We start from the raw sequence: 113053 nt of genomic DNA on the forward strand, positions 1-113053 counted from the left end.
CCTCGTACGGGACGCACGCACCCGCCCGCCGCGCCTGCCCGGGCGTCCGGGCGGGGGGGCGCGCCCCCCCCCCCCCCCGGGCGGGGGGGGGGGGGGGGCCGGGGGGGGGGGGGGGGGGGGGGGGGGCCGGGGGGGGGGGGGGGGCGCCCCCCCCCCCCGGGGGGGGGGGGGGGGGGCGGGGGGCCCCCCCCCCCCGCCGGGGATCAGCCGATCACCTTGTCGACCGACTCGACGGCCGTCTTCCAGGCCTTGTCGGGGTCGGTGCCGCGCTGCTCCATGTTGTTGATCTCGGTGGAGATGGTGTCCTTGATGGTCGCGTCCTTCGGGCCGAGGACGGCCTCGGGGATGGTCTTGGCCTCACCGGCGTAGATCTCACCGATGGGGGCGTCGTTGAAGTACGGCAGCTTCGCGTCCTTCACACCCGGGAGGTCGTACGCACCCGTGTTGGACGGGAAGGAACCGATCGCCTTGAAGACGGCGGCCTGCTGCTCGGGGGCGGTCAGCCAGGCGACGAGCTTGGTGGCCTCGTCGACGTGCTTGCCGGAGCTCGGAACACCGAGGAAGGAGCCACCCCAGTTGGCGGCGGTGCCGCCCGGCGCGCTGGTGATGTCCCACTTGCCCTTGTTCGCGTCACCGGCGTTGACCGAGATCTGACCGGCCATCCACGCCGGGCAGGCGACGGTGGCGATGGTGCCCTTGCGGAGCGCGGCGGCCCACGGGTCACCGAACTGCGGGACGCCCTGGGTCAGCTTCTTGGAGGCCGCCTCGGCGGCCAGGTTCCAGCCCTGCTGGACGGCGGGGCTGTCCTTGTAGATCGCCTTGCCGTCCTCGTCGTAGTACTGCTTCGCGCTGGAGCTGACGACGGCGTTGAACATCGCGCTGGCGGAGTCCATGAAGAAGGTGCCCGCGGGCGCCTTCGCCTTGAACTTCTCGCCCAGCGCGATGTAGTCCTCCCAGCCGCCCTTGACCAGAGCGGCGACCTCGGTGCGGTCGGTCGGCAGACCGGCCTTCTTGAAGAGGTCGGTGTTGTAGCAGAGCGACATCGGACCGATGTCCGTGCCGGCGCCGATGAGCGCACCGCTGGAGGTCGTGGCCTGCTTGGCCTTCCACGACACGAAGTCGGTCGCGTCGATGGCCTTGCTCAGGTCCGCGAACTGGTCCGCCTTGGTGTCGACCAGCTCCTTGATGCGGCCGACCTCCAGACCCTGGACGTCCGCCAGGCCGCTGCCCGAGTTCAGCTGCTGGAGCAGCTTCGGGTAGTAGACCTTCTCCTCGGCCGTGGTGTCTTCCTTGACCGTGATGTTCGGGTGGAGCTTGTGGTACTCGGCGAAGAGCCCGGCTTCCTTGTACCCGAACTGGCCGTAGTCGGCGACGGTCAGGGTGATGTTGCCATTGGCGTCGGTGCTGCTTCCCTCGTCGTCCGACGAGTCGCTGCAGCCCGCCAGCAGCAGGGCGGTGGCCGTCAGGCCAGTGGTGGCCACGATCGCGGCTCTACGGCGTCGACCTGCGACGTTGCGGGTGATGCGCATTCCACTACTCCTATTTCCAGGGTGTGACTGGCGGTTTGCTCACTGCGGGACCCGGGCGCCGTGAGTGCCGCGCCAGGTGATGCTGGGGGGAAGCACGGGCAGTGCCGATCGCACATAAAAACGGGTGTGCGATGTGGGAGCGCTCCCATGCGCCGATGACGGAAGGTTGCTGCCTCAAGGGGGTGGGTGTCAAGACTTGAAGACGCTTCCGTTGCGCGAGCGTGTCCGGCAAGTCACGAGACCGTGTCCCGCACAGGGCTTGCCAATTGGCGAACACTCGGGGCCGTTGACGCACCGTCATCGAATCGCCGCAGGTGGGAGGCTGTTCGCGAGGGCGGGGAGGCTCCACCGCCCAGAACGCGCCATCCCTCATCCGGTCCTACCCCGTGGCCGGTTCTTTACCCGGACCACGCGAAACGGGCCCGCCGGAAAGTGAACAGGGACTCCGCCCGAAACGATCTCGGCCGGTCGACCGTGGCGCGATCGTGTTCTTTCCTCGAAGGCCGCCCGGCGAGGACGCCGTCGGCCGAAGCGGCCGGACCCTTCCGGCCATGACGCCGTCACCGGCTCCGACGGGTGAGCCCCGGCCACGGACGATCGGCCCGACGGGCCGCCGGGAGCCACGAACCCACCCCCGACCGCAGGACCTTCGGCGTGCCCCGCTCCGGTCCCGCTGCTAGCTTCGCCTTTATGTCACTTTCATCCATTTTCATCAGTTCTGAGACCTGAAGCGCGTGGGTGTCATCCGGGACCACCCCGAACTCGCCCTGTTTCTCTGCCTCGCCGTCGGCTACCTGGTGGGGAAGGTCCGCGTCGGGCCGATCACCCTCGGCGGCATCTGCGGCACCCTGATCGTCTCGCTCCTCCTCGGGACCCGGCACGTCAGCGTGGACGAGGACGTCAAGACGGTCTTCTTCGCCCTCTTCATCTTCTCGCTGGGCTATATGGCGGGGCCGCAGTTCTTCGCCAATCTCAACCGGCGCAGTCTGCGTTTCTTCGCGCTCTGTCTCATCGAACTGGTCTGCGTCCTCGGCATCGCGTACGGACTGGCCCAGGCCTTCGACTTGGACGTGGGCACCGCTGCGGGCATCCTCGCCGGAGCCGCCACCGAGTCGGCGGTCGTCGGGACGGCCACCGAGTCCATCGGCAAGCTCGACAACCTCACCGCCGACCAGATCAGCCAGTACCAGGGCCACGTCGCCACCGCCTACACGGTCTGCTACCTCTTCGGTCTGATCACCATCGTGCTGCTGACCAGCCAGATCATGCCGATGCTGCTGCGCATCAACCTGGCGGACGCCTCCCGCGAACTCTGGGACCGGATGCGCGGCGGCTCGGCCGGGCTGGAGTCCGACGAACGGGAGGCGCTGCCCGGCACGGTCGGCCGGACGTACCTGGTGACGCTTGCCGACGGACGCACCGTGGGCGAGCTGGAACAGGCGCTCGGCGGACGGGTCACGGTCGAGGGCGTCAAGCGGGGCAGCAAGCTCATCACCCCCTCCCCCGGGCTCGAACTCACCCTGAGCGACTTGGTCCAGGTGGTGGGGCGCCGGGCGGCCATCATCGAGGCGGGCCGTGAGATCGGGCCCGAGACGCCCTCCATCCCCGGCCTCGACACCCCCCTGGCCACCAGCCAGGTCGCCGTGACGGAGAAGGCGACGCACGGCTCGACGATCGACGCGATGGAGCGGGCGCATCCCGAGTTCCTCAAGGACGGGGTCTACATCACCGACGTCGTCCGCAACGACCAGCGCCTTCCGGCCAGTGGGGAGACCACCCTCTACCGCGGTGACGTGCTGACCCTGGTGGGCGCGCGCAACGGCCTGGCCCGGCTCGTCGGGAAGATCGGGGCGGTGGTCAAGAACGACGCGACCGACTTCATCTACCTGGGACTCGGCATCGTGGCCGGTTCCCTGCTCGGTCAGATCGTGGTCTACGCCGGGGACATCCCGCTGTCGCTCGGTACCGGCGGCGGCTGTCTGATCTCGGGGCTCCTCTTCGGCTGGTTCCGTTCCCGCAAGCAGACCTTCGGCGCGTTTCCCCCTCAGGCCGCGGCGACGCTGAAGGACATGGGCCTCGCGGTCTTCATCGCGTGCACCGGGCTGGCCGCCGGTCCGCAGGCCTGGCCGCTGCTGAGGGAGTACGGAGCGCTGCTGCCGTTCGCGGGGATCGCGATGGTGCTGGTACCGGCGACGCTCTCGCTGATCGTCGGGCGCAGGCTGCTGAAGATCGAGAAGCCGCTGCTGATCGGCGCCATCGCCGGACAGCAGTGCTCGACGCCCGCGATCACCGCCGTCACCCAGGTGGCACAGAGCTCGGTGCCGCTGCTCGGCTACACGATCACCTACACCCTCTCCAACTTCCTGCTGCCACTGACCGGACCGATCCTCGTCGGAGTCCTGGGAGCCTGAATGATCGACTTCCTGAACCGGAACGTCTTCCAACCCCATCCCGAGCTGCTGGTCTTCCTGGTGGTCGCGCTCGGCTTCCTGCTGGGGAAGGTCCGCTACCGCACCATCGCCCTGGGGGCGGTGACGGGGTGCCTGGTGGCCGGGCTGGTGCTCGGCGCCCAGTTCAAAATCCAGATCGACGACACGGTGAAGAACCTCTTCTTCATCATGTTCCTGTTCGCCCTCGGTTACCGGGTCGGTCCGCAGTTCTTCCGCGGGCTGCGCAAGGACGGCCTGCCCCAGGTGCTCAACGCGGTCGTGGTCTGCGTGTCCGGGCTGCTGATCTCGTGGCTGTTCGCCGGTCTGCTGGGATACGGCCCCGGGCTCGGCGCCGGGCTGATGAGCGGCGCCCTCACCCAGTCGGCGGCCATCGGCGTCGCGCAGGACGCGATCGGGTCCCTGCCGGGGCTCTCGTCTGCCCAGGTGAAGTCCGAGGAGAACCTGGTCGCCGTCGGGTACGCGGTGACGTACCCGCTCGGCACGATCCTCTGCGCGATGCTGCTGGCCAATGTGCTGCCCCGGCTCTACCGCCGCGACCTGGCGAAGGAGAGCGCCGACCTCGCCGCCGAACTGGACGCCCCGGACGACGATCCGGACGAGGGCGAGGGCTACTACGAGGTGGTACTGCGCGCGTACCGGGTGGAGCGCCCCGACCTCGTCGGCCGGAGCGTCGAGGACTTCGAACAGCAGCAGCAGGGCATCGGACGCCGGATCTACCTCACCGCCGTACGGCGCGGAGGCACCGTGCTGGAGCACTCGCAGTCCCGGACGCTGGAAGCCGGCGACACCGTCGCCGTCAGCGCGCTCCGCCACGACCTGGTCGACTTCGACGCCCGTACCCACATCGGCCCGGAGGCCGACGACGTGGAGCTGCTCGGCTACCGCACCGAGACACTGCACGTCGTCGCGTCGGAGAAGGCGCAGCTCGGCCGCACCATCGAGGAACTGCGCCGGGAGCCCTTCATGGTGGGCGTGTACGTCGACCGTCTCTACCGGGCGGGTTCGGAGTTCCCCTACCGGCTGTCCACCGAGGTGGAGCGCGGCGACACCCTGGTCCTGACCGGTCCGGAGCGGCTGGTCGGGCCTGCCGGGAAGGCCCTCGGCAAACCGGTGCCGACCAGCTTCGCCACGGACATGATCTGGGTGGGACTCGGCATCTTCCTCGGCGGCTGCCTGGGCATCCCGGCGCTGACCGCCGGCGGGGTGCCGATCTCGCTCTCGACCTCCGGCGGCGGGCTCATCATGGGGCTGGTCTTCGGCTGGATCCGCGGCAAGTACCCGACGTACGGGAACGTGCCGCCGGGGGCCCAGTGGTTCATGGACACGCTGGGCCTGTGCATGTTCGTCGCGGTGGTCGGTATCAACGCGGGGCCGAGCTTCACCAGCGGTCTCTCCGACGCCGGCTGGGGCCTGCTGCTCCTCGGTGCCGTCGCCACCGTGGTGCCCCTGATCGTGGGCTTCCTGTTCGGCCACTACGTCCAGCGGATCAAGTTCCCCGTCCTGATGGGCGTACTGGCCGGTGGCCAGACGACGACGGCGGCGATCGGCGCGATCAACGAGACGTCCAAGTCCCAGATTCCCACGCTCGGTTACACGATCCCGTACGCCGTCGGCAACGTGCTGCTGACCGTGTGGGGCGCAGTGATCGTCCTCCTCAACCACTGAACCCGGAAAGGGACACCGCCATGCCCAGGACCAGCTTCAGCCGGGAAGAGATCCGGTCGTACGCACAGCTCAGCCCCTTCGAACTGAAGGACAAGTTCATCAGCATCGCCCAGGCGGCCCAGAGCGACGAGCCGGGCCAGAAGGGCCGGACGATGCGCGCGATGCTCAACGCCGGGCGCGGGAACCCGAACTGGGTGGCGACCGGGCCGCGTGAGGCGTACCACGCGCTCGGCTATTTCGCGCTCTCGGAGTGCAAGCGCGTCTGGACGGCGGACGATCTCGGCGGGATGCCCGAGGAGACGGGGTGTGCCGAGCGCTTCGCGTCCTTCGCCCGGGCCCATCCGGACCTGCCGGGGATGGAGCTGCTCCAGGCGTCGTTCGATCTGGCGGTGAAGCGGTTCGGCTTTGAACCGGACGCGTTCGTGCACGAGATGGCCGACTCGTCGATCGGGGACAACTACCCGGTGCCGGACCGGATCCTGCACCACACGGAGAAGATCGTGCGGGCGTACGTGGCGGACGAGATGTTCGACCACCGGCCGCCCGAGAACCAGAATCTGAGCCTGTTCGCCACCGAGGGCGGTACGGCGGCGATGTGCTACATCTTCGACTCGCTGATGAAGAACGGCATCCTGGCGAAGGGTGACCGGATCGCCCTGATGGTGCCGGTGTTCACGCCGTACCTGGAGATCCCCGAACTCGACACGTACGAGTTCGACGTGGTGCGGGTGGAGGCGAGCCTCTTCACCGAGACGGGCGTGCGGCAGTGGCGGTACCCGGAGGAGGAGGTCGCCAAGCTGGCCGACCCCTCCGTCAAGCTGGTCTGCTGCGTCAACCCCAGCAACCCGCCCTCGCTGGCCCTCTCCCAGCGGGTCGCCGACCAGATCGTGTCGATCGTGGCGGACTCGAACCCGGGTCTGATCGTGGTGACCGACGACGTCTACGGGACGTTCGTGGAGGGCTTCCGCTCGCTCGCCGCCGATCTCCCGCGCAACACCCTGCTGGTGTACTCGTACTCCAAGCACTACGGCGCGACGGGCTGGCGGCTCGGGGTGATCGGTCTGCACGACGACAACGTGATCGACGAGATGCTCGCGGCGCACTCCCCGGAGTGGAAGGAGCGGCTCGACCGGCGGTACGGGACGCTCTCCCTCGAACCGGAGAAGATCCGGTTCATCGACCGGCTGGTGGCGGACTCCCGCCAGGTGGCGCTGAACCACACCGCCGGACTTTCGCTGCCCCAGCAGGTGATGATGGTGCTGTTCTCGCTCTTCGACATGCTGGAAGAGGGGCAGGCGTACAAGCACCGGATCCGGGCCATCGTCCGGCAGCGGCTCGAACTCCTCCTGGAGGGCGTGCACATGAAGGTCTCGGAGGACCCGAAGCGTGCGGCCTACTACATCGAACTGGATCTGCTCGCGGAGGCCGAGCGCGTGCGCGGCCAGGCGTTCGCCGACTTCCTGGAGCAGAACTACGAGCCGGTGGACCCGCTGTTCCGGCTCGCCGAGCAGACCGGGGTGGTGCTGCTCAACGGCGGCGGTTTCGACGGCCCCGAGTGGTCGGTACGCGTCTCCCTCGCCAACCTCGACGACCTGGACTACCTCCGGATCGGCCACCATCTGCGGGTGATCTTCGACGAGTACGCGCAGGAGTGGCAGGAGAGCACGGGGAACTGAGCCCCGCTCACGCACCCCGCAGCAGGGCGAGGGTGGCCTCCAGGTCGGCCTTGGTCAGCCGCTCGGCCGCCGCCCCGTCCCCCTCGACGACCGCGCGGACGAGCGCGGCGTGGGTGTCCTCGCCGTGGCCGGGGTGCTCGGCGCGCAGGTCGAGCAGGTCGACCAGGTCGATGAGGCCCTGCCTCAGCGCGGGGGCGAACTCCCCGAAGAGATCGGTGAGTACGGGGTTGTGGGCGGCGGCGACCACCGCGCGGTGGAGGGCGATGTCGGCGTCGACGAACTCCGCGTCGCCCCAGCCGCTCGCGGCCCGGCGGGCGGCCATGGCGGCCTCCAGGGCGGTGACGTCGCCCTCGGTGCGGCGTTCGGCGGCGAGCCGGGCGGCCTGCACCTCGATCAGCATGCGGACTTCGTAGATGTCGGTGACCGCCGCCCGGCGCAGCCGCGCGGGCCAGTCCTCGTGCGGACGGTCGGCGACGACGAAGATGCCGGCGCCCTGGCGGGACTGGAGCATTCCGGTCGCGGCGAGGGTCCGGACCGCCTCGCGGACGGTGGAGCGGCCCACGCCGAGGGACTTGGCGAGGGTGGTCTCGCCGGGGATCTTCGTACCGACCGGCCAGGTGCCCGTGGTGATCTGCTCCCGCAGATGGGCGGTCGCCTGGTCGACGAGGGGGCTGGGGCGGAGTGGACCGAGGGAGGACACGCGCTTCACCTGTCGGGTTGTCTGAAGACTTCGCATGTGGCTACTGTACCGCCATGACGCTCAGCGGTCTCCTTCTTCTCGGCTGCCGCGGCGGGGCCTGAAGCGACCGGCACCCCGCCGCGGGGTGCCGCGCCGTGCCGGTCGCATCCGGCGACACGAGAAGGAACACCCGTCCTCATGCCCACGATGCACAGCTTCCCCACCCTCCGCACGCCGCGCGGCCCGGTGCCCGCCGGCTCCCCCGCGTGGAACCCGCAGCGCGCCGGCGACATGCCCTCGCACCGCTACCGCTCCGCCTTCGACCGGGTGCATGTCCCCTCCCTGAACGACCGCGGTTGGCCGGACGCACGGGTCGAGCAGGCGCCGCTGTGGGTGCCCGTCGACCTGCGCGACGGCAACCAGGCGCTGGCCGAGCCGATGGACACCCCGCGCAAGCGCAGGATGTTCGACCTGCTGGTCACCATGGGGTTCAAGGAGATCGAGATCGGCTATCCGTCCGCCAGCCGGACGGACTTCGACTTCGTCCGGCACCTGGTGGAGGGCGACGCGATCCCCGGTGACGTGACCCCCGTCGTCTTCACCCCGGCCAGGCCGGACCTGATCGCCCGGACCTTCGAGTCAGTGGCCGGGATGCCCCGGGCGGTGGTCCACCTCTACATCCCGACCGCCCCCGTCTGGCGCGACGTGGTCCTCGGCCGGGACCGCGCGCAGGTGTGGGCGACCGTGCGGGAGGCGGCGGAGCTGATGGACCGGCTGGCCGGGCAGCACCCGGCGACGGACATCAGGTTCGAGTTCTCGCCCGAGGTCTTCGTCCTGACCGAACCCGACTTCGTCCTGGAGGTCTGCAACGGGCTGACGGCCCTCTGGGACGCGTCCCCGGACCGGCCGGTGATCCACAACCTGCCCGCCACGGTGGAGATCGCGACGCCCAACGTCTACGCCGACCAGATCGAGTACATGCACCGGGCCCTGGACCGCCGGGAGTCGGTGATCCTCTCCGTCCACCCGCACAACGACCGGGGCACCGGCGTGGCCTGCGCCGAACTCGCCGTACTGGCGGGCGCCCAGCGGGTGGAGGGCTGCCTCTTCGGCAACGGTGAGCGCACCGGCAACGTCGACCTGGTGAACCTGGCGCTGAACCTCCACGCCCAGGGGGTGGACCCGATGGTGGACTTCTCGGACATCGACGAGATCCGCCGCACGGTCGAGCACTGCAACCGCCTCGCGGTGCCGCCGCGCCACCCGTACGCGGGCGACCTCGTGTACACCGCCTTCTCCGGCACCCACCAGGACGCCATCAGCAAGGGGTTCGCGCACCACGCGCGGACCGCCTCGCCGACCTGGGACGTGCCGTACCTGCCGATCGACCCGGCGGACGTGGGGCGCGGTTACGAGGCCGTCATCCGGGTCAACAGCCAGTCCGGCAAGGGCGGGATCGCCCACCTGCTGCAGAGCTCCTACGGCGTGGACCTGCCCGCCCGGATGCGGCCCGACTTCTCCCGTACGGTGCAGCGCTCGACCGACGACAGCGGCCTGGAGGCGACTCGTAAGGACCTCTGGGAGCTGTTCACCGCGACCTATCTGACGCCGGGCCAGGACGGGTCGGTGGCGCTGGAGGCGTGGACCGCCGACGTCACCGCCGATGGGGTGCACCGGTTCGCGTGCACCCTGCGCACCGAGGGGTGCGGCGGGGACGTGACGGGCGACTACGAGGGCACCGGCAACGGGCCGCTGTCCGCGTTCGTCCGCGCGCTGGCGGGCGCCGGCCACGAGGTGGAGATCCTGGACTTCACCCAGCACGCGACGACCGGCGGGCAGGACAGCCCCGCGATGGCGTACGCCGAGTGCCGGGTCGGCGGCCGGGTCGTCTGGGGCGCGGGCCGGGACACCTCGGTGCTGACCGCCTCGGTGCTGGCGGTGCTCTCGGCGGTGAACCGGGCGGGGTGAACCGGGGTCGGGCCCACAACCGGCCGGTCCGGCCGGAGGATCGTGCCCCGGAGGTCAGGCGGCCGCGTCGGCCCCCGCCGTCAGTCGAACGCGTTCGGCGGCGGTGCCGGGGAGGCCTTCGCGTCCGCGTCGGTGACGACCGCCGCCCCGCCGGTGAAGTCGGCGAGCGCGCGACCGTGTTCGACGCGGCCGGGGTGCGGGTCGGTGGCGACGCGCCGGGTGAGCTCGGCGACGGCGAGGGGGCGGTCGGAGGCGACGAGCACGGCGTTGCCGAAGCGACGGCCGCGCCAGACCGTGGGGTCGGCGGCGAGCGCCAGTTCGGGGAAGTGCGCGGCGGCGGTGGCGATCTGGCCGCGGAGGTGGGCGAGCGGCGGGCCGTCCGCGAGGTTGGCGAGGTAACTGCCGCCGGGCTTCAGCGCCCGCCGCACCTCGGCGAGGAATTCGGTGGTCGTCAGATGGGCGGGGGTACGGGCTCCGCCGAACACGTCGGCGACGACGAGATCGGCCCAGCCGTCGGGTATCTTGCCGAGCCCCACGCGGGCGTCCAGGGCGCGGACGCGGACCCGGGCCTGCGGGTCGAACGGCAGTTCCTGGCGTACGAACGCGACGAGCGCCGCGTCGATCTCGACGATCTGCTGCGTGGAGCGGGGCCGGGTGGCCGCGGTGTAGCGGGCCAGGGTGAAGGCCCCGCCGCCCAGGTGCAGGACGTGCAGCGGGGTCCCCGGCGGCGCGGCGAGGTCGATGGCGTGGCCGATCCTGCGCTGGTACTCGAAGGAGAGGTACGTCGGGTCGTCGAGATCCACGTGGGACTGCGGGGCACCGTCGAGCAGCAGGGTCCAGGCGTTCCGGCGCTCCTTGTCGGGGGCGAGTTCGGCCCGGCCGCCGTCGACGGTCGCGGTACGGGCCTCCCGCCCGCCGCGCCCCGACCGGTCCGCACGTTCGCTCCGGTCCGCCCGTTCGGCCCGCTTGCCGGGCTTGGCGTTTCCCGCCGCCCCTCCTCGACGTGCCACGTCCGTCCGCCCTCACCGCCCCGCGTCGGGCCGGTTCCGCGTCCTGGTCGCGCGAGGCCGGCCGGGGCGAGGAGAACACCGGGGACAACCCCGCCCACCTGGACATTATGGGCTCAGCGGCAGTTGTCGGCCGCTTCGATCATGCGGGCCGCCTGGTCGAGCGCGGCCCGCAGCGCGGCGGGGTCGGTGACCGGGGCGTCGTCGGCGGGCGGGAGCAGCCAGCCGGTTCCGGAGACGGGCGGCTCGTCGGGGAGGCGGAGCCCGCGGCCCTCGGTGCTGGTACACGCGCTGCCCGGGACGTCCCAGGCCTCGGCGGTGCCGGGCGGCACCAGGAACCCGACGGTGCCGCCGGCTCCGTCGTGGAGCACCGGCCCCACCACGACGGGGCCGGCGCCCCGGCGCAGGATGTCGACGGCCTCCAGCCCCTGCCGGGCGGGGACGGTGACGAGGTCGCACAGGTGTGCGGCGCACCCCTCGATCGGGTCGGATGCCGTGTGCGGCGGAACGGCCGGCCGTGCACCCGCGTCCTTCGAGGTGGCCGCAGTGGTCCATGGGCCGGTCTCCGTGCCGAGGTGAAGCATGGGAACCCCTCCTGTCGTCGCCGAACGGAGCCACGCCCCGTCTCCGCATGGACCAACGCGCCGACGGCGTCAAGGGCTACGGTGCCAAGCCGCCGCAAAGGGTGGCAGTTCATGGCGGATCGCGACCGGATTGCCCCTGATTGTCGGGAAACCCTGCGTGCGCGACCTGTCACACCAGGTACGTTCTTGCTCCGCCGGGACACCTGAGGCATGCGCCCGGCTGCACCAGAGAGGGCCACGCCATGGTGTCGTCACGGGCCGTTCCCAACCTCGTCTTCCGCCGGTTGCGCGGACAGCGCTCGGCGGGAGAGTTCGCGGCGGCCGTCCGCAGGGCCGCCCGCGAGATCGGCGAGCAGGTCGCCTGCGACGCCCGCTACATCGGTCGCGTGGAGTCCGGCGAGATCCGGTGCCCGAACTACGCGTACGAACGGGTCTTCCTGCACATGTTCCCCGGCACCACCCTGGGGGACCTGGGCTTCTCGGACCGGGAGAGCGTGCGCGGACGTTCGGCGCGCAGCCGTGGACCGGCGGTCTGGAGATCCCTGTCCGGGGATCCCGGTCCGGCCCTCTCCGTACCCAGCGACATCGAGGAGAGCGACGTGCTGCGTCGCGTGTTCATGACCAGCGGCACCACCAGTGTGGCGACCGCGTCGATCGGGCTCGGCGCCCACCGGGCCGCCGGTACCCCGATCGTGCTGCCCGCCCAGCGGCGGGCAGGTGAGGCCGAGGTGCGTTCCGTGGAGGAGGCGGTCCGCGAGATCCGCATCCTCGACGACCAGCACGGCGGCGACGGGCTCTACCGGCGGGCCGCCCATCCGCTGCGGGCGGCGTACGCCCTGCTCGACTCCGGTACGCCCACCCGCCGCGCCACCGCCGACCGGCTGCACTCCGGGGCCGGCGAGCTGGCCCTCTCGGTCGGCTGGCTGGCCCACGACTCGGGGCGGTTCGACGACGCGCGCTCGTACTACGCGGAGGCGCTGGCCACCGCCCGGGTCGCGGGGGACGACGCGCTGGAGGCGCACGCCTTCTGCAACACGTCGTTCCTGGCCCGGGACGCCGGACGGCCGAGGGAGGCGGTCCGGGCGGCGGAGGCCGGTCAGCGGGCGGCCCGTTCGGTCGGCTCGCACCGGCTGCTGGCCCTGCTCTCCCTGCGCGAGGCGGGCGGCCGGGCCGGGCTCGGGGACCGTACGGGATGCGGCCGGGCGATCGCGCGGGCCCGGGCCGCATTCGACCGGGGGCCCGCCGAGCGGGACCCGGAGTGGATGAGCTTCTTCCGCGAGGCGGAGATGCACCTGCTGGAGGCGCAGTGCTGGTCGGCGCTGGGCGACTGGCCCCGCGCGACCCGCCACGGCCGCCGGGCCACCGCGCTGCAGGACCCGCACTTCACCCGGAACCTCGCGCTCTACCGCGCGCAGCTGGCGGGCGACCTGGCGCGGGCCGGGGCGGCGGACGAGGCGGTCCGCTCCGCGCACCAGGTGCTGGACCTGCTGGACCGGGTCCGGTCCAGCAGGATCAGCGGGATGCTCACGGGGACGGTACGCGTCCTGGCGGCCGACCCCGGCGCGGCGGCGGTGGCGGGGCTGCTGGAGCGGTACCGGGCCGCGCAGCGACGCTGAACCCCCGGCGCCCGCGCCCGGCGGCACGGCTCAGCGTTCGAGGTGGCCGGTGTCGTTCCACCGCTCGACGGCGGGCATTCCGTAGGCCCAGCCCAGCACCGACAGCGAGGTCGGCTCCAGCCGGACGCGGGCGCCGAACATCAGGTCCTCGCCCAGCCAGCGGGCGGCGATCGACCGCAGGATGTGGCCGTGGGCGAAGACGAGGACGTCGCGTTCGCCGGAGCGCACCCGCTCGACGACCCCGTCCGCGCGCGCCGTCATGTCGGCGGTGGACTCCCCGCCGGGGACCCCGTCGCGCCAGATCAGCCAGTCGGGCCGGTCCGCCTTGATCTGCGCCGGGGTGAGGCCCTCGTAGTCGCCGTAGTCCCACTCCATCAGCGCGTCCCAGGTCTCCGCGCGGTCCCCGAAGCCGGCCAGTTCGCAGGTCTCGGCGGCCCGGACCAGTGGGCTGGTGCGGATGTCCGTGTCCGGCAGCCCGGACCAGGGGGCCCGGTGCAGCCGTTCGCCCAGCAGCTTGGCGCCCTCCCGCCCGGAGTCGAGCAGCGGGATGTCGGTCCTGCCGGTGTGATTGCCCTGGACCGACCACTGGGTCTGGCCGTGCCGGGCGAGCAGGATGCGCGGTGCCATGTGCGGGCTCTCCCTGAGAACTGGGGTACGGCGGTGGGGCTCCGGGACCTCGCTGTCCGGGCGCCCGGTCCATGTCCGACGGACACGTCCGAGGAGGGACGCGCCCCGGCCTCAGGGCTGTCGTCGACGTGCCCGAGGGCGGCGCGTCCGCCCCTCTCCATCATCGCCCACGGGTATGAGGGCCGTCCTGCCGGGCACCCGTCCCCCACGGCCGGCAGGTGAACCGGGCAACCACACGGCCCGCCCACACGTCCCCCTCCGCGCAGGACCCCGGCCGGGGCGGGCCGGGCGCGGGGGAGCGAAAGGGACCCCCGGGGGGAAACACGACGGACGACCGCCGTACGGTTGAACGCCCGCCGTCGGACGCTTGAACAGGGGAGAGCCACCGGATGCCGCACGCCACACCCGCACGCGCCTCCGGACGCCCCCGTTGGTGGACGGAGCTGCCGCTCATAGCGGTGGTGTACGGGCTCTACTCGGCCGGCCGGCTGCTCGCGCGCGGGAACATATCGACCGCCGTCGACCACGGGCTCGAGATACTCCGGCTGGAGAAAACGCTTCACCTGAACATCGAGCACCCGCTCAACCGGCTGCTGACCACGCACTCCTCGGTGGGGATACCCGCCGACTTCGCGTACGCCTCGCTGCACTACCTCGTCACTCCGGCGCTGCTGCTGTGGGTGTACCGGCGCCGCACCGCCGCCTACCGCGCGGCCCGCACCTGGCTGCTGACCTCCACCCTGATCGGCCTGGTCGGCTTCACGCTGATGCCGACCTGCCCGCCCCGCCTCCTCGACGCCGCGCACGGATTCGTCGACACCATGGCGCAGTACAGCTCCTACGGGTGGTGGGGCACCGAGGCGAGCGCCCCGCGCGGACTCGGCGGCATGACCAACCAGTACGCGGCGATGCCGAGCCTGCACGTGGGGTGGGCCCTGTGGTGCGGGGTGCTGCTGTGGCGGTACGGGCGGCATCCGCTGCTCCGCGCACTCGGCGTCCTCTATCCGCTGACCATCGTCTTCGTGGTCATGGGCACCGCCAACCACTACTTCCTGGACGCCGTGGCGGGCGCCGCGGTGATGGGCGCGGGCGCGCTGCTGACCCGCCCGGTAATGCGGGCCGCCGCCTCCGTGTCGGCCCGGCTGCGGGCGCTCGTCTCCCGGCGGTACCCGTCGGGAGCGGGAGTTCCGGCGACGCCGTCCCCGATTGTCAGTGGCGGATGCGAGACTTCGGCGGGTGAGCGAATCCCCGGCCGGCGGACCCCCTCCGCACATTCCAGCGACGCGCCCCGCGCCTCCGGCAAGCCCGGCCGGACCGGCGCCGGCGACAGCGCTCCGGCAGCGGCTCGCTGAGCTGCGCGGACCGACGGTCGTCCCGCATCCACTGGACGCCCGCGCGCTGGCCGCCCTCGCCGCCAACCCCGGCTGCAAGCGGCGGGCACTGCTCGACGGCGCCGGGGTCGACAAGACCGGGCTGGCCACCGCGCTCGGCTCCCCCTCGGGTTTCGGCCAGTCCCAGTTCGCGTTCATGCGCGGCAATGCCTTCGAGGCGCGGGTCAAGGCCGACGGCGGCACCGAGCTGTTGCGCCTGCTGCACGAGAGCCTCGGCGGCGGCGAGCCGCCGGAGGGCGCCCGGGTCCCCGATCTGGCGGCGGCCGGCCCCGAGGGCCGGACGGCCCGGACCGCGCTGGCCCTGCGCGAGGCGACCTCGGCCGGCGGCTGGAGCCTGCTGGACCACCCGATGCTGGCGCTGGAGGTGGCGGGCTCGCCCGCCTATCTGGAACCGGACGCCGTGGTGGTGCATCCCGACGGCCGGTGGACGGTCATCGAGATCAAGTCGTTCCCGATGATCGACGGTTCGGCCGACGCGGCGAAGGTCGGTGCCGCCGCCCGCCAGTCGGCGGTCTACGTGCTGGCCCTGGAGGCGGTCGCCGCCCGCACCGAGGGCGCCGAGGTGGCGCACGACGTCCTTCTCGTCTGCCCCAAGGACTTCTCCAACCTGCCGACCGGCTCCGTCGTGGACGTACGCAAGCAGCGTGCGGTGACGCGACGCCAGCTGACCCGGCTCACCCGCATCGAGGAGATCGCGGCCCTGCTCCCCGAGGGCGCGAGCTTCGATCCCGGCTGCTCGGCCGAGGAGCTGACCGCCGCCGTGGAAGCGGTCCCGGCGGCGTACGCCCCCGAGTGCCTGGCCGCCTGCGAGCTCGCGTTCCACTGCCGGTCCACGTCCCGGGCCCGGGGCGACGTGCGGACGGTGGGGCGAGGAGTGAGCGGTGAGCTCGGCGGGCTGACCACGGTCCGCGCGGTGCTCGACGCGGCGGCGGGCAAGGAGGGCGACCCGGCGGATCCGGCCGTCGCCGCACTGCGCCGGGCGGCGGCCCTGCGCGCCGAGGCGCTGGAGGGCACGGTGGCGCTGCGCGCCCGGGTTCCGGCGGGCACGGCGGACCGGGAGGGCTCGGCGGCATGTCACTGATCAGCACTCTGGCGCGGCTGGAGGCGGTGGACAGCGGGCGGGCCCAGCCGCTGGCGACCGTACGTCACCGCCATCTGACCGACCGGCCGCTCGTGCTGGTGCCGCTGACCACGTCCGGCGAGGCGGGTGCCCCGTTGGGGGCGCTGGTCGGGACGGACCGGGAGGCGCCGAGGCTGCTGGCGGTGGCGCAGCCGCGCGACCGTGATCTGCGGTTCGCGTTCCTGTCGGAGCTGGCCGAGCTGGTGCTGCCGCACATCGAGACGTACGCGGACGTGGTGGAGCCCTCCGAGCGGAGCGAGACCGACCCGGAGACCGGCAAGAAGGTCAAGGTCGAGGTCGAGCTGTGCGTGGACGCGGCGCAGCTGATCGTGCCGAGCCGGGCCGGGATCGACCTGGTGCGGCTGCTGGGGCGGTCGATGCGGTTCCGGCGCACCTCCGAGGACGATCCGGACACCCCGTACCCGGCTCCGCCCCGGGTGCCGCTGCTCGGCCGCTGGCTGACGCACTACGCGGAGCGGGCCCGGGTGCCGGGTTCCTCGCTGCTGCTGGCCACCACGGATCTGCTGAACCGCCACTGGGCGACGGGGCAGAGCAGTGTGGAGGACCAGCACCTGGGGGCGCTGCTCGCGTGGATCGACCCGCCGGACGGCGGGTCGGGCGCCGAGGCGGCGCTCCGGGCGGAGCTGGAGCGGGACCGGGACGGCCAGTTGGTCTGCCCGCCCGCGGGGCCGGCCACGGACCCGGCGTTCGACAACCGGCTGCTGGCGCCCGCGATCGAGCGGTACGACCGTGCCCGCACCGCGCTCGCGTCGGTCGAGGACGGTCTGGAGGCCGACGTGCGGCTCGGCGAGCTGCACGCCGCCGAGCGGGAGATCCGTTCGCTGCTGGCCGGGGTGCTGCTGCCGACCTGGGACGCGGTGTGGCGGGGGCTCGACCGGCTGCGGGAGCTGCCGGAGGGAGCCAGGGCCGAGGAGCGGTGGACCGGCGACCGCTGGTCGTTCACCGGCCACCGGGACAAGGTGCGTTCGGGCGAGCCGCCGCAGCCGCGCCGGGACGACGCGGTGACGGCGGCCCGGAAGCTGTCCTCCCGGGAGACCGCGCAGGCGCGGCTGGACGCCCAGGAGGCGCTGGACGATCCGCTGGTGCTGGCCGGCCGGCGGCTGAACGGGGAGGCGTTCGTCGGCGAGGTGACGGGGGTCGAGATGGCGTACACGGAGTCGAAGCGCCCGTCCCCGCGCCCGCTGGTCACGGTCCGCACGGCGGAGCGCCCGCGGCTGGGCGAGCGGACGAAGGTGTACCGCTCGCTGGACGGCAAACCGCAGTCGGCGGAGTTCGTCCGGTACGCCGGCCCCGGCACGGGCCCCGACGGCACCGGGCTCCCCGAGGACGGCGCGGAGGTGCTGCTGGTGCTGCGGGTCCTGGACCGGATGGGGCGCGGCAAGGAGCCGGCCCCCGGGTCACTGCCCGAGGCGGGTGAGCGCACGGTGTGGACGCTCTTCGAGCACGACCAGCGCGGCGGCCCGGCGCTGCCGGACGCGGAGGAGACCCCGTGGACCCACGGCGGCCCGCCGGGCGCGGCCGCCGAACCGCCCGACGCCGTGACCCCGGAGGATGTGCTGTGACCGACGTACGCATGGCCGGGGAGCCCTCCGCGACCAGGGCGTTCGATCCGGGCGCGGCGGCGGGGCGGGCCACCGACGCGATCCTCCACGACACCCTGCACGGCGACGCCCGGGGGGTCGTGGTCAACTCCCCGCCGGGCGCGGGCAAGTCCACCCTGGTGGTCCGCGCCGCGCTGGAACTCGCCGCGGCCGGGCGCCCCTTGATGGTGATCGCGCAGACCAACGCGCAGGTCGACGACCTGGTGGTGCGGCTCGCGGAGAAGGAGCCCGAGCTGCCGGTGGGACGGCTGCACAGCAGCGACTCCGACCCGTACGACAAGGTGCTGGACGGCCTGGAGAACGTCCGCACGTCCGCGAAGGCGGCGGATCTGGCCGGGCTCGACGTGGTCCTCTCGACGGCCGCGAAGTGGGCGCACGTGAAGAACGTGGAGCCGTGGGAGCACGCGATCGTCGACGAGGCGTACCAGATGCGCTCGGACGCGCTGCTCGCCGTGGCCGGTCTCTTCCGGCGGGCGCTCTTCGTGGGCGACCCGGGCCAGTTGGACCCGTTCTCGATCGTCGGCGCGGACCAGTGGGCGGGGCTGAGCCACGACCCGTCGGCGAGCGCCGTCTCCACCCTGCTGGCGCACAACCCCCGGCTGCCGCAGCACCGGCTGCCGGTCTCCTGGCGGCTGCCCGCCTCGGCCGCGCCCCTGGTGTCGGACGCGTTCTACCCGTACACCCCCTTCCGCAGCGGTACGGACCACGGCGACCGGACACTGGCGTTCGCCGAGGCGTCGGACGGCTCGGGGCCCGACCGGGTACTGGACGTGGCGGCGGAGTCGGGCTGGGGGCTGCTGGAGCTGCCCGCCCGCCACACCCCGCGCACGGACCCGGAGGCGGTGCACGCGGTGGCGCTGGTGGTCCGCAGGCTGCTGGACCGGGGCACCACCGCGACCAGCGAGCGAGCGGCGGACCCGGTGCCGGTGACGGCGGACCGGATCGCCGTCGGCACCGCCCACCGCGACCAGGCGGCGGCGGTCCGCGCGGCCCTCGCCGGACTGGGGGTCACGGGGGTCGCGGTGGACACCGCGAACCGGCTCCAGGGGCGGGAGTTCGACGTCACGGTGGTGCTGCACCCGCTCTCCGGACGGCCCGACGCCACCGCCTTCCACCTGGAGACGGGCCGGCTCTGCGTGCTGGCGTCCCGACACCGGCACGCCTGCGTCGTGGTGTGCCGGGCGGGGGTCGCGGACCTGCTGGACGAACATCCGTCGACGGAACCGGTGCAACTCGGCGTGGAGGTGAAGTTCCCGGACGGCTGGGAGGCGATGCAGTCCACCTGGGAGCACTGGTCGAACCACCGGGTGCCCTGGGGCGGCTGACGGACCGGGGCCGGTGGGCCGATCTTCGGGGTCCCCGACGAAGAACACCCCTCCCCGGCCCCGAACCACCAACGCATCGGCGGGATACGCCGGGAGCGCGCGGGCCGAACGCTTCCGGACAGTGTTTTCCGGCCGGTCGACCCGGACAGACTTGTTCGGGGCCACCGCGGTGGCCCCACGCGGAGCGACCCCGGGGTCACGGCTCCTTCCGGGCGCACCGGCATGCCCACGGCCGCGGAATCGTTCGGTGCACCGGACACGTTCGCCCCCGCGGACGGACCGGTGGAGACGGGGATCCGGGATCTCACGGCCCGGGGCACCGGACTTGCGCCGGGTTGGACAATGGAGGGTGGCCGTCCGGCCTTCCGAAGGAGGAAAACGCACATGGCACAAGCCGACCGGAACGCGCAGCCGAGGCTGCGCCCCGCTCCGTTGCTCTTCGAACCGGCGGAGGCGGCGGCCGACCCCGACCACTTCTTCAACCTGGAGTCGATGGACGACCCCGCGGAGCTGCTGACCCGCGCGACCGAGCTGACGCACGCGTTCCGGGCCGCCACCGACCGGAGCATCGAGTTCCAGGCCGTCGCCGCAGCCCAGCTCGCCGACCCCCGCCGCTTCGACCGGCTGACGCCCGCCGATGTCGCGGAGCGCGCGGAGTGGACCGAGGACTACGCGGAGAAGATGATCGAGTTCGGCCGCTCCCTGCTGAAGGCGCCCCGGCCCTGAGTCCCGCGCCGCCGCCCGCGAGCGCCGCCCCCCGGGCCCCGTGCCCCGGCCCGGAGAGCCGTGCGGCACCCGGGTCACACGCGGCACGGACGGCACATGCGTCACGCGTGGCATGCGGCACGGACGCGCGCGACATGCGGCACGGAGAAGACCCCCGGCTCCCGCCCCCGGCACGGTCACTCCGGGTGCAGCTTCTGGCATATGCCCGCGGGCAAGATACCCGGCATGGTGACGTCCTGTCCTGGATTCGACGACTCTCGGCGTCAGGCCCGTCACGCCCGGTAGACCTGTCTCCATGACCGCATGGCTGGAAGACGAAACGTCCCTGCAGACCCGCGAACCGCGCTCCGGCGTCGGAACCCTCCCTCCGCTGCGGAGTCAGGCCTCGCACCAGCCTGCCGAGGTCACCTCCTCCGGGGCCGTCTGGCTCGCGAGCGCCACGGCGAACCCGCGCACCACCCTCGACCGCTGGCAGGCGAGCCCCGCGTCGCCGGGGGTCCTGCCCTGCGGCACCGCGTTCGACGTGGTGAGCGTCCCTTCGCTGTTCGGGCGGCGGATGCTGGAGCGGCTCTGGGCGGAGGGCCCCGGCTCCGGCCCGGTCGCCACCCACCGCGGCCGGACCCTGCTCTTCGCGGCGCCCGGCACCGCCCAGCGGCTCCCCTCGCTGCTGGCCTGGGAGGAGTGGGGCACGGGCAGCGCCGGCCCGGCGTCCGGCGCGCGCACCCTGCCCCCGGTGCTCTGCCACGGCACCGGCGACGCGGTGACCGTACCGCCGCTGACCTGCGACCCCACCGCTCCGGGACCGCAGTGGGTGGTCGCCCCCGACACCCGCGCCCCCTGGCTGCCCGGCCCCGACGTGTTGCGCTGGGCCTGCGTGCGGGCCGCCCGGAGCGCCGTCCCGCCGGTGTCCGATTACTCGATTTTTCCTCCGACGGATCTGGATGCTAATGTCTACGACGTCAGCAGGCGCCGCTAGCTCAGTTGGTTAGAGCAGCTGACTCTTAATCAGCGGGTCCGGGGTTCGAGTCCCTGGCGGCGCACCGACGGAAGAAGCCCCTCGCGAAAGCGGGGGGCTTCTTCGTGTCCGGAGGGGCCCGGTGTCCGACCCGGCCCGACGCGCGGTGCCCGGCCCGACGCGCGGTGCCCGGCCACGGCCCGGGCTCAGGTGCCGGTGGTGATCCGTACCGTCCAGGAGCCGGACGGCGTCCTGTCGGCGACCTCGACGCGGATCCGCTCCCCCGGCACGCTGTACGTCTCCCCGACCGGGAGCGGGGCGTCCGCGAGCGGCGGGTAGACCGAGCGGTCCCAGCAGGCTTCCTTGTCCGGGTGGGTGTCCAGCACCTCCACCGGGCCGCCGCCGGAGGCCGTGGCGCTGTGCACCCGGTAGATCAGCACGCCCTCGGTGCAGGTCGCCCGGTCGTTCCCGGTGGCGCCGCGGGCCTCGACGGCGAGCGCGCTGTCCTCGCCGGTCCGGACGACGGCGAGCCGGGTGCCCATGGTGCCGCCGGGGACGGGGGCTGCGGCGACTGGTTCCAGGGTCACGTCCGCGCTGCCCTGGACGCAGACCACCTGCCGGTCGCCGAGCCAGCCGAGCTTCCACTTGTGCCAGCCGAAGAGGTCCGGTGCCAGCCCGAACTGGCTGCCCATGACGTCCCAGTCGCCGACGTACGTGTCCCAGTCGCCCTTGCCGTCCGTGGGGCGATGGTAGAGGTCGGCGAGGTCGAAGACGTGCCCGGTCTCGTGGGCGAGGACGTTGCGGTCGGGCGGGTGCTGCTCGAAGACGGTGACGACCCGCTTGATGTCCTTGCCGTCGGCGGTGATCGGCCGGTCGAAGTTGACGACCTTGGTGGCGTCGGAGTCGACGCCGGGCGCGTCGGGGTCGGCGACCAGGTAGACGATGTCGTACGCGGAGAAGTCGGTCTCCGGGTCCGCCGCCCGGATCGCGTCGCGCAGATAGGCGGTCCGGCGGCCGGAGTCCCAGTCCCGCTCTATGCCGTACCAGGTGGACGGGTGCGGCATCCGCACCCAGTGCTTCCGCGGGTGCGCGCCCAGGGCGAAGGCGCCGTAGCTGGCCTTCTCGAAGAAGGCGGTCGTGGAGGGGAAGTAGTCGGCGGTGAGCACGTCCGGCGTGACGACCGGGTCGCCGTCGGGGAAGGACAGGAAGATCATGACCGCGTCGAGGTGCCGGGCGGGACGGGGGTAGGCGCCGTTCCAGCTGTCCAGTCCCAGCGAGTGGTGGGCCGGGGTCCGGGGCAGCGCGCACGGTTTCACGCCCGCGGAGGCGGCGGCCGCAGGGCCGGCGACGAGTGACATGGCGGTCAGCGCCATGAGCGCGGTCAGCGCCGCCGCCACTCCGCGCGGACTCGGCTTCTCCACCCCCCCGGGTCCGTGCTGACGCGGCACATCTACCTCCGGGTGGGATGCGGAACACCTCGCTCCACCCTGTGCCCGATCACCGCACCCCGCCCGCTGGGCTGCCCCACACGGGTCAGGGGCCGTCCGGCCCGCTGAAGGAGCCCGTACGGGGCCCGCCGGGGCGGCGCACCCGGTACACCTTCTCCGACGACCGCGATCACGTAACGTCACATACGGTCATTCACTCCTCGGAATCCGACAGCGAGAAGTCGCCAGGGAACACAGGCGCACAGAAGGGAACAGTGGCGGGCAAAACGGGAGGCCGTGCGGAGCGATGCCGGAACCTTGCGGAGGACGGCCACCGGGCGCGTACGCGCCGGCCGGGGCCGGACCGGCGGGCAGCGGCGAGCGGGCCGGGCTGGAAGCGCCGACACCCCACCCTCTATGCTTCCTCACGTTTTCCCGCGTGGTTCGCGCCCCCGGCCGGGTGCGCCCACCCGGTGGCCCGTCCGGCCACGCCTGTTCACGACGATCTGCACAGCGGGAGCGAGCGGTGAGCGGAACCTCCGAAGGGCACCGGCCCCCGGCAGGCACATCCCCCGGCGCACCTCCGGCGGTGGACACGGAGTGTCACCACGCGGAGACCGTGTCGCTCGCCTACCGGTCCGCCTTCCGCAGCGCCACGTTCGCCATGGCCGTGGTGGACGGCGCCGGAGCGGTCGTCCACGCCAACGAGGCGCTCGCCCGGATGACCGGGACCGCCGCCGCCGATCTCGCCGGACAGCCCGTCGCCGCCCTCGTCGGTCTCACCCCGGACGACCACGCCTGGCGCTCCTACCGCGAGGTGCTGCGCGGGCGGCGTTCGCGGTTCCGCTGCACCCGCCGGCTCAAGCACCGCGACGGCCGGCCGCTCTGGGCCGAGATCACCGTCGTACCGATGGCCGATCCCACGGCGGGCGACCCGGGCCTGGCGCTGCTGACGGTGGCCGACATCACCGACCGGCACGAGCTCCAGCAGCGGCTGCGCCACCTCCAGATGCACGACGCGGTGACCCGGCTGCCCAACCGGACCCTCTTCTTCGAGCGGCTCTCGGCCGCGCTGGATCTGTCGCCGTTCCAGGACAGCTCGCTGCTGCCCCGCCCGGGCCGGATCGGGCTCTGCTATCTGGACCTGGACGGCTTCAAAGCCGTCAACGACACCTTGGGGCACCGGGCCGGCGACCGGCTTCTCGCCGCCGTGGCGGGACGGCTGAGCGACGTCGCGGGGCGCGACCCGTACCACCGCGACGGCAGCCATTTCGTGGCGCGGCTCGGGGGCGACGAGTTCGCCGTGCTGGTCGAGGAGTCACAGGGCACCCAGCAGCTGCTGGACCTGGCGGACGCGCTGCTCACGGCGGTGCAGCAGCCGTTCGACCTGGCGGGGCAGCGGCTCTCGGTCTCCGCCTCGATCGGGGTGGTGGAACGCGCCTCGGCCGGCACCTCCCCCACCGGGCTGATGCAGGCCGCCGACACCACGCTCTACTGGGCGAAGGCGGACGGCAAGGCCCGCTGGACCCTCTTCGACTCCGAGCGCAACGCCCACCGCATGACCCGGCAGGCGCTCTCCTCGACGCTGCGGCCGGCCGTCGACCGGGGCGAGTTCGCCCTGGAGTACCAGCCGCTGGTCGGCATGGCCGACGGGGTGGTGCGGGGCGTCGAGGCGTTGGTGCGGTGGAACCACCCGCAGTTCGGGGTGCTGGGACCGAACCGCTTCGTCGCCATCGCCGAGGAGGACGGCTCGATCGTGCGGCTGGGCCGCTGGGTGCTGCGTACGGCCTGTCGTCAGGCCCGCCGCTGGCAGCTGGACCATCCGGACGGGCCGGCGCTGTTCGTCAGCGTCAACGTCGCCGTACGGCAGGTCTGGGACACCGACCTGGTCGCGGAGGTCCGGGACGTCCTCGCCGAGACCGGTCTCGATGCCGGGCTGCTGCAACTGGAGCTGACGGAGTCGGCCGTGATGGGCTCGGCGGGCCGCCCGCTGCGGGCGCTGCAGGCGCTGAGCGACATGGGCGTACGGATCGCCATCGACGACTTCGGCACCGGCTACTCCAACCTCGCCTACCTCAGCCGGCTCCCCGTCTCCGTGCTCAAACTGGACGGCTCCTTCGTGCGCGGCTTCCGGTACGACGACGGCGGCAGGCACCCGAGCCCGGCCGACGAGACCATCGTGGAGGCGCTGGTGGAGCTGGCGCACCGGCTGGGGCTCACGGTGACGGCGGAGTGCGTGGAGACGGCGGAGCAGGCCGAGCGGCTGCGCCGGATCGGCTGCGACACCGGGCAGGGCTGGCTGTACTCGCGGGCGGTCGCACCGGAACGGATCGCCGAGCTGATCGCAGCGGGCGGGGTGGCCGCTCCCGGTACCCCGTGATCGCGGGGCACCGGGAGAAGGCGTGACTCAGAGCGTGGGCAGGCCGTACGCGTCGGCGATGAGCTCGTAGCTGCGCAGCCTGGCCTCGCCGCCGTGCGCGTTGGCGGTGATCATCAGCTCGTCGGCGCCGGTCCGCTTGGCCAGGTCGTCCAGGCCGGCGCGGACCTGCTCTGGCGTGCCGTACACGATGTTGCCGAGCCACTCGTCCACGAAGTCGCGCTCCAGCGGGCCGAAGGTGTGCGCCTCGGCCTCCTCCGGGGTGGGTACCAGGCCCGGACGGCCGGTGCGCAGCCGCAGCATGCTGAGCGCCCCGGTGAGCACCTGGCGGCGCGCCTCGGCCTCGGTCCCGGCGGCGAGCGCGGCGGCGCCGATCAGGGCGTACGGGGCGTCGAGCACGGCGGACGGCCGGAACGACTCGCGGTACAGGTCCAGGGCCGGAATGGTGTTGCGGGCCGAGAAGTGGTGCGCGAAGGCGAAGGGCAGCCCGAGCATGCCGGCCAGCCGGGCGGAGAAGCCGGAGGAGCCGAGGAGCCAGATCGGCGGGCGGGCCGGGGACTGCACCCCGCCGTCGGAGGTGGCCTGCACCGGCCCGGGGACGGCGTGGATCCGGGAGTAGGGGTGACCGTCCGGGAAGTCGTCGTCCAGGAAGCGGGTCAGCTCGGCGAGCTGCTGCGGGAAGTCGTCGGCGCCCTCGTTGAGCCGTTCGCTCCGGCGCAGCGCGGCGGCCGTGGCGCCGTCCGTGCCGGGGGCGCGGCCGAGGCCGAGGTCGACCCGGCCGGGGGCCAGGGCCTCCAGGGTGCCGAACTGCTCGGCGATGACGAGCGGGGCGTGGTTGGGAAGCATCACGCCACCCGAACCGAGCCGGATGCGGTCGGTGTGGGCGGCGAGGTGGGCCAGGATGACGGCCGGGGAGGACGAGGCGACGCCGGGCATGGAGTGGTGCTCGGCGACCCAGTAGCGGTGGAATCCGCGCCGCTCGGCCAGCTTCGCGATGTCCACACTGGTGCAGAGCGCCTCGCTCGCGGTGCGGCCCTTGCCCACAGTCACCAGGTCGAGCACGGACAGGGGCACGGGGGCGGTGCCGCCCGCCGTGCCCCTGACGGTGTCGGCCCGGTCGTCGGCGGTTCCGTCTGCGGCGCCGCCGCCGTCGTTCCGGATCTCGTCGCCTCGGTTCTCGTCCACGTGTCGCTCTCCCGGTGCCACTGGTCATACGTATGCGTATCGAACCCGTGCAACAGGAGGGCGGCTCCGCTTATTCCGCCGGGCGCCGAGGACCTTCCGTCCGGATCAGGCCGGCCCGCGAGCCCGGCACGAGCCGGGCAGGCGGCCCCGGGGCGCCCGTGCGCACCCGCTCCGCCTCATTCCCGTACGTTCACTCCCGCACTTCGAGCCCGCGCGGTTCGACGGTGCCGAGCGGGGGCTCCCGGGTGGCGAAGAGGGCGCCGAGTCCGGGGGCCCAGACGTGGCGGTCGGTGAGCCGCAGCCCCTCCCAGACCGTGACGGGGTTGGCCGCGAGGACCGGCTTGCCGAGGAGCCGCTCCAGCTCGGGGACGTGCGCCGCCGTGTGCAGGGCGGTGTCGGGGAGCAGGACCGCCTCCGCGTCCGGATGGTCGCCGGCGATGGCGAGCTCGCGGGTGAGATCGAGGTCCCAGCGCGCCACCTCGGCGCCGGTGATGATCCCGCTGCCCCGGGTGGCGACCACCTCGATGCCGGCGGCCGTCAGAAAGTCGCTGAACAGCGTGGCGACGTCCTCGGGGTAGGTCGCGGCGACCGCGACCCGCCGGACCCCGAGCTCCTGCACGGCGTGCACGAACGCGAAGGAGGTGCTGGACGCGGGGAGTCCCGCGGAGCGCGCCAGCGCGGAGATCTGCGCCTGGGCGCCGTCCCGGCCGAGGACGAAGCTGCCGGCCGCGCAGGCCCACACCAGGGAGTCGGCTCCGGCCAGCCGGAGCTCCTCCACGCCCGCGTCGAGCCGCTCGGCGGAGCCCAGTTCGCGCAGGGCCTCCACGCGGCGGACGTCGTCGCCGGTCCCCATACGGAACAGGGGCAGTCTGATGTCGCTGTCCAGCGTGATCTCGATCCGCGGGAAGTCGTCCTCGGCGCATTCGCCCGGGTAGAGAAGTCCGACGGTCGTCATGTCCACCCTTCCTTTTCCGCCCGGACCGGTGGTCCGGGACAGGGGCGGGGCGGGCCGCTCGCGGACGGTGCGACCGGCGCGCGGTCGTCCCTGTCTCTTCGCTCTCTTCGTCTTCTTCTCCCTCCAGTGTTCCCGACATCCGCCGTCGCACCCACCGGGACGGCGAAGTGTCCCGGGTCGCGGTGCCGGCGGTACGGGAGCGCGGCGGGCGGAGAAGGGGATCCGACCGCACCGCCCCGCGGTCGGCGCTGATGTTCGACGAGGGACAGGTGGTCGAATCCGCGTGGCCGGAAAAATCTTTGGTTTCCCACAGGAATTCCCCCGGCATGCGAGCGCCCGCGCACCTGCCGTGACCTGGCATTTGCCAGCACGGTTCATGTCTCTGGCATATGCCAGACGGGTGCACCCCAGTCCAGGGAGGGCTCAGAACGGACAAGAAGTGGTCAACAGCCCTGCCGTGGGCACTTCTTGGCCACTATCGTGGACGCACGGCTTTGCGGTCGGACCTTGGGCAGGGGGCACCGTGACATTGCGACCGGAACCAACGGCGCCGTTCCACGCGGTGCAGCACGCCTTCCGCGTGCTCGAAACGGTCTCCCACCACGGCGACGGTGTGACCGAAACACAGCTCCTGCGGGAGACCGGCCTGCCGTCCGCCCGCCTCACCTCCCTGCTGCTGACGCTGCGCCGCGAGGGGTACGTCGAGCAGATCGCGGACGGCGCGTACGTCCTCGGCGCCTCGCTGCTGCTTCTCGGCTCGGGCCCCAGCCGACGCCTCGCCCTGGAGGAACGGCTCCAGAAGATCCTGGCGCAGCTGCGCGACACGGTCGGCGCGGCGGTCTACATGAGCCGGTACGTCGACGGCGAGGTCACCGTGGTCCAGGTGCTCGACGGCCCCCTGACCCCGGCGGTCAGCGAGTGGGTGGACTTCCGCTCGGCGGCGCACGCCAGCGCGGTCGGCAAGTGCCTGCTGGCCCAGCTGGACCAGGACGCCCGGCGCGACCACATCGCGCGCCACCGCACGGCGCGGCTCACCTCCCGGACCATCACGGACGAGAAGGTGCTGCTGGCCACCCTCGACCACCACCCCGCGACGGTCCCGATGCTGGACCTCCAGGAGTACGCGGTGGGTACGGTCTGCGCGGCGGTCCCGCTGACGGCGGGCGACTCGGCGGGCTGCCTGGCGCTGTCGCTCCCGGTCGGCGACACCTACCGGCTGCGCGAGGCCGCCGAGCTCCTGAACCGGCAGGCCGCGCCGGTCCTGCTGTCGCTGGCGCTCTGACCTGCCGGACACGCGCGGAGGGGCGGGCGGGCCGGCCGGACCGGTCCGCCCCCTTCCACCTATGGGTCAGCGGCTGAGCCCGAGCCACACCGTGGTGTCCTGCGGCACGGCGCCGTCCACGAGCTCGCCGGCGGCCAGCAGGACGGTCGCACCGGCGGGCAGCTCGTACGGGACCTCCCCCAGGTTGACCACGCAGCGGAAGCCCTCGCCCCGGTCGAAGACCAGCACGTCGGGCCCGGCGTCCACCCAGGTCAGCGACTCCGGCAGCTCGACCAGCAGCTCCCGGCGGAGCGCCAGGCCCGTGCGGTAGAGCGCGAGGACGGAGTCCGGGTCGGCCTCCTGGGCCGCCACGCTGAGCGCGGACCAGTCGGCCGGCTGGGGCAGCCACGGGGCGCCGGCGCCACCGGCCTTCGCGTCGCCCGCCTCCGCTTCGGCCGCCTGCGCGTCGCCCGCTCCCGCGTCTCCTGCAGAGAAGCCCAGTGAGGTGCCGGTCGTCTTCCAGGGCAGCGGGACGCGGCAGCCGTCGCGGCCCCGGTCGGTGCCGCCGGAGCGGACGAAGGTGGGGTCCTGGAGGAGGGCGTCGGGCAGGTCCTGCACCTCGGGCAGGCCGAGTTCGTCGCCCTGGTAGATGTACACACCGCCGGGGAGGGCCAGGGTGAGGAGGGCCGCGGCGCGGCCCCGGCGGCGGCCGAGAACCGGGTCGCTGGGGTCGAGGAGCCGCTTGTCGCCCATGTCGAAGGAGGTGTCCCCGCGGCCGTAGCGGGTGACGTGGCGGATGGTGTCGTGGTTGGAGAGCACCCAGGTGGGCGGGGCGCCGACCGGGGCGTGGGCGGCGAAGGTGGAGTCGACGACTCCGCGCAGGGCCTTCGCGTCCCAGGCGCAGCAGAGGAAGTCGAAGTTGAAGGCCGAGTGCAGTTCGTCGGAGCGCAGGTAGCGGGCGAACTGCTCGGGGCTGGGGAGCCAGACCTCGCCGACGAAGACGCGTTCGCCGTCGTAGGTGTCGAGGAGTTTCCGCCAGGAGCGGTAGATGTCGTGGACGGGTGCGCAGTCCTGGTAGGGAAGGTCGGTGATGTCCGGGTCGGGGCCGACGTCGGGCAGTCCGGGCTTCTTCGCCAGTCCGTGCGCCACGTCGATCCGGAAGCCGTCGACGCCCCGGTCGAGCCAGAAGCGGAGGACGTCCTCGAACTCCTCGCGGACTTCGGGGTGTTCCCAGTTCAGGTCGGGCTGTTCGGGGGCGAACATGTGGAGGTACCAGGGTCCGGGAGTGCCGTCCGCCTCGGTGAGCCGGGTCCAGGCGGGACCGCCGAAGTAGGAGTTCCAGTCGTTGGGAGGGAGTGCGCCGTCGGGGCCCTTGCCGGGGGCGAACCAGAAGCGCTCGCGTTCCGGTGAGCCGGGTCCGGCGGCGAGCGCCTGCTGGAACCAGACGTGCTGGTCGGAGCAGTGGTTGGGCACCAGGTCGACGAGGACCCGCAGCCCGTGCTCGTGGGCCTCGGTGATCAGCGCCTCGGCTTCGGCGAGGGTGCCGAAGAGGGGGTCGATGTCGCGGTAGTCGGCGACGTCGTAGCCCGCGTCCGCCATCGGCGAGGTGTACCAGGGGTTGAACCACAGCGCGTCCACGCCGAGTTCGCGCAGGTACGGCAGGCGGGCGCGGACCCCGGCGAGGTCGCCGGTGCCGTCGCCGTCGCCGTCGGCGAAGCTGCGTACGTAGATCTGGTAGATGGCGGCGTGCCGCCACCAGGGGGTGGTCACTCTGAGACTCCTTGCTGTGGGGATACGGGGTGGTGCGGGCCCGCGGTCGGGCGCGGGCCCGCACCGGTCGGGTGTCACCAGCCGGTGTTGCCGGAGCCCTTGCTGACCGTGAAGCCGCCCGCCAGGGAGAGTCCGCCGGCGGCGGCTCCGGTGACGGTGGTCCCGGAGAAGGCCCCGGAACCCGCGGAGTTGATCTCAATGCCGTACGAACCCGCCCCAGAGATCGCCAGGTTGGTGACGGTGAGGGAACTGACGTTCTTCTGCCAGGAGACGAGAAGGCCGCTGTAGGTGCTGTCGAGGACGGCGTTGTCCTGGAGCAGGATCGGCGCGGTGATGTCGGAGGAGTCGGCGTAGATCCAGAGGGCGCCGAGCTTGCTCGCCCAGTTGGGTTCGTAACCGCCGGTACGCGTCAGGGTGTTGCGCAGCACGGCGGTGGTGCCGCTGAACGGGACGGGGGCGAACCTGCTGCTGATCGCGATGCCGGAGGAGCCGGTGACGGTGTCGGCGAGGAGGTTGTCCTCGACCCGGTTGGCGTTGCCGCCGTAGATGCCGACGGCGTTGGCGAGCAGGGGCAGTTGGACCGTGTCGAAGCGGAAGGCGCTGTTGCTGACGGCCTGCGCCTCGGAGAACATGGCGAGCCCGTCGTCGCCGGTGTTGCGGATGCTGCTGTGCGAGACCTCGCTGCCGGTGGTCCCCTTGTGGAGGTTGACCCCGTCGGCGAAGGTGTCGCGAATGCGGAGTCCGGCGGCGTACAGGCCGGTGGTGGGCGCGTCGATCCAGAGGCCGACCTTGGTGTGCTCGATCCAGAGGTTCGTCAGGCTGGACCCGTTGCCGAAGTCGCCCTCGACCGCGGCGTCGAAGTTGGCGTCGTCGCGGTAGCGGACGTCCCCGGCGATCGAGAGGTCCTGGACGTTGCTGGTGCCACCGCGTCCGAAGAGGCCGCCCTTGCCGTTCTTGCCGCGCAGCACCGTGTACCACTGACCGGCGCCCCGCAGGTCGGCTCCGGCGAGGTCCACGTGGCCGGAGATGTCGTACGTACCGGTGGGGAGCCAGAGCCCCTTGCCCTGCGACGTGGCGGTGCTGAGCGCCGTGTTGAGGGCGGCGGTGTCGTCGGTGGAGTCGTCCGGGGTGGCGCCGAGGGTGGTGGCGGAGACGAATCCGGTGGACGGCATGGTGAGGGCGGCCGGGACGGCTTCGGTCTCGACGAGGTCCAGGGTGTAGGAGGCGGCGGTGTCGCCGGCGTCCTTCTGGAACTTCAGCACGGTGCCCGCGGCGAGGTGGCCGGTGAGGGTGCGGGTCTCGTCGAAGAAGTGGTGCGCGGAGCCCTGGGAGGGTGTGTTGGTGTACGGGTACGTGCCGTAGACCCAGCTGTACGTGGAGCTGAGGCCCAGGTCGCGGACCTGGGTGCCGTTGGCGTAGACGCTCAGCGTGGAGCCGGCGCCGGTGCCCGCCGCGTTGTCCGGGACCGAGTAGCGCAGCGTCAGTGCGTCGGCGGGCTGGGTGAGGGTGAACTGCACGTACTCGCCGGTCTGGTCGAGCACCACGGCCCGGCGGCCGGAAGCCTCGGAGGCCACGGTCAGGTAGGTGCGGTCGGGCCCTGTGGTGGTGGCGTTGGTGGTTCCGGCCTCCGCCTCGTACGCCGTGTACGGGAGGGTCGCGCCGCGCGCGGCGTTGGGGGCGGAGCCGGTGACGGTGACCCCGTCGAGCTGGAGGTTGCCGTTGTCGCCGGAGGCGGTCCGCAGGGTGACGTGGTTGAGCGAGGCGCGCAGCGGCACGTCGGTGGTGAAGTTCGCCCACGCGCCGTTGGTGGCGGGCAGGGTCAGCACGCGGACCTTGGTGCCGTTGGCGAGCAGGGTGACGGTCGCGGCGGTGGCGTTCGGAGTGCGGTAGCGCAGCACCAGCGGGTAGCCGGCGGCGGACGGGGCGTTCACCGCGAGGACCGCGCGGGCGCCGATGGCGGTGAAGCCGGTGAGGTAGCCGGTGCCCTCGTAGCCGCTGACCGCGGCGGCCGTGGCCGCCCCGCCGGAGACGAACGCGGTCTCGGCCTGATGGGTCAGGGTGACCGGCGTGGTGTGGGTCGGGGTGGTGACGGCGAGGCCGTCGAGGTTGACGTTGCCGGTGTCGGCGGTGGTGAAGGTGTACGCGACGGTGTTGGCGCCCTGCGCGTACGTCACCTGCTCGTCACGGGTGGCCCAGGTGTCCCAGTTCGCGGTCGGGGCGAGGCTGACCTGGCGGACCTTCGCCCCGTTCACGTACAGGCTCAGCGTCATCGCGGCGCCGGTCCCGTTCGCGTACCGCAGCGAGGCCGAGCCGATCCCGGCGGCGGAGGACTGGACGGCGAAGGTGACGGAGGCGGCGCCCCTGTGGGCGTCGGTGAACCCGCCCACGAACCCGGTGCCGGTGTAGCCGGAGTGCTCGGTGGAGACCACCGCACCACCCGAGAGCTGCGCCGACTCGGCCTCCAGGCCGGAGGAACCCGTGCCTGTGCCACCGCCGGTGCCGGTGGTGACGGCGAGGCCGTCGAGGTTGACGTTGCCGCTGTCGGCGGTGGTGAAGGTGAACGCGACGGTATTGGCGCCCTGCGCGTACGTCACCTGCTCGTCACGGGTGGCCCAGGTGTCCCAGTTCGCGGTCGGGGCGAGGCTGACCTGGCGGACCTTCGCCCCGTTCACGTACAGGCTCAGCGTCATCGCGGCGCCGGTCCCGTTCGCGTACCGCAGCGAGGCCGAGCCGATCCCGGCGGCGGAGGACTGGACGGCGAAGGTGACGGAGGCGGCGCCCCTGTGGGCGTCGGTGAACCCGCCCACGAACCCGGTGCCGGTGTAGCCGGAGTGCTCGGCGGAGACCACCGCACCACCCGAGAGCTGCGCCGACTCGGCCTCCAGTGCGGTGGTGGCGGCCTGCGCGGTGGCCGCGGTCGTGGCGCCGAGCAGCAGGGCGCCGAGCATGGACAGGAGCAGGGGGACGACGAGACGTACGGCGCGGGGGCGCCGGCGTGGTGCAGGAGACACAGCGGTGTGCCCTTCCTGTGGGTGGGGTCCCTGGACGTGCGGGGGTAGGGGGGTGGTGCTCGCGAGAGGGACCGGTGGCGCGCGGGTCAGCCCTTGAGGCTGCCTGCGGTCAGGCCCGCGATGATGTGCCGCTGGAAGATCAGGAAGAGGACCAGCAGGGGAATGCTGGCCATGACCATTCCGGCGAGCAGCTGGTTGGCGGGCATGAACTCGGCCAGCCGGTTGAGTGCGACGGTGATGGGCTGCTTCGCCTCGTCGGGGAGGACGAGCATCGGCCAGAGGAAGTCCTTCCAGACGCCGACGACCGCGAAGATCGAGACGACGGCGAGGACCGGCCGGGAGAGCGGCAGCACCACGGAGACCAGGACCCTGAGCGTGCCGGCGCCGTCGATCCGTGCGGAGTCGAGGAGTTCGGCGGGTATCTGGTCGAAGAAGCGCTTCAGGAGAAAGATGTTGAAGGCGTTGGCCGCCGCCGGGAGCCAGATGGCGAACGGGGTGTTGATCAGGTTGACGTGCAGGATCGGTACGTCTACGACGGTGAGGTACGTCGGCACCAGCAGCGCGGACACCGGCAGCATCAGGGTCGCCAGCATCATGCCGAGGATCACGTTGCCGAGGAGCGGGCGCAGCTTGGAGAGCGCGTACGCGGCGGTCACGTCGATGAGCAGCTGGGTCAGCCAGGCGCCCAGCGCGAGCACGAAGGTGTTGAGGAAGAAGTGGCCGAGCCCGACGTTGGTCCAGGCGTCGGTGTAGCTCTCCGGGTGGAAGCTCTGCGGAACGAGCGTCGGAGTGGGGGCGGCGAGTTCGCTCGACGACTTCAGCGCGCCGGACGCCATCCAGTAGAGCGGGAAGACGAAGGCGAGGGTGAAGCCGATCAGGGTGGCGGTCAGCACGAAGCGGTGGAGGAACCTGCCGACGCGCCGGTTCATCTCGGTGGGCGCGATCAGGGTGCGGGTGGGTGTTTCGGCGGCCATGACTCTTCCTCTCAGCCCTTGCTCCGGGTCAGGCGCAGGTACACGCCGGCGAAGATGCCGAGCACCACGAAGAGCAGCGTGCTCATGGCGCTGGCCAGGCCGAAGTCGTTGTAGACGAAGGCGTAGCGGTAGAGCAGCAGCAGGACGGTGACGGTGGCGTCGTCGGGTCCGCCGCCGGTCAGCACGAACGGCTCCACGAAGACCTGCATGGTGCCGATGACCTGGAGCAGCAGGGTGATCATCAGGATGAACCGCATCTGCGGGATCGTGACGTGCCACAGCCGCCGCCGGATCGACGCCCCGTCGAGCTCGGCCGCCTCGTACAGCTCGCCGGGGATGCCGCCGAGTGCCGCGAGGTAGATCAGGGTGGTGGTCCCCATGTTGGCCCAGGTGGAGACGAGGACCAGGGAGACCATCGCGAGGTTCTCCGACTCCAGCCACTGCTGGGGCGGGAGGTGGAAGACGTCCAGCACGTTGTTGAAGAGGCCGGGGCCCGGATCGTAGAACCACCGCCAGAGCAGCATGGTGACGACCGAGGGCAGCATGACGGGCAGGTAGACGGTCATCCGGAGGTACGCCTTGCCGCGCCGCAGTTCGTTCAGGACGACGGCGGTCGCGAACGGGGCGGCGAAGCCGAAGACCAGGGCGAGCAGAGTGAACCAGCCGGTGTTCTTCCAGGCGGTGAGGAAGAGCGGGTCCTCGAAGAGCCGGCGGAAGTTGTCCAGTCCGACCCACTCGGCGGGCTGGGCGAAGGTGACCTGCTGGAAGCCGAGCAGGATGCCGCGGACGATCGGGTACCAGGAGAAGAGCGCGAAGCAGATCAGCCCGGCGGCGAGGAAGAGGTACGCGACGAGGTTCTCGCGCACCCGCCGCCGGAAGCGGGCGGTCGCCGCCCCGTCCCGGCCGGCCGGGCCCGCGGACGGTGCCCGGGTCCGGCTCGTCCGCCCGTGGCGGACGAGCGACTTCGCGGCGGGCCCGGACGCCCCGGCGGGTGCCGGGGCTCCGTCCCGTGCCGGGGTCCGGTCGCGGGCGTCGGCGCGCGCCGGGGAGGTGGGGAGCGGTCGACCGGCCATGATCACTTCACCGTGGCGAGGATGGAGTCGGCGCGCTTCGCGGCGTCGGCGAGCAGCTGGTCGAGGTCGGCGTCCTCCTTGGTCAGCACGGCCTGCATGACCCCGTCGAGGACGGTGTAGAGCTGCTGCGCGTTCGGCGGCTCGACCTTGACGGCGACGTCGTCGCTGCGGTCGACGAACGGCTGGTAGTTGCCCTGCGGGACATTGGCGTACTTCGCGTGGATCGCGTCGTTCTTCGCCTGCGCCGCCCCGTCGAAGAGGTTGGGCTGCGGGAGTCCGATCGGAACGTCGAGGCCGGAGAACTTCTTGACGTTCTCCTCCTCGCGGTCCGGGTTGAGGTACTTCCACTGGATCCACTGCAGCCCGGCCTTGATCTTCTCCGGGGAGGCCTTCGGGTTGAACATGAAGCCGTCGCCGCCGCCGAGGGTCGCGGTGCCGGGGAGGGCCGCCAGGCCGTAGTCGTCGTACTTGCTCTCGAACTGCTTGACGATGGTGGGGATGTTGTCCGGGCCTGCCATGTACATCCCGAGCTTGCCGGCGCCCATCATCTTCTGGACGTCGCCGATCTCCAGCAGCTGGCGGGTGCCCATGGACGTGTCGGTCCAGCGCATGTCGTGCAGGGCCTGGAGCGCCTTGCGGCCCGCCTCGCTGTCGAACGCGGCCTTCCACTTCCCGTTCTGCTGGGTGGCCACGTCTCCCCCCATGGAGTAGATCCACGAGGTGAGGTGCCAGCCGCCCTGGTTGTTCTTGCTGTAGTCGGCGTATCCGACGGTCCCGTCGCCGAGCGCGCTGATCTTCCGCGCGGCGGTGCGCACCTCCTCCCAGGTGGTCGGCGGCTTGTCGGGGTCGAGTCCGGCCTTCTCGAAGAGGGCGCGGTTGTAGACGAGGCCGAGGGAGTAGTTGCCGGTGGGCAGGCCGTAGATCTTGCCGTCGGATCCCTTGAAGACGTCCTGGAGGGCGGGACGTATCTGGTCCAGGTACGGGACGTCCTTGAGGTACTTCGTGATGTCGGCGGCCTGACGGCGCTGGATGAGCCCGGCGGGGTCGGTGAAGTAGACGTAGTACACGTCCTCCAGCTGGCCGCCGGCGAGCTTGGCCGCGAAGGTCTTCGGGTCCATCTGGCCCTCGCGGGCATCGATCTTGATCTTGGGGTGGGCGGCCTCGAACTGCTTGACCAGCTCCTCGAAGTCCTTGCGGTCCTCGGGCTGCGTCTTGGCCGGCATGCCGTTCACGCTGACCGTGACCACGCCGTTCTCGTCCACGCCGGACGAGGAACCGGAGGAACCGCCGCAGCCCGTGAGGGCCAGGCCCAGGGCGAGCGCGGTCGCCGAACCGAAAAGTTGACGCCTGCTGACGCCGGCCATGCCATTCATGCGAATCGCCTTCCTCAGGGGTGCCCCCGGACTGCGGGACCCGGTGCACGCGGACAGCGCTGAAGGTAGAAGCCCGTTACGCAAGAAGTCAATGCATCTGCGCAAGAAGGTAATCAGGAGGGCTTGCACCGGTAACACGGAGCTGTCCGACGGCACCCATCCGCGGATCCCGGCGGGACACCTCAGCGGGGACGGCCCGCCGTCGAGCCGCGCACGATCAGCTCGGTGTCGAACATCAGGAGTTCGTTCGCATCCGCACGCCCTTCGATCTGGCCCACCAGGGCTGCCACGGCCGCCGCGGCCATGGCCTGGACCGGCTGCCGGGCGGTGGTCAGCGGAGGGTCGGTGGCCACCATGTACGGGGAATCGTCGAAGCCGACCACCGACAGGTCCTCCGGTACCCGCAGCCCCTGCCGACGCGCCCCTCGGATGACGCCGAGGGCCAGCGCGTCACTCGCGCAAACGATCCCGGTGACCCCTTCGGCCAGCAGCCGGGGCAGCGCGGTGGCCCCGCCCTCCATGGTGAACAGGGCGTGCGCGACCAGCCTCCGCCACTCCTCCGGCGCGGCGCCCCGGCGGCTGCAGAAGGCCGCGAAACCGGCGAGTTTCCGGGCCGAGGGGACGTGCCCGCCGGGCCCCAGGACCATGCCGATCCGCTCGTGCCCGAGTGCGGCGAGGTGGGCCAGCGCCTGCTCGGCGGCGAGCGCGTCGTCCACCCGCACCTGGGCCACGCCGGAGTTCTCGTCCGCCGCGTTGACCAGCACCATCGGCACCCCACGGTCCCGCAGCGCCCGGCCGTGCTCCGGCCCCGCGTCGGCGTAACTGGCGCCCACGAAGACGATTCCGCCGATGTTCTGCCGTAGCAGCATCTCGATGTAGTGCGCCTCCGAGACCCCGTCCTGGCTGTGTGTGCAGAGCACGGGAATGAGTCCCCGCCGGTCCAGCAGCACGCACAGAGCCTCGGAGAACGCGGAGAAGACCGGGTTCTGGAGGTCGGGCACGACGAGCCCGATCAGCGCCGCCCGCTCCCCGCGCATTCCCGCCGGCCGCTCGATGCCGCACACGTCCAGGGCGGCCAGCACCGCCTCGCGGGTGGGGGCGGACACGCCCGTACGCCCGTTGAGGACGCGGCCGACGGTGGCCGTACTGACGCCCGCGTACGCGGCGACTTCGGAGATCCTTCGATTCATCACGGAGTCAGCGTGACAAGAAGGAACGCAAAAAGAAAGATCACTTACGTAAGAAACTTACTTTGGCTGACGCACCCCCCTACGACTGGCGCGTTCTCGCGGGTGCGAGGTGCGGCGGGGGCGCTGCGGGCGCGGGGCGGAGGCGCAGGGAACGGAGGCAGGGGACGGAGGCACTGCGGGCAGCGCGGAGGCAGGGGAAAAGCCCGGCGGACATCGCGGGCAGAGCGGCGGGCGCGGGGCGAAGGCGGCGGGAAGGGGAGCGGAGGCGCGACAGGAGGCGCGGAACGGCCCACGGGCCACAGCGCGGGCGCCCCCACCCCCGCCCCGGGACGGGGGTGTCATCAGCACCCCTCCGGACCAGGTATTATTTTCGAGTCAGCAGGCGCCGCTAGCTCAGTTGGTTAGAGCAGCTGACTCTTAATCAGCGGGTCCGGGGTTCGAGTCCCTGGCGGCGCACGACACGACAGTGGGGCGGTCTCCGGCACCGGAGACCGCCCCACTGCGTTCTGCTGTTCTTCAGGTGTCTCCGTGGGCTCGGCCGTCCCGCCCGAACGGCCGCGCTTCATCTTCGGGGCATCACGTCCGGCCGTCGCCGGCCGCGCACCCCGTCCGGCTCACGCCGGTGTCTCCCGGTCCGGCGCTTCTCGCACCCGTGCCGGTACGGGGGCCGTCGAGCACCCACCCGTCTCCGGCGCCGGGATCAGAACTTCACGTCCGAGCACGAGTAGAACGCGTTCGCGGTGTCCGAGATCGTCCACACCGCCAGGATGAGGTGGTGGCCGGTCTTCCCGCTGGGGATGGTGCCGGTCTGGGTCAGCGTGGCCGGCGGCTGCTGGTTGTTGTACGGCACCGTCAGGAACGGCTGCGAGTCCAGCGAGGCCCGGGTGAGCGGCTTCGTCGGGTCCCAGCCCTGCTTGGTGATGTAGTACCGGAAGTCCGTCGTGGCGTGACGGGCGGTGAACTGCCAGCGGAAGTTGAACGACTGGCCGCCGGTGACCTGCGTGGTGGGCCAGTTGCCGCCACGCGGGTCGTCGAGCTGCGCGAACTCGCCGTGGTTGGCGGAGCAGATCGCCCCGTCCGCCGGACCCGCGGTCGGGAAGCCCTTCGGGCCCTCGACGCTCTGCGGCTCCCACTGGATGTTGCCGCAGTTGGTGACGGTGCCGTTGGCACAGAGCTTCTGGCGGCTGATGGGGTTGTCGGTGTAGCCGTGGCTGCTGGCGCTGCTGGTGGCGAGCGCCGAAGCGCCCAAGATCGCCAGGCCGACCACGGCCGCGCTTGCCCTCTTACGCATGCTTCGCTCCTCAGGACATGGGGGACTTCTCGGTGAGCACTGCTCGTGAAGCGCGCGGTCGTGCGGTCTAGACCAACTCCCACAGTATTGACGTGTCGTGAACAAGTCCAGACCACTGGGTGGTGCCGTTCCGTTTCGCTGTGCTGCGCTGCCGCACCCACACCCCGGGCCCCTCAGATCCCATCGCCCCCGCCCCGTCCTGTGTAGAAGGCCACCGTCAAGTCCCTGACCAGGGACTTGCGTTCGTAGTCGTCGAGGGCGACGAGCCCGCGCGTGGTGAGCCGGTTGACGGTGTCGTCGACCGCGTCCACCACGGAGGTCAGCACGCTGTCCCGGTGCCTCGCGTCGAGCGCCGCGACGCGGCGGCGCTGCATGGCCGCCGCGACCTCGGGGGCGTACTCGATCCCGGTCGGCTGGGCCGAGTACACCTCCACCCCGACCGGCTCGCAGTCCGCCTTCAGCATCCGCGTCAGCGCGTCCCCGACCGCCTCGGCGTTCCGCAGCGTCGGGGCGTCCTCGTGGAAGGCGTCGGCGGGCAGCTGCGAGAGGACCCGGGCCATCGCCGCCTCGACCTGTTCCCGCAGGTACGTCTCGTGGTCGGCGACCCCGAGGACCGCCCGGACGGTGTTCTCGACGCGCCAGACGACGAGGACGGTGACGCGCAGTGCGGTGCCGTTCGCGTCCACGGCGGGCATCGGCTCGCTCCGCCAGTGCCGCAGCCGTACGTCGGTGCGGCGGCGGAGCAGGAGCGGGGAGACCCAGAAGAGCCCGGTGCGCCGGACCGTCCCCCGGTAGTCGCCGAAGAGGGTCAGCACCAGGGCGTACCCGACCCGCCCGCGCCCGAGGCCCCCGAACGCGAAGAGCACCACGGTCACGAGCACCGCGAGCACCGCCCAGAGGCCGATGCCGATGCCCTGGTACGGGCGTGGCCCGACGTCGAGCCGGGTCAGCGCCTGTCCCGGCAGCGCGCCCGCCCACCAGAGGACCACCAGCACGGCGGCGCAGCCGGCGGCCCCGGTCAGCACGGCCGCCCAGCCGGGCAGCGCCGGACCGGGGCGCTCGCGCAGCCGGGGATCGGCGACCGGCGCGGGCCGGGTCGGCGGCCGCACCTGGGGCGAGCGCGGTACGGGAGGGCGCCGCGCCCCGGCTACGGAGTGGCCGGCCGGCAGCATGTGCCGGGCCACGGCGACGGGCAGCGAGGCGACACCGGCGGTGCGGTGCGGGTCGCCGATCCCGGCGCGCGGGAGAAACCCGGTCCGGTCGTCGGGGTCGCGGGGCTCGTCGCGGAAGAGCAGGTGCACCGGGATGGAGGCGGTGGCCTCGTTGGCGATGACGGACCGGCGACGGCCGGTGCCCCGCCGGAGATCCTCACGGAAGCCGTCGGCCGGAGCGGGCACCTCACCGACCGGCACCTCACCGACGGGCAGCGCCTCGGCCGCGGGTTCCTCGGCCGCGCGTTCCTCGCCCCCGGGCACCTCCGCTCCGGGCACCTCCGCTCCGGACGCCTCGGCCGACGGCACCGAGACCGTGGCCGAGACGGTGTGCATCGAGGCGGGCTCCGCACCGCCGTGCGCGAGCTCCAGCACCACGTCCACGCAGGACCCCTCGGCGCCAGGGCCGCCCCCCGTACGCGGATCGCCGTCCCCGGCGAGGCCCGGGTCCGGTCCCCGGCCCGCTCCCGCGTCCGTACCGTCTCCCGCTGCCCGGCCCGCCCCCACGCGGTCTTCCTCGTCTCCGTACACGCCCCACCGTTCCCTTTCCGCGCTCCGGGCGTCCCGGAGCAGCCCATCCGCCGATCCACCGGACGGCCCTCAGGCCCGTCAGGCACCTCGGGTCCCGGGTTTCCCAGCTCGCCCGGGCACCTCGGGTCCGTCGGCTCCTTCAGGAGAAGAGCCGCCGCCAGGTGTCCGGACCCGGGTAGCCGTCCGCGACGCGGCCCCGCCAGCCCTGGGTGCGCTGGAACGCCTCCACGTTGCGCCGGTCAGCCTCGGTCCAGCGGCGGCCGGGTCCCGACACGTAGTGCCTGCCGAATCCCTTCTTCACCAACTGCTCGCCGAGCCGCTCGACATGGGCGTTCGACTGACCCGGCTTGAAATAGCCCCGTCCGGGGAACGCCGGAACCGTCTTCGGCGCGCCTGACGCACCGGTGGCCGGGATGCTCTTCCCGGTGCCGTCGACGAGCCGGCGCCAGGTGTCCGGGCCGGGAAGGCCGTCCGCGTTCGCGCCCTTCCACCCCTGCGCCTGCTGGAACGCCCGGGTCGCGCGCCGGTCCGCCTCGCCCCAGACGGGTCCGGGGCCCTTGGTGTAGAAACGTTTCCCGCCCCGCGCGACCAGCATGTCGCCGAGCCGCGTGACGTGGGCGTTGCGGGCTCCCGGCCCGAATGTGGCGGCGCCGGGGAAGCCCGCCGACGAGCCGCCGCCGGATCCCCGGGCCAGACCCTTGTAGCGGTAGGCCAGGTACTGGTCGGAGTTGCTCCAGTACGCGAGGGGCGTGGCCTTCTTGCGGGTGGCCGGGGGTGTCTGCTCGTACGCCATGTACTGGGTGCGGGCGCTGTTGGTCCAGCCACCGAAGATCGTGACGTGCGACCCCTTGTTGGGGTCGGCCGGGTTGTGGAAGAGCAGGATGTCGCCCGGCTCGAGCTGCGAGCGCGCGATCCGCGTGCCGTACGAGGAGAGGCTGCCGGTCCACTCGTTGCCGCCCAGGTCCCAGGCCATCGAGACGTAGCCGGAGCAGTCCTGGCGGTACCCGTCCGACCAGAACTTCTCCATGTCGTACGGCACCTTCGCGGCCACCCAGGTCTTGGCGCGGGCGATGATCTCGCTGCGGGTGGTGGCCCGCAGGGCCAGGGGCGCCGCCGTGGCGGCCGGCCCCGAGGCCCCGGCGCCCATGAGGGGTCCGGCCTGCCCCTGCGGGGTGCCGGACCCGGGGCGGGTCGCGTCGTCGGCGCGGACGGGCCCGGCGGTGTGGCCCGCCGGGGCGGCGGCCTCGGCGGCGCCGGCGGAGAGGACCACCCCGGCGGCCGTCGCCAGCACCAGCGCGCGGCGTGCTCCGTGCGCGGCGGGATGGCCGCCCATGCGGGGCGGCAGGGTCCGGGCCGCCGCCGTACGGCGTCGGCGGGCGCAGCCGGCGCAGCCGCAGTCGGCCGTGGGTTCGTACTCCGTGAAGACCGGGACGGTCATGTCGATTCCCCTCCGGACTCGCCAAGATTTTTTGAGGCACTCCGCGGCGGGCGCGGATGTCCCAACTCTCGTGACAAATCGCATTTTGACGGATCAAAGAGAAAAAACGACCATGCGACAGGGCGTGGCGTCATGGGAAATGGTCAAGAGCATGCTGCGGAATCCGGTAATGTTCTCCAGGTCAGCAGGCGCCGCTAGCTCAGTTGGTTAGAGCAGCTGACTCTTAATCAGCGGGTCCGGGGTTCGAGTCCCTGGCGGCGCACGCAGAGTCAAGGCCCTCTCACTTCACGTGAGGGGGCCTTGTTCGTTGCCCGGCTCCCGCCGGGGCGTCCGCCCCTGCCTCGCGCACACCGCGAGGCTCGCTTCCACCTTCCGTATCTCCGCGCGCCTCCGCGCGCCATCCCGTCATGTCCCCGGCGCCGCCGAGGGCGCGCCGGCCGGGGTCGCGCGGCCTGCGCGCGCCACCCCGTACCGGTGACTCTCCGAAGACAAACCGTCACGGAGCGCCTTGGTTGATTCTCCCCGCACGGACGCCCCGGAACACCTCACGGCCCGGGCGGGCCCGCCGATCCGCGCGGCGCGGGGCGGCGCGGGGCGGCGCGGGGCGGCGCGGGGCGGCGCGCACGGCGGCGGCCCCGTCCGGTGGCCGCTCCGGGAAGGGGAGCGGCCACCGGACGGGGCCGGGCGGGCACGGCGGGCGGGGGCGGGGGGCGCGGGGCCGGGGGGGCGGGGCCGGGGGGCGGGTCAGGCTCCGGAGTCCTCGCCCGTGAGGTAGGCGGAGACCACGACGTTGGCGGTGTAGGCGTGTGCCGCCCGGTCGTACGTACCGCCGCAGGTGATCAGCCGGAGTTCGGCCCGGCCGTCCCGACGGGGCCCGTACGCCTTTTGCGCGTCGAAGCGTTCCCGGGTGAAGACCTGCACGTCGTCGACGGTGAACTCGGCGACCGTGCCGTCGGCCCGGGTCACCCGGATCTCGGCGCCGGGCCGAGTGTCGCTCAGTCCGTAGAAGACGGCGGGACCGGTCTCCGTGTCGACGTGGCCGACCATGAGCGCCGCCCCGGCGGTGCCGGGTTCGGCTCCGCCGTCGTACCAGCCGACGGTCCCCGGAGTCTCGAACGGGGGCGGGTCGACGGCTCCCTCGCCGTCGAGGCCGCGCCCGACGACGGGGGCGTCGATGCCGACGGACGGGATCTCGACCTCGCGCGGCGGGGAACCGTCCAGCGGGTCGTGCGCCGGGGGCAGTGGCGCCCCGAGGGGGCGGCCGACCGCCGCGACGTCGCCGGTGGTCGGTGCGGAGCTGCCTCCGGGTCCTGCGGCGCCTTCGCGGCCCCAGAGCCAGAGGCCGAGCAGGAGCACGGCCCAGACCACTCCGGTGAACAGCCGCCCGGTACCTGCCGGGCGGGCGGGGGCGGGCACGTCAGTCCGCGGCCGGACGGCGGCGGCGCGCGCCGCGGAAGGCGACGGCGACCGCGGCGACGGCGGCGAGGGCCAGTCCGGCCACGGCCTGCGGGAGGCCGGGACCGTCGGAGTCCCCGCCCTGCCCGGCGAGGACGGCGGTACCGCCGCCTCCGGCCCGGACGGGGGCGACCGGGGTCGGCCGGGCGTGGTGCACCACGGTGAGAGTGCCGGAGGCCCGGCCGCCCCCGCCGCCCTTGCCCTCGCAGCGCAGGGTGATGTCGTACCGGCCGGCCTCGGCGTCCGCGCGGACGCGGGCCCCGGCGCGCAGGCCCTTCCCGTCGGCGGGGGTGAACCGGACCGAGGAGACGAAGGCGTCGGACGTGCCGAGGCCCTCCGTGCCCCTGCCGCAGGCGTCGGACCAGAGCTCGACCTCGCCGCCGGGGGCGATGGTGGACGGGGTCACCCTGAGGGTGCCGTCGCCGTACGGAACAGCCGAAACGGCGGGCGCGGAGACGGATATCGCCGCGACCGCCGCAGTAGCACAGATGGTGAGGGGCAGTGAACGCATCGTGAACCTCCTGCTGGAAGGTTCACCCGTACGCCCGCTTCCCGCATCCGCTGTCGCCCGGTCGGGGGACGGCGTGGCATCGGACCGGCGACGGCGTGGCGGTACGGACCGGCGGTGAACCGGCGACGGCGTGGCATCGGACCGGCGACGGCGTGGCGCGTCACGCCGATGACGGCGGGACGCTCGGACCGGCGTCAGACCAGGTCGACGAGGTCCGCGATGGAGTCGACCACGTTGGACGGGCGGAAGGGGTAACGGTCGATGTCGGCGGTGGTGGTGAGCCCGGTGAGCACCAGGAACGTCTCCATCCCGGCCTCCAGCCCGGCCAGTACGTCGGTGTCCATCCGGTCACCGATCATGGCGCTGGTCTCGGAGTGGGCGCCGATGGCGTTGAGCCCGGTCCGCATCATCAGCGGGTTGGGCTTGCCCGCGAAGTACGGCTCCTTGCCGGTGGCCTTGGTGATCAGGGCCGCGACGGACCCGGTGGCCGGCAGCGGGCCCTCGGCGGACGGGCCGGTCTCGTCCGGGTTGGTGCAGATGAAGCGGGCGCCCGCGTTGATCAGCCGGATCGCCTTGGTCAGCGCCTCGAAGCTGTACGTACGGGTCTCGCCGAGCACCACGTAGTCGGGGTCGTGGTCGGTGAGGACGTACCCGATGTCGTGCAGCGCGGTGGTGAGCCCCGCCTCCCCGATGACGTACGCCGTGCCGCCCGGACGCTGGTCGTCCAGGAACTGGGCGGTCGCCAGCGCGGAGGTCCAGATGTTCTCGACCGGAACGGCAAGGCCCATGCGGCTGAGCCGGGCGTGCAGGTCGCGGGCGGTGTAGATGGAGTTGTTGGTGAGGACCAGGAAGGGCTTTCCGGACTCCCGCAGCCGCTTGATGAACGCGTCCGCGCCGGGAATGGGGGTGCCCTCGTGGATGAGAACCCCGTCCATGTCGGTCAACCAGGACTCGATCGGCTTGCGCTCTGCCATCACACGGACTCCTGCCGTACGCACGGTGCACACGAGGTGCGGGACGCCGGCGGCACCGCGGTGTGCAGCGCCGACGCCCCGAGTTTAGGCGGTGCACGGCGTATCAAGATCGGTCAGCGTACGGGGGCTTGCGGCGGGCGTGGGTGCGACGTCCGCGCCTCAGCCCCGGCCGCGCCGCATCCGTCGGGCCAGCAGCAGCGCGGCCGTACCGGCGAGCAGCAGCGCGGCGGCCATCGCGCCGGTACGCAGGGCCGCCGCACGGCCGGAACGGCCGGTCCTGGCGAGCTCGGGCAACGGGTTCCCGGCGGCGTCGCGCGACAGGCCGTCGCCGCCCGGAGACGCGGCGGAGGGGCGGGGTGCGGTGGGGCCGGTCCCGGTCGGGAAATCGGGACGGGTGGCGGAGTCGGGGACGGCTGCCGGGGGCCTTGTGCCGGTACCTGAACCCGACCCCGCACCGGGGGCGGTGGCGCCTTCCGGTCGGGTTCCTGGGCCGGTGCCGGCAGCACTGTCCGTTCCGGTACCGCGGTCCGTGCCGGTCGCGCCGCCCCCGCCGTCCGCGCCCGTGCCGGCGCCCGTGTCCGTGTCGACGGCCCCCGACTCCGCCCCGGTGCCGGGCTCGTCGTCCGCGTCCGCACCGGCCAGGAGGTCGTCCAAGGACGGCCCGTCGGTGACGGCCTCGTCGGTGACGTTCTCGTCGGGCACGGCCTCGTCGGGCAGGGACTCGTCCGGGAGCACCAGGTCGGCGCCGCCTTCGATGTCCCCCTCGACGATGGAGAACGGGTAGTCCTCCGACTCTCCCACCCAGTCCCCGTCCGGGGCCACGACGGAACCGTCCGTCACCGCGCCCTCGGGAGCCGCGGCCGGGCGGCGCTGCACGATGGCGGCGTTGGCCACGACCTTTCCGGGCCGGGTGTCGGAGGTGAAGGCCATCCGGACGCGGACGGTCACCGTGCGCCCGGCGGGGACGGTGAAGCCCTCGAAGTCGTCGCCCCCTTCGCCGCTTCCGAAGACCCCGATCTGCTCGTTCCGGTCGGTGGTCTCCCAGCTGACCCGGTGTTCGGCGCCGGTGCCCGCGCCCGTCCCGGTGCCGGCGCGCTCCGCGTACGCGAGCTGGATCTGGTCCGGCGTCAACTGCCGGTCCTGGTCGGTCAGGACGAGTACGGGGTGGAGGGCGCGGCAGGACTCGGCGGTGGTGTTGACGAGGTCCAGGTACCAGATCCCGTATCCCCCGCCGGACGCGTAGGTGTCCGGGCCGCCGTGGATACGGGTGTCGATGGGGAAGTCCCTGGTGTCCGGGTCGCCGCAGGCGGGCGGCTGGTCCGCGAGGACGGTGGCGGTGGCGGAGTGTTCCGTCGCGGAGGTCGGCGGGCCGCCGAGCAGCGCGCCCGGTACGGCGATCCCGGCCGCCAGGCCGAGCGAGGTGAGTGCGCGTCCGTCGCGCAGTCGCGCGGGAGGTCGCAGTCGTGCGGGAGGTTTGGGGGGCATGGGAGGCACCCTTCGCAGCTCGCGGACGGACGACCGGCGCGGAGGAACCACCGGCGCGTCGTGGCCGGTGCGGAGGAACCACCGGCGCGTCGTGACCGGTGCGCGGAGTCACCGGCGTGTCGGCGGAGACGCTGCCACGCATACGTACGAACATCGCACCGACATGCCGGAGACCACCCGCCCGGCGGCGCCCCGTCACTCCACCGCCGAGGCATCCGTCCCCCGCTCCTCCCGCGCCCCGGACGTCTGCTCTTCCCCGTCGTCCGCTCCTTCGCCGTCCCGCTACTCCGCCGTCCCGCTCCTCCGCCCTCCCGCTACTCCGCCCTCCCGCTACTCCGCCGTCCCGCTCCTTCGCCGTCCCGCTACTCCGCCGTCCGCCCGAAGAGCGGACCGAGGACGAGCTGGGCGGCGCCCTCGGCGACGGGGCGGTCGCCGCCGCCCGCGACCGCGACCGGCACGGGCGTCCCGACGCCTTCGCGCCGGGCGCGCTCCTCGATCACGGCGCGCACGCCGCGTACGTAGGCGTCCTCGTGCGCCGCGACCGTACGCCCGCCCAGCACCACCCGGTCGATGTCGAGCAGCGCGACGAGGTTGGCGGCCCCGGCGCCCAGCACCCGGGCGGCCTCGGCGACGTCGCCCCGGTCCACCGCCGCCAGGCAGAGCGCCTCGACGCAGCCGCGTCCGCCGCAGCCGCACGGGGGACCGTCCAGTTGCAGGGTCTGGTGCCCGAACTCGCCCGCGCCGGTGCGCGCGCCCCGGTGCAGGGCGCCGCCGAGGACGAGCCCGGCGCCCAGGCCCGTACCGAGGTGGAGGTAGGCGAAGTCGCCCGCGCCCGGGTCGCGCAGGGCGAGGCCGAGGGCGGCGGCGTTGGTGTCCTTGTCCACGGACACCGGCAGGCCGGTGCGGGCGGCGAGGGCCTCGCGGAGCGGGAACCCGTCCCACTGCGGGAATCCGGTGACCCGGTGCAGCACCCCGTCGCGGTGGTCGAGCGGGCCGGGGAGGGCCACGCCGACGCCGAGGACGGCGGGGCGCCCGGGGCCGTACGCCTCGCCGGCCGGACCGCTCGCTGCCGCCCGCGCGCTCACCTCCGCCACCGCGTCCGCCGCGCCCGCGACGACCTCGGCAGCCGGGGCGCCGAGGTCGAGGGGTGCGGTGCGGACGGCGACGGGCGTACCGGCGAGGTCGACGAGGACGGCGGTCAGCTCGTCCCGGTCCAGATGGAGGCCGACGGCGTACCGGGCGTCCGGGACGAGCCGGAGCACGGTGCGCGGCTTGCCGCCGGTGGAGGCGCGGCGGCCGGCCTCGGCGGCGAGGCCCTCGGCGCGCAGCCGGGCGGTGATCTTGCTGACGGCCTGCGGGGTGAGCCCGGTGCGCTCGGCCAGTTCCAGGCGGCTGATGCCGTCGCCGCCCGCGCCGCGCAGCAGGTCGAGCACGAGGGCGGCGTTGTGGTGGCGCAGGGCCGGGAGGTTGACCCCGGCACCGTTGCGCGCGCCGACGCCGGGGGCGTTGCGGGGATCGCTGGTATCGCTGGTGTTCACCACCCCATTGTGGGCACCGCTTGCACTTTGGCAACAGCGTTGCTTAAGTGGGAGGCATGACTTCCACCGATCCCCTCCGCGTCGCTCTCGTCGGCTACGGCCTGGCGGGCTCCGTCTTCCACGCGCCGCTGATCGCGGCGACCGGGGGCCTGGTGCTCGACACGGTCGTCACGTCGAACGAGGAGCGCCGGGCGCAGGCCCGCGCCGAGTTCCCCGCCGTCCGCTTCGCCGACTCGCCCGAGGAGCTGTGGGCGCGCGCGGACGAGCTGGACCTCGTCGTGATCGCGACCCCGAACAAGACGCACGTCCCGGTCGCGAAGGCCGCCCTGGCGGCCGGGCTGCCGGTCGTCGTCGACAAGCCGATCGCGGGTACGGCCGCCGAGGCGCGCGAGCTGGCCGCGCTCGCCGAGGAGAGCGGACTGCTGCTCTCGGTCTTCCAGAACCGCCGCTGGGACAACGACTTCCTGACGATCGCCCGGCTGATGGCCGACGGCGAGCTCGGCGCGGTGCAGCGCTTCGAGTCCCGGTTCGAGCGGTGGCGCCCGCAGCTGAAGGGCGGCTGGCGCGAGTCGGGCGACCCGCAGGAGATCGGCGGGCTCCTCTACGACCTGGGCAGCCACATCGTGGACCAGGCGCTGGTCCTGTTCGGCCCGGCCGTGCGGGTGTACGCCGAGTCGGACGCCCGGCGCCCCGGCGCCGCGACCGACGACGACACCTTCATCGCGATCACCCACGCGAGCGGCGTCCGCTCGCACCTGTACGCCAGCGCCACCACGGCCCAGCTCGGCCCGCGCTTCCGGGTGCTGGGCGAGCAGGCCGGTTACGTGAAGTACGGCCTGGACCCGCAGGAGGCGGCGCTGCGCGAGGGCCGCCGCCCCGGCGCCGGCCAGGAGCCGTGGGGCGAGGAATCCGAGAGCCTGTGGGGCCGGCTCGGCTCGGGCGAGTCGCCGCTGACCGGCGGCGGTGTCCCGGTCCGTACGCTGCCCGGCGCCTATCCCGCGTACTACGCGGCCGTCGCCGCCGCGCTGCGCGGCACCGGTGAGAACCCGGTCACCGCCCTGGAGGCAGCCGCCGCCCTGGACGTGCTGGAGGCGGCCCGCCGCTCCGCGCGGGAGGGCGTCTCCGTCACCCTGGTCCCGCAGCCGGGCGCCCACCCCGCCCAGCCCACCGGCACGCCGGCCGCGAAGGAGGCGCAGGCATGAGCAACCGCCCCGACGCGCCGACCGTCTCCGAACTGCTCGCCCAGGAGCGCCGGCTGACCCTGCCCCGCTTCGGGTACGAGGACGCGTACACCCTCGGCACCCTGCTCGTCCGGCTGGCCCGCGAACGCAACGCCCCGGTGGCCATCGACATCCGGCGCGGCCCGCAGCAACTGTTCCACGCCGCGCTCCCGGGCTCCAGCGCCGACAACGACGGCTGGATCGACCGCAAGCGCAAGGTCGTGGAGCGGTACGGCGAGAGCTCCTACCTCGTGGGCACCCGCTTCCGCGCGAAGGGCACCACCTTCGAGGACTCCTCCCGCCTGCCGCTGGGCACGTACGCCGCGCACGGCGGGTCGTTCCCGATCACCGTCGACGGCGCGGGCGTCGTCGGCACCGTCACCGTCTCGGGCCTCCCCCAGGCCGAGGACCACGCCCTGGTGGTCCAGGGACTGGAGGAGTTCCTGGCGACGCTGGAAGGCTGACCCGGACCCGCACCCGTCCGCATGCCCCGGGGCCCCGCGCATCGACGTCCGACATGACATCCGCGCGGGGCCCCGGGGCGTCCGTACGGCGTGTCACGCGTCCTTGAGCACCTGGCGCTGGCGTCCCAGGCCCTCGATCTCGAGCTCGACGACGTCGCCCGCCCGCAGGTACGGCTTGGGGTCCGGGTGGCCCATCGCGACGCCTGCCGGGGTGCCCGTGTTGATCACGTCGCCCGGGTAGAGGGTCATGAAGTGGCTGAGGTAGCGCACGACCTCGCCGACCGGGAAGATCTGCTCGGCGGTGGTGCCGTCCTGCTTCAGCTCGCCGTTGACCCAGAGCTTCAGCGGCAGCGCCTGCGGGTCGGGGATCTCGTCGGCGGTCACGAACCAGGGGCCGAGCGGGTTGAAGGTCTCGCAGTTCTTGCCCTTGTCCCAGGTTCCGCCGCGCTCGATCTGGAACTCGCGCTCGGAGACGTCGTGCGCCGTGGCGTAACCGGCGACGTGCTCCAGCGCCTCCTCGGCCGAGTCGAGGTAGCGGGCGGTGCGGCCGATGACGACCGCGAGCTCGACCTCCCAGTCGGTCTTCACGCTGTTGCGCGGCACGAGGACGGTGTCCTCGGGGCCGACGACCGTGTCGGGCGCCTTGAAGAAGAGGATCGGCTCCGCGGGGATCGCCGCGCCGGTCTCCTTCGCGTGGTCGTGGTAGTTCAGCCCGATGCAGATGATCTTGCCGATGCGGGTGAGCGGCGCCCCGGTCCGCAGCCCGGCCGGGTCCAGCTCGGGCAGCGAGGCGGGGTCGGCCGCGGCGGCGCGCACCCGGTCGAGCCCGTGCTCGTCGGCGAGCAGCGCACTGTCGATGTCGGGGACGACCCCCGACAGGTCGCGCAGTGTTCCGTCCTCCGCGAGCAGGGCCGGACGCTCCGCTCCCGCCGTGCCGACTCGAAGCAACTTCACGGGTGCCACTCCCTGGGTAGAGATTCCTGGGCTCGGATGCCTGGGTGGAGAGGGGTACCGGCCCGACGGGGTGCGACCGGCCTGCAGCCGGAACCCGCACCCGCGCAGCCCGTCCTCACCTGCTCAGACTGCAAGACATCCGATCACTTGGCAAGGCGCGCTCAAGCCCTGGACTCACCCGTGACCCCATCATCCCAAGCGGAGAAAGGATGAGCGGGTCAGGCGAGGGAAGCCATCGTCGCTCCGGCGGCGGGGGCGTCGCGGTAGAGGTAGGCCCTTTCGATCGCGGTCCAGGTGGTGCTGGTGACGACGTACAGGGCCGCCGCGAGCGGCACGACGGCCACGGTGAAGAGGGTGAAGAACGACATCAGCGGCATCACCTTCGTCATCGCGCCCATGCCCGGTACCGGCTGCCCGTCGGGGCCGGTCGAGGGGGTCACCGGGTTGAGGGCCATCTGACGCTTTGTACGCCGGTAGTTGAAGGTGGCCACGACCGCGACGATCACGAAGAGGCCGAGGTAGACCAGCCCCTGGCCGCCGAAGAGGCCGCCCTCGGCGAGGGCGTGGTGCCAGCGCTCGCCCAGCGGCGCCCCGAAGAGCTGGTGGCCGAGGAGTTCGTTGGCCTCGCCGCCGATCCGCGTGCTGGAGAAGAGGTGGTACAGCAGGAAGAACGCGGGCATCTGGAAGAGGCTCGGCAGGCAGCCGGAGAGCGGCGAGACCTGCTCCTCCTTGTGCAGTTCCATGAGCGCCTTCTGCATGCGCTCGGGGTTCTTGCCGTGCTTCTTGCGCAGCTCCGCGATCTGCGGCTGGAGGCGTGTACGGGCCTTCTGCCCGCGCGCGGCGGCGCGCGACAGGGGGTGCACGGCGAGCCGTACGAGCGCGGTGAACAGGATGATCGCCGCGGCGGCGGACGCCGACTGGAACAGCGGGTGGAGCAGGTCGGCGAACGCGCCGACCAGGCTCGCGAAAGCGGACATGAACGCGGACATGGGGAGCCCTCCGAGGGGTCTCGTCGTGCCGGTGACGTGCGGAGTCGGAACGCGGGGCGTTCGGCGCGGGGCACGGCGGCGTGCCGGCGCGCGCGAGTACGGACGCGGCGCGTGGACTTCGTACGGGACCGGCGGACGGGATCGATGGACGGGCACCCGTGGAGGGGCGCGTCGACGTCGGGTCCGGAGGCCCGGAGGCCGGAGTTCCGAAGAAGCGGAAGCCTTACGCGGCGGCCGTGCGGAGGACGGCACGCCCGGGTGCGCGGGGGCGGGTACGCCCCTTGGCGTCCGGATCCCGCTGCGGCAGGAACGCGGTGCGTCGCGCCCGGTCCCTCAACGCGGTGCGGACCTGCGTCCGGAGGACGGGAACGGCGCACCGCGCGCTGATCACCGAGCAGGCGAGGAGCGCGGAGCCCGCCGCGGCGGTGGCGGCGAGCGCGACGGCGGCGGAGAGGCTGCCGCCCTCGGTGAGGAGGATCTCGGCGACGAAGAGGACCAGCAGGCCCGCGGGCCGCAGCAGGCGCGCGAAGGCACCACGGAGGCGACCGGGGTACGCGTCGGTGCTCGGGTACGCCTCGCTCATGGCTCCTCCTGTTCCTCCGCCGTGCCGCTCTCGGACCGCTCGTGCCGGTCCGCCGCCGGACACGTCCCGGCCACGGACCTCTCCAGCCGTTATACACGATGACCTGGATCACACCGGGCGGTCCAAGGCCGCCCCTCGGCGGCTCAGACGGCCGTCGCCTCGGCCGCCGGCTCGATCTCGTCACGGGCGAGCACCTCGTCGTCCGGCCGCTCGTCCCGGTCCCGCGGGCCCGCGTACGTCACCGCCAGCGCGACCGCCAGGTTGGCCGCCAGCGCGACGAGCCCGGCGTTCACGCCCCACACCGGGTCGTTCCCGTTGAAGACGAGCACACAGACCACGGCGACGCCGACCGCGAGCCCGCTGAACGCCCCGGTGAAGGTGAGCCGCCGCCACACCAGTGCCAGCAGCACCATCGGCAGCAGCTGGGCCATCCCCTCGTACGAGATGAGCGAGAGCCGCACGAGGGTGTTGGGCGCGGTGTAGGTGAGGAGAAGCGCGAGCCCGCCGGCCACGACGACCACGATCTGCGCCGCACCCTTCTGCCGCTGCTGCCAGCGGGGTACGAGGGAGAGCACGCTGCGCCCCCACATCGTGCCGATGACCAGCATGAAAACGGCCATGGGCACGATCGAGGAGAGCGCGGCGGCGACCCCGACGACCCCGACCGCCCAGGCGGGCAGCGAGTCGGTGACGAGCTTGAAGAGGGCGAGGTTCGAGTCCGCCCCGACCAGCCCCGGTACGACGAACAGGGCGGCCATACCGAGCAGCATCGGGACGAAGAGCAGGACGTTGTAGGCGGGCAGCCACATGGCGTTCCGCCGCAGGACGTCCGCGTTCCGGGCGCCGAGGTACCCGGCGACGGTGGTCGGGAAGATCACCACGGTGAGCGAGTTCAGGAACGACGTACTGACGAACCACGCCTCGCCGAGCCCGCTGTCCCCGTGCCCGGGGAACGTCAGCCACTCGCTCTTCTCGGAGACGAGGCGGTCCAGGAAAGGGCCGTACCCGTCGAAGTAGTGGGCCGGTACGTAGATCGCGAGGAAGCCGAGGGTCCCGATGACCATGACGTCCTTCAGCACCGACACCCAGGCACTGCCGCGCAGCCCGCTGACGACGACGAAGCCGGTGGTGACGGCGAAAGCGATGAAGTACGCCCAGTTCAGGCTGATCGTGCCGTAGGAGATCGTCGAGACGACCACCCCCATGCCGGTGATCTGGAGCTGGATGTACGGCAGCAGGAAGACGGTCGCGAGGACGGCGACGAGCGCGCCGAGCCAGGGCCGCCGGAAGCGGTGGGCGACCATGTCGGTGATCCCGACCAGGCCGTGCCGGCGCGCGTACCCCCAGAGGGTCGGGCCGACCAGGTAGCCGAGGGCGTACCCGCAGGACATGTACGCGACGACGTACAGCACGGGCGCGCCGTAGTTGTAGCCCCAGCCGGCGGCGCCGAGGTAGCTGAAGCTGGTGTAGCCCTCGCCCGCCATCAGCACCCAGATGAAGACGGCCCCGAGGCTCCGCCCGCCCACGGACCACTCGGCGAGCCCGCCCCCTCCGCCCCCGCGCCCGCGCAGGGCGAGCAGCCCGAGCGCGACGGTGAGCACCATGAAGCCGGCGAAGACGGAGGTGGCGACGACGGCGTTCACCGGCGGTCCCCCCGCCGGGTCAGCCAGACGGCGACGGGCGTCAGCAGGGTCGCGCCGAGCATCCAGAGGAAGAGGAACGGCAGCCCGAACACGACGGGCTCCACCCGGTTCACCCACGGCAGGGCCCCCAGGTACAACACGTACGGGACCAGCAACCACCACACCTGCGGACGTCTTCTCAGCACTCGGGGACCTTACCGCCGCCCGGGCCCGGGCCCGGGGGCGCGTCCCGGCGCGTCCGGGGTCCCGGGGTGCCGGGGGCCGCACCGGGTGCGGCGGGGGGCGGGTACCGGGTGCGGCGGGGGGCGGGTACCGGGTGCGGCGGCGCGTACGGGTCGGCTGCGGCGGCGGGCCGGCCGCGGCGGGCCGGTGTCCCATCCGTGGGACCCGCCGCGCACCCCTGTGAACCGTCCGTGATCCGTCCGTGATCCGTCCGTGAACCGTCCGTGAACCGGCTGTGCACCCGTCGCGTACCCGGTGCGCACCCCTGTGTCCGGGCGCACTCCGGCCCCCTCGCCGGTTGCTCCCGCGGGCCCGCCCCACCGCAGTACGGTGTGGGACATGCGCCCCGACACGCCTGCCGAGCACATCACCGAAGCCGAGCGACTGCTGCGCACCGCGGTGCGCTACCCGGAGGACCGCGAACCGCTGCTCCTCCAGGCCGCGGCCCATCTGGAACTCGCCGGCGAGCGCGCCCGCGCCGCGACCCTCTACGACGACCTGCTCACCGCCGAGGGCGTCCCCGCCGAGGACCCCCACCTGGTGAAGGCCCTCAAGGCCGCCAACCTCTGGGAGTACGGGCACGAGGCCGAGGCCCGCGCCATCATCGAGGGTCTGCGCGTCGCGGCCCCCCGCGCTGCGGGCCCCTGGACCATCGCCGCCGAGACCCTGGAGGCGCACGACGAGCTGGAGGCCGCCCACGACCTCTTCTCGACCGCGCTGACCCTGCTTCTGACGCCGGGCGAAGAAGTCCCGTACGCCACACAGTCCCTCCTCACCGGCCGCCACCGCGTCCGCCGGCTGCGCGGCTCCGACCACGACGACTGGGACCGGCTCGCCGACACCTTGCACACGGCCGAGGTCCCGCTCGACGAACTGCACGACCCGAAGCGGCTCTGGTCCCTCGGCTCCTCGGACCCGGGCGAGCTGAAAGCGGAGATCACCCGCCTCCGCGCCGAACTGGGCGTCTACCGCACGGCCCTCTCCCGCCCCTTCCCGGTCGCCGTCCTGCACTGGCCCGCGACCGAGCTGGCCGAACTCCTCGCCGCGTACCCGGCCCTGGCCACCGAGTACCCCGACCACCCCGGCCACCTGACCGCCGTGGAAACCGCCCTCCGCGACCTCCACGCGGCCGGCACCGCGAACCTCGGCATCGTCACCGGCACCATCCCGTCCTACGAGGCCTTCGCCGCCTCCGAGGCCACTTCCCCCGGCGACCCGAACCTCCTCCCCCTCTACGCCACCACCCTCGCCGCCCGAGGCCGAGCCCTCCCCTGGCCCCCGGCCCGCTCGGCGGCGTGCTGGTGCGGGTCGGGGGACGCGTACCGGGAGTGTCACGGGGCGGGGTGAGACGAGGCGCACGCAGGTGCGTGGAGCGCGCCGGAGGGCGCCTCCGGTGTGGCCCCGACCCCACGGGGCCACACCGGCTGCTTCACAATGGAGGTGTGTCCGACGCGATTCCCTCCTCCCCTGCGGTCTCCGCGCGCCTGAGCCGCCAGGGCTCCCGCGACACCGCTCCCGAGATCGCGGTGCGCAGGATGCTCCACGCGGCCGGCTTCCGCTACCGCGTCAACGTCGCCGTACCCGGAATGCCCCGCCGGACCATGGACATAGCGTTCACACGCCTCCGGGTTGCCGTCTTCATGGACGGCTGTTTCTGGCATGGCTGTCCAGAACATGCCACCAGCCCGAAATCCAATGCCGAGTGGTGGCGGACCAAGCTCGACAGAAACATGGCACGGGACCTGGAGACGAGCGCCCATCTCGAAGCGCTGGGTTGGACGGTTCTGCGCTTCTGGGAACACCAACCCCCCACAGAGGTCACCGCACGGATCGCCGACGCGGTAAGGGGCCCGCACGCCGACGGAATCCGTACCTGACCGCGACGACGAACCGAGACGACTCCCGATCGGGAGCGCGGAGTGCGCGCCGGCCGAGCCGCCTTGGTCCAACATCGAATCAAGGCTCGGAATCGCTCGTGAAGAACCGGTGCAGCCAATAGAGTGACGATCTGCATGCATCTCGCATATGCCTCCAGGGCGACGCGGCGGCGCGCATGCACCTCAACGCACAGGACGAACGGGGGCGGCTCTCATGCCCGATGGCATCGACGACATGTACGAAACATTCAAAGCGCTGCTGGACACCTTCCCGCCTTCCGAGGCAGTCAAGCGACTCGAGCAATTCGGGATCGACACCGACGTCATCGAAAAAATTCGCGAGCGCCATGAGAGCGAAGCCCTGCGCATCAAGGAGCTGGAGGAACCGCTCGCAGTTGTTCGGGACAATCGCATCACCTGGTACACCGGCCCGCAGCCCAAGGACAAGTGCTGGCCGTCGATCGTGGAGCTCCTCCACAAGGACGGTTGGGCGGAGGAGCCGATCCACAGCCTGGACGACTCCTCCAGCCGCGTTGTGTCGCTCCTGAACCACCCGAAGGAGAAGGCGTTCTCCACCAGGGGCCTCGTGGTCGGGTACGTGCAGTCCGGGAAGACCACCAACTTCACGTCCGTCATGGCGAAGGCAGCCGACCGAGGGTACAAGCTGTTCATCGTCCTCGCCGGTGTCCACAACGGGCTGCGACGCCAGACCCAGGCGCGGCTGGTCCAGCAACTCGTGGAGCCGAATCCCTCCCTCTGGTCACAACTCACCGGGCTGGAGAAGGATTTCACTCCCCACGAAAACCCTGCTTCCTACTTCGGCAAGAACAACAGGACGCATGTCCTCTGCGTGGTCAAGAAGAACGCGACCGTCCTCCGTAAACTCGCCACCTGGCTCGCCGAGGCGTCGGACTACCTGGACGGCTGCCCGGCCCTCATCATCGACGACGAGGCCGACCAGGCCACCGTGGCCACCACGTCGATCAACCCGTTGATCCTGAGCCTCATGGCCAACCTGCCTCGCTCCGCGTACGTCGGTTACACCGCTTCGCCCTTCGCCAATCTCCTGATCGACCCGAGCGCCGAGAACCTCTATCCGAAGGACTTTATCGTCAACCTGCCGAAGCCACAGGGGCACTTCGGCACGGAGATCCTCTTCGGACGCTACGCCCTGGACGGCGAGGATCCGGAAGAACTCGACGACGGGCACGACATGATCCGCTCGATTCCCAGGACGGACGTCTCGGCCGTCCGTCCCGACACGCGCGCGGACGTCGAGGATTTCGCTCCCGTGATCACCGACTCCCTGCGTCGGTCGGTCGAGTACTTCTGGATGGTGACCGCGGCGCGGCGGGTCCGTGGACGAGGCAACCCGCACAACACGATGCTGATCCACACCAGCGTCAACACGACAGTGCACAACAGCTTCCGAATGCCGCTCGAACGCCTGCGCCGTCGAACCGCCCAAGCCTTGGAGGAGCCGGGACTTCGGGACGAGCTGCGAAGCCTGTGGAACGAGGAGACCTCACGCGTCCCTGCGGCGGACTTCGGGGAAAGCCCGGTGAGCTTCGACCAACTTGCCGTCGAACTGCCGGCTGTGCTCCACAACTGCCGCGTCATCATGGACAACTCCAGCAGTCAGGACCGCCTCGATTACGAGAACGGGCCTGTCACGGCGATAGCCGTCGGTGGCAACACGCTCTCCCGCGGTCTTACGTTGGAAGGTCTGTCCGTCAGCTACTTCGTCCGCTCGGTCTCCGCCTACGACACGCTCCTCCAGATGGGGCGGTGGTTCGGTTTTCGTCACGGCTACGCCGACCTGCCCCGCATCTGGATGACGGACGAACTGGCAGAATGGTTCAGGCATCTCGCCACGGTCGAGACGGAAATGCGGAGGGACATCGACGTCTACATGACCGAGGCGGAGAGCCCTCTCACCTTCGCAGTCCGTCTGCGTACGCATCCGGCGCTGCGGGTGACAGCAGCGGCCAAGATGCGCGATGCGGTTACCGCCGCTTCCTCCTACGGAGGGAAGCGGCTCCAGACCCACTTCTTCCACACCGATGCCGAATGGCTGGAAGGGAACATCCGGGCGGCACGGGATCTCACCGCGGTGGCCGTCTCCCAGGCCGAGCGCATCGAAGATCGCCGCACGTCGGGCCGGTACGTCCTTCGCGGAGTCCCGCACACGGTGGTGACATCCTTCCTGTCGTCCTACCGTTTCCATGAGAGGTCGCCGGAGAACGACGCGGCTCTCATCAGTGACTACGTACGCAAGCGTGTCGCGGCACAGTCGCTGCGGAAGTGGAACATCGCGATCGTCGGCACCCCCGCGGGCCAGGGAGAGGATTTCGAGTTCGCCCCGGGAGTTTCCGTGGGCAGGGTCAACCGCGCCCGCCTCGACACCACGAACGCGACACCGCACTTCGCCGACATCAAAACTCTCATGAGCCGCCGTGACGCCGCGGTGGACCTGTCGGGCGACACGGAAGGACTGACGGAGAAGGAGATCACCGACGAGCGGCGGAAGCAACTGCCCGACACGGGGCTCCTCGTGCTCTATCCGATCGACAAGGTCTCCGCCCCGCACCCCTCGAAGAAGCTCCGCGCACCATTGAACGCGGAGACCCACGTCATCGGAGTCGGCCTCGTGTTTCCCAAGCCGGGAGACGGTGACAGCGAGGTGAGGGGTTACATCTCCGCCGACCTCTCCAACGTGACGATCGAGGAGGAGGACTTCAGTGCTCTGGTGCGTGACGACGCATGAGGGCCGAGCCCATGAGAACTGCCGTGGCGGGTTCCTGGAACTCCCTGGGGGCCGCCTCGGTCAGTGGCGCACGCCGGCTGCGCGTCATGCCTCTACCGGTGGAGACGGGACAAGGGCCGCTCGTCGCCGGTGTCGACCACGACGGCCGTCGCCATCTCCTGATCCCGATACCCGCACACGTCAAGGTACGTAGCGGCTTGGACGGCCCGATCCTCCGGCTTGTCGCCCGCCCGTTGGAGGACGAGACGACGTATCAGAAGTACGCGGATCTCTCCTGCCTGCACGATGACTTCGTCGATCTGTTCACAGGCCTGTGCATGGACGTGTGCGATGCCGTGGCCGAGGTACCGACCAACCCGCTCAAGGCGCTGCACGCGGTACTCGACCACTGGAAGGCGCTGTTCCGAGAACAGAAGGTCGGACTGGGCTCCGAGCAGATCGTGGGGCTCTACGGTGAACTGCTCGTGCTTGCACGTCTTCTCCGGCACGACGCGAGCGCACACCGTCTCTGGGCCGGACCCCGCGGCCATCGTCACGACTTCGACGCCGGAACCCACGCGATAGAGGTCAAGTCCAGCTCGTCGGCGACAGAGCGTAAACCGCGCATCCACGGGCTGGAACAGTTGGAGGTTCCAGAGAACGGAGCCCTCTGGCTCACGTGGTTCCGTCTCCGTAGTAGCACTACCCAGGGCTCCGGTCAGTCGCTCGTGGAGCTCGTCGATCGGGTTCTGGATCTGTGCGACGACGTCTCCGCAGTCCTCGAACTCCTCGCCAGATCCGGTTTCCATCGGACCGACAAGCGGTACGACAACGCCCGGTTCGTGGTGGCAGAGGAGCGCTGGTACCGCGTCGGTCCCGGATTCCCGGGCCTCACACGGGCAGCACTCGTATCCGCCGACATACCGATATCGGTCCTGGATGTCGAGTACACGATCGACCTGTCAGGTGACGTGCCGCCCCCTCTCCGAGCAGGCGAGCTGCTCGAAGTGATCCAGCGCATGATCCAGGAGTCCGTGTGACAGTGCCACGTTGGTACTCGCAGCCCTACCCGCCGGAGGGGGCGAGCGCCGCCGAAGGGATCCGCAACCAGTTGGGGCGACCGGCACTGGACTCCCTGACCATCCTGGTCCGCGAGTCGGCTCAGAACAGTTGGGATGCGCGACTCGACTCCGCCCAGCCGGTCGACTACCGCCTCGATCTGTGGACCGTGGGGCCCGCCCATGCCGTCGCCTGGCGCGACCTGCTGCTGACGGGTGCCCCTGCCGATCGCAATCACTTCCCTCTCAGGGAGGTCCTCAGACAGCCGACGATCCGTGTACTCGCGGTCTCCGACCGCGGCACCCGCGGACTGGGAGGGCCCACGCGAGCGGACACATTCGCGGCCGAACGAGACTTCGTGTCCTTCATCCGCAACATCGGCGAGCCTCGGGACAAGGCCCTGGGCGGTGGGACCTACGGGTTCGGCAAGGGCATCTTCTACATGCTTTCCAGCCCCGGGACCATCATCGTCCATTCACGCTGCCGGACTCCAGCCGGCGGTTACGAGACCCGTCTCATCGGCTGCACGCTTTGGGAAAGCTACGGCGTCGAGACGGAGACCGGCAGTCGTCACTACACAGGTCGCCACTGGTGGGGTGACACGTCCGGGGACGTCGTCGAACCGCTGACCAACCGGGAGGCGGACACCGTCGCCCACCGTCTCGGTCTCCGCCCCTTCGGGCCGGAGGAGACCGGAACCACAATCGTCGTGGTGGATCCAAGGCTGGACGGGCTCACACCGGTGGAGGCGACCGCATACCTGGCCGAGACGATCGCCTGGCACCTCTGGCCGAAGATGATCTCCACCGATGCGCGTCCGGCGGGCATGCGCTTCTCCTTGACGTGCGACGGAGTGGAGTACCCGGTCCCCGATCCCCGATCGACGCGTCCTCTCAACATGTTCGTCACCGCGTACGAGGAATTGGAAGGGGAGAAGGGACTTCGGCTCTCCTGCCGGAGTCCCAAACGCTTCCTGGGCATGCTGGGTCTCGAGAAGCGCGTCATGCCTCCCCTGGAACCGAGTCGCGCCTCACGCATGGTGGACATCGAGGACGTCGTCCACCACGTATGTCTGATGCGCCCCGCCGAGTTGGTCGTCACGTACCGGCCGGGCCCGAAACCCCCCAGTGTGAACCAGGGGTACGCCGGTGTCTTCAGGGCCGACGAGTCGATGGACGAGATCTACGCAAAGGCCGAACCGCCCACCCACGACGCATGGAACCCCCAGACGCTGGAGAAACCGGGCAGCACGTTCGTCCAGACCACCTTCCGCCGCATCCACGAGGCCCTGGAGAATTTGCTCTCCCTGGACGGCTCAGCCCGCGCGGGTTCCAGTAGCGTCGCACTCGGTGCCGCCAGTTCCCTCTTCTCGGGTCTCGTGGGCGGCACCTGGGGCATTGGGGGAGCCACCGCCTACACCGAACCGGGCAGTACCAGCGGGGGCCATCGTCGGAAGCCGACCCTCCAGGGCTCCGGTCTCCAGGGGCTGAGCCCTTCGGGACCGAATCCTTCCCCGACCGCTCAGGGGGAGGACCCGATGGGCAGAGGTTCCGCTCCGCAGACCGGTGCATCACGGAGTCGTCCTCGTGTCCAGTACGTCGGCGAGCCCTTCTACGAGGATGGTGCCGCTGCGACTCTTCTCGTACAGGAGTTCCGACTGCCCGCGAACGGGAGGCAGCGGGTCCGGGCCGACCTCGCGGTGACGCTGCCCGGCACGGGCGGTCGAGAGACGGACCCGCCCGAGGGAGCCGTGATGCCGGAGCTGGTGGGCTGGGAAGACAGCGACGGCGTGATGCACACCTCCGCGAGCATGGAGATCGAGGGCGGCGACTCCGTCTGGCGCGCCCTGGTCCAGCCGGCCCCGGACACCATGACCGAGATCGGCATCAAGGTGGAGGCGGTGAGGGCAGGTGAGTAAGCGCGTCCTTCCCTACCGCACTCCCCCGGCGGACGTCGTGGCCGCCTCCGGTTGGTTCCTGGTGACAGCCGATGGAGACGTTCCCCTTCCTGCGGCACTCCCGGACTGGGACTACCGCATGAACCTGCGTGTACGCAGGGACATCCACGTTGACGTCGACCGGGCCCGTGCCGCTGCCGGCCTGCCGACCGACGCCGCCCTGGCCGTCTCCGCGGTCTGGACTGCCACAGGATCCGGCCTGAGCGGACCCGCTCGGCATGTGCGACTGTCAGGTACAGGAACTGTGCCAGTTACCTTGGACGTGCGTCTGGAGGGCACAGATCTCGGCGGACTGCTTCTTCTCGACACCATATTCGTCCTGGCCGAACGGCGGGTAGGGAATGCTCGCCCGGCCTCGCCGCGACGTGCCGGTTCCGTCCTCTGGAGCGATCGCGCGGCGGTGCGCCTCCAAGGAGACGCACCGCAGTTCCCCATGGCCGTGATCGACTTCGCCCTCACCTCGTTCCCCGAAAATGCGGGGTGGCATCTGCAGATCAGCGGAGGCATGGAGAGCGCCACCATGGGAGCTCTACTCCTCCTGGTCAACGAACGGAATACGGTCACCGCCACCGCATTCGAGAACGCGGCGAGACCTCGTCCCCTCGACCGCGTCGTGCTGTCGGCCGTCTATGCCGACACCGCCCGCACGCTGGTTGAGCATGCTCTGCGTCACGACGACTTCGACGAGAAGTCCGACTATCCGGACGACTCCTTGGGTGCCACGCTCCTGAACCTGTTCGATCAGCTCTTCCCCGACCAGCCGATCGCCGACCTACGTCTGCGGAATCTTCAGTCGCCGGCGTTGTTCGCCTCCGACCTGCAGGCGGCAGTCAAGATCTTCGAGGTGTCGTGACCAGCTTCCTCTACCCACGTCTGCTGCCGGCCCAGGCAAAGCCCCTCTTCGCCGAGTACGGCACCTTGGCCGTGCCCGAACTCGCCGAACGTGTGTCCTTCGGTCACGATTCTGCCGTCTACGTTGCCACCGGCGGCGACAGAATCTCGGAGAAAGGGCTCCGAGAACTGCGTGAGGGAGTCCTCACGCTCGCTCTCCGAGCGGGTTATCCCGATGCGACGAGTCGCGCTCACAACGCCGAGTTCGACCTGTCCCTTGCGGAACTGCTCCACGCCGGGTCCGGCATGGTGCCCGCCGAGGCCGCGTCGCGGGACGCCTGGGCCTTCCTCGCTCTGATCGTCCTTCCCGACGTGGCCTTCTGGCGATATCCAAGCCCTCCTCGGGACCGTATTCTCGGCACGGACCTCACGCGGCACGTCTTCGGAAGGCTGTGGTGGAGGGCACAACTGGTGCGCTCTCCTCAGGAGGTAAACCCCTACGAGGCGCTCAAGGTCCTGGGCGAGGCGGCGTTCGATCAAATCTACGCACGTCGTGCCGCCCTGGGCGGAAGCCCTTATCTCGTGCGCGCGATTCTGAGGGTCTGGAACGATCTCGACCTGCACGGCCTGAACGAGAGGGACACGCTCCGGGACTTCCTCAAGAGGCTCCTGCGACTGGCCCCGTTCGTCTCGTTCGACGCCCTCGATGAAGCAGCCCTCGACAACGAGCTGAGAGCAGTGGCCGAGGAATCCACCGCAGCTCAGCGGGTGAAGTCCGCCGGCACGGCCTCGCGAAGCGCGGCCACTCGTGACGTGAGCGCCGCTTCGGTGATCGAATCCTCCACTACGGGCTTGGCCTCCGTCCCTGCAGCAGCCCGTAGATCCGCCGACGCGGGCCCTCGCCTCCGCTCGATCGAGATCTGCGCCGGTTCCGGCGCGCAGGCCCTGGGACTGCACCGCGCCGGGTTCACTCCACTCCTCCTGATCGACAGCAAGCCCGACGCCTGCGCGACCATCGCCGCCAACCGCCCCGAGTGGGAAGTCGCCTGCATGGACCTGGCGCAGTTCCGCGTCTACGAGAAGCAGGAGGTCATCGGAGTCGACCTTCTGAGCGGCGGCCTGCCGCGGGTCAAGTCGACAGCGACGAACGGACGCGAGGAGGACACCGACGAACGCCGGGTGCTGCGTGCTGCGGTGAATCTGGCCCGAGTCGTCAGGCCCAGGGCAGTGTTGCTGGAGAACGTGCCCGATCTGGTCGAGAGCCCCGCGTTCGAGGCCGAACGCGCCTGGATGTCGGAGGCTCTGTCCCTGGCTGGCTACACCTGTCGGTGGAACGTCCTCAACGCCGCGGACTTCGGAGTGCCGCAGAATCGACGCAGTGGGTTCCTGGTGGCTCTGCAGGAGCCGTACGCCGGGCGGTTCAGATGGCCGGCACCGTCCGAAACAGCGCCCCCGACCGTGGGCGAGATCCTGGGTCCCAGCATGTCCGCCCACGGATGGCCCGGCGCGGACCGATGGAGCAAGGGCGCCGACCGTACAGCGCCGGCCCTTGTGGGAGGTTCGGAACGTCGCGGCGGAGCGGACCTGGGGCCCACCGGCAGCAAGCGCGCATGGGAGACCCTGGGGATCAATGGCAACAGCATCGGCGACGAGCCGCCCGGGCCCGATTTCGCAGTGGACGGACTACCCAAACTCACTGTGGGACAGGCTGCACTGATTCAGTCGATCCCTGCGGAGTGGGTCTTCGTCGGAGGTAAGACCTCGCGATACCGCCAGATCGGACATGCAATGCCGCCCCCTCTCGCAGAGGCGATCGGCCGTGCCGTGGCAGCGGCGCTGCAAAGTTAGGATCGCTCCATGCGTACGCCCCGCCCCCGCGGCCACGAGCCCATCACCGTGCTTGACCTCTTCTCCGGATGCGGGGGCTTCACCCAGGGGTTCCACGAGTTCCGCCCCCTCGACGGACCGGAGGCCTCGTCTCCTGCGTTTCGCAGTGTCGCGGCTGTGGAACACGACACGGCGGCAGCCGCCACGTACGCGATGAACTTCGGCGAGGAGCGCAGGAACAGCCAGGTGCGACCTGCCCGTGTCCACCTCGGCGACATCGAGCAGTGGTCTCCCTCAGCAGAGGAACTGGATGCGGAGGTAGTCATCGGCGGGCCCCCGTGCCAGGGATTCTCGGCGCTGAATCGGAACAGGGCGGGAACCGACCGAAACAGGCTCTGGGAGGAGTACGTACGCGTCGTCACGGAAGTCAAGCCCAAGATCTTCGTCATCGAGAATGTCGATCGCTTCCTGAAATCGGACGAGTTCCAGAACCTTCTGAGTGAAGTATCCGACGGCGGACGCCTTTCGGACTACACGCTCGTCGATCCTCCAGGTCTGAAACCAACCGACTCGGGTGAGGCCCGAACCAAGAAATACCTCCTCAACGCCTGTGACTACGGTGCGGTCCAGGCCCGCCGTCGCGCCATCGTCATCGGGGTTCGGAAGGACACACAGAGCACCCGCACCATGCTCTATCCCGAGCCGACCCACATGCGCCCGCCCAAAGCGCTCAGAAGGCCCGATGCGAATGCCCTGGAAGCCGCAATCGACACACCTCTCCCGCACTGGATCTCTGTGGACGACGTCTTCGGCGAAACCCGATCATGGAGAATCACAGGCACCGAGCTCCCGGACTCGAAGAAGCACGTGCAGGACATCAACACCATGGTCCCCGGTGTGTTCACAACGGAAGATCTTCATTTCGGTCGAAACCCCGAACTGATCTCCCGCGCACGCTACAAGGCGATCCCCGAGGGAGGAAACCGCAAGGATCTCCGTGACAAGTGGTTCACCGTCACCGACGCCGGAGAAATCAGGATCCTCAAGAAATCCGACCTCTCAACTGTCAAGACAAAGTTCGAGTACCTCTCGACCGACAGTTGGGACAGCCACAACACGGGCACCGGGGACGTCATGGGGCGCCTGCGTCAGGGGGAACCGTCCGTCACCATCAGGACGGAGTTCTTCAAGCCCGAGAAGGGGCGGTATCTCCACCCGACCGAACCCCGCCCCATCACCCACTACGAGGCTGCGCGAATCCAGGGCTTTCCTCGCGATTTCCGCTGGTGCGGTTCGAAGACCGAGATCGCCCGGCAAATCGGGAATGCCGTACCCATTCCGCTCGGGAAGGCGATAGCCTCTGCGATTCACGCCTGCCTTCGCGGCACCGCGGGCTGAAGCGACAAAGCGACGCCGGGCGGGCCGCTCCCTCGGACGAGCAAGGGCCCGGGCGTGCGGCACCCGTGTACGGGTAAATCGCTGGCCAGAGCTCTACGCCTCGTGCTCCACTGCCGCCATGACGCTCAGCGTGGACGTGTTCCGGGTCGACGAAGACGGCAGGGCGCATGTCCAGAAAATGCCCGAGGGCGGTTCGGACGTGGCCGGGGCGGAGAGTTGGCGGACGGCCGTCTGGGTTTTTGAGGCTGTCCGTTCGCTCGGGGCTCGGTTCTTTCCCCTCCTCGCCACCGGGCATCTCGTGGCCCAGCCCGACGAAGTGTCCTGCCTCCTGGACGAGTGCGGGCTACAGCGGAGGAACCTGGCCCTGATCACCAGGGGCACAGCGCAGGGTGTCGGCCCTGACAGCCTGCGGGCGATCGGGGACCGGCTGGCGAACGTCGAGGACGCCTGCCGGCGGGCCCTGGCGATCGGCGGCGGCGTCCTCGTCTGGTGAGGGCGGGTGAGGGCGGGGCAGAGGGCGAGAGCGGGGGCCGTCACCGGAATCCGGCGGCCCGAGCCACCCCGCGCCCCTGGCCCATCCCCCCTCCGAAAGCCGGCCAGCGCCGGGTACCCGGCGCCCCGCCCCCGAGCCGCCCCGGCTCCACCCGGCGCCCGTGTCCGGCCACCCCGCGCCCGGCCACCCCGCGCCCCGCGCCCCGCGCCCGGAGCGGCACGCGCAGCGCCCGCGACCTCCGCGTGGCCCTCGCGCCTCCCACCGCACGCCCTGCCCGCCGCGCTCACCTGTGGTTACGTTGAGGGACGCGCCGCGGACCACCGGGGCTCCGCGTGGAGATCCCGGTCCGGATCGTGGTGTGCGCTCCACCGGGCCGGTTCCTGGCCGGTCCGTGCGAGCCCGGCGTATCCCGAACCGGAGGTTCCGGCATGACCGTCTTCCGTACCGCCTCCTCGCCCGTCCCCTCCTCCTCGCAGCCCCCGAAGCCCTTGAAGAGGCGCGTCGTCGCCCTCGCGGGGGCCGCCGCGCTGACGCTGGGGGCCCTCGCGGTCGCGCCCGGGGCCGCCGCCGCTTCACCGGAGGCGGCCGTGCCCGCCCTGACCGCCGTGCCGGGCGGGTGCGCGTACACCGCGACCTCGGACCGGCCGGTGCTCCGGGCCGGCAGCGGCGGGGCCGCGGTGAAGCAGGCGCAGTGCCTGAGCAACGTGTGGGGAGGGCTGGTGCCGAAGCTGGACGTCGACGGGAAGTTCGGGGCCGCCACCCAGGCGAAGGTCACGTGGATCCAGGGGTGCCACGGGTTGCCGGCGGACGGCGTGATCGGTGCCCGGACCTGGGAGGCGCTGTACAACCCGGTGCCGGACTGCTACGACCCGTATCCGGGCTGATCCCGGTCCGCTCCCGTCCCCATCCCCGCTCCCGTCCCCATCCGCGCCCCCGGCCCCAACCCCGCCCCCGTGAGCAGGGCCTGGAGCGCCGGCGCGTAGAGGTCCGCGAGGCGCTCCGGGCTGGTGCGGGAGCCCTCCCCCTCAGGGCGCAGGCTCAGGGCGGCGCCGAGGCCGATGAGCTGGCCCGCGGCGAGTTCGGCGCGGAGTGTGCCGTCGGGTCCGGGCAGCCGGGCGGCCAGCCGCTGGGTCACCTGCTCGTGGAAGCGGTGGCGTAGCAGGACGCGTTCGTCGCGGTTGCCGAGCGAGAAGACCACCCGCAGGAAGGGGTCGGAGCCGTGGGCCCGGCGGCGGCGGACGAGGGCGAGCACCATGTGCCGGCCCAGCCGGTCCAGCGGGGCGTCGAAGATCGCGTCGGCCTCGGGGCCGAAATCGGCGACGGCGCCGAAGAACTCGTCCTTGCGGCCGAAGTGCTTGACCACCAGGGACGGGCTCACTCCGGCGTCGGACGCGATGCCGCGGATGGTGACCTCGGCGTACGGGTTCCGCACGAACGCCCGCCGGGCCGCCAGCAGGATCGCCGCCCTGCCGCCGCCCGCGTCCGCCGCCCCGGACGCGTCGTGCGCGCCCGGGGAACCGGAGGAACCCGGGGAACCCGCCCAGCCCGGGGCTCCCGGCTGTACGGCGTGCGCTGCGGCCCGGCCGGTCATGCGCCCTCCTGAATGGTTCTGGCCGGCGCACCTGCCTTCCGGTCCGCCCGCTTCTTCGTCCCTGCGACCGTACCCGCCTCCGCGAGGCCCGCTCCCAGCAGCAGCAGGGTGACCAGCAGGGCGAGCAGGGCCGCGGCCCCGGCGATCACGAAGACCAGCTGGTACGCGTGGAGCGTCGGCGCGGTGAGGCCGCCGGCCCGGAAGGTCACGTTGCTCAGTACGGCGGCGACGGCGGCGCTGCAGAAGGCCTGGCCGACCGAGCGCATCAGGGTGTTCAGACCGTTCGCGGCGCCCGTCTCACTGACCGGTACGGCCCGCATCACGAGGGCGGGGAGAGCGGAGTAGGCGATGGCGGTGCCCGACGCGACCACGGTCGCACCGGCCACGATCGTCCAGAGGCTGTGGCTGGTGAAGTAGCGGACCCCGTACCCGACGGCGATGACCAGCGGAAGGCGGTGACGGCGCCGGAGGGTATGAGAGCGGCGCGCCTGGTGGGTGCACGGACGTTCGCCGTCAGGGTAAACGCCTGTGCACCCCTCTGTCCCCGGGGTCCGTGGATCGGGCACGTATCGGCGCGTTAGCCTCGGAATCCCCGGACGCCGACGCGGGCCGTGTCGCGACGGGGGGCTCGGACGACAACACGAAAGCGAAGGTGCCTGCCATGGCGAAGATTCCGGCAGCGGCAGTGGCGGCGAGCGGACTCGTCGGCGGTTACGGGGTGGCCCGGTGGACCCGGAAGCGCCCCCTGGGCGGCGCCGCGCTCGCCGTGGCCGGGGCGGTCGCCGCGTACGAGTGGAACCGGACGGCCGGCCCCCGCGCCGCCACCGGCCTGACCACGGCGTACGTCGCCGCCTTCGCCGGATCGCACGTGCTCGCCAAGAAGCTCGGCGCCTGGCCCGCCGTCTTCACCGTCGCCGGCGGGGTCGCCGCCGCGTCCTGGGCGGTCACCCGCCGCGCGGCCTGAGGGACGCCCGGCGCCGGGCGGGAGCACGGGGGACCCGTCCGGCGCCCGCACCGCGCGCCGCGCCCCGTTTCTATCCCCCCAGCGCCCGCGACACCGTGTAGATCGCGAGTCCCGCCAGCGCGCCGACCACCGTGCCGTTGATCCGGATGAACTGGAGGTCGCGGCCGATGTGGGCCTCGATCTTCCTCGAGGTCTGGTCGGCGTCCCAGCCCGCGACGGTGTCGCTGATCAGCGAGGTGATCTCGGTGCGGTACGTGGTGACCACATAGGCCGCCGCGTCCTCCAGCCAGCCCTCCAGCTTGTCCTGGAGCCGCTCGTCCGTGGCGAGGCGGGCTCCCAGCGACATCAGCGAGGCCCGCGCGCGCAGCCTCAGTTCGCTCCGCTCGTCCTCGGCCGCCGTGATGATCATCGTGCGTACGGACGACCAGGCGGAGGCGATCACCTCCTGCACCTCGCGGCGCCCCAGGATCTCCGACTTCAGCCGCTCCACGCGCTCCCGGGTGTCCCGGTCGGTCCGGAGGTCGGCGGCGAAGTCCGCCAGGAACGTGTCGATGGAGTCGCGGGCCGGGTGGCCCGGCATGTCCCGCATCTCCGTGACGAACCGCAGCAGCTCCTTGTAGACCCGCTCCCCCACGCGCTTGTCGACGAACCTCGGTGTCCAGCCGGGCGCCCCGCCCTGCACCGCGTCCATCACCGCGTCGCCGTGCAGGACCAGCCAGTCGTGCGCGCGGACGCAGACCAGGTCCACGACCCTGCGGTGACCGCCGTCGGCCACCACCTTCTCCAGCATCTTCCCGAGCCCGGGGCCGATCTCCACCGCGTCGGCCCGCCGGGTGATCGCCTCGCCGACGATGGCCTGCACGTCGGCGTCCCGCAGCACGGTCAGCGCCCCGCGCAACGCGGTCGCCAGCTCGGCGGTGACCCGGCCGGCGTGCTGGGGTTCCGCGAGCCAGGCGCCGACCCGCCCGCCGATGCCCAGCGCGTGGATCCGGCCGCGCACCACGTCGGCGGAGAGGAAGTTCTCGCCCACGAACGACCCGAGCGAGGCCCCCAGCTGATCCTTCTTCGTGGGGATGATCGCGGTGTGCGGGATGGGCAGGCCGAGCGGCCTGCGGAAGAGGGCGGTCACGGCGAACCAGTCGGCGAGCGCACCCACCATGCCCGCCTCGGCCGCGGCGGCGACGTACCCCGGCCAGCCGCCCACTCCCGCGTTCTTCGCCCAGGTGGCGAGCGTGTACACCAGCGCGACCAGCAGGAGCAGCCCGGTGGCGGTGATCTTCATCCGGCGCACCCCGCGCCGTTTCTCCTCGTCGGCGGCGGTGTACGCGAACGAGGCCAGGGGGGCGGCGGCCCGCCCGGCCGGGCGGGGCCGGGCGGCCCGCCCGGCCCCGCCCGGAGCCCGTGCCGTACGGTCAAAACCCTGCGGTGTGTCCGGGCCCACCGCGGCGTCCGGACCCACGGGAGCCTGCGGACCCGCGGGAGCCTGCGGACCCGCCGCGGGCTGCGGACCCGCGGGGGCACCGGTACCCACCGGAGCGTCCGGATCCGGATCTCTGTCGTGTTCCGGCCCCGTGCTCGCGCCCGGTTCATTACGATCCACCGCGTCCCGCCTCGCTTTCCTGCCGTGCCCCGGTCCGCCGGACGCGCGGTCCCGTACGACCGCGCCATCCGCTCGCGTACACGTCTTCCCCCGTCGTACGCATTGTCCCCACTGTCCTACTCCCGGACGGCCCGCCCAGTTCCCCACGGCCGTCGCGCACCGTTGTCCCGGGGAGTCCGGGCCGAGCAGGAGGAGCCGTACCGCACATGTCCAGGGTCGTCCGCAGTGACCAGGCCGGGCCGGGCCCGGGCCCCCGCGAGCCCGGCGGGAGCCCCGGGCCGGGCGCCCGGCGGCGCAGGCGCGCCGTGCTCCTGGTCCTGGTGACCGCCACCGCCGTACTCGCCGCGGCCCTCGCCGTCGGTACGGCACGGCTCACCGATCCCCGCGACACCGGGCTGCGGGCGGCCGGGCGGCACCCGGCCGGCCGCGAGCCCTCCGGGGCGAGCGGTCGGTGGGTCGCCACCTGGACGGGGGCGCCGGTGCGCGCCGCCCCGGTGGCGGCACGCGACCTGGCGGGCACGACCCTGCGCAACTCCGTGCACAGCAGTACCGGCGGCGACGCGGCGCGCATCACCCTCTCGAACCTCTTCGGCACCGGCCCGCTGGTGATCGACCGGGCGCGGGTGAACTCCCGCCCGGTGACGTTCGGGCGGGCGGGGAGGGTCACCGTCCCGGCGGGCGGGCAGGTCGTGAGCGACCCCGTGCGCACGAGGATCGCGGCCGACTCGAACCTGGTGGTGTCCTTCCGTACGCTCACGACCGGCGGGCACGTCACCCAGCACCCGGCCGCCTTCCAGACCTCGTACCTGGTCCGGGCGCGCACCACCTGGCCCATCGACGACTGGCGCTATCTGACGGTCGTGGACGTGTTCAGTACGACCGCCCGGGGCACGGTCGTGGCGTTCGGCGACTCGCTCACGGCGGGCAGCGGCTCCACGCCCGACGCCAACCGGCGCTGGCCGGACCTCCTGTCCGACCGTCTGAAGGGCCGCTGGGGCGTGGCGAACCAGGGCATCTCGGGGAACCGCCTGCTCTCCGACGGCCGGGGCGGCATCGCGGGCACCACCCGCTTCGCGCGCGACGCGCTGGGCGTGACCGGCGTGCGCACGGTGATCGTCGCGCTCGGCATCAACGACGCACAGACCGCCGCCGCACACCTGGACCCGCAACGCGTCGTGGACGCCCTGCGCCGGCTCACCGCCCAGGGCCACGCGCGGGGGCTGCGGGTGATCGGGGTGACACTGACGCCCTTCGAAGGCATCGGGAACCACACGCCCGCCCGCGAGGCCATCCGCCAGGAGGTCAACGAACAGATCCGGACCGGAGGGGTGTTCGACGGGTACGTGGACTTCGACGCGGTGGTCCGCGACCCCGCCGTACCGCAGCGCATCCGGGCCGACTACGACAGCGGCGACCACCTGCACTTCAACGACCGGGGGTACCGGGCCCTCGCCGACAGCATCGACCCCGGCCTGCTGACCGGCGCCCCGAAGGGATAGCTCCGTGGGGCCGGACCGGACCCGGCAACGGCACGAGCGCCCGCACCGGCACCGGCACGCGCCTCAGCGCACGTCCTTGCCGCCTCCGGGCCCCTGCGCCTCACCCGGTCCGCCCACCGGCCGGGGCGCTTCCGCCGGGCTCACCGCGTCCGCCGCCGCCTTCGCCCCGGCTTCCTTGCGGCGGCGGCGCTCCGCCCTGCTCCACTTGCGTTCCACACCGACGCCGCCCATCAGCGCGAAGCCGGTGACGGTCACCCTCGGCGCGTCGGGTGCCGGTTCGCCCTCGTCCCTGGACCGCTCGTCGAACCCGCCCATGAGACCGACCCCGTTGACCCGCAGATGGACGTCCGGCGGCACGGTGACGCCCGTTCCGCCCATGATCGTGACGCACCGGACCGTCACCTCCCGTTCCGCGAAGCGGGCCTCGCGCAGATCGACGACCCCGCCGCCCCACATCACGAACGAGGTGAACGTCCGGCCCACGGTCCAGCGCCCCTTGCGGCTGAAGCCGCCCCAGAACGCGAAGCCGCCCTTCGACGTCGGCTCCCCGCCGATCCGCTCCCGCCAGGCCGGCACCGCGGTCCCGCCCACGTCCGGCAACGGGGCTCCGGCGACCGGGAGATCACGGACGAGCGGCGTCAACTCCCCGCGCGTGCGGGCCGCGTAGGCCGACTCCAGCCGCTGCTCGAACTCCGCCATGTCCAGGCGGCCTTCGGCCATGGCGTCCCGCAGGATCTCCGCGATCCGTTCCCGCTCGGCGTCGGAGGCGCGCACATCGGGGAGTTCGCTCGTCATGACGCACACCCTATGCACGGCACGCACCACCGGAACAGAGCCCCCCGCGTCACGCGGCGGGGCGCGAACCCGCCGCGTACATCCGGGCGATCACGTCCTCGATGTCGGGCTCCCGCACCGAGAGGTCCTTCAGCGGGTACTCCGCCGCGATCCGCGCCACGAGCGGAGCCACGGAGGTGCCCGCCGGGAGCGCCAGCCACTGGCGCGGCCCCTCCGTCCGGAGCACCCGCGCCCGCAGCGGCCCCTCCGACTCGACCGCGACCGGAGGGAGTTCGCGCTCCAGATCCACCACCAGGACGCGTTCGCCCCCACCCGCCTCGTGCAGCCCGGCGAGCGCGCCGTCGTACATCAGCCGGCCGTGGTCGATCACCATCACCCGGCGGCACAACTGCTCGATGTCGGTGAGGTCGTGGGTGGTGAGCAGCACCGTGGTGGACCGCTCCTCGTTGAGGTCCTTGAGGAACCGCCGCACCTTGGTCTTGGAGATGATGTCGAGCCCGATCGTCGGCTCGTCCAGGTACAGCACCTCCGGATCGTGCAGCAGTGCCGCCGCGATGTCCCCGCGCATCCGCTGCCCGAGGGAGAGCTGCCGCACCGGCTTGTCCAACAGGTCCGCCAGATCCAGCAGTTCGACGCACCGGTCGAGGTTCTCGCGGTAACGCGCGTCCGGGATGCGGTACATGCGGTGCATCAGCCGGTACGAGTCCTTCAGCGGCAGGTCCCACCAGAGGGTGGTGCGCTGCCCGAACACCACCCCGATACAATGCGCCAGCCGGGTGCGGTCCCGCGACGGGTCGACGCCCGCGACCCGCAGCCGGCCGCCGCTCGGGGTCAGGATGCCGGTGAGCATCTTGATCGTCGTCGACTTGCCCGCACCGTTCGGGCCGATGTACCCGACCATCTCGCCGCGCGCCACCCGGAAGCTGATCCCGTCCACCGCGCGCACCTCCCGGCGCTCGCGGCGCAGGAAGCCCGTCCTGCGGCGCACCTGGAAGACCTTCTCCACCCCGTCCAGCTCGATGAACGAGTCGTCGGCCGCCGGGGCCCGTACGTCCTTCGCCGCCGCCGTCCCCGCCGTCCCCTCCCCCGCCCTCGTCCCTGCCGCCGCCACACCCGTGTCCGCGTCCCGCGCCATGCCCGTACCCGCTCCCGTATCCACGCCCGAACCCATCCCCGCCACCCCGTCCCCGGTCAACTTCCCGTACTCCGGTACGCCCGCAGCCCCGTGCGCCACGCCAGCCAGGCGAGCAGCCCGCCCCCGGCCGCCACCAGGGGCGACAGGAACGCGACCCACGGGGGCATCGCCACCGGGTAGTCCCGCCCCAGTACGTACAGCGCGGGCAGCCAGCTGACGAAGGCCAGCGGCACCACGAACGTCACCCCGCGCACCAGTTCCCGGGCGAAGACCGAGGGCGGGTACTGCAACAGGGTCTGGCCGCCGTACGTGAAGGAGTTCTGCACCTGCGCCGCGTCCTGGGCGACGAACTGGACGACCGACCCGCCGACGTAGACCGCCCCGAAGAACGCCCCGCCGCTCACCACCGCCAACGGGACCAGCAGCACCTTCAGCGGGGTCCAGTCGATGTCGAGGACCACCAGGGCGTACCCCAGCACCATCAGCCCCTGGACGATCCGCCCCACCCGGCGCAGCGCGAACCGGTCGGCCGCCACCTGCACCAGCACCGGCACCGGACGCACCAGCAGCGTGTCGAACGTGCCGTCCCGTACCCGCTCGCCGATCCGGTCCAGGGACCCCAGCAGCAGGTCGGCCAGCCCGAACGCGGTCGCCGCCATCCCGTACAGCAGGGCGATCTCCGGCAGGGAGTAGCCGCCCAGGGCGTCGACATGGCCGAACATCAGCATGATGGTGACGAAGTCGAAGACCGTCGCGAGGAAGTTGCCGAGCGTGTTCATCGCGAACGAAGCCGGGTACGCCATCGTCGAACGGATCCACATCCCCGCGATGAGCCGGTAGGCGCGGACCCCCTCCAGCAGCGGCGACCGCTCACCGGGGCCGGGCCGGGCGGAGGGGTCCGGCCCGGTTGAGGGGTCCGGCCCGGTTGAGGGGTCCGGCCCGGTCGAGGCGCCGGGCCCCACTCCCCGTCCCGTACGCGCGTCGCCGCCCGCACCGCTGTCCCCGTCCGTACCGCCGCCGTCGCCGCCCGTGCCTCCGCCGCCCGGGACGAGCACCGTGTCAGCCACCCTGCACCACCACTCTCCTCGTCGCGACGGACTGGAGCACCCGGCCCGCCAGCAGCAGCACCAGCGCCCAGCCCGCCTGGAAGGCGAACGCCCCCACCAGGTCCCACCCGGTGCGCTCGCCGAGGAACACGTCGGCGGGCACCTGGAGGAACGCCGACCACGGCAGCGCCCGCGCCACCTCGCCCAGCAGCCCCGGGAACAGGTTCAGCGGCAGCAGCAGCCCGGAGAAGAACAGCCCCGTCAGAAAGCTCATCTGGAGCACCCCCGCCCCGTCCATCAGCCAGAACACGGCCAGCGCGACGAGGAACCGGACGGCGAAACTGACCACCACCCCGAGCGCCAGCGACACCAGGAACGCCAGCCACGTCCAGGGCGAGGCGGGCAGGGCCAGGTCGAAGGCGAGCGCACCGATCGTCATCGGCACGACTCCGCGCCCCAGGAAGTTGAAGGCGGCCCGGCCCAGGTCCCCGGCCAGGTACCAGCACTGGAGGTCGGCGGGCCGGTAGAGGTCGATGGCGATGTCACCGGTGCGGATGCGCGCCATCAGGTCGTTCTCGAATCCGCCGCCCATCAGCGAACACGTCATCAGCAGCGCCTGTCCCAGCCAGACGTAGGTCAGCGCCTGGGCGGTGTCGTAACCGCCGAGGTCCGGCCGCTCCGACCACAGCGCGGTGTAGGTGTACGCGATGACGAAGCCGAAGACGGTGTTCGTGAAGATCCCCGCCATCGTCGCCATCCGGTACGTGGCATGCCGGCGGAACCCGCCCGCCGCCACCACGGCATAGACCCGCACGCCTCTCCCCCTCCCGGCACCAAAGCGCCCGACCCTAGTCCACGCCTCCGGCGCCGGGCGACCACTTTTCGGGGGCGCGCGCGGCATCCGGCGGGGCGTACCGGGGCGCAAGCAGGTGCCCTCCGAGGGTTATCGGCATGAAAGGGGCAATATGGGAGGACTGTCTGCGGCCGAGGAGTCTTCACCGACATGAGCGACGAGCCAGAGCGCTGGGCCCCCCGGGACTCCTCCGGGGAGCCTTCCGGAGACGAAGGCGCCGCGAACGCCGCGGAGGAACACCCACACGGAGCACCACCCGGCAAGGCCGGGAAGAAGCGCGCGAAACGCCCCCGGCGGACGGGCTGGCGCCGCCTCGTCCCGACCTGGCGGATGGTGCTCGGGGCCGTACTGCTCGTCGCCGTCCTGCTCGTCGGCGGATTCATCGCCGGGTACCAGCTCGTCGACATCCCCGCCGCGAACTCCAGCGCCACCGCCCAGAGCAACGTCTACCTCTACCGCGACGGTGCGGTCATCGCCCGCGACGGCGACGTCAACCGGGAGAACGTCCAGCTCGCCCAGGTCCCTGGGGACGTCCAGCACGCGGTGCTCGCCGCGGAGGACCGCAACTTCTACTCCGAGCGCGCCGTCGACATCAGCGCCATGGTCCGCGCCGCCTGGAACACCGTCACCGGCAAGGGCAAGCAGGGCGGTTCGACCATCACCCAGCAGTACGTCAAGAACTACTACCTGGGCCAGGAACAGACGGTCGTCCGCAAGGCCAAGGAGTTCTTCATCGCGATCAAGCTGAACCGCGAACAGACCAAGGACCAGATCTTCGAGGGGTACCTCAACACCAGCTACTTCGGCCGCAACGCCTACGGCATCCAGGCCGCGGCCCAGGCGTACTACGGCAAGGACGTCACCGACGTCGGCGTCGCCGAGGGCGCGTACCTCGCCTCGCTCCTCAATGCCCCGAGCGCGTACGACGTCGTCGCCCATCCGGAGAACGAGCCGGCCGTCCTCGCCCGCTGGAACTACGTGCTCGACGGCATGGTCAAGGAGAAGTGGCTCGGCGCCTCCGCGCGCGCGGCGCTCACCTTCCCGCCGCCGGGCGAGGCGAAGGCCTCCACCGGCCTCTCCGGGCAGCGCGGTTACCTCGTCGACGCCGTCAAGGACTATCTGACCGGCCACGGGATCGTCGACGAGGAGACCCTCGCCACCGGCGGCTACCGGATCACCACCACCCTGGAGAAGGAGAAGCAGGACGCCTTCGTGGACGCCGTCGAGAAGAACGTGACCTCCCGGACCGACGACAGCAACGAAGCCGACCGCAACGTCCGCGTCGGCGGCGCCTCCATCGACCCCGCCACCGGCCAGGTCGTCGCCCTGTACGGCGGGATCGACTACACCCGGCAGTACGTCAACAACGCGACCCGCCGCGACTACCAGGTCGGCTCCACCTTCAAGCCGTTCGTCTTCACCGCCGCCGTCGCCAACGACGCGACCACCCAGGACGGCCGCCGGATCACCCCGAACACCCGCTACGACGGCACCAACGAGCGCCCCGTCCAAGGGCGCCAGGGCGACACCGGGTACGCCCCCGCCAACGAGGACGACGTCAGCTACGGCTCCCTCACGGTCCGCGAGGCCACCGACAAGTCCGTCAACGCTGTGTACGCGCAGATGGCGGAGGACGTCGGCCCGGAGAAGGTCGAGGAGACCGCCATCGACCTCGGCATCCCCGAGAACACCCCCGACCTGACCGCCTCCCCGTCCATCGCGCTCGGCCCGGCCACCGCCAGTGTGCTCGACATGACCCAGGCGTACGCGACCCTCGCCAACCACGGGCGGCACGGCACGTACACCCTGGTGGAGAAGGTCACCAAGGACGGCCGGAACGTCTCACTGCCCGACCGCACCACCCGGCAGGCCGTCAGCCGGCAGGCCGCCGACACCACCACCGCGATCCTGCGGAGCGTCGTCGAAGGCGGCACCGGTACGGCCGCGCGGGGCGCGGGCCGCCCCGCCGCCGGGAAGACCGGCACCGCCGAGGAGGACAAGGCCGCCTGGTTCGCCGGCTACACCCCCAACCTCGCGACGGTCGTCGCCGTCATGGGCCAGGACCCGGACACCGGAACGCAGGAGTCCCTGTACGGAGCCCTCGGCCAGTCCCGCGTCAACGGCGGCGGCGCCCCGGCCGAGACCTGGGCCGACTACACCGCAGCCGCACTCGAAGGCTCCGCGGTACGGGAATTCGACCTGGACCCGGCGGAGGGCAGCGACGAGCCCGACCCCTCCGAGGAGGAATCACCGCCCGACGACCCGGACTCCCCGTCGGACACCCCGAGCGGCGACACCCCCACCACCCCCGCCACCTCCGCCGGCACCACCCCGGCCACTCCCGGCCCGACCACCACCGGCGCGGGCGGCACCACCGGCGGCGGCACCACCAACGGCGGCAACGCGAACGGCACCGGCGGGAGCACCACGAACGGCGGAACCGGCAACGGCGGCAACGGCGACGGCGGTGCGAACGGCGGCACCGACGCGGGCACCGCCGAAGGCGGCGGGGAGACCGGCGGCACCACCGGGGAGACCGGCGACGGCGGCGGCCCCGTCGGGAACGGCAGCACGGGCGGCGCCCTGGTCGAAGGCGCCCGGGGCCCCGACCGGGGGCCGGCCGTCCCGTACCCCTGGCGGTGAGACCGGCGGACGCCCCCGGGCGGTCAGTGTCCCGAAGTCGCCTTGAGCCCCACCACGGACACCAGCAGCAGACAGACGAAGAAGATCCGCGCGGCGGTCACCGGCTCGTTCAGCACCACCATCCCGAGCACCGCCGCACCGGCGGCCCCGATCCCCACCCACACGCCGTAGGCGGTACCGATCGGCAGCGACTTCGCCGCCTGCGCCAGCAGCAGCATGCTGGCCACGATCCCGAGGACGGTGAACACGCTCGGCCACAGCCGGGTGAACCCCTCGGCGTACTTCATACCGATCGACCAGCCCACTTCGAGCAGACCGGCGACGATCAAAAGAACCCAGGCCACGACGGCCACCTCCGACGACAGACACACGGAACAACACGGACTGCGTCGTCTTTGCCTGCCCGGTACGGCGCGTCTCGTCGGGTCCCTCCACCGTAGCAACAAACGCGGTGGGGCCCGGTGACCGCGGTCACCGGGCCCCACGAGGGCGCACGAACGGCTACAGGTACAGCCCCGTCGAATCGACCGACCCCTCGAAGCGGTCCGCCGCCACCGCGTGCAGATCCCGCTCCCGCATCAGTACGTACGCCACGCTCCGCACCTCGACCTCGGCGCGGTCCTCGGGGTCGTACAGCACCCGGTCCCCGGGCTCGACCGACCGTACGTTCTGGCCCACGGCCACCACCCTGGCCCAGGCCAGGCGGCGGCCCACGGCGGCCGTCGCGGGAATGAGAATGCCGCCGCCGGACCGGCGCTCGCCCTCCGGCGAGTCGGACCGGACCAGCACACGGTCGTGCAGCATGCGGATGGGCAGCTTGTCGTCCTGGGTGTTGTCGCTCACGCCCCGCAACCTACCCGCCGCGCCGCCGCCCGTACGCCGTAGGGGGTACGTCCACCCGCTTCCGCGCCACGACGCGTATCCTCCCCGCGGCGCGGACGACCGCCGGGCGGCCGAATCCACCGGACCGGCCACACCCGGACACGTCCTACCGGCGCCGGCGGCCCTTCGGGCGCCGCGTCGACACGACCAGCAGGCCCACCACCCCGACCGCGAGCAGCGCCACCGGCACCACCCGCTCCAGCCGCGGCGAACCGTCCTCCGCCACGAACCGTGCCTTCACGTCCGAGACCGAACGATTCACCGCGACGTACGCGCGGCCCGCCGTACGGTCCACCTTCTCGGCGACCGTGGCCTTCGCGTCACCGATGATCGTCTTCGGGTGCACCCGCACCCCGATCTCGTCGAGGACCACAGCCAGCTGCTCACGCCTGCTGATGATGTCCGCCTCGATCTGCGCAGGGGTCCTCGTATCCGACACTGCGCCGCCTCCGTGGTGGTCGTCCGGTAAACCTTCATCGACAGTCTGTCAGCTCGACCGCCCGCACACCCGGCGGCACCCCTATTACGCTCGGTCGCGTACACCCCACGCGCCACCCGAGGAGAACCATGAGCGAGCGCCTCCAGCCCGGCGACACCGCCCCCGCCTTCACCCTTCCGGACGCCGACGGCAAGGACGTGTCGCTCGCGGACCACAAGGGCCGCAAGGTGATCGTCTACTTCTACCCCAAAGCCCTTACCCCCGGTTGCACCAAGCAGGCCTGCGACTTCACCGACAACCTCGACCTGCTGACCGGCGCGGGATACGACGTCATCGGCGTCTCCCCCGACAAGCCGGAGCTGCTCGCGAAGTTCCGCGACCAGGAAAATCTGAAGATCACCCTCGTCGGCGACCCGTCCAAGGAGGTCCTCGCGGCCTACGGCGCGTACGGCGAGAAGCAGAACTACGGCAAAACGGTGACGGGCACCATCCGGTCCACCTTCGTCGTCGACGAGCAGGGGCTCATCGAGCACGCCTTCTACAACGTCCGGGCCACCGGCCACGTCGCGAAGATCATCAAGGACCTCAAGATCTGACGCACCCCCTCGGCCGGTGCCCGGTGTTCACCACCGCACACCGGAACCCGCAGACCCGGAAGAACCCGCGGAAACCGAGAACCCGGGAAACCCGCAGGAAATGGCAGGGACCTGTCGCGACACTGTGAGGGACCTCGCATTCTCCGCGCCGATCGGTTTGCGACCGCCATGACCGTACAGAAGCCTTTCTTGGAACACCCTCCGAGGAAAGGACCCGGCCATGGCGGCCACCGACCCCCACCAGGCGGCCGACCCCGACGCGGTCAAGCGCCACCCCATGCTCTTCCGGGCCGTCCGGAAGCGCCAGAACCCCAGACTCCGGCGCACGGACATCACGGTCACCGACGACCAGGCCGTCAAGCGCGCGGTGAAGGCGGCCTCACTCGGCAACGCCATGGAGTGGTTCGACTTCGGCATCTACTCCTACCTCGCCGTCACCCTGGGACACGTCTTCTTCCCGTCCGGGAACGACACGACCCAGCTGCTCTCCTCCTTCGCCACCTTCGCCGTCGCCTTCCTCGTCCGGCCGCTCGGAGGCATGTTCTTCGGCCCGATGGGCGACAAGGTCGGCCGCAAGAAGATCCTCGCCCTCACGATGATCATGATGGCGATCGGCACCTTCGCCATCGGCCTCATCCCCTCGCACGACGCGATCGGCATCTGGGCACCCGCCCTGCTGATCTTCTTCCGCATGCTCCAGGGCTTCTCCACCGGCGGCGAGTACGGCGGCGCCTCCACCTTCATCGCCGAGTACGCCCCCGACAAGCGCCGCGGCTTCTTCGGCAGCTTCCTGGAGTTCGGCACCCTCGCCGGATACGTCGGCGCCGCCGGCCTGGTCACCGCGCTCTACGCGCTCCTCGACACCGGCCAGATGGAGAGCTGGGGCTGGCGCATCCCCTTCCTCGTCGCGGGCCCCCTCGGCCTCGTCGGCCTCTACCTCCGCCTCCGCCTCGACGAGACCCCCGCCTTCCAGAAGCTGGAGGGCGGCACCGCCCACGCCTCCGAGGCCGCCGACGGCGTGGAGACCACCGCCAAGGGCGACCTCGCCAAGATCTTCCGTGACTACTGGCCGACGCTCATCCTCTGCATCTGCCTGGTCGGCGCGTACAACATCGCCGACTACATGCTCCTCTCGTACATGCCGACCTACCTCTCCGACGAGCTCGGCTACAGCGAGACCCACGGACTGCTGATCCTGCTCGTGGTGATGGTCGTCCTCATGCTGCTCATCAGCCAGGTCGGCAAGCTCTCCGACCGCTTCGGCCGCAAGCCGCTGCTGATGACGGGCATGCTCGGCTTCCTGGTGCTCTCACTGCCCGCGTTCCTGCTGATCCGGCAGGGCAGCATCCCGGCCATCACCATCGGCATGCTCATGCTGGGCCTCTCGCTGCTCTGCATGCTCGGCACCATGTCCGCCGCCCTGCCGGCCCTCTTCCCGACGAACGTCCGGTACGGCTCGCTCTCGGTCGGCTACAACCTCTCCGCGTCGATCTTCGGCGGCACGACCCCCCTGGTCATCACCGCCCTGATCAGCTGGAGCGGTACGAACCTCATGCCCGCGTACTACGCGATGGCCGCCGCCCTGGTCGGCGTGGTCTCCGTGGCCTGCATGAAGGAGACCGCCAACAAGCCCCTCGACGGCTCCCCGCCCTCGGTGGAGACCCCGGAGGAAGCGGCGGAGCTCGTCCACGCGCAGTCGCCGGACCCGAAGTTCTGACGCAGGACCCGCACCCGTACGGAAGGGCCCGTACCGCTTCGGTCGATGAAGCGGTCCGGGCCCTTCCGCATCTCGTCGGATTACGGACGTGACTGTCCGATTACCGGTTCGTTGCTCCGTACGAGGCTGCGAACGCGCGGCCGGACGGGGGAAGAAGAGAGATGCCGGTCCGCTACACCCGCCAGCTACTCGAAGAGGCGGCGCGCGAGACGACCAACTACAACGACGCGGTGCGATGGTGCGGCAGCACACCGACGCCGGGGAGCAGGCGCTACCTACGAGCCAAGATGGTCGAGGCCGGAATCGACATCTCCCACTTCGTCGACACCCGGGTGCGCCACACGGAAAACACCCTGCGCGAGTTGGTCGCCTGCTCCAGAAGCGTGGCGGAAGTCGTTCGCCGACTCGGCATCGACCCGGTGGGCGGCAACCAGGCGCACATCAGCCGCCGGATCGCCGCCCTCCGCATCGACACATCACACTTCTCGAGTGCGACTCGACGTCGGCCGAAAGGCGCCGCGAAGAGCACGCTGACTCTGGGATCTCCGTCGGGCGGCAGGGTTCCCGGCGCAAGGCTGCGCCGGGAACTGCTCCGGACGGGCATCGCCGAGTCGTGCGCCGTGTGCGGCACAGGCACGGAGTGGAATGGCAAACCGCTACGACTGGAGGTCGACCACAAGAGCGGGGAGTGGTGGGACAATCGCCGGGAGAACTTGCGCCTGATCTGCCCGAACTGCCACGCGGTCACGGACACCTATCGGGGGCGTAAGCGGCGGCGGTCGGCGTGAGCGACCAGAACAGGTACCCCCGCGAAACCCTGGCCCGGACAGCAGCCGCCTCCACCAGCCTCGTCGACATGCTCGGCCGACTGGGTGCCCCGCTCGGCAGCAGGCCGCTCCGCTACGTGCGTGACCGCCTGACGCACTATGGAATCGACACTTCCCACTTCGTCGAGGTCCCTCTGCCGGAACGCAAAAGGCGGACGTGCACGAAAGAACTCCTGGAAGAAGCCGCATCGCACTCGCGCAGCATCCGGGAAGTGCTGGAGTACATGCAGATCCCTCCCAGCGACGGCCCCTACGACTACATCCGAAAGAAGCTCGGGCGGCTGGGGATCGACACTTCGCACTTCACCAGCGGCCGTGCGCACCGCCCGCCTCTCGCGTCCCGCAGCGAACTGACTTCGGCTGTCGCTGAATCCAAGAGCTTGGCCGGAGTACTGAGGCTCCTCGGCCACGCAGACAACGGCGCCGTCCGCGCCCGTCTGAAACGAAGCCTCGACGAGTACGGTCTCTCAACTGCCCACTTCACCGGGCAGGGGCACACTCGGGGCGCCCACTCTCCCCACCGCAGGACCACCGCCGAAATCCTGCGACGGAAGGATCCGGGGTCCGCCCGGACCCGGACCTCGCTGCTGCGTCGCGCACTCGATGACATCGGAATCGCACGCACATGCTCCGCGTGCGGCATCGGTGACACCTGGCAGGGCAAGTACCTTGCCCTGGAGATCGATCACGTCAACGGTGACCGGCTGGACAATCGTCGCGGGAATCTGCGCTACTTGTGTCCGTCATGTCATAGCCAGACCGATAGCTTCTCGAAGCGGCGAAGTCGCACCCAGTACAGTAGCGATGCGCGGGCCCGTACCCCAGCTGGCAAGAGGGCGCCGGTTTAGGTCCGGTGTGTCGTGGGTTCAAATCCCACCGGGCCCACCCACAGCGAGTGGCTGTCACCTTGGATTCGAAGGTGACAGCCACTCGGCGTGTTTCAGCCCACCAGTTCCCGCACCACCGGTGCCAGCGCGCGGAACGCCTTGCCGCGGTGGCTGATGGCGTTCTTCTCCGCCGGGGTGAGCTCCGCGCAGGTACGCGTCTCGCCCTCGGGCTGGAGGATCGGGTCGTAGCCGAAGCCGTGCGCGCCGGCCGGGGCGAAGCGGAGGGTGCCGGGCATGCGGCCTTCGACGACGCGTTCCGTACCGTCCGGGAGGGCGAGGGCGGCGGCGCAGGCGAAGTGGGCGGCGCGGTGCGGGGTGTCGATGTCGCCGAGCTGGGCGAGGAGCAGGTCGAGGTTGGCCTGGTCGTCGCCGTGCCGGCCGGCCCAGCGGGCGGAGAAGATGCCGGGCGCGCCGCCGAGGACGTCGACGCAGAGGCCGGAGTCGTCGGCGATGGCCGGGTGGCCGGTGGCCTGGGCCAGGGCGTGGGCCTTCAGCAGGGCGTTCTCGGCGAAGGTGACGCCGGTCTCCTTGACGTCCGGGATCTCGGGGTACGCGTCCGCGCCGACGAGTTCGTGGCTGAGGCCGGCGTCGGCGAGGATCGCGTGGAGTTCGGTGATTTTCCCGGCATTGCGGGTGGCGAGGATCAGGCGGGTCATGGATCGATTGTCGCTCCCCCGCCGTCGCGGAGGTGCTCCGGGACCGCCTCGACCGCCTCGCCCACTCACCGGTTCACGGTGAGCAGACCGTGCCGATCTCGCCGGCGGCGTCGGTGACCGGGCCGATGTCGGGGGTGGTGTCGCCCGCCTCGATGGAGGCGCGGACCTGGCCGACTCCGGCCCGGAGGTCGTCGACGGCCTTGCCCAGGTCGGCGTTGTCGGTGGTGTCCTTGAGCTTGCCGAGTTCCTGGTCGATCTGGTCGAGCGACTCGGAGGCCTGGGTCACGTCGCCCGAGGCGTTGGAGACGGCCTGTTGGAGGTTGCCGACGCTGGTGGCGATGGCGTCGGCGGTACGGACGCAGTCGAGGGCCTTGTCGACGGCGCCGCATCCGGCCGCCGCAGTCAGGGTCAGTGCTGCGGCGGTGACGGCGAGTGCGGTGCGGTGGTGGCGGCGCAGAGCCATGGTGCGGTCCCTCCCCGGGTCGTCACATGGAACGGTCGTCACATGGACGGTTCGTCACATGGAACGGTCGTCACATGGACGGGTCGTCACATGGACGGGCGCACGGTTCGACCCGTGCGCCCGTGTCTGTGAGGACGCTGTGCGATGCGTACTTGGTTGCTTCTTTACCCGGGGAAGGGTGGGCGTTACGCGCCGGGGGTGGCGAGGGTGCGGGCGAGTGCCTCGTTCTGGAAGGCGGTGAGGTCGGCGCAGCCGGCGGTGGCGAGGTCGAGGAGGGCGTTGAGTTCCTTGCGGTCGAAGGGCTCGGCCTCGGCGGTGCCCTGGACCTCGACGAAGCGGCCGTCGCCGGTGCAGACGACGTTCATGTCGGTCTCGGCGCGGACGTCTTCCTCGTAGCGGAGGTCGAGGAGGGGGGTGCCGTCGACGATGCCGACGCTGATGGCGGAGACCGTGCCGGTGAGGGGCTTGCGGCCGGCCTTGACGATCTTCTTGCCCTGGGCCCAGGTGATGGCGTCGGCGAGGGCGACGTAGGCGCCGGTGATGGCGGCGGTGCGGGTGCCTCCGTCGGCCTGGAGGACGTCGCAGTCGAGGACGATGGTGTTCTCGCCGAGGGCCTTGTAGTCGATGACGGCGCGCAGCGAGCGGCCGATCAGCCGGCTGATCTCGTGGGTGCGTCCGCCGATCTTGCCGCGGACGGATTCGCGGTCGCCGCGGGTGTTGGTGGCGCGGGGGAGCATGGAGTACTCGGCGGTGACCCAGCCTTCGCCGCTGCCCTTGCGCCAGCGCGGTACGCCTTCGGTGACGGAGGCGGTGCAGAGGACTTTGGTGTCGCCGAAGGAGACGAGTACGGAGCCTTCGGCGTGCTTGCTCCATCCCCGTTCGATGGTGACGGGGCGGAGCTGGTCGGGGGTGCGGCCGTCGATGCGAGACATGGCGTCGACTTTATCCGTTGGCGGGGGCGGGTCCGTTCGGGTGCGGTGGGGCGCCGTTCGGGTGTCGCCGCGGCGTGGCGCGCCGGGATGGGCGGGGCGCGCGGGTGGGTCGGGGTGTCCGTACGTCGGGGCGCGCGGGTGGGTCGGGGTGTGCGTACGGGGCGGGGCGTCGGGCGGGTGCCGGGTGCGGACCGGTCGGCCGGCACCCGGCGGGGGTGACGCAGGGGTGGTGCGGAGGTGGTGCCAGAGGGTGACAGGGGGCTGCTGTCAGCCGGTCACGCCGTCACGCCGTCACGCCGTCACGCCGTCACATCATGTCTTCGATGTCGGCCGCGATGGGGTCGGCGTCGGTGCCGATGACGACCTGGATCGCGGTGCCCATCTTGACGACGCCGTGGGCTCCGGCGGCCTTGAGGGCGGCTTCGTCGACCTTGCTGGGGTCGTGGACTTCGGTGCGGAGGCGGGTGATGCAGCCTTCGACCTCGTCGATGTTCTCGATACCGCCGAGCCCGGCGACGATCTTCTCAGCCTTGCTGGCCATGTCCTTCTCCCTGTCGCAGCGTGCGGGCCCACCATGGGTCCGCTTTGTCACGCTAACGCACGGTTGGCCCAACTTCGCGGGCGCCCGGTCGGGCCATCGCCAAGGATGACGCTCACCGGTGCTCCGCCCTCGGGACGGGCTCCGTACCGTCCGCGCACCTGCCCCGAGCCGGCTGCGACGACCGCCGAACGTGACCGTGTTCCGGGAGGATGCCGATGAGTACGACCGCGGCTGCGGGTCCGCAGCCAAAGTGGTGGAACGGCCCGGTTTCGGGTCTGCAGAAGATCGGCCGGAGTCTTCAGCTCCCGGTGGCCGTGCTTCCCGCGGCGGGTCTGCTGGTCAGCCTCGGCAACCTGTTCGACTCGTATCTGAACGGCCGGTTCTGGGACAAGACCTCCAAGGTCCTGCTCAACGGTGGTTCGGCGATCCTGGACGGCACGGTGGGCCTGCCGTTGCTGTTCTGCATCGGTGTGGCGATCGGTTTCGCGAAGAAGGCGGACGGCTCGACCGCGCTGGCGGCGGTGGTCGGTTTCCTGGTCTACCGGGGTGTGCTGTCGGCCTTCCCGGTGGACGGCTCGGTGACCGACAAGGCGCCGGACGGGGTGCCGCAGAACCCGGGGGTGCTCGGCGGCATCCTCATCGGCCTGCTGACCGCGGTGGTCTGGCAGCGGTACCACCGTACGAAGCTGGTGGACTGGCTCGGGTTCTTCAACGGGCGCCGGCTGGTGCCGATCCTGATGGCGTTCCTCTGCGTGATCCTCGGTGTGGTCTTCGGCCTGCTCTGGCAGCCGGTCGGTGACGCGTTGACGTGGTTCGCCAAGCAACTGATCGACCTCGGCGCGTGGGGTGCGGCCATTTTCGGCTTCGCCAACCGTCTGCTGATCCCGATCGGTATGCACCAGTTCCTGAACACCTTCTTCTGGTTCCAGGCGGGCGACTTCACGGGTGCCGACGGCAAGACGGTGCAGGGCGACATCTCGCGGTTCTTCGCGGAGGACCCGACGGCGGGGCAGTTCACCTCGGGCTTCTTCCCGATCATGATGTTCGGCCTGCCGGCGGCGGCGCTGGCCATCGCGCACACGGCACGGCCGGAGCGCCGCAAGGAGGTGGGGGGCCTGATGCTGTCGGTGGCCCTGACCTCGTTCGTGACGGGTGTGACGGAGCCGCTGGAGTTCTCGTTCATGTTCGTCGCGCCGCTGCTGTACGGCGTTCACGCGATCCTGACGGGCGTCTCGATGGGTGTGACCTGGGCGTTCGGGGTCCATGCGGGGTTCAGTTTCTCGGCGGGTCTGATCGACCTGGTCGTCAACTGGCATCTGGACACGAAGCCATGGCTGTTGATCCCGATCGGGCTCTGTTTCGCGGTGATCTACTACGTGGTCTTCCGGTTCGCGATCGTCAAGTTCAACATCCAGACCCCCGGGCGGGAGCCCGAGGAGGTGGAGAAGGAGATCGAGCGGGACGTCACGAAGTAGCGCCGCCCGCACCCGACGCCCGCACCCGAGGCCCACGGACGCCGCCCGCGGCCCGTGGGCCTCGTCCGCTTCCCGCGCCCCACTTCGCCTACCTGCGTGGGCGTTTCACCCCATGTGCCACCATTCGGCTTAGGCTCCACCCATGACTTCTCCGACGCCCCGCATCCTCGATCTCGACCGTGACCGGCTCGCCGCCCTGCGGGGCCGGAGGCTGACCGCTTCGGTGGCCGCCGCCGAGGGGCGGACGATGGTGGCGGAGGTGTTCGCGGACCGGGCGGTGCTCTCCGCCCACCCCGGCGACAACGCGGTGCACAACGCCGAGTTGATGGCGGCCTTCGGCGCGGACATCGTGGTGCTGAACATGATCGAGCGCGTCTGGGACGGGGAGCGGCTGGTGCTGCCGGCGCTCGGCGCGTTCACGTCGATCACGGAGCTGGCGGCCTGTATCGGGCGGCCGGTCGGGATCAATCTGGAGCCGGGGGACGTGCCGGAGATCCGGCGCGCGCAGCCGGAGTTCGCGAAGCGGCTGGTCGGGATGGGGGCGGCGATGCTCTGTCTGACGGCGAATCCGGGGACCGGTGGTTCGTACGAGGGGCTGGCGCGGGTGACCGAGGAGCTGCGGAAGGGGCTCGGTGACGAGGTGGCGCTCTGGAGCGGCAAGATGCACCACGCGGGCCGTCCGGAGCGGCTGACGGCCGCGCGGCTGACGGCGCTGGTGGAGGCGGGGGCGGACGGGGTGGTGCTGCCGCTGCCGGGGACGATGCCGGGGGTGACGAAGGAGCTGGCGGCCGAGGCGGTGGCGGCGGTGCAGGACGCGGGGGCGGTGGTGATGGGGGCGATCGGGACGAGCCAGGAGGGCGCGCACACGGACGTGGTGCCCCAGGTGGCCCTGAACGCCAAGGAGATCGGGGTCGACGCCCATCACATCGGGGACGCGTTCCTGCCGGGGATGGGCGATCCGGAGCTGCTGTACGCGTACTCCGTGGCGGTCCGCGGGCGCCGGCACACCTGGAACCGGATGGCCCTGGGCGGCCGCGGTCGCAGGGCCTGAGTCCTTGCCGGGGGCCGGGCGGGGGGCGGGCGGCGCGCTCAGATCTCGTAGACGGCGCCCGGTACGGCGAGCTCGACGGGTCCGGCGTAGACCTCGCGGGCGTCCTCGATGTTGCGTTCGGCGTCGGTCCACGGCGGGATGTGGGTGAGGACCAGCCGTCCGGCGCGGGCGCGGGCGGCACACTCCCCGGCCTCCCGTCCGTTGAGGTGGAGGTCCGGGATGTCCTCCTTGCCATGGATGAACGATGCTTCGCAGAGGAAGAGGTCGGCGTCCTCGGCGAGTTCGTCCAGGGCCTCGCAGGCTCCCGTGTCGCCGGAGTAGGTGAGGGAGCGGCCGCCGTGCTCGATCCGGATGCCGAAGGTGTCGACGGGGTGGCAGAGCTTCTCCGTGCGGACGGTGAAGGGGCCGATCTCGAACCAGCCGGGCTTGAGGGTGTGGAAGTCGAAGACCTCGCCCATGGCGCGCTCGGACGGGGTGTCGGCGTGGGCGGTGGTCAGCCGGCGCTCGGTGCCCTCGGGGCCGTACACGGGAAGGGGGGCGGGGCGGGTGCCGTTGTTCGGGTAGTAGCGCACCACGAAGTACGCGCACATGTCGATGCAGTGGTCGGCGTGCAGGTGGCTGAGGAAGACGGCGTCGAGGTCGTACAGGCCGACGTGGCGCTGCAGCTCGCCGAGGGCGCCATTGCCCATGTCGAGGAGCAGCCGGAAGCCGTCGGCCTCTACGAGGTAGCTCGAACAGGCCGATCCCGCGGACGGGAAGGAGCCGGAGCAGCCGACGACGGTGAGCTTCATGGAGCGTGGACCTCCGAGACGTGGCCACGGTGCGGCGGGTGGGTTCGGGGGGGTGCGGGTCCGTCGAGCGTAAGGCGCGAATCTCCTGGTCGCTCCTCTGCGGCCTGCTGTTGTGGGGGAACTCACCTGTGCTGTCACCGGTTCGATGGAAGCCGGGGGGCTTCGGGCGTGTGCCCGTTCGTACGGGGGTGGTTCCGGTGCACCGCGGTGGCGGGGCGGGCGCCGGTACGGTCGGGGGATGGAAACGTACTGGTGGGTGATTCTGGCCGTCCTGGTCGTGCTGGCGCTGGTGGCGTCGGTGGTGGACGGCCGGGGCCGGAGCGGTGCGCGGCGCCGGGGCGGCGAACGGGGTACAAGTGGCCGTCCGGGTGGTCGCACCAGGCCGCCGGGGCGTCCGGCGGAGCCGGGGCGGGGACGCGGGGCGGGCGGGGTCCCTCAGCCGGGTGAGATCTGGTGGGCCGAGGTGCCGTACGAGGACGGGCCGGGGTCGAAGGACCGGCCGTGCCTGGTCCTGTCGGTGCGGGGCGGCCGGGCGGTCGTCGCGAAGATCACCAGCAAGCACCACGAGGAGCGGCCGGGGGTGATCGCACTGCCGGACGGCACGGTGGGGGACGCGCGCGGGCGGCGGAGTTTCCTGGAGACGGACGAGTTGCGGGAGGTCCCGGTGGACGGCTTCCGGCGGCGGGTGGGCCGGGTGGACGCGGAGCTGTGGGGGCGGGTGCGGGGGCTGGGTTAGGCGGTGGCCCTCGTACGGCTCCGGCGGCCCGGCGGCCGGAACGCGGAAGGCCGGCGCCCGGAACGCGGAAGGCCGGCGCCCCGGGTGCGGGCGCCGGCCTTCCGGGCGGTCGGGCGGGGGCGGTCAGGCCCAGAGCTGGCCGTGCAGGGTCTCGATGGCGGCTTCCGTGGTGGGGGCCGTGTAGACGCCGGTCGAGAGGTACTTCCAGCCGCCGTCCGCGACGACGAAGACGATGTCCGCGCTCTCCCCCGCCTTGACGGCCTTCCGGCCGACTCCGATGGCCGCGTGGAGGGCGGCTCCGGTGGAGACACCGGCGAAGATGCCTTCCTGCTGGAGGAGTTCGCGGGTGCGGGTGACGGCGTCCGCGGAGCCGACCGAGAAGCGGGTGGTGAGCACCGAGGCGTCGTACAGCTCGGGCACGAAGCCCTCGTCGAGGTTGCGGAGCCCGTAGACGATGTCGTCGTAGCGGGGTTCGGCGGCGACGATCGTGACGTCGGGCTTCTGCTCGCGGAGGTACCGGCCGACGCCCATGAGGGTGCCGGTGGTGCCGAGGCCCGCGACGAAGTGGGTGACGGACGGGAGGTCGGCGAGGATCTCGGGTCCGGTGGTGGCGTAGTGGGCGCCCGCGTTGTCGGGGTTGCCGTACTGGTAGAGCATCACCCAGTCGGGGTGTTCGGCGGAGAGTTCCTTGGCGACCCGGACGGCCGTGTTGGAACCGCCGGCCGCCGGCGAGGAGACGATTTCGGCGCCCCACATGGCGAGCAGGTCGCGCCGTTCCTGGGAGGTGTTCTCCGGCATGACGCAGACGATGCGGTAGCCCTTGAGCTTGGCCGCCATGGCGAGCGAGATCCCGGTGTTGCCGCTGGTCGGCTCCAGGATGGTGCAACCGGGCTTGAGGCGCCCGTCCTTCTCCGCCTGCTCGACCATGTGGAGCGCGGGGCGGTCCTTGATCGAGCCGGTGGGGTTGCGGTCCTCCAGCTTGGCCCAGATCCGGACGTCGTCGGAGGGCGAGAGCCTCGGCAGGCGGACCAGGGGGGTGTTGCCCACGGCCGCCAGCGGGGAGTCGTACCGCATCAGCGCATGCCGCCGGCGACGGCCGGGAGGATGGTGACGTTGTCGCCGTCGCTGAGCTTGGTCGCGATGCCGTCGAGGAAGCGGACGTCCTCGTCGTTGAGGTAGACGTTGACGAACCGGCGGAGCTGCTCCCCGTCGACGATGCGCTCGCGGATGCCGTTGTGCCGGGTCTCCAGGTCGTTGAGGAGGTCGGCGAGGGTCTCGCCACTGCCTTCGACCGCCTTGGCGCCGTCGGTGTAGGTGCGAAGGATGGTCGGGATGCGGACCTCGATGGCCATGGCGTGGGCTCCTGTCGGAAGCGGGGTGGCGTGGCGCGCGTTTCAGCACCCGCGCGGGTGGTGGTACGTGGGGTGGGCGCTCGGGCCGTGACTCAGGCCGTGGGCCCGGTGGGCAGGTCGCGACCGGGACAGATCGCACTGGAAAGCCTGCACAGGTCGACGTGCAGCCGCGCGACGAGCAGTGCGCCCGGCGTCATTTCGCTCACGTCATGGGGAACCATGCGGTCATCGTATCGATTCCCGTTCGGAAAACCCGAGTGTGATCTCACATGACGGAACAAGACCGTTCAGCATGCGGACTTTCGGCTCCGTCGGCCGGTACCCCGGACGCGCGGGACGGCGGGGCCCGGTGGGGCCCCGCCGCCCGTGGATTCCGGTGTGCCGCTTGATGCGTGCGGCGCCGGTGCGCCCGCTCAGTACGCCGCGACGATCTTTACGTCTTCCTCCGTGATCACACCGTCCACGATGCGGTACGAGCGGAACTGGAACGGGCCCGCCTCGTCGGTGTCGGCGGTGGAGACGAGGACGTAGTGGGCTTCCGGCTCGTTGGCGTACGTCACGTCGGTGCGCGAGGGGTAGGCCTCGGTCGCGGTGTGCGAGTGGTAGACGACGACCGGCTCCTCGTCGCGGTCGTCCATCTCGCGGTAGAGCTTGAGGAGATCGCCCGAGTCGAACTCGTAGAACGTGGGCGAGCGGGCGGCGTTGAGCATCGGGATGAAGCGCTCGGCGCGGCCCGTTCCGGCCGGTCCCGCGACCACGCCGCACGCCTCGTCGGGGTGGTCGGCGCGGGCGTGCGCGACGATTCTGTCGTACAGGGCCTGGGTGAGGGTCAGCATGGCGCCCAGGATAAGCAGGCGGGTCCCGGCCCACCGAGGTGCGGTGGGCCGGGACCCGGCCGGGTGGCCGCCGGGGCCGTTGGGGCGGCCGGGCGGCTCGTGGGAGAGATGGTCGTGGGTGCGACGGACGCGGGACGCGCGGCGCACGGTGGGGCGTCGGGCCCGTGCGGCGAGGGCGGGTGCGCCCGGGCGGCGGGGGTCAGCGTTTGGCGAACGCCGCGTTCTGCGGGTCCCGCGACCTGAGTGCCAGGTACGAGACGCCGAGGAGGAGCGCCCAGAACGGGGCGCAGTAGAGCGAGATCCGGGTGTCCTTGTCGACGGCCATCATCACGACGACCACGCCGATGAAGGCGAGGGCGAAGCCGCTGGTGTACGGGGAGCCGGGGGCCCGGAACGCGGAGTGCGGGAGTTCGCCCCGGTCGGCGCGGGCGCGGTAGCGGAGCTGGCAGACGAGGATCATGATCCAGGCCCACATGCCGGAGATGGTCGCGAAGGACACGACGTAGGTGAACGCCTGCCCGGGCCATTGGTAGTTGATCCAGACGCCGACCAGCATGAGGGCGGCGGAGAAGGTGGTGCCGACGAGCGGGGTGCCGCTGCGGGTGAGCCGCGTGAAGGTGCGCGGGCCCTGGCCGTTGAGGGCGAGGTCGCGGAGCATGCGGCCGGTGGAGTACATGCCGGAGTTGCAGGACGAGAGGGCGGCGGTGAGGACGACGAAGTTGACGATCCCGGCGCCGACGCCGAGGCCCATCTTCTGGAAGGCGGCGACGAACGGGGAGACACCGGGCTGGAATTCGGCCCACGGCACCACCGACAGGATCATGATCAGGGCGCCCACGTAGAAGACGGCGATGCGCCAGGGCACGGTGTTGATCGCCTTGGGCAGCACGGTCTCGGGGTTCTTGGACTCGCCGGCGGTGACGCCGACCAACTCGACGGCGAGGAAGGCGAACATGACGATCTGCAGGGTCATCAGGGTGCCGCTGATGCCGTGCGGGAAGAAGCCGCCGTCGGACCAGAGATGGGTGACGGAGGCGGTCTCCCCGGCGTCGGAGAAGCCGAGGGTGAGAATTCCGGCGCAGATGAGGATCATGCCGAGGATGGCGGTCACCTTGACCATCGAGAACCAGAATTCGAGCTCGCCGAACACCTTCACGGAGATGAGGTTGACCCCGTAGAGGACGAGCGTGAAGAACAGCGCGGATGTCCACTGCGGAATGTCGAACCAGTAGGTCATGTACTGGGCGCCCGCGGTGACTTCGGTGATTCCGGTGACGACCCAGAAGAGCCAGTACGTCCAGCCGGTGACGAATCCGGCGAAGGGGCCGACGAATTCGCGCGCGTACTCCGAGAAGGAGCCCGACACCGGCCGGTACATGAGGAGTTCGCCGAGGGCGCGCATGATGAAGAAGATGACCAGGCCCGCGACGGCGTAGGCGAGGATCAGGCTGGGCCCGGCCTTGGCGATGGCCTTGCCCGCGCCGAGGAAGAGCCCGGTGCCGATGGCTCCACCGATCGCGATCATCTGGATCTGGCGGGCGCCAAGGCCGCGCTGGTATCCCTCGCCGTTTCCGTGGGCGCCGGCCGCTTCCCGGTCCGGCTGCCCGCTGTCGACCTCTGCGGATGTCATGGTGCTGCGCCTTTCTCCACGACGGGCCGCGGCCCCGTGGGGCCGTGGACCGTGTCCTGTTCCCCCCCGGAATCGATATGGAGTGCCGCCGGCGGTCGGCCGGCGGACAGTGCCCCCGGGAAACAGGGATGGCGTCCCCGGTGGGTCGTGAAGATTTATCACGGCCATCTCGGGGCACCCTCGGACATTCTGTGGCGCAGACCACAGGAAAAAGCGGACAAGGGTTTTGGGCCCCTGCAAAAGCGGCCGTCGGGGTGACGGGATCGTTACGCGGATTTGAGCGTTGTCTGAGCCGCCGGCCGCTCCCCCGAGCCGCCGGCCGCGCGGGGCGCGGTCAGGACATCAGGGTTTCGACGAGGGTCTCCTGGAGGGCGCCGAGCCAGAGGTAGGCGAGCACCATCGGCTTGCGCGGGTCGCTGTCGGGGAGCCGGTAGAGGGAGCCTTCCTGGCCCTGGTCGTCGTCGCCGACCTCGAGCCGGGTGCCGATGGTGAGGCGCAGGTCGTTGAGGGCGCCGAGCCACTGGCGGGACTCGTCGGCGCTGAGGCGGAGTTCGCCGCTGCCGTCCTCGCCGGTGGTGACGGAGTCGAGGGAGCGTACGACGGCGAGGGCGTCCTCGCGCTTGCGGGCGCGCAGGTCGATCTCGGTGAAGCGGCGGAACTCGGAGGACGCTTCGCGCAGTTCCTTGTCGTCGTTGCCGTACGCGTCGGGGAAGAGGCGGGCGAGGGCGGGGTCGGCGGGCGGTTCGCTGGGCCCTTCGGCGAAGAGCGCGGCGAGCGGGTCCGAGCCCTCGGCGGCCTGGTCCCCGGGGCCGACGAGTTCGAGCAGCTGGACGGCGAGGGAGCGCAGGATGGAGATCTCCACCTCGTCGAGCGCGACGGCCGCGCCGCCGTCGGGGGTGGCCTCGAAGTGGCCGGCCATGGGTTCTCCGTTACTGGGGCGGGGGCGTGGGGCGGGGGGCGTACGGAGTCAGTTGCGGTCCTGGGTGAGTGTGGCCCAGAGCCCGTAGCCGTGCATGGCCTGGACGTCGCGTTCCATCTCCTCGCGGCTTCCGCTGGAGACGACGGCGCGGCCCTTCTCGTGCACGTCGAGCATGAGTTTGTGGGCCTTGTCCTTGGAGTAGCCGAAGTACGCCTGGAAGACGTACGTCACGTAGCTCATGAGGTTGACGGGGTCGTTGTGCACCAGCGTCACCCAGGGGACGTCGGGCTCGGGGACGACGTAGGTCTCCTCAGCCGACTCGGGACGTTCGATCTCTACGGGGGAAGCGACGCTCACCCCTCCCATGCTGCCACTCGACGGGTCACCGCGCATAAACGGACCCCACATCTCGTCACTCTGACGAAATGTGGAGTAGCATCCCGGTCATGAACTCAGCGGACCTGGGGCGACGGGTCGGAGTGCCGTCGACCGCACTCTTCACCGACCAGTACGAACTCACGATGGTGCAGGCGGCTCTCAAGGCGGGCACGGCCGACCGGCGCTCCGTCTTCGAGGCGTTCACCCGGCGACTGCCCGAGGGGCGGCGGTACGGCGTCCTGGCGGGGACCGGACGGGTGCTGGACGCCGTGGAGAACTTCCACTTCGACGACGAGATGATCGCGTTCCTGCGCCAGCAGGAGGTCGTGGACGAGCCGACCCTCGAATGGCTGGCGGGCTTCCGCTTCAGCGGTGACATCTGGGGCTACCCGGAGGGCGAGGTCTACTTCCCCGGCTCGCCGGTGCTCCGGGTGGAGGGCTCGTTCGCCGAGTGCGTGCTGCTGGAGACGGTCGTGCTGTCGATCCTCAACCACGACTCGGCCATCGCCGCCGCCGCGTCCCGGATGTCGGCCGCCGCCGGCGGCCGGGGCCTGATCGAGATGGGGGCGCGCCGCACGCACGAGCTGGCGGCGGTCGCCTCGGCCCGCGCCGCGTACGTGGGCGGCTTCCACACCACCTCCGACCTGGCGGCGGGCTTCCGTTACGGCATCCCGACCGTGGGCACCAGCGCGCACGCCTTCACTCTGCTGCACGACACCGAGCGGGACGCGTTCCGGGCGCAGGTGGAGTCGCTGGGCCGGGGCACCACGCTGCTGGTGGACACCTTCGACGTGGCCGAGGCGGTCCGTACGGCCGTGGAGGTCGCCGGACCGGAGCTGGGCGCCGTGCGGATCGACTCCGGGGACCTGCTGCTGGTCGCGCACCGGGTGCGGCAGCAGCTGGACGAGCTGGGCGCGACGGGGACGAGGATCGTGGTCACCTCGGACCTGGACGAGTACGCCATCGCCTCGCTGGCCGCCGCTCCGGTGGACGCGTACGGGGTGGGGACGCAGCTGGTCACCGGCAGTGGCAGTCCGACCTGCTCGATGGTCTACAAGCTGGTGGCGCGTGCCGCGTCCGCCGATCCGGCCGCTCCGCTGACGCCGGTGGCGAAGAAGTCGCTGGGCGCCAAGTCGTCGATGGGAGGCCGCAAGTGGGCGGCCCGCCGCCTCGACGCGCAGGGTGTCGCCGAGGCCGAGGTGGTCGGCACCGGTCCGGTACCGGCGGAGCTGGCCGGCCAGGAGCTGCTGGTGGAGCTCGTGCGGGGCGGCGAGGTGGTGGCCCGGGAGTCGCTGCAGGCGGCCCGCGAGCGGCACATCGCGGCGCGCGCGGCGCTTCCGATGTCGGCGCTGCAGCTGTCCCGGGGCGAACCGGTGCTGCCGACCGAGTACGTCTGAGCCGGGGCGTGCCGCCGGAGGGCCGTCGTTCGCCGGAGCCCGGCGGACGGCACTTCGGCGGCACGCCCCGGGCCCCCGCCCCGCGGTTGGTCCGTACCGGAGGGAACGTAACGCCTCCCGCGACCGCGTCGGCGGACTTAGGCTCGGTACCCGCCGGTACCCATCCCCCGCCGCCATCCGCTCCCCCACCGAAGGACACCCGCCATGAACCGCGCGTTGATCGTCGTGGACGTTCAGAACGATTTCTGTGAGGGCGGCAGCCTCGCCGTCGCCGGTGGCGCCGACGTGGCCGCCGCGATCACCGATCTGATCGGGGAGGCGCAGGCCGGTTACCGCCATGTGGTGGCCACCCGTGACCACCACGTCGACCCGGGTGACCATTTCTCGGCCACGCCGGACTTCGAGCACTCGTGGCCGGTGCACTGCGTGGCCGGCACGGAGGGAGTGGGGTTCCATCCGAACTTCGCGCCCGCCGTCGCCTCCGGGGCGATCGACGCGGTGTTCGACAAGGGGGCGTACGCGGCGGCGTACAGCGGTTTCGAGGGGCTCGACGAGAACGCGGTGGGGCTGGCGCAGTGGCTCCGCGACCACCAGGTCACCGAGGTGGACGTGGTGGGCATCGCCACCGACCACTGCGTGCGGGCGACCGCGCTGGACGCCGCGCGTGAGGGCTTCGCCACCCAGGTGCTGCTCGACCTGACGGCGGGTGTCGCAGCGCCCACCACCGCGCGGGCCCTGGAGGAGCTCCGCGCGGCGGGTGTCGCGCTGTCGGGCGATCCGGTGGTGGCCCGGCCCGAGTGAGCCGTCGCGGTCGCGCCGTCGTGACGGGCGCTACGTGGCGGGTCTGACCGGGCCCGGGTGTCCGGCCGGGGCCATCAGGGCCCGTATGGGGTGCCAGAGCTCCTGGGCGGCTTGTGGGGCGTCCCGCCACAGCAGGCCGTCCGGGTGGTGCAGCACGGCGGTGATCTCGTCGGGGGTGGGCGGCTGGCTGTTGCCCCGGAGGTAGACCGCGCGCAGCCCGAGGTTGCGCAGCCGGGTGAGGGCGCGGGCCCGGTTGGCCGCGTGGACGAGTACGCGTACGGGGGCGCCGGGACGGACCCCGTGGGGCGGACGGGCCAGGGTGAGTGCCACCACCACCGAGCCGTCCGGCAATCTGCTGAATCCTCCGCCTGCCATGGTTCGCGCTCCCCCGTGAGACGTCGTGTCAATAAGGATCGGAATAAGAGGCACCTAAACACGATCGGCCGCCGCCCGCTAGAGGGCGACGGCCGATCATGCTCTGACCTGCGGTGATGCGAATTACTTGGTCGAGGGGCCGACCTTCACGGTGATCGTCGAGCCGTTGAGCGGCTCGTTGACGATGGTGAGGCGCGTGTTGGTGTCAGAAACCTTGACGCTTCCGGTCGGGTTCTCCGCGTACCAGTAGGTGCCCTTGTGGTCGTCGAAGAGCGGGACGCCGAGGGACGGCTTGATCTTCAGCGCCACGTCCGCGTTGTGGAGCGTGAAGCCCTGGTTCGGGTACCAGCTGAACGGGGCGTCGAACGGCTGGATCTTGTTGCGCAGGATCGTTCCGTCGGTCCACTTGAGCGGCTTGGCGTGCGAGTCGACCGGCAGGATGAGGCCCTGGCCCGGGTGGGCGGAGGTGTTGTTGTCCGCCTGCGAGGTGTCCCACAGCCAGACCATCAGGCCGTTCTGGTACGAGTAGTGCTCGACCCAGTCCGGGCGGGTGGTGGTGAAGCCGAAGTTGTACGGGCCGACCTTGAGGGTCTCGTCGTACGAGGTGTACTGCCGGTTCTCGGCGATGTAGTACTGCGGGTAGTCGTTGGTGAACGACGCGCCGATCCGCGAGAAGCCCTTCGACGTCCAGCCGTTGTCGTCGCCCTCGGCGTCGTCCGAGAAGACGACGGCACCGTCGGCGCTGATGGTGAGGGCGTCGGCGGTGAAGCCCTTGCCGGCCACCCCGCCGTCCGAGGCGTAGCGGAAGCGGAGGTCGATCTTCTTGCCCGCGTAGGCGTCGAGCGGGAACGACAGCTTCTTGTAGGCGCCCGAGACGTCGGTCAGGCCCGGCTTGTCACTGGCGTCGCGCGGCAGTTCCTTGCCGTCGACCGTGCCGTCGATCGCGGTCCAGTTGGTGCCGCCGTCGGTGGACACCTCGGTGTAGAGGTAGTCGTACTCGGCCTCGATGTCGTACCAGCCCGAGAAGTCGAGCGAGGCGGACGTCTTGCCGGTCAGGTCGACCGAACGGGTCAGCGTGTTCGACAGGTTGTCGCCGCTGCCGCTCCACCACTGCTTGGCGCCCTGGGCCGGGGCGACGACGGAGGTGGTGACCTCCTTGTCGGGGAGGTTGACGACCAGCGCCTGCTTGTTGGCCGTGTTGTACTCCGAAACGCCCAGCTTGTGGGTGGAGTTGGTCGCGGCCTTCGCCGTGTCGTAGTCCAGCCAGCCGAGTTGCAGCTTGTCCCAGGCGGTCATGTCGCCGGGGGTGTCGCCGATCTCGCCCTGGCCGCGGCCGAGCCAGGAGCCCGCCGACATCAGGGACCAGAAGCCGACCGAGTTCTCGCCGCCGCCGGAGGTGTCGTAGAGGTCCGGCAGGCCGAGGTCGTGGGCGTACTCGTGGGCGAAGACGCCCAGTCCGCCGTTCTCGGGCTGGACGGTGTAGTCGCCGACCCAGATGCCGGTGTCGCCGATCTGCGCGCCACCCGCCTTGTTGCCGGTGGGGCCGGTCGCCCCGGCGGCGGTGCCGTACGCGTACCAGCGGTGCGCCCAGATGGCGTTCTCGCCCTGGACACCGCCGCCGGCCGACTCGTCCTCGCCGGCGTGGACCATCTGGAAGTGGTCGATGTAGCCGTCGGGCTCGTTGAAGTTGCCGTCGGCGTCGTAGTCGTAGCGGTCCCACTGGTCGTACTGGGCCAGGTCGGCCTTGATCTGCTCCGTGGTGGAGCCCTTGGCCTTCTGGTCGGCGGCCCACGCGTTGACACCGTCGCGGACGGCGTCCCACACGCTGGCGCAGCTGCTGGCGCCGCAGTAGTTGGAGCCGTAACGGGCCTCGTTGTAAGGAATCTTGACCCAGTCGGAGACCTCACCGTTGACCGAGTAGCGGCCGGACGAGGTCTTCTCGTAGTACTTGGTCAGCGAGTTGGAGGTCGCGCTGGTGCCGAAGTACAGCTCCTGGAAGTGTGCCTGGTTGTAATCGGCCAGCCAGGCGGTGCTGTTGTCCTTCTTCGGGTCGGGCTTGGCGATCTGGTTGTGCGACGGACCCGGCGTGCCGCCGTACTTGACGACCGGCGCCTCGGGGCCGGAGCCGTCCGGGTCGAACAGCGTCGAGTTGTCCACCTGGTCACCGAATTCGACCAGGATGGTGAAGATCTTGTCGGTCTTCTCGCGGCCGAGCTCGACGTACTTCTTGTCGTCGAGCTTGACGACCTTGGAGCCGCCGCGGTCGGTCACCTTCTTGTGGCCCGAGATGACCTGTTCCAGCGCAGCCTGGCGTTCGCTGTTCTGCTTCTCACTGAACGGGCCTTCGAGGTTGTGCTCTTCGGCCTTCTCCGGAGCCGGGTCGTGGCTCTTCACGACGGGCGCGCCCGCCGGTGCCGACTGCACTGCCTGCGCGACGAAGAACGTCGACGCGGTGGCCGCGCTCGCGGCCATGGCCACGACGACTGCGGCAGCACGGAGGCCGCTTCTCTTACTGGTCACCTGATGTCCTCCCCGGGCGTTCGCGGACGCGGCCAGGGGGTGACTGGGGGCCGCGCGCACGTGGACGCGTCACAAGTGACGACATTCGATCGGAGTTGCTGGAGAAAAGACAGATCTTGACTTGTACCGGCCAAGTGCACTATGCAGGAGCCGCCTTCCGGTATTCGGACAATCAGAGTTCGGTCAACCGGCGCGCCCTGGAGCCGCTTCGGCGCATGGTGTGAGCCGATGCGCCCCCCCGTGCACCGGCGTTGGGGTGGGGCAAGGCTTATCCGCCTCCCGCACGGGCATCCACCGTCCAGGCCCTCGGGGCCGTCCCGCCGTGTGGGCGGGCCCCTCATCCGACGCCCCCAGGACGGATACCGCCATGCCGCGTCCGACTGCCGCACAACTCGTCTACGGTTGCGCCACCGTCGTCCTCGTCACCTTCGCCCTGCTGCTGCTCTCCGGCGCCTCGTCGGCCGCCGGGGTGGGCGTCGTCTGCCTCGCGGCACTGGTGCTGGGCGTGCTGGTGGCGGTGGCCGTGCCGGCGCCGCGCTGGGGCCGCGCACCGCTCCCGTCCGGCGCGACCCGCCCCTACCGGACCCCCGCCCGCGCCTCCCGGGAGAGCGGGACCGCCGCCGGGGAACGTGTCGGCGGACACGCGCGGCGCTGACCTCCCGCGCGCCGGCCTCCCGTGCGCGGGCATCCGCGCACGCCCGGCGCGCCGCTCAGCGGACACTGACCACGACCGTCTTGGCCGCCTTGTCCTGCAGGCCCTGCCGGTACGGCTTGTCGGTGAACATCAGCACGATGTTGATGAGCCACCACAGGCACGGGCAGCACAGGAGCGCCGGGAGCCAGAGCACGACCGCGCGCATCAGCGAGGCGTTGGTGGGGGGCACGCTGCCGTCGCTCAGCATCGCGACGCGCAGTTTCAGCAGCCTCTTGCCGGGGGTCCGGCCGTCCTTGTGCGTGAAGTAGGTGTCGTACCCGACGTAGCAGACCAGTGCGATCAGCGACCAGATCAGCTGGTGCCCGCTGTAGGTGTTGGTGACGGCGTCGCCCACGTCGCTGTCGCCGTTGTCGGAGGTGACGTCGACCGCGCCGCCGAAGGGCAGCGAGATCAGATAGAGCGGGATCGAGATGATCAGGAAGTCGATCAGCCGCGCCAGGATGCGCGTCCCCTGCGCGCCGAGCGGCGGCATCCCCGCGAGCGGGTCGGCGCCGCCGTACGGGCCGCCGCCGTACGGCCCCGGGTCGTAGGGCGGCGGGGGCGGGGGCGGGGGTGGCGGCGGTGCGCCGTCGTACGGCGAGCCCGACGACGGCGGGGGGTCCTGCGGCTTCTTGAGGAACGGATCGTCGTCCTCGGGCGGCTGGCCGGGCGTCGGCGCGTCGTTGCTCATGCGGGCAGTGCACCCCGCCGGGCACCGCCCCGCAACGGCTCAGGTGCTTTCGAGTGACGGTCCGTCAGCCGTCGGGGCGGTGGCGGCCGGCCCCGGTACGCCACCCGGTCCGCCATCCGGTCCGCCATCCGGTCCGCCATCCGCCCGTGCGTGACAGGCGGTCAGCCCGCGACGAAGGTACGGGCCGCCTTGTCGTGCCAGCACTGGCGCCAGGGCCGGTCGAACAGGCACCACGCGGCGTCGAGCACTCCGATCACCAGCAGCCCGAGGAGACCGTGGACGAGCCAACGACGCACCGCCGCCCCCAGGGTGGGCACGTCCTGCGACTCGACGTCGCGGACCTGGATGCCGAGGAGCCTCTTGCCGAGCGTCCGGCCCCACTTCGCGGTCGGCAGCGCCTCCAGCAGGAAGCCGACGACGAGGAACGCGGCGAGCACCCCGCCGAGCTGCCCGGTGGTGGTGGAGTCCAGCAGATGGACCGTCACCGTGCGGCCGGAGAGCTTCGCGGCCTCGATCTTGGCGTCCATGTGGTCGATGGCCGCCGTCACCAGCGGGAAACCGGCCGCGCCGACGAGTGCGCCCAGCACCACCGAGTCCACGACCCGGGCGACGAGCCGACGGCCGAGCCCGGCGGGCCGGCCCGCCGTCCGGGCCCGGGCCATCTGCTGGAACGGGTCGTCCACCGGCGGCTTCCACGGCACGACGGGCTGCTCCGCCGCCTGCGGCCCGGCAGCGCCCGGTCCGCCGTAGGGCCCGGAAGCCGCGGCGGCCGGCGCCTGCTGCGCGGCCTGACGCACTGCCTGCTGGGCCGCCTGCTGCGGCTGGTACGCCTGCGGGGCCCGCTGGACCTGGGGAGCCTGGGGGGCCTGCTGCTGCGGCTGGTACGCCTGCGGCGCGGGGGAGGCCTGCTGGGCCTGGGGGCCCTGCTGGGCCCAGGAGGTGGCGCCCGGTCCGGGTGCCGCCTGGGCGCCCTGGGCGCGGAAGGCGTCGCGTACCGGTGCGGCGGACTGCTGCTGCGCCTGGTGCGGTTGCGCGGCCTGCTGCGGCGGGGGCCCGGCGGGCGACGGGGCAGCGGAACGGGCGTCGGGCGCGGCGTGGACCGGGCCGTCGTGGCCGCCGTCGCGCCCGGCGGGCAGTGCGGCGGGTGCGGCGCCGTGCGGCAGCGCGGGGCGGCGCGGGTCCGGGCCAGCCTCGACGGCGCGCGGGTCGGCTCCGCGGGCGCCCTGGCCGGGCACCTGGGCCTCGCCCGGGCCGCCGCCCCAGGAGACGCGCCGGTCGGCGTCGCTGCCGAAACCGGCCTGCCGGGCCGAGTCGGCCTGCCAGGCGGAGGAGGGCTCGGGCTGGTGGGCGCGCCCGACGGGGAGGCCGCGGGGGTGGACCGGGGCCTGCTGGGACGGGTCGAACCGGGCTGCGGCGGCGGCCTCCTGGGCCGCTTCCTCCTCGTCGAAGAAGACCGGTCCGGTCTCCTCCACGGGGGCGGCGGCCCCGTGGTGGGCCTCCGCGGGCGCACCCGCGGCGGAGGCGTTCACGTCCTGCCCCGGTGCGGGGCGGCTCGTCCCCGGGACCCACGAAGCGCCGTTCCAGTAGCGGACGTAGCCGGGGATGGAGGGGTCGGGGTAGTACCCCTCACGGGGGCGTTCGTCACCGGGTGCCGGAGTTGGCGCGCTCATCAGCGGGTCCCGTATCTCTTCGTAGCCGCAACACAAGAGTCAACATCTATCAGACCACCGCCTTGCCCCGGGCCGGTCCTGGCGTTTGGGCCACTTTCAGGTCCCTTCGAAGATTTTCTCTTCAAGTCGCGTCATCGCGGACGGGGAGCGCGCTCTCTCCTTGTGCGGGCCGGTCGCGGGACCGGTCCCTGGGCATCGAAAGGTCGTGCATCTCATGCGCAACGTCGTGGAACGTGAGCTGGAACTGAAGCTGGTCCTGTCGCCCGAGCGCTCCATTCCCGTACCCGCCCGGTTGACGTACCGGGCGGACGACCCGTACGCCGTGCACATCGTCTTCCACGTCGGCTCGGAGTCCCCGGTGCACTGGACGTTCGCGCGGGAGCTGCTGATCGAGGGGGTGTTCCGGCCGTGCGGGCACGGGGACGTGCGGATCTGGCCGACGAAGGTCGGTCATCGCGACGTCATCTGTGTCGCGCTGAGCTCCCCGGACGGCAACGCCCTGTTGGAGGTTCCGTCCGCGTCGGTGTCGGCGTGGCTGGAACGGACCCTCGGCGTGGTCCCGCCGGGCACGGAGAACGACGGTCCCTGGGGGGAGTTGTTCGACCGGGAGCTCGCCGAGCTGCTCTCCCCGCTGCCTGCCGAGGACCTCTGGCTCGCCGATCCGTTCGGCCCGGACGACGCGCCCCAGGACCCCGACGAGGCGTGAAAGCCGCGGTCGCGGAGGGTGGTTCAGAAGAGCTTGCCCGGGTTGAGGATGCCGAGCGGGTCGAAGGCCGCCTTGATCCCACGCTGCAACTCGATTCCTACCGGACCGAGTTCCCGGGCGAGCCACTCCTTCTTGAGGACACCGACGCCGTGTTCGCCGGTGATGGTGCCGCCCAGTTCGAGGCCGAGCGCCATGATCTCGTCGAAGGACTCGCGGGCCCGGCGGGCCTCGTCGGGGTCGGCCGGGTCGAAGCAGACGACGGGGTGGGTGTTCCCGTCGCCCGCGTGGGCGCAGACACCGATGGTGAGTCCGTACTTCTCGGCGATGGCGGCGGTTCCCTCGATCATCGCGCCGAGCCGCGAGCGCGGTACGCAGACGTCGTCGATCATCGTGGCGGGCTTGACGGTCTCCAGCGCGGTGAGCGACATCCGGCGTGCCTGGAGCAGGAGTTCGGACTCGGCGGTGTCGTCGGCGGGGACCACGCCGGTGGCCCCGGCCTCGGTGCAGAGCGCGCCGACGGCGGCGAGGTCGGCGGGGGCGTCGGGCGTGTCGAAGGCGCAGAGGAGGAGCGCCTCGGTGGATTCGGGCAGGCCCATGCGGGCCATCGCGTTCACCGCGCGGACCGTCGTACGGTCCATCAGTTCGAGGAGTGACGGGGCGTGTCCCCGTTCCATGATCCGGCAGACGGCGTCGCAGGCCGCCGCCGCCGAGGGGAACTCCGCAGCGAGCACGAGTTGGCGCGGCGGCTTGGGGCGGAGGGCGAGGACGGCCTTCACGACGATGCCGAGGCTGCCCTCGGAGCCGACGAAGAGCCGGGTGAGGTCGTATCCGGCCACGCCCTTGGCGGTGCGGCGGCCGGTGGTGAGGAGGCGCCCGTCGGCGAGGACGACGTCGAGGCCGAGCACGTACTCGGCGGTGACGCCGTACTTGACGCAGCACAGGCCACCGGAGGCGGTGCCGATGTTCCCGCCGATGGTGCACGTCTCCCAGCTGGAAGGGTCCGGCGGGTAGGAGAGGCCGTGTTCGCCCACGGCGCGGGAGAGGGTGGCGTTGACGACGCCCGGTTCGACCACGGCGATCCGGTCGACGGCGCTGATCTCCAGGATCCGGTCCATCTTCACCAGGGAGAGCACCACGCACCCCTCGGAGGCGTTGGCGGCGCCGGAGAGCCCGGTGCGGGCGCCCTGCGGCACCACCGGTACGCGCAGCGCGTGCGCGGTGCGCATGACGTGCTGGACCTGTTCGACGGTGCGTGGGAGCACGACCGCGAGGGGCGCTCCGGCGTCGCAGAAGCTCGCCATGTCGCGCGCGTACGAGGCGGTGACGTCGGGGTCGGTGAGGAGGGCCTCGGCGGGCAGCCCCGCCCGAAGCCGTGCGAGGAGATCGTCCCGGTGGTCCATGCTTCCACCCTGGCACCCGGCGGCCAATGGTGTGAACCCGTCTGCGGCGGCTGTTCCGGAGCCCGGTGTGCTCGTCGTACTGACGCAAAGTGATCGTATGGATGTCATGCCGCAGCAGGACCCGGATGCCCGCACGATGCCGTCCGTCCCTCCCCACCCGCACGGGGGGCCCGGCCGGGAGGCGCCGCCCGAGGGCGGACCGCCCCGCGACCCGGCGGACGGGGACCCGCCCCCCGACGGCCCCGAGCTGCAGCCCCCGCCCCCCACCCTGCGCACGTCGCTGCGGCGGGCGGCGGTCGGGGCGGTGGCCGCCGGGGTGCTGGTGGCGGGCGCGCTGGTGGCCGTACCGGAGGACGCCCCGGCCCCCGCCGCGGCGCCGGGGGCGGCGGACCGGGCCCGGTCGGCGGCGACCGCCGGGGCGCCTGCCTCGCTCTCCGACCTGACGGCCCTGATCGGCGACCGGCAGAGCTGGGTGCGGAGCCATCCGGCGGACGCCCCGGCCTGGGCGGCGCTCGGTTCGGCGTACGTGGAATGGGCCCGGCGGTCCGCGGACTTCGGGTACTACCCGCGCGCCGAACAGGCCCTGAAGCGTTCGCTGGCGGCCGAGCCCGGTGACCGCGGCAACGGCGCCGCGTGGGTGGGACTGGCCGAACTCGCGGACGCCCGGCACGACTTCCTGGCGGCGAAGAAGTGGGGCGAGACGGTCCGCGACCGCGCGCCCGCCACCTGGACCGTCTACCCGGCGCTGATCGACGCGTACAACGGGCTCGGCGACTACGAAGCGGCCGGCACGGCCACCGAGAAGTTCGCCGCCCTGCGCAAGGGCGCGCCCGCCCTGGGCCGTACCGCCGAGCTGTACCGCGACCGGGGCTGGCGCGAGGACGCGCTCGCCACCGCGCAGGAGGCCGCGGACCGCTCCGTCACCCCCGCGCAGAAGGCGGAGGCCCTGCACCGCCTCGGCGACCTGGCCCGCGAGCGCGGCGAGGCCGGGGAGGCGCTGGCGCAGTACGACGCGGCGCTCCGCGTCGACCGGGGCCACAACGCCTCGCTCGCCGGACGGGCCCGCGCGCTGACCGCCCTGGGGCGCACCGACGAGGCGCTCGCGGAGTACCAGCGGGTGCTCCAGCGTCTGCCGCGCCCGGAGTACGCTCTCGAACTCGCGGAGCTGTACGAGTCGTCGGACCTCGACGGGGACGCCGCCAGCCAGTACGCGGTGTTTCTGAGGATGGCCGCGGCGGCGGAGCGGAACGGCGTGGACGAGACGCTGCCGCTGGCCCGCTACGAGAGCGACCACGGCGACCCGGAGGCGGCCGTGGCGCGGCTGCGCGCCGCGTGGGAGGGGCAGCGGCGCGGCTCGGAGGTCGCGGACGCGCTCGGCTGGGCGCTGCACCGGGCGGGCAACTCGGAGGAGGGCATGGAGTTCGCCCTGAAGGCGGCCGACAGCGGGCTCCGCAGCGCCTCGTACGCGTACCACCTGGGCATGATGGAGGCCGAGTCAGGCGACGTCGGGGCGGCCCGGCGCCATCTGGCGGAGGCCCTGCGCACCGACCCGGCGTTCTCTCCGCTGGACGCCCCGGCGGCCCGGCGGGCGCTCGACGGACTGGGCGAGCCGGCCGGGGGCGGTCCGCAGGAGCTGCGAGCCGCCCCGGACCCGGACCCGGCGGAGGCGGCCCCCGAGCCGCAGCGGGAGGCACCGGCCGCGCCCGCCCCCGCGGCTCCGGAACCGGCACCCGCTCCGGCACCGGCCGCTTCCGCCGCACCGGCACCGAGGGCGTCCGCCGCCCCCGCCGCGCCCGCCGCTCCGACGAAGGAGGCCCCGGCGGCCTGACGTGCCGACGGACGCCGGGCGGAGGTCAGTTCGCGTCCGCGGCGACCCAGAAGTAGCAGTTCGACGTGATCGCGGAGTTCTGGGTGGCGTCGCTCGATCGGACTCGCCATCCGTACCGGTAGCCGGGTTCGAGAGTCGGTACCTGCACCGAGACGGTGCCCGACCCGGTGACGGACGCGCTGGCCGACCCGGCCTCGCCCATCACGATGGGCTGCGGCCGGGTCTGGTCCGAGCTGTTCCAGATCGAGAACTCCCCGTGCACCGGGGTGCCGGGATCGGTGTGGCCGACGTACGCCTGGAGCTTCGGGGTTCGGGTGGACAGAGTGCCCACCGGCGCGCCGTAGCAGCCGGTCGAGGCGGGGACGTCCGCGGACGGGACGGTCGTCATGGCCCCGGGGAGCATCGGGACGTCGGCTCCGGCGAGTCCGCCGTAGAGCGGGGCGTGGTCGGAGAGGCCCGAGGGCATCAGGGTGGTCGCGTAGTCGGCCCGGTCGGCCAGCTGGGTCCAGGAGTCGCAGTTGGCGAACCCGGCCGTGGAGAAGATGTAGTCCAGCTTGATCGGGGTGTACGTCACCGTGTCGACCTTGCCGTCGGAGCCCGTGGCGGAGCTGGAGTAGAACGTCGGCTCGTTCGCCGCCTCCCCGGCCGTGTGGACCTCGGCGTCGCACTCGGCGAAGCGGTCGTAGAGCGGCTTCAGGTCACCGGTGGCAGGGCCCCGGTACGCGCTGTTGAAGTCGCCGCCGACCACGAGGTCGGTGTCGCCCGCGACCACGCCCAGGACGGTGGACACCTCGGCGCTCAGGTCGGCCTTGCCCGCGGGCATGTGCAGACCGCACACGCGGGACTTCCAGCCGTCGACCCGCACGCAGAGCATCTTCGACTGGCTCGACGCGGACGAGCGCGGGGCGAGTTCGGTGATCGTGGTGCCGGTGATGTGTCCCTTCACCGCGACCGCGATGCCCAGGGTGCCGTGCAGGTCGCCCCGGCAGTCGGTGCGCCCGTCGGGCCGCTCCATCGGGGCGACGGCGAACTCCCACAGCGGGCTCTTGGGTGCCTCGTTGCCGACCAGGGCCTTCTTGAGCAGGTCGAGATGGCTGTCGCCCTGGGGCGAGTCGAAGCAGATCTCCTGGAGGAGCAGCGCGTCGATGTCCCGGCGCTGGGCGGCCTTGGCGATGGTGTCCGCCTTGAGGGCGGCGTACGGGCGGAACGGACAATAGCCCGCGTCGAGCGGGGTGGCGCCGCCCGCCTCGCCGCAGATGTTCCAGGTCATGACCCGGAGGGGCTGGGTGGTGGCGGTCGGCGTGGACGTGACGGCGGTGGCGGCCGCGGTGGCCGTCCGGGGTGCCGCCGACGCGGGTGCGTCGTGCTGCCCCCCGGTGACGCCGAAGACGGCGATCAGGAGCAGCACGGTCAGGGTTCTCAGCAGGGGGGCCGTGCGGGACATACGGGCGACTCCAGCGGGTCGGTCCGCGCGCGGGTGGGCGCGGGCGGGGAGGACGGAACCTCCGCATCCTGCCACCGGGGTGAGCATGCAACTCCATCGCCGAGCAACGGAGTAGGGCCCGCACGGCACGGCGCCGGTCAGTCGCGGGTGGCGGTGGCGTCGCCGTTGACGGTGCGGAGCGTCAGGCTGGGGCCGGTCGCGTCGGTGGTGGTGGGCGCGGTCACCGAGGTGGTGCCGTTGCGGGTGGTGGCGGCGACGCGGTAGGCGGGCGCGGTGTGCGGCAGCGCCACCCGGACCGATCCGTTGGTGGTGGTGGCGGTGAGGGGGGACGGCGCGGTGGCGTTGGCGAGGGTCACGTCCCCGTTGACCGTCCCGGCGTTCAGCCGGCCGGAGCGCAGGTCTCCGGTGCGTACGGAGCCGTTGCGGGTGGTGAGCCGGACGGTGGCGCCGTCCCGCCCGGACCGTACGACGGTCACGTCCCCGTTGACGGTGGTGAGGTCCAGCGGCGAGGCGACCCCGGCCACGTCGATGCCCGCGTTCCGGGCGGTGACGGTGACGGAGTCGACGGCGGGCACGTCGACCACGGGCATCCGGGGGCACGCCCCGTCCCGGTCTCCGTCGCGGTCGTCGCCGTCCCGGTCGTCACCGTCGCGGTCGTCACCGTGACGGTCGTCGCCGTCCGCGTCGCGGCAGGTCAGGTCGAGCACCCAGGTGTCGCCCCGGTGCGACCAACGGGCCTGCACCTGACGGTCGGTGACGGCGTGGTCCCCGTCGGCCGGACGCAGCCGCACCCCGTTCTCCGTGGTGATCACGAGCCGGGCGTCCCCACCGAGGTCCGGGGCCGTCACGGCGTCGGGGCGCGTACGGAAGTCCCCGTCGTGCCCGTCGCACGCGGCGAGGAGCGGGAGAACCACCAGCAGGGGGGCCAGGCGGCGTGCCGTCCGGAAGGAAGTGGCGTTCATGGGGGCCGTCTTCCCCGGGACGGGCCGTCCATGACGCGGGAAGGGCCGTCCATGACGGCACAGGCTGTCCATGACGCGGCGGAGCCCGCACCCCGGCCGGGAGGTGCGGGCTCCGGCGTACCGGCCGGCCGGCTCAGAGGTTCCCGCGCCGCTCCTGCTCGCGCTCGATCGCTTCGAAGAGGGCCTTGAAGTTGCCCTTGCCGAAGCCCATCGAGCCGTGCCGCTCGATCATCTCGAAGAAGACGGTCGGCTTGTCCTGGACCGGCTTGGTGAAGATCTGGAGGAGGTAGCCGTCCTCGTCGCGGTCGACCAGGATCTTCAGTTCGCGCAGCGTCTCGACCGGGACGCGGGTCTCGCCGGCCCATTCGCCGAGGGTGTCGTAGTACGAGTCGGGGGTGTCGAGGAACTGCACGCCGGCGGCGCGCATCGCGCGGACGGAGGCGACGATGTCGTTGGTGGCGAGCGCGATGTGCTGGACGCCGGCGCTGCCGTAGAACTCCAGGTACTCGTCGATCTGCGACTTCTTCTTCGCGACGGCCGGTTCGTTGATCGGGAACTTGACCTTCAGGGTGCCGTCCGCGACGACCTTCGACATCAGGGCGGAGTACTCGGTGGCGATGTCGTCGCCGACGAACTCCTTCATGTTGGTGAAGCCCATGACCTGGTTGTAGAAGTTCACCCACTCGTTCATCCGGCCGAGTTCGACGTTGCCGACGCAGTGGTCGACGGCCTGGAAGGTGCGCTTCGCCGGGGGCTGGACGATCGGGTCGGCGGCGGCGAAGCCCGGGAGGTAGGGGCCGTCGTAGCCGCCGCGCTCGACGAGGGTGTGCCGGGTGGTGCCGTACGTGGCGATGGCGGCGAGGACGACCGTGCCGTGCTCGTCCTTGAGCTCGTGCGGCTCGGTGATGCCGCGCGCGCCGTGCTCGACGGCGTACGCGTACGCGGCGCGGGCGTCGGGGACCTCGATGGCGAGGTCGATCACGCCGTCGCCGTGGGCCGCGACGTGCTCCTCCAGGAAGGTGCCCCAGTCGGTGGACGCCTTGACGACGGAGGTGAGGACGAAGCGGGCGGAACCGTTGGTCAGGACGTAACTCGCGGTCTCGCGGCTGCCGTTCTCCGGTCCGGAGTAGGCGACCAGCTTCATGCCGAAGGCGGTCGAGTAGTAGTGCGCGGCCTGCTTGGCGTTGCCCACGGCGAAGACGACCGCGTCCATCCCCTTCACCGGGAAGGGGTCGGCCCGCCGGGCGGTGTCGGGAGTGGTGTGCAGGGTCTCTGTCATGGTCCGAGGCTCCCCTCGCGCGGCAAGGTGCGCAACAGTTCGCGATTTCACTGCACAATCCGTCCAGTGACCGGCCAGTATGGGCGGGCTGTCTGTACATGATGACCATCACATTCGAAGAGCCGGGGCGCACCGTGGGAATCGACCGTCTGGACGGGGAACTGATCGTGCTGCTGGCCCGGGAGCCCCGGATCGGGGTGCTGGAGGCGTCCCGGCGTCTCGGTGTGGCGCGCGGGACGGTGCAGGCGCGCCTCGACCGCCTTCAGTCGAATGGAGTCATCCGGGGGTTCGGGCCGGAGGTCGATCCGGCGGCGCTCGGGTACCCGGTCACCGCCTTCGCGACACTGGAGATCAAACAGGGTCAAGGCGCCGATGTGCGGGCCCACTTGGTGGGCGTACCGGAGGTGCTGGAGCTGCACACGACGACCGGGCACGGGGACATGCTGTGCCGGCTCGTGGCGCGTTCGAACGCCGATCTTCAGCGCGTCATCGACCGGGTTGTCGGTTTTGATGGCATCGTCCGGGCCTCCACGGCGATCGTCATGGAGAACCCCGTCCCGCTGCGCGTCATCCCGCTCGTGGAGCAGGCCGCGAGGGACACCGACTGATCCGAGGGAGTGCGTCGCTTGAGCTTCTGGGAGTACGTGACGACCCGGCACCAGCAACTGCTCACCGACGCCTTCCAGCACGTCAGTGCCGTCTTCCAGTGCATGGTCATCGCGACGGTGCTGGGGGTGGTGATCGGGGTGGTCAGCTACCGCAGCGGCTGGGGCGGTTCGTTCGCCATCACGTCGACGGCGACCATCCTGACCATCCCCTCGCTCGCGGCGATCGGTCTGCTGATCCCGCTGGTCGGGCTGGGTGTGGCGCCGACCGTGATCACCCTGACGATGTACGGGCTGCTGCCCATCGTCCGTAACTCCATCGTGGGGCTGCGCGGGGTGGACCCGTCGCTGGTGGACGCGGCGAAGGGCATCGGGATGTCGCGGATCGCGCGGCTGTGCCGGGTGGAGCTGCCGCTCGCCTGGCCGCCGATCCTCACCGGCATCCGGGTCGCGACGCAGATGCTGATGGGCATCGCCGCGATCGCCGCGTACGCCTCGGGACCGGGGCTCGGCAACGAGATCTTCCGGGGCATCGCGTCGCTGGGCAGCGCCAACGCCATCAACCAGGTCCTCGCCGGCACGCTCGGCATCGTCATTCTCGCGCTTCTCTTCGACGCCGCGTACGTGCTGCTCGGGCGGCTGACCATTCCCAGGGGGATCCGTGTCTGAGACCGCTGCCGACGCCACCGCCGAGCCGGACGCGGCGGCCGAGACCTCCGGGGCGACGATCCAGCTGGAGAACCTCACCAAGCTGTACCCGGGCAACCCGAACCCGGCCGTGGAGAACGTCTCCATGGACATCAAGGCGGGCGAGACGGTGATCTTCGTGGGCCCGTCCGGCTGCGGCAAGTCGACCACGCTGAAGATGATCAACCGGCTGATCGAGCCGACGTCCGGCCGGATCAGGATCGGCGACGAGGACGTCACCGACATGGACCCGGTGAAGCTGCGCCGGAAGATCGGGTACGCGATCCAGTCCTCGGGGCTTTTCCCACACATGACGGTCGCCGACAACATCGCCCTCGTACCGAAGATGGTCGGCTGGTCGAAGCGGAAGGTGAAGGACCGGGTCGAGGAGATGCTCGACCTGGTCGGGCTCGACCCCCGGGAGTTCCACGGCCGTTACCCGCGCCAGCTCTCCGGCGGCCAGCAGCAGCGCGTGGGGGTGGCGCGGGCGCTCGCCGCGGACCCGCCGGTGCTGCTGATGGACGAGC

Annotated in this window: 100 protein-coding genes, 4 tRNA genes and 1 riboswitch (1 of these 105 cut by a window edge); of the genes, 47 read left to right on the forward strand and 57 right to left on the reverse strand. The window is 71.7% G+C overall.

All coding sequences use genetic code 11. The annotated features are described in order from the left end of the window. Positions 1 to 203: 203 nt before the first annotated feature. A complete protein-coding gene (locus ACFZAX_RS15925; RefSeq protein WP_390962104.1) occupies positions 204 to 1529 on the reverse strand; it encodes an extracellular solute-binding protein in 1326 nt (441 codons plus the stop codon). 734 nt (positions 1530 to 2263) lie between these two features. Between ACFZAX_RS15925 and aspT (ACFZAX_RS15930) the strand changes: the two genes are divergently transcribed. The 3 genes from aspT (ACFZAX_RS15930) to ACFZAX_RS15940 are packed head-to-tail and all read left to right on the forward strand — an operon-like array spanning position 2264 to position 7320. Then, the gene (aspT, locus tag ACFZAX_RS15930) at positions 2264 to 3940 is read left to right on the forward strand and encodes an aspartate-alanine antiporter (protein ID WP_390962105.1); all 1677 of its coding nucleotides are present in this window, start codon (positions 2264 to 2266) and stop codon (positions 3938 to 3940) included. Beyond that, positions 3941 to 5644, forward strand: coding sequence for an aspartate-alanine antiporter (gene aspT / locus ACFZAX_RS15935; protein WP_390962107.1), 1704 nt, complete (start codon positions 3941 to 3943; stop codon positions 5642 to 5644). 20 nt (positions 5645 to 5664) lie between these two features. Then, positions 5665 to 7320 (forward strand): bifunctional aspartate transaminase/aspartate 4-decarboxylase, encoded by a 1656-nt coding sequence (locus tag ACFZAX_RS15940; protein ID WP_390962108.1) that lies wholly within the window; start codon positions 5665 to 5667, stop codon positions 7318 to 7320. Positions 7321 to 7327: 7 nt separating this feature from the next. Here the strand turns inward: ACFZAX_RS15940 and ACFZAX_RS15945 are convergent, their stop codons facing one another. Beyond that, on the reverse strand, positions 7328 to 8020 hold the full coding sequence (locus ACFZAX_RS15945; protein WP_390962109.1) for an FCD domain-containing protein: 693 nt from the start codon (positions 8018 to 8020) through the stop codon (positions 7328 to 7330). A gap of 186 nt (positions 8021 to 8206) precedes the next feature. Here ACFZAX_RS15945 and ACFZAX_RS15950 point away from each other — a divergent pair, with 186 nt between their 5' ends. Continuing rightward, positions 8207 to 9967: a 2-isopropylmalate synthase gene (locus ACFZAX_RS15950; RefSeq protein ID WP_390962294.1), complete on the forward strand. Its 1761-nt coding sequence runs from the start codon at positions 8207 to 8209 to the stop codon at positions 9965 to 9967. Between the two features lie 80 nt (positions 9968 to 10047). Here ACFZAX_RS15950 and ACFZAX_RS15955 read toward each other — a convergent pair whose 3' ends face one another. Beyond that, entirely contained in the window at positions 10048 to 10977 is a 930-nt protein-coding gene (locus ACFZAX_RS15955) for a fused MFS/spermidine synthase (RefSeq protein ID WP_390962110.1), read from the reverse strand. Positions 10978 to 11090: 113 nt separating this feature from the next. Continuing rightward, positions 11091 to 11558 (reverse strand): hypothetical protein, encoded by a 468-nt coding sequence (locus ACFZAX_RS15960; RefSeq protein WP_390962111.1) that lies wholly within the window; start codon positions 11556 to 11558, stop codon positions 11091 to 11093. A gap of 242 nt (positions 11559 to 11800) precedes the next feature. Between ACFZAX_RS15960 and ACFZAX_RS15965 the strand changes: the two genes are divergently transcribed. Beyond that, positions 11801 to 13174: a tetratricopeptide repeat protein gene (locus ACFZAX_RS15965; RefSeq protein ID WP_390962112.1), complete on the forward strand. Its 1374-nt coding sequence runs from the start codon at positions 11801 to 11803 to the stop codon at positions 13172 to 13174. Between the two features lie 30 nt (positions 13175 to 13204). Here the strand turns inward: ACFZAX_RS15965 and ACFZAX_RS15970 are convergent, their stop codons facing one another. Continuing rightward, entirely contained in the window at positions 13205 to 13801 is a 597-nt protein-coding gene (locus tag ACFZAX_RS15970; RefSeq protein ID WP_327175955.1) for a histidine phosphatase family protein, read from the reverse strand. 389 nt (positions 13802 to 14190) lie between these two features. Here ACFZAX_RS15970 and ACFZAX_RS15975 point away from each other — a divergent pair, with 389 nt between their 5' ends. From ACFZAX_RS15975 to ACFZAX_RS16005, 7 genes are all read left to right on the forward strand, one after another. Next, complete coding sequence (locus tag ACFZAX_RS15975) at positions 14191 to 15153, forward strand: phosphatase PAP2 family protein (protein WP_390962114.1); 963 nt, start codon at positions 14191 to 14193, stop codon at positions 15151 to 15153. Continuing rightward, the gene (locus ACFZAX_RS15980; protein WP_390962115.1) at positions 15038 to 16273 is read left to right on the forward strand and encodes a hypothetical protein; all 1236 of its coding nucleotides are present in this window, start codon (positions 15038 to 15040) and stop codon (positions 16271 to 16273) included. The genes ACFZAX_RS15975 and ACFZAX_RS15980 overlap by 116 nt, the downstream gene beginning before the upstream one ends. Continuing rightward, positions 16264 to 17895, forward strand: a complete 1632-nt coding sequence (locus ACFZAX_RS15985; protein ID WP_390962116.1) for a hypothetical protein — start codon at positions 16264 to 16266, stop codon at positions 17893 to 17895. Before ACFZAX_RS15980 ends, ACFZAX_RS15985 begins: the two co-directional genes overlap by 10 nt. Before the next feature lie 11 nt (positions 17896 to 17906). After that, positions 17907 to 19259 carry an AAA domain-containing protein gene (locus tag ACFZAX_RS15990; RefSeq protein WP_390962295.1) on the forward strand — a complete coding sequence of 451 codons (1353 nt, stop codon included), beginning with the start codon at positions 17907 to 17909 and terminating at the stop codon, positions 19257 to 19259. 384 nt (positions 19260 to 19643) lie between these two features. Then, positions 19644 to 19985 (forward strand): hypothetical protein, encoded by a 342-nt coding sequence (locus ACFZAX_RS15995; protein WP_390962117.1) that lies wholly within the window; start codon positions 19644 to 19646, stop codon positions 19983 to 19985. A 295-nt stretch (positions 19986 to 20280) separates the two neighbouring features. Beyond that, a complete protein-coding gene (locus ACFZAX_RS16000) occupies positions 20281 to 20961 on the forward strand; it encodes a hypothetical protein (RefSeq protein ID WP_390962118.1) in 681 nt (226 codons plus the stop codon). After that, positions 20952 to 21025 (forward strand) — tRNA-Lys (locus tag ACFZAX_RS16005). Before ACFZAX_RS16000 ends, ACFZAX_RS16005 begins: the two co-directional genes overlap by 10 nt. 121 nt (positions 21026 to 21146) lie before the next feature. On the opposite strand, the gene ACFZAX_RS16010 is transcribed toward ACFZAX_RS16005, so the two are convergent. After that, positions 21147 to 22388, reverse strand: a complete 1242-nt coding sequence (locus ACFZAX_RS16010) for a M6 family metalloprotease domain-containing protein (protein ID WP_390962119.1) — start codon at positions 22386 to 22388, stop codon at positions 21147 to 21149. A 505-nt stretch (positions 22389 to 22893) separates the two neighbouring features. On the opposite strand from ACFZAX_RS16010, the gene ACFZAX_RS16015 reads away from it, so the two are divergent. After that, positions 22894 to 24747: an EAL domain-containing protein gene (locus tag ACFZAX_RS16015; RefSeq protein WP_390962120.1), complete on the forward strand. Its 1854-nt coding sequence runs from the start codon at positions 22894 to 22896 to the stop codon at positions 24745 to 24747. A 27-nt stretch (positions 24748 to 24774) separates the two neighbouring features. Here ACFZAX_RS16015 and ACFZAX_RS16020 read toward each other — a convergent pair whose 3' ends face one another. After that, positions 24775 to 25929 carry an MsnO8 family LLM class oxidoreductase gene (locus tag ACFZAX_RS16020; RefSeq protein ID WP_390962122.1) on the reverse strand — a complete coding sequence of 385 codons (1155 nt, stop codon included), beginning with the start codon at positions 25927 to 25929 and terminating at the stop codon, positions 24775 to 24777. A 190-nt stretch (positions 25930 to 26119) separates the two neighbouring features. Further along, complete coding sequence (locus tag ACFZAX_RS16025; protein ID WP_390962124.1) at positions 26120 to 26884, reverse strand: decarboxylase; 765 nt, start codon at positions 26882 to 26884, stop codon at positions 26120 to 26122. A 523-nt stretch (positions 26885 to 27407) separates the two neighbouring features. On the opposite strand from ACFZAX_RS16025, the gene ACFZAX_RS16030 reads away from it, so the two are divergent. Continuing rightward, positions 27408 to 28166, forward strand: coding sequence for an IclR family transcriptional regulator C-terminal domain-containing protein (locus tag ACFZAX_RS16030; RefSeq protein ID WP_390962126.1), 759 nt, complete (start codon positions 27408 to 27410; stop codon positions 28164 to 28166). 66 nt (positions 28167 to 28232) lie between these two features. Here ACFZAX_RS16030 and ACFZAX_RS16035 read toward each other — a convergent pair whose 3' ends face one another. From ACFZAX_RS16035 to ACFZAX_RS16060, 6 genes are all read right to left on the reverse strand, one after another. Next, positions 28233 to 29915, reverse strand: coding sequence for an alpha-amylase family glycosyl hydrolase (locus ACFZAX_RS16035; RefSeq protein ID WP_390962127.1), 1683 nt, complete (start codon positions 29913 to 29915; stop codon positions 28233 to 28235). A 74-nt stretch (positions 29916 to 29989) separates the two neighbouring features. Further along, positions 29990 to 32926 (reverse strand): CBM35 domain-containing protein, encoded by a 2937-nt coding sequence (locus ACFZAX_RS16040; RefSeq protein ID WP_390962128.1) that lies wholly within the window; start codon positions 32924 to 32926, stop codon positions 29990 to 29992. A gap of 86 nt (positions 32927 to 33012) precedes the next feature. Further along, positions 33013 to 33900, reverse strand: a complete 888-nt coding sequence (locus ACFZAX_RS16045; RefSeq protein ID WP_390962130.1) for an ABC transporter permease subunit — start codon at positions 33898 to 33900, stop codon at positions 33013 to 33015. Between the two features lie 11 nt (positions 33901 to 33911). Next, on the reverse strand, positions 33912 to 34973 hold the full coding sequence (locus ACFZAX_RS16050; RefSeq protein ID WP_390962131.1) for an ABC transporter permease subunit: 1062 nt from the start codon (positions 34971 to 34973) through the stop codon (positions 33912 to 33914). 2 nt (positions 34974 to 34975) lie between these two features. Next, positions 34976 to 36346, reverse strand: a complete 1371-nt coding sequence (locus ACFZAX_RS16055) for an extracellular solute-binding protein (protein WP_390962132.1) — start codon at positions 36344 to 36346, stop codon at positions 34976 to 34978. A 182-nt stretch (positions 36347 to 36528) separates the two neighbouring features. After that, positions 36529 to 37536: a substrate-binding domain-containing protein gene (locus ACFZAX_RS16060; protein WP_390962296.1), complete on the reverse strand. Its 1008-nt coding sequence runs from the start codon at positions 37534 to 37536 to the stop codon at positions 36529 to 36531. 382 nt (positions 37537 to 37918) lie between these two features. Here ACFZAX_RS16060 and ACFZAX_RS16065 point away from each other — a divergent pair. Then, positions 37919 to 37992 (forward strand) — tRNA-Lys (locus tag ACFZAX_RS16065). A gap of 244 nt (positions 37993 to 38236) precedes the next feature. On the opposite strand, the gene ACFZAX_RS16070 is transcribed toward ACFZAX_RS16065, so the two are convergent. From ACFZAX_RS16070 to ACFZAX_RS16080, 3 genes are all read right to left on the reverse strand, one after another. Beyond that, the gene (locus tag ACFZAX_RS16070) at positions 38237 to 38827 is read right to left on the reverse strand and encodes a lytic polysaccharide monooxygenase (RefSeq protein ID WP_390962134.1); all 591 of its coding nucleotides are present in this window, start codon (positions 38825 to 38827) and stop codon (positions 38237 to 38239) included. A 173-nt stretch (positions 38828 to 39000) separates the two neighbouring features. Further along, complete coding sequence (locus ACFZAX_RS16075; protein ID WP_390962135.1) at positions 39001 to 40569, reverse strand: SPFH domain-containing protein; 1569 nt, start codon at positions 40567 to 40569, stop codon at positions 39001 to 39003. Between the two features lie 139 nt (positions 40570 to 40708). Beyond that, positions 40709 to 42007, reverse strand: a complete 1299-nt coding sequence (locus ACFZAX_RS16080; RefSeq protein WP_390962136.1) for a peptidoglycan-binding protein — start codon at positions 42005 to 42007, stop codon at positions 40709 to 40711. A 188-nt stretch (positions 42008 to 42195) separates the two neighbouring features. On the opposite strand from ACFZAX_RS16080, the gene ACFZAX_RS16085 reads away from it, so the two are divergent. Next, positions 42196 to 42269: transfer RNA gene (locus tag ACFZAX_RS16085), tRNA-Lys, on the forward strand. Positions 42270 to 42751: 482 nt separating this feature from the next. Here ACFZAX_RS16085 and ACFZAX_RS16090 read toward each other — a convergent pair. The 5 genes from ACFZAX_RS16090 to ACFZAX_RS16110 form a co-directional block, all read right to left on the reverse strand. After that, positions 42752 to 43423, reverse strand: coding sequence for a class F sortase (locus ACFZAX_RS16090; RefSeq protein WP_390962138.1), 672 nt, complete (start codon positions 43421 to 43423; stop codon positions 42752 to 42754). A gap of 1 nt (position 43424) precedes the next feature. Beyond that, positions 43425 to 43973, reverse strand: a complete 549-nt coding sequence (locus ACFZAX_RS16095; RefSeq protein ID WP_390962139.1) for a hypothetical protein — start codon at positions 43971 to 43973, stop codon at positions 43425 to 43427. Between the two features lie 194 nt (positions 43974 to 44167). Next, positions 44168 to 44947 carry an HAD-IIA family hydrolase gene (locus tag ACFZAX_RS16100; protein ID WP_386894811.1) on the reverse strand — a complete coding sequence of 260 codons (780 nt, stop codon included), beginning with the start codon at positions 44945 to 44947 and terminating at the stop codon, positions 44168 to 44170. Positions 44948 to 45106: 159 nt separating this feature from the next. Then, complete coding sequence (locus tag ACFZAX_RS16105) at positions 45107 to 46432, reverse strand: peptidase (RefSeq protein WP_390962141.1); 1326 nt, start codon at positions 46430 to 46432, stop codon at positions 45107 to 45109. Positions 46433 to 46794: 362 nt separating this feature from the next. Further along, complete coding sequence (locus ACFZAX_RS16110) at positions 46795 to 47970, reverse strand: ROK family protein (protein WP_390962142.1); 1176 nt, start codon at positions 47968 to 47970, stop codon at positions 46795 to 46797. Between the two features lie 56 nt (positions 47971 to 48026). Here ACFZAX_RS16110 and ACFZAX_RS16115 point away from each other — a divergent pair, with 56 nt between their 5' ends. Together ACFZAX_RS16115 and ACFZAX_RS16120 are read left to right on the forward strand one after the other, a co-directional pair. After that, positions 48027 to 49172 carry a Gfo/Idh/MocA family oxidoreductase gene (locus ACFZAX_RS16115; protein ID WP_390962143.1) on the forward strand — a complete coding sequence of 382 codons (1146 nt, stop codon included), beginning with the start codon at positions 48027 to 48029 and terminating at the stop codon, positions 49170 to 49172. Continuing rightward, positions 49169 to 49654 carry a heme-degrading domain-containing protein gene (locus tag ACFZAX_RS16120; protein WP_390962144.1) on the forward strand — a complete coding sequence of 162 codons (486 nt, stop codon included), beginning with the start codon at positions 49169 to 49171 and terminating at the stop codon, positions 49652 to 49654. Before ACFZAX_RS16115 ends, ACFZAX_RS16120 begins: the two co-directional genes overlap by 4 nt. Positions 49655 to 49747: 93 nt before the next feature. Here the strand turns inward: ACFZAX_RS16120 and ACFZAX_RS16125 are convergent, their stop codons facing one another. The 5 genes from ACFZAX_RS16125 to ACFZAX_RS16145 form a co-directional block, all read right to left on the reverse strand. Then, positions 49748 to 50608, reverse strand: coding sequence for a fumarylacetoacetate hydrolase family protein (locus tag ACFZAX_RS16125; RefSeq protein ID WP_390962145.1), 861 nt, complete (start codon positions 50606 to 50608; stop codon positions 49748 to 49750). A 218-nt stretch (positions 50609 to 50826) separates the two neighbouring features. Further along, the gene (locus ACFZAX_RS16130; RefSeq protein WP_390962146.1) at positions 50827 to 51597 is read right to left on the reverse strand and encodes a membrane protein insertase YidC; all 771 of its coding nucleotides are present in this window, start codon (positions 51595 to 51597) and stop codon (positions 50827 to 50829) included. Between the two features lie 223 nt (positions 51598 to 51820). Beyond that, the gene (locus ACFZAX_RS16135) at positions 51821 to 52180 is read right to left on the reverse strand and encodes a DUF6412 domain-containing protein (protein WP_390962148.1); all 360 of its coding nucleotides are present in this window, start codon (positions 52178 to 52180) and stop codon (positions 51821 to 51823) included. Positions 52181 to 52323: 143 nt separating this feature from the next. After that, complete coding sequence (locus ACFZAX_RS16140; protein ID WP_390962149.1) at positions 52324 to 53823, reverse strand: sodium:solute symporter; 1500 nt, start codon at positions 53821 to 53823, stop codon at positions 52324 to 52326. Continuing rightward, positions 53820 to 53978 carry a DUF3311 domain-containing protein gene (locus ACFZAX_RS16145; RefSeq protein ID WP_327180007.1) on the reverse strand — a complete coding sequence of 53 codons (159 nt, stop codon included), beginning with the start codon at positions 53976 to 53978 and terminating at the stop codon, positions 53820 to 53822. The genes ACFZAX_RS16140 and ACFZAX_RS16145 overlap by 4 nt, the downstream gene beginning before the upstream one ends. A 406-nt stretch (positions 53979 to 54384) precedes the next feature. Between ACFZAX_RS16145 and ACFZAX_RS16150 the strand changes: the two genes are divergently transcribed. From ACFZAX_RS16150 to ACFZAX_RS16195, 10 genes are all read left to right on the forward strand, one after another. Continuing rightward, on the forward strand, positions 54385 to 55392 hold the full coding sequence (locus ACFZAX_RS16150) for an SEC-C metal-binding domain-containing protein (protein ID WP_390962150.1): 1008 nt from the start codon (positions 54385 to 54387) through the stop codon (positions 55390 to 55392). Positions 55393 to 55487: 95 nt separating this feature from the next. Beyond that, on the forward strand, positions 55488 to 55922 hold the full coding sequence (locus tag ACFZAX_RS16155) for a DNA mismatch endonuclease Vsr (RefSeq protein ID WP_390962151.1): 435 nt from the start codon (positions 55488 to 55490) through the stop codon (positions 55920 to 55922). 214 nt (positions 55923 to 56136) lie between these two features. Next, positions 56137 to 58689, forward strand: coding sequence for a Z1 domain-containing protein (locus ACFZAX_RS16160; protein WP_390962152.1), 2553 nt, complete (start codon positions 56137 to 56139; stop codon positions 58687 to 58689). 11 nt (positions 58690 to 58700) lie between these two features. Continuing rightward, a complete protein-coding gene (locus tag ACFZAX_RS16165; RefSeq protein WP_390962153.1) occupies positions 58701 to 59708 on the forward strand; it encodes a PD-(D/E)XK motif protein in 1008 nt (335 codons plus the stop codon). Further along, positions 59705 to 61645 (forward strand): hypothetical protein, encoded by a 1941-nt coding sequence (locus ACFZAX_RS16170; RefSeq protein WP_390962155.1) that lies wholly within the window; start codon positions 59705 to 59707, stop codon positions 61643 to 61645. Before ACFZAX_RS16165 ends, ACFZAX_RS16170 begins: the two co-directional genes overlap by 4 nt. Further along, positions 61638 to 62537 carry a hypothetical protein gene (locus ACFZAX_RS16175; protein WP_390962156.1) on the forward strand — a complete coding sequence of 300 codons (900 nt, stop codon included), beginning with the start codon at positions 61638 to 61640 and terminating at the stop codon, positions 62535 to 62537. The genes ACFZAX_RS16170 and ACFZAX_RS16175 overlap by 8 nt, the downstream gene beginning before the upstream one ends. Then, on the forward strand, positions 62534 to 64363 hold the full coding sequence (locus ACFZAX_RS16180) for a DUF6339 family protein (protein WP_390962157.1): 1830 nt from the start codon (positions 62534 to 62536) through the stop codon (positions 64361 to 64363). The genes ACFZAX_RS16175 and ACFZAX_RS16180 overlap by 4 nt, the downstream gene beginning before the upstream one ends. 9 nt (positions 64364 to 64372) lie before the next feature. After that, a complete protein-coding gene (locus tag ACFZAX_RS16185; RefSeq protein WP_390962158.1) occupies positions 64373 to 65740 on the forward strand; it encodes a DNA (cytosine-5-)-methyltransferase in 1368 nt (455 codons plus the stop codon). Positions 65741 to 65858: 118 nt separating this feature from the next. Then, a complete protein-coding gene (locus tag ACFZAX_RS16190) occupies positions 65859 to 66233 on the forward strand; it encodes a hypothetical protein (RefSeq protein WP_390962159.1) in 375 nt (124 codons plus the stop codon). A gap of 428 nt (positions 66234 to 66661) precedes the next feature. Beyond that, entirely contained in the window at positions 66662 to 67117 is a 456-nt protein-coding gene (locus ACFZAX_RS16195; protein ID WP_390962160.1) for a peptidoglycan-binding protein, read from the forward strand. On the opposite strand, the gene ACFZAX_RS16200 is transcribed toward ACFZAX_RS16195, so the two are convergent. Further along, on the reverse strand, positions 67096 to 67824 hold the full coding sequence (locus tag ACFZAX_RS16200) for a TetR family transcriptional regulator (RefSeq protein ID WP_390962161.1): 729 nt from the start codon (positions 67822 to 67824) through the stop codon (positions 67096 to 67098). The two genes, ACFZAX_RS16195 and ACFZAX_RS16200, sit on opposite strands and share 22 nt — an antisense overlap. Further along, complete coding sequence (locus tag ACFZAX_RS16205; protein ID WP_390962163.1) at positions 67821 to 68390, reverse strand: MFS transporter; 570 nt, start codon at positions 68388 to 68390, stop codon at positions 67821 to 67823. Before ACFZAX_RS16205 ends, ACFZAX_RS16200 begins: the two co-directional genes overlap by 4 nt. Positions 68391 to 68485: 95 nt before the next feature. On the opposite strand from ACFZAX_RS16205, the gene ACFZAX_RS16210 reads away from it, so the two are divergent. Next, positions 68486 to 68788, forward strand: a complete 303-nt coding sequence (locus ACFZAX_RS16210) for a hypothetical protein (RefSeq protein WP_327175996.1) — start codon at positions 68486 to 68488, stop codon at positions 68786 to 68788. 70 nt (positions 68789 to 68858) lie between these two features. Here ACFZAX_RS16210 and ACFZAX_RS16215 read toward each other — a convergent pair whose 3' ends face one another. Continuing rightward, positions 68859 to 70247, reverse strand: coding sequence for a DUF445 family protein (locus ACFZAX_RS16215; protein ID WP_390962164.1), 1389 nt, complete (start codon positions 70245 to 70247; stop codon positions 68859 to 68861). Positions 70248 to 70708: 461 nt separating this feature from the next. Here ACFZAX_RS16215 and ACFZAX_RS16220 point away from each other — a divergent pair, with 461 nt between their 5' ends. Continuing rightward, the gene (locus ACFZAX_RS16220; protein ID WP_390962297.1) at positions 70709 to 71887 is read left to right on the forward strand and encodes a GDSL-type esterase/lipase family protein; all 1179 of its coding nucleotides are present in this window, start codon (positions 70709 to 70711) and stop codon (positions 71885 to 71887) included. A 63-nt stretch (positions 71888 to 71950) separates the two neighbouring features. On the opposite strand, the gene ACFZAX_RS16225 is transcribed toward ACFZAX_RS16220, so the two are convergent. The 4 genes from ACFZAX_RS16225 to ACFZAX_RS16240 form a co-directional block, all read right to left on the reverse strand. Continuing rightward, a complete protein-coding gene (locus tag ACFZAX_RS16225) occupies positions 71951 to 72682 on the reverse strand; it encodes a DUF1707 domain-containing protein (RefSeq protein ID WP_390962165.1) in 732 nt (243 codons plus the stop codon). 49 nt (positions 72683 to 72731) lie between these two features. Continuing rightward, positions 72732 to 73817 carry an ATP-binding cassette domain-containing protein gene (locus ACFZAX_RS16230; protein WP_390962298.1) on the reverse strand — a complete coding sequence of 362 codons (1086 nt, stop codon included), beginning with the start codon at positions 73815 to 73817 and terminating at the stop codon, positions 72732 to 72734. A 56-nt stretch (positions 73818 to 73873) separates the two neighbouring features. Then, positions 73874 to 74677 (reverse strand): ABC-2 family transporter protein, encoded by an 804-nt coding sequence (locus tag ACFZAX_RS16235; protein WP_390962300.1) that lies wholly within the window; start codon positions 74675 to 74677, stop codon positions 73874 to 73876. Positions 74678 to 74876: 199 nt separating this feature from the next. Then, positions 74877 to 75677, reverse strand: coding sequence for an ABC-2 family transporter protein (locus ACFZAX_RS16240; protein ID WP_390962166.1), 801 nt, complete (start codon positions 75675 to 75677; stop codon positions 74877 to 74879). A 189-nt stretch (positions 75678 to 75866) separates the two neighbouring features. On the opposite strand from ACFZAX_RS16240, the gene ACFZAX_RS16245 reads away from it, so the two are divergent. Further along, entirely contained in the window at positions 75867 to 78359 is a 2493-nt protein-coding gene (locus ACFZAX_RS16245) for a transglycosylase domain-containing protein (RefSeq protein ID WP_390962167.1), read from the forward strand. Between the two features lie 23 nt (positions 78360 to 78382). On the opposite strand, the gene ACFZAX_RS16250 is transcribed toward ACFZAX_RS16245, so the two are convergent. From ACFZAX_RS16250 to ACFZAX_RS16260, 3 genes are all read right to left on the reverse strand, one after another. Next, entirely contained in the window at positions 78383 to 78703 is a 321-nt protein-coding gene (locus ACFZAX_RS16250; RefSeq protein WP_390962169.1) for an SMR family transporter, read from the reverse strand. A 39-nt stretch (positions 78704 to 78742) separates the two neighbouring features. Further along, positions 78743 to 78805: riboswitch (guanidine-III (ykkC-III) riboswitch) on the reverse strand. Positions 78806 to 78860: 55 nt separating this feature from the next. Beyond that, positions 78861 to 79202 (reverse strand): co-chaperone GroES, encoded by a 342-nt coding sequence (locus ACFZAX_RS16255; RefSeq protein ID WP_266704824.1) that lies wholly within the window; start codon positions 79200 to 79202, stop codon positions 78861 to 78863. A gap of 145 nt (positions 79203 to 79347) precedes the next feature. Then, positions 79348 to 79680 (reverse strand): DUF3618 domain-containing protein, encoded by a 333-nt coding sequence (locus ACFZAX_RS16260; RefSeq protein WP_390962171.1) that lies wholly within the window; start codon positions 79678 to 79680, stop codon positions 79348 to 79350. Positions 79681 to 79808: 128 nt separating this feature from the next. Between ACFZAX_RS16260 and bcp the strand changes: the two genes are divergently transcribed. The 5 genes from bcp to ACFZAX_RS16285 all read left to right on the forward strand — a co-directional run bounded on the left by bcp (position 79809) and on the right by ACFZAX_RS16285 (position 83705). Then, complete coding sequence (gene bcp, locus ACFZAX_RS16265) at positions 79809 to 80276, forward strand: thioredoxin-dependent thiol peroxidase (RefSeq protein WP_390962172.1); 468 nt, start codon at positions 79809 to 79811, stop codon at positions 80274 to 80276. A gap of 220 nt (positions 80277 to 80496) precedes the next feature. Next, positions 80497 to 81993 carry a glycine betaine/L-proline transporter ProP gene (gene proP, locus ACFZAX_RS16270; protein ID WP_390962173.1) on the forward strand — a complete coding sequence of 499 codons (1497 nt, stop codon included), beginning with the start codon at positions 80497 to 80499 and terminating at the stop codon, positions 81991 to 81993. A gap of 161 nt (positions 81994 to 82154) precedes the next feature. After that, complete coding sequence (locus ACFZAX_RS16275; RefSeq protein WP_390962174.1) at positions 82155 to 82781, forward strand: HNH endonuclease; 627 nt, start codon at positions 82155 to 82157, stop codon at positions 82779 to 82781. Then, the gene (locus ACFZAX_RS16280; RefSeq protein WP_390962301.1) at positions 82778 to 83668 is read left to right on the forward strand and encodes an HNH endonuclease signature motif containing protein; all 891 of its coding nucleotides are present in this window, start codon (positions 82778 to 82780) and stop codon (positions 83666 to 83668) included. The genes ACFZAX_RS16275 and ACFZAX_RS16280 overlap by 4 nt, the downstream gene beginning before the upstream one ends. Further along, a tRNA-Leu gene (locus tag ACFZAX_RS16285) sits at positions 83631 to 83705 on the forward strand. The genes ACFZAX_RS16280 and ACFZAX_RS16285 overlap by 38 nt, the downstream gene beginning before the upstream one ends. Before the next feature lie 55 nt (positions 83706 to 83760). Here the strand turns inward: ACFZAX_RS16285 and rdgB are convergent. The 4 genes from rdgB to ACFZAX_RS16305 form a co-directional block, all read right to left on the reverse strand. Then, positions 83761 to 84363, reverse strand: coding sequence for an RdgB/HAM1 family non-canonical purine NTP pyrophosphatase (gene rdgB, locus ACFZAX_RS16290; protein ID WP_390962176.1), 603 nt, complete (start codon positions 84361 to 84363; stop codon positions 83761 to 83763). Between the two features lie 73 nt (positions 84364 to 84436). Then, positions 84437 to 84826 (reverse strand): hypothetical protein, encoded by a 390-nt coding sequence (locus ACFZAX_RS16295; protein WP_390962178.1) that lies wholly within the window; start codon positions 84824 to 84826, stop codon positions 84437 to 84439. 185 nt (positions 84827 to 85011) lie between these two features. Further along, positions 85012 to 85758: a ribonuclease PH gene (rph, locus tag ACFZAX_RS16300; RefSeq protein WP_390962180.1), complete on the reverse strand. Its 747-nt coding sequence runs from the start codon at positions 85756 to 85758 to the stop codon at positions 85012 to 85014. A 307-nt stretch (positions 85759 to 86065) separates the two neighbouring features. Further along, complete coding sequence (locus ACFZAX_RS16305) at positions 86066 to 86299, reverse strand: PTS glucose/sucrose transporter subunit IIB (protein ID WP_266704842.1); 234 nt, start codon at positions 86297 to 86299, stop codon at positions 86066 to 86068. A gap of 215 nt (positions 86300 to 86514) precedes the next feature. Between ACFZAX_RS16305 and ACFZAX_RS16310 the strand changes: the two genes are divergently transcribed. Further along, positions 86515 to 87774 carry a PTS transporter subunit EIIC gene (locus tag ACFZAX_RS16310; protein WP_390962182.1) on the forward strand — a complete coding sequence of 420 codons (1260 nt, stop codon included), beginning with the start codon at positions 86515 to 86517 and terminating at the stop codon, positions 87772 to 87774. Positions 87775 to 87916: 142 nt separating this feature from the next. Next, the gene (locus tag ACFZAX_RS16315) at positions 87917 to 88825 is read left to right on the forward strand and encodes a hypothetical protein (protein ID WP_390962183.1); all 909 of its coding nucleotides are present in this window, start codon (positions 87917 to 87919) and stop codon (positions 88823 to 88825) included. A 38-nt stretch (positions 88826 to 88863) separates the two neighbouring features. On the opposite strand, the gene ACFZAX_RS16320 is transcribed toward ACFZAX_RS16315, so the two are convergent. Continuing rightward, on the reverse strand, positions 88864 to 89616 hold the full coding sequence (locus tag ACFZAX_RS16320) for an MBL fold metallo-hydrolase (protein ID WP_390962184.1): 753 nt from the start codon (positions 89614 to 89616) through the stop codon (positions 88864 to 88866). A 238-nt stretch (positions 89617 to 89854) separates the two neighbouring features. Here ACFZAX_RS16320 and ACFZAX_RS16325 point away from each other — a divergent pair, with 238 nt between their 5' ends. Then, a complete protein-coding gene (locus tag ACFZAX_RS16325; RefSeq protein ID WP_390962186.1) occupies positions 89855 to 90352 on the forward strand; it encodes a type II toxin-antitoxin system PemK/MazF family toxin in 498 nt (165 codons plus the stop codon). 123 nt (positions 90353 to 90475) lie between these two features. Here the strand turns inward: ACFZAX_RS16325 and ACFZAX_RS16330 are convergent, their stop codons facing one another. The 7 genes from ACFZAX_RS16330 to clpS form a co-directional block, all read right to left on the reverse strand. After that, the gene (locus ACFZAX_RS16330) at positions 90476 to 91426 is read right to left on the reverse strand and encodes a cysteine synthase (RefSeq protein ID WP_390962187.1); all 951 of its coding nucleotides are present in this window, start codon (positions 91424 to 91426) and stop codon (positions 90476 to 90478) included. Then, entirely contained in the window at positions 91426 to 91704 is a 279-nt protein-coding gene (locus tag ACFZAX_RS16335; protein ID WP_390962188.1) for a MoaD family protein, read from the reverse strand. Before ACFZAX_RS16335 ends, ACFZAX_RS16330 begins: the two co-directional genes overlap by 1 nt. A gap of 92 nt (positions 91705 to 91796) precedes the next feature. Next, a complete protein-coding gene (locus ACFZAX_RS16340) occupies positions 91797 to 91925 on the reverse strand; it encodes a putative leader peptide (protein WP_390962189.1) in 129 nt (42 codons plus the stop codon). Positions 91926 to 92117: 192 nt separating this feature from the next. Beyond that, on the reverse strand, positions 92118 to 92540 hold the full coding sequence (locus tag ACFZAX_RS16345; RefSeq protein ID WP_390962190.1) for a Mov34/MPN/PAD-1 family protein: 423 nt from the start codon (positions 92538 to 92540) through the stop codon (positions 92118 to 92120). Between the two features lie 199 nt (positions 92541 to 92739). Further along, a complete protein-coding gene (locus ACFZAX_RS16350; RefSeq protein WP_390962191.1) occupies positions 92740 to 94170 on the reverse strand; it encodes an amino acid permease in 1431 nt (476 codons plus the stop codon). 334 nt (positions 94171 to 94504) lie between these two features. Continuing rightward, positions 94505 to 95089: a DUF2017 family protein gene (locus ACFZAX_RS16355; protein WP_390962192.1), complete on the reverse strand. Its 585-nt coding sequence runs from the start codon at positions 95087 to 95089 to the stop codon at positions 94505 to 94507. Positions 95090 to 95137: 48 nt separating this feature from the next. Further along, a complete protein-coding gene (clpS, locus tag ACFZAX_RS16360) occupies positions 95138 to 95455 on the reverse strand; it encodes an ATP-dependent Clp protease adapter ClpS (RefSeq protein WP_390962194.1) in 318 nt (105 codons plus the stop codon). 80 nt (positions 95456 to 95535) lie between these two features. On the opposite strand from clpS, the gene ACFZAX_RS16365 reads away from it, so the two are divergent. Next, positions 95536 to 96864 carry a nicotinate phosphoribosyltransferase gene (locus ACFZAX_RS16365; RefSeq protein ID WP_390962195.1) on the forward strand — a complete coding sequence of 443 codons (1329 nt, stop codon included), beginning with the start codon at positions 95536 to 95538 and terminating at the stop codon, positions 96862 to 96864. A gap of 204 nt (positions 96865 to 97068) precedes the next feature. Then, positions 97069 to 97665, forward strand: coding sequence for an isochorismatase family protein (locus tag ACFZAX_RS16370; RefSeq protein ID WP_390962196.1), 597 nt, complete (start codon positions 97069 to 97071; stop codon positions 97663 to 97665). Between the two features lie 30 nt (positions 97666 to 97695). Here ACFZAX_RS16370 and ACFZAX_RS16375 read toward each other — a convergent pair whose 3' ends face one another. Both ACFZAX_RS16375 and ACFZAX_RS16380 read right to left on the reverse strand, forming a co-directional pair. After that, positions 97696 to 98040: a hypothetical protein gene (locus tag ACFZAX_RS16375; protein WP_390962198.1), complete on the reverse strand. Its 345-nt coding sequence runs from the start codon at positions 98038 to 98040 to the stop codon at positions 97696 to 97698. 123 nt (positions 98041 to 98163) lie between these two features. Beyond that, on the reverse strand, positions 98164 to 100512 hold the full coding sequence (locus tag ACFZAX_RS16380; protein WP_390962302.1) for an immune inhibitor A domain-containing protein: 2349 nt from the start codon (positions 100510 to 100512) through the stop codon (positions 98164 to 98166). 415 nt (positions 100513 to 100927) lie between these two features. Here ACFZAX_RS16380 and ACFZAX_RS16385 point away from each other — a divergent pair, with 415 nt between their 5' ends. Next, the gene (locus tag ACFZAX_RS16385; protein ID WP_390962199.1) at positions 100928 to 101215 is read left to right on the forward strand and encodes a hypothetical protein; all 288 of its coding nucleotides are present in this window, start codon (positions 100928 to 100930) and stop codon (positions 101213 to 101215) included. A 55-nt stretch (positions 101216 to 101270) separates the two neighbouring features. On the opposite strand, the gene ACFZAX_RS16390 is transcribed toward ACFZAX_RS16385, so the two are convergent. Both ACFZAX_RS16390 and ACFZAX_RS16395 read right to left on the reverse strand, forming a co-directional pair. Further along, positions 101271 to 101945: an RDD family protein gene (locus tag ACFZAX_RS16390; RefSeq protein ID WP_390962201.1), complete on the reverse strand. Its 675-nt coding sequence runs from the start codon at positions 101943 to 101945 to the stop codon at positions 101271 to 101273. Between the two features lie 161 nt (positions 101946 to 102106). Next, positions 102107 to 103615 (reverse strand): RDD family protein, encoded by a 1509-nt coding sequence (locus tag ACFZAX_RS16395; protein WP_390962202.1) that lies wholly within the window; start codon positions 103613 to 103615, stop codon positions 102107 to 102109. A 214-nt stretch (positions 103616 to 103829) separates the two neighbouring features. On the opposite strand from ACFZAX_RS16395, the gene ACFZAX_RS16400 reads away from it, so the two are divergent. Continuing rightward, positions 103830 to 104321, forward strand: a complete 492-nt coding sequence (locus tag ACFZAX_RS16400) for an SsgA family sporulation/cell division regulator (RefSeq protein ID WP_390962204.1) — start codon at positions 103830 to 103832, stop codon at positions 104319 to 104321. A gap of 23 nt (positions 104322 to 104344) precedes the next feature. Here ACFZAX_RS16400 and ACFZAX_RS16405 read toward each other — a convergent pair whose 3' ends face one another. Beyond that, the gene (locus ACFZAX_RS16405) at positions 104345 to 105721 is read right to left on the reverse strand and encodes an FAD-linked oxidase C-terminal domain-containing protein (RefSeq protein WP_390962205.1); all 1377 of its coding nucleotides are present in this window, start codon (positions 105719 to 105721) and stop codon (positions 104345 to 104347) included. A 97-nt stretch (positions 105722 to 105818) separates the two neighbouring features. Here ACFZAX_RS16405 and ACFZAX_RS16410 point away from each other — a divergent pair, with 97 nt between their 5' ends. Next, positions 105819 to 107549 carry a hypothetical protein gene (locus tag ACFZAX_RS16410; protein WP_390962206.1) on the forward strand — a complete coding sequence of 577 codons (1731 nt, stop codon included), beginning with the start codon at positions 105819 to 105821 and terminating at the stop codon, positions 107547 to 107549. A gap of 25 nt (positions 107550 to 107574) precedes the next feature. On the opposite strand, the gene ACFZAX_RS16415 is transcribed toward ACFZAX_RS16410, so the two are convergent. The 3 genes from ACFZAX_RS16415 to hppD form a co-directional block, all read right to left on the reverse strand. Beyond that, positions 107575 to 108993 carry an endonuclease/exonuclease/phosphatase family protein gene (locus ACFZAX_RS16415; RefSeq protein WP_390962208.1) on the reverse strand — a complete coding sequence of 473 codons (1419 nt, stop codon included), beginning with the start codon at positions 108991 to 108993 and terminating at the stop codon, positions 107575 to 107577. Between the two features lie 137 nt (positions 108994 to 109130). Further along, entirely contained in the window at positions 109131 to 109955 is an 825-nt protein-coding gene (locus ACFZAX_RS16420) for a DUF4097 family beta strand repeat-containing protein (RefSeq protein WP_390962209.1), read from the reverse strand. A gap of 133 nt (positions 109956 to 110088) precedes the next feature. Beyond that, positions 110089 to 111234 (reverse strand): 4-hydroxyphenylpyruvate dioxygenase, encoded by a 1146-nt coding sequence (gene hppD / locus ACFZAX_RS16425; RefSeq protein ID WP_390962211.1) that lies wholly within the window; start codon positions 111232 to 111234, stop codon positions 110089 to 110091. 134 nt (positions 111235 to 111368) lie between these two features. Between hppD and ACFZAX_RS16430 the strand changes: the two genes are divergently transcribed. The 3 genes in view from ACFZAX_RS16430 to ACFZAX_RS16440 are tightly spaced (at most 18 nt apart) and all read left to right on the forward strand, a layout consistent with a single transcriptional unit that may run on beyond the window. Further along, the gene (locus ACFZAX_RS16430; protein WP_390962212.1) at positions 111369 to 111842 is read left to right on the forward strand and encodes an Lrp/AsnC ligand binding domain-containing protein; all 474 of its coding nucleotides are present in this window, start codon (positions 111369 to 111371) and stop codon (positions 111840 to 111842) included. A gap of 18 nt (positions 111843 to 111860) precedes the next feature. Continuing rightward, the gene (locus ACFZAX_RS16435) at positions 111861 to 112508 is read left to right on the forward strand and encodes an ABC transporter permease (protein ID WP_327176034.1); all 648 of its coding nucleotides are present in this window, start codon (positions 111861 to 111863) and stop codon (positions 112506 to 112508) included. After that, on the forward strand, positions 112501 to 113053 hold the beginning of the coding sequence (locus ACFZAX_RS16440) for a betaine/proline/choline family ABC transporter ATP-binding protein (RefSeq protein ID WP_390962213.1). 713 nt of this gene lie beyond the right edge of the window; 553 of the gene's 1266 nt are visible here — the first part of the coding sequence; it begins with the start codon at positions 112501 to 112503; its stop codon lies off the right edge, out of view. The genes ACFZAX_RS16435 and ACFZAX_RS16440 overlap by 8 nt, the downstream gene beginning before the upstream one ends.

The organism is Streptomyces sp. NPDC008125 (genome assembly GCF_042957125.1).
In the GTDB taxonomy this organism is placed as follows: Bacteria; Actinomycetota; Actinomycetes; order Streptomycetales; family Streptomycetaceae; genus Streptomyces.

What these genes read in the sequence shown, in the direction of transcription:
- ACFZAX_RS15925 (WP_390962104.1), bottom strand. Translation starts at nt 1,529, where the DNA reads ATGCGCATCACCCGCAACGTCGCAGGTCGACGCCGTAGAGCCGCGATC.
- aspT (WP_390962107.1), top strand. Translation starts at nt 3,941, where the DNA reads ATGATCGACTTCCTGAACCGGAACGTCTTCCAACCCCATCCCGAGCTG.
- ACFZAX_RS15940 (WP_390962108.1), top strand. Translation starts at nt 5,665, where the DNA reads ATGCCCAGGACCAGCTTCAGCCGGGAAGAGATCCGGTCGTACGCACAG.
- ACFZAX_RS15950 (WP_390962294.1), top strand. Translation starts at nt 8,207, where the DNA reads ATGCACAGCTTCCCCACCCTCCGCACGCCGCGCGGCCCGGTGCCCGCC.
- ACFZAX_RS15960 (WP_390962111.1), bottom strand. Translation starts at nt 11,558, where the DNA reads ATGCTTCACCTCGGCACGGAGACCGGCCCATGGACCACTGCGGCCACC.
- ACFZAX_RS15965 (WP_390962112.1), top strand. Translation starts at nt 11,801, where the DNA reads ATGGTGTCGTCACGGGCCGTTCCCAACCTCGTCTTCCGCCGGTTGCGC.
- ACFZAX_RS15970 (WP_327175955.1), bottom strand. Translation starts at nt 13,801, where the DNA reads ATGGCACCGCGCATCCTGCTCGCCCGGCACGGCCAGACCCAGTGGTCG.
- ACFZAX_RS15975 (WP_390962114.1), top strand. Translation starts at nt 14,191, where the DNA reads ATGCCGCACGCCACACCCGCACGCGCCTCCGGACGCCCCCGTTGGTGG.
- ACFZAX_RS15985 (WP_390962116.1), top strand. Translation starts at nt 16,264, where the DNA reads ATGTCACTGATCAGCACTCTGGCGCGGCTGGAGGCGGTGGACAGCGGG.
- ACFZAX_RS15990 (WP_390962295.1), top strand. Translation starts at nt 17,907, where the DNA reads ATGGCCGGGGAGCCCTCCGCGACCAGGGCGTTCGATCCGGGCGCGGCG.
- ACFZAX_RS15995 (WP_390962117.1), top strand. Translation starts at nt 19,644, where the DNA reads ATGGCACAAGCCGACCGGAACGCGCAGCCGAGGCTGCGCCCCGCTCCG.
- ACFZAX_RS16000 (WP_390962118.1), top strand. Translation starts at nt 20,281, where the DNA reads ATGACCGCATGGCTGGAAGACGAAACGTCCCTGCAGACCCGCGAACCG.
- ACFZAX_RS16025 (WP_390962124.1), bottom strand. Translation starts at nt 26,884, where the DNA reads ATGACGACCGTCGGACTTCTCTACCCGGGCGAATGCGCCGAGGACGAC.
- ACFZAX_RS16045 (WP_390962130.1), bottom strand. Translation starts at nt 33,900, where the DNA reads ATGGCCGCCGAAACACCCACCCGCACCCTGATCGCGCCCACCGAGATG.
- ACFZAX_RS16050 (WP_390962131.1), bottom strand. Translation starts at nt 34,973, where the DNA reads ATGGCCGGTCGACCGCTCCCCACCTCCCCGGCGCGCGCCGACGCCCGC.
- ACFZAX_RS16055 (WP_390962132.1), bottom strand. Translation starts at nt 36,346, where the DNA reads ATGAATGGCATGGCCGGCGTCAGCAGGCGTCAACTTTTCGGTTCGGCG.
- ACFZAX_RS16060 (WP_390962296.1), bottom strand. Translation starts at nt 37,536, where the DNA reads ATGAATCGAAGGATCTCCGAAGTCGCCGCGTACGCGGGCGTCAGTACG.
- ACFZAX_RS16070 (WP_390962134.1), bottom strand. Translation starts at nt 38,827, where the DNA reads ATGCGTAAGAGGGCAAGCGCGGCCGTGGTCGGCCTGGCGATCTTGGGC.
- ACFZAX_RS16080 (WP_390962136.1), bottom strand. Translation starts at nt 42,007, where the DNA reads ATGACCGTCCCGGTCTTCACGGAGTACGAACCCACGGCCGACTGCGGC.
- ACFZAX_RS16095 (WP_390962139.1), bottom strand. Translation starts at nt 43,973, where the DNA reads ATGCGTTCACTGCCCCTCACCATCTGTGCTACTGCGGCGGTCGCGGCG.
- ACFZAX_RS16100 (WP_386894811.1), bottom strand. Translation starts at nt 44,947, where the DNA reads ATGGCAGAGCGCAAGCCGATCGAGTCCTGGTTGACCGACATGGACGGG.
- ACFZAX_RS16105 (WP_390962141.1), bottom strand. Translation starts at nt 46,432, where the DNA reads ATGCCCCCCAAACCTCCCGCACGACTGCGACCTCCCGCGCGACTGCGC.
- ACFZAX_RS16115 (WP_390962143.1), top strand. Translation starts at nt 48,027, where the DNA reads ATGACTTCCACCGATCCCCTCCGCGTCGCTCTCGTCGGCTACGGCCTG.
- ACFZAX_RS16120 (WP_390962144.1), top strand. Translation starts at nt 49,169, where the DNA reads ATGAGCAACCGCCCCGACGCGCCGACCGTCTCCGAACTGCTCGCCCAG.
- ACFZAX_RS16130 (WP_390962146.1), bottom strand. Translation starts at nt 51,597, where the DNA reads ATGTCCGCGTTCATGTCCGCTTTCGCGAGCCTGGTCGGCGCGTTCGCC.
- ACFZAX_RS16135 (WP_390962148.1), bottom strand. Translation starts at nt 52,180, where the DNA reads ATGAGCGAGGCGTACCCGAGCACCGACGCGTACCCCGGTCGCCTCCGT.
- ACFZAX_RS16150 (WP_390962150.1), top strand. Translation starts at nt 54,385, where the DNA reads ATGCGCCCCGACACGCCTGCCGAGCACATCACCGAAGCCGAGCGACTG.
- ACFZAX_RS16160 (WP_390962152.1), top strand. Translation starts at nt 56,137, where the DNA reads ATGCCCGATGGCATCGACGACATGTACGAAACATTCAAAGCGCTGCTG.
- ACFZAX_RS16165 (WP_390962153.1), top strand. Translation starts at nt 58,701, where the DNA reads ATGAGAACTGCCGTGGCGGGTTCCTGGAACTCCCTGGGGGCCGCCTCG.
- ACFZAX_RS16185 (WP_390962158.1), top strand. Translation starts at nt 64,373, where the DNA reads ATGCGTACGCCCCGCCCCCGCGGCCACGAGCCCATCACCGTGCTTGAC.
- ACFZAX_RS16190 (WP_390962159.1), top strand. Translation starts at nt 65,859, where the DNA reads ATGACGCTCAGCGTGGACGTGTTCCGGGTCGACGAAGACGGCAGGGCG.
- ACFZAX_RS16195 (WP_390962160.1), top strand. Translation starts at nt 66,662, where the DNA reads ATGACCGTCTTCCGTACCGCCTCCTCGCCCGTCCCCTCCTCCTCGCAG.
- ACFZAX_RS16200 (WP_390962161.1), bottom strand. Translation starts at nt 67,824, where the DNA reads ATGACCGGCCGGGCCGCAGCGCACGCCGTACAGCCGGGAGCCCCGGGC.
- ACFZAX_RS16210 (WP_327175996.1), top strand. Translation starts at nt 68,486, where the DNA reads ATGGCGAAGATTCCGGCAGCGGCAGTGGCGGCGAGCGGACTCGTCGGC.
- ACFZAX_RS16225 (WP_390962165.1), bottom strand. Translation starts at nt 72,682, where the DNA reads ATGACGAGCGAACTCCCCGATGTGCGCGCCTCCGACGCCGAGCGGGAA.
- ACFZAX_RS16230 (WP_390962298.1), bottom strand. Translation starts at nt 73,817, where the DNA reads ATGGCGCGGGACGCGGACACGGGTGTGGCGGCGGCAGGGACGAGGGCG.
- ACFZAX_RS16245 (WP_390962167.1), top strand. Translation starts at nt 75,867, where the DNA reads ATGAGCGACGAGCCAGAGCGCTGGGCCCCCCGGGACTCCTCCGGGGAG.
- bcp (WP_390962172.1), top strand. Translation starts at nt 79,809, where the DNA reads ATGAGCGAGCGCCTCCAGCCCGGCGACACCGCCCCCGCCTTCACCCTT.
- proP (WP_390962173.1), top strand. Translation starts at nt 80,497, where the DNA reads ATGGCGGCCACCGACCCCCACCAGGCGGCCGACCCCGACGCGGTCAAG.
- ACFZAX_RS16275 (WP_390962174.1), top strand. Translation starts at nt 82,155, where the DNA reads ATGCCGGTCCGCTACACCCGCCAGCTACTCGAAGAGGCGGCGCGCGAG.
- rdgB (WP_390962176.1), bottom strand. Translation starts at nt 84,363, where the DNA reads ATGACCCGCCTGATCCTCGCCACCCGCAATGCCGGGAAAATCACCGAA.
- ACFZAX_RS16295 (WP_390962178.1), bottom strand. Translation starts at nt 84,826, where the DNA reads ATGGCTCTGCGCCGCCACCACCGCACCGCACTCGCCGTCACCGCCGCA.
- rph (WP_390962180.1), bottom strand. Translation starts at nt 85,758, where the DNA reads ATGTCTCGCATCGACGGCCGCACCCCCGACCAGCTCCGCCCCGTCACC.
- ACFZAX_RS16305 (WP_266704842.1), bottom strand. Translation starts at nt 86,299, where the DNA reads ATGGCCAGCAAGGCTGAGAAGATCGTCGCCGGGCTCGGCGGTATCGAG.
- ACFZAX_RS16310 (WP_390962182.1), top strand. Translation starts at nt 86,515, where the DNA reads ATGAGTACGACCGCGGCTGCGGGTCCGCAGCCAAAGTGGTGGAACGGC.
- ACFZAX_RS16315 (WP_390962183.1), top strand. Translation starts at nt 87,917, where the DNA reads ATGACTTCTCCGACGCCCCGCATCCTCGATCTCGACCGTGACCGGCTC.
- ACFZAX_RS16320 (WP_390962184.1), bottom strand. Translation starts at nt 89,616, where the DNA reads ATGAAGCTCACCGTCGTCGGCTGCTCCGGCTCCTTCCCGTCCGCGGGA.
- ACFZAX_RS16325 (WP_390962186.1), top strand. Translation starts at nt 89,855, where the DNA reads ATGGAAACGTACTGGTGGGTGATTCTGGCCGTCCTGGTCGTGCTGGCG.
- ACFZAX_RS16330 (WP_390962187.1), bottom strand. Translation starts at nt 91,426, where the DNA reads ATGCGGTACGACTCCCCGCTGGCGGCCGTGGGCAACACCCCCCTGGTC.
- ACFZAX_RS16335 (WP_390962188.1), bottom strand. Translation starts at nt 91,704, where the DNA reads ATGGCCATCGAGGTCCGCATCCCGACCATCCTTCGCACCTACACCGAC.
- ACFZAX_RS16340 (WP_390962189.1), bottom strand. Translation starts at nt 91,925, where the DNA reads ATGGTTCCCCATGACGTGAGCGAAATGACGCCGGGCGCACTGCTCGTC.
- ACFZAX_RS16345 (WP_390962190.1), bottom strand. Translation starts at nt 92,540, where the DNA reads ATGCTGACCCTCACCCAGGCCCTGTACGACAGAATCGTCGCGCACGCC.
- ACFZAX_RS16350 (WP_390962191.1), bottom strand. Translation starts at nt 94,170, where the DNA reads ATGACATCCGCAGAGGTCGACAGCGGGCAGCCGGACCGGGAAGCGGCC.
- ACFZAX_RS16355 (WP_390962192.1), bottom strand. Translation starts at nt 95,089, where the DNA reads ATGGCCGGCCACTTCGAGGCCACCCCCGACGGCGGCGCGGCCGTCGCG.
- clpS (WP_390962194.1), bottom strand. Translation starts at nt 95,455, where the DNA reads ATGGGAGGGGTGAGCGTCGCTTCCCCCGTAGAGATCGAACGTCCCGAG.
- ACFZAX_RS16365 (WP_390962195.1), top strand. Translation starts at nt 95,536, where the DNA reads ATGAACTCAGCGGACCTGGGGCGACGGGTCGGAGTGCCGTCGACCGCA.
- ACFZAX_RS16370 (WP_390962196.1), top strand. Translation starts at nt 97,069, where the DNA reads ATGAACCGCGCGTTGATCGTCGTGGACGTTCAGAACGATTTCTGTGAG.
- ACFZAX_RS16375 (WP_390962198.1), bottom strand. Translation starts at nt 98,040, where the DNA reads ATGGCAGGCGGAGGATTCAGCAGATTGCCGGACGGCTCGGTGGTGGTG.
- ACFZAX_RS16380 (WP_390962302.1), bottom strand. Translation starts at nt 100,512, where the DNA reads ATGGCCGCGAGCGCGGCCACCGCGTCGACGTTCTTCGTCGCGCAGGCA.
- ACFZAX_RS16385 (WP_390962199.1), top strand. Translation starts at nt 100,928, where the DNA reads ATGCCGCGTCCGACTGCCGCACAACTCGTCTACGGTTGCGCCACCGTC.
- ACFZAX_RS16390 (WP_390962201.1), bottom strand. Translation starts at nt 101,945, where the DNA reads ATGAGCAACGACGCGCCGACGCCCGGCCAGCCGCCCGAGGACGACGAT.
- ACFZAX_RS16395 (WP_390962202.1), bottom strand. Translation starts at nt 103,615, where the DNA reads ATGAGCGCGCCAACTCCGGCACCCGGTGACGAACGCCCCCGTGAGGGG.
- ACFZAX_RS16400 (WP_390962204.1), top strand. Translation starts at nt 103,830, where the DNA reads ATGCGCAACGTCGTGGAACGTGAGCTGGAACTGAAGCTGGTCCTGTCG.
- ACFZAX_RS16405 (WP_390962205.1), bottom strand. Translation starts at nt 105,721, where the DNA reads ATGGACCACCGGGACGATCTCCTCGCACGGCTTCGGGCGGGGCTGCCC.
- ACFZAX_RS16410 (WP_390962206.1), top strand. Translation starts at nt 105,819, where the DNA reads ATGGATGTCATGCCGCAGCAGGACCCGGATGCCCGCACGATGCCGTCC.
- ACFZAX_RS16415 (WP_390962208.1), bottom strand. Translation starts at nt 108,993, where the DNA reads ATGTCCCGCACGGCCCCCCTGCTGAGAACCCTGACCGTGCTGCTCCTG.
- ACFZAX_RS16420 (WP_390962209.1), bottom strand. Translation starts at nt 109,955, where the DNA reads ATGAACGCCACTTCCTTCCGGACGGCACGCCGCCTGGCCCCCCTGCTG.
- hppD (WP_390962211.1), bottom strand. Translation starts at nt 111,234, where the DNA reads ATGACAGAGACCCTGCACACCACTCCCGACACCGCCCGGCGGGCCGAC.